This window comes from Cedecea sp. B1(4) (genome assembly GCF_059414925.1).
This window is the reverse complement of sequence record NZ_JCAHMZ010000009.1, coordinates 1-114368: the sequence shown is the minus strand read 5'-3', so window position 1 is coordinate 114368 and position 114368 is coordinate 1. Positions and strand designations below refer to the sequence as shown.

Annotated in this window: 106 protein-coding genes and 1 riboswitch (1 of these 107 running past the window's edge); of the genes, 57 read left to right on the top strand and 49 right to left on the bottom strand. The window is 52.8% G+C overall.

The annotated features are described in order from the left end of the window. Positions 1–383, top strand: the 3' portion of a protein-coding gene (dsbA, locus tag ACR6JA_RS19555; protein ID WP_166995823.1) for a thiol:disulfide interchange protein DsbA. It extends 241 nt beyond the left edge of the window; only the last 383 of its 624 coding nucleotides appear in the window; its start codon lies beyond the left edge, outside the window; the stop codon is at positions 381–383. Positions 384–398: 15 nt separating this feature from the next. Here dsbA and yihG read toward each other — a convergent pair whose 3' ends face one another. Beyond that, positions 399–1307, bottom strand: coding sequence for a 1-acylglycerol-3-phosphate O-acyltransferase, YihG family (gene yihG / locus ACR6JA_RS19550; protein ID WP_213716164.1), 909 nt, complete (start codon positions 1305–1307; stop codon positions 399–401). A 446-nt stretch (positions 1308–1753) separates the two neighbouring features. On the opposite strand from yihG, the gene polA reads away from it, so the two are divergent. Continuing rightward, on the top strand, positions 1754–4540 hold the full coding sequence (gene polA / locus ACR6JA_RS19545; RefSeq protein ID WP_494494314.1) for a DNA polymerase I: 2787 nt from the start codon (positions 1754–1756) through the stop codon (positions 4538–4540). A gap of 165 nt (positions 4541–4705) precedes the next feature. Beyond that, positions 4706–4753 (top strand): small protein SpfP, encoded by a 48-nt coding sequence (gene spfP / locus ACR6JA_RS19540; RefSeq protein WP_071892919.1) that lies wholly within the window; start codon positions 4706–4708, stop codon positions 4751–4753. Between the two features lie 120 nt (positions 4754–4873). Here the strand turns inward: spfP and yihA are convergent, their stop codons facing one another. Next, positions 4874–5509, bottom strand: a complete 636-nt coding sequence (yihA, locus tag ACR6JA_RS19535; RefSeq protein WP_008457383.1) for a ribosome biogenesis GTP-binding protein YihA/YsxC — start codon at positions 5507–5509, stop codon at positions 4874–4876. A 449-nt stretch (positions 5510–5958) separates the two neighbouring features. Here yihA and yihI point away from each other — a divergent pair, with 449 nt between their 5' ends. Then, the gene (yihI, locus tag ACR6JA_RS19530; RefSeq protein WP_494494313.1) at positions 5959–6474 is read left to right on the top strand and encodes a Der GTPase-activating protein YihI; all 516 of its coding nucleotides are present in this window, start codon (positions 5959–5961) and stop codon (positions 6472–6474) included. Between the two features lie 190 nt (positions 6475–6664). Further along, positions 6665–8038 (top strand): oxygen-independent coproporphyrinogen III oxidase, encoded by a 1374-nt coding sequence (gene hemN, locus ACR6JA_RS19525; RefSeq protein ID WP_494494312.1) that lies wholly within the window; start codon positions 6665–6667, stop codon positions 8036–8038. 28 nt (positions 8039–8066) lie between these two features. Here hemN and ACR6JA_RS19520 read toward each other — a convergent pair whose 3' ends face one another. From ACR6JA_RS19520 to glnA, 4 genes are all read right to left on the bottom strand, one after another. Beyond that, the gene (locus tag ACR6JA_RS19520; protein WP_008457389.1) at positions 8067–8189 is read right to left on the bottom strand and encodes a YshB family small membrane protein; all 123 of its coding nucleotides are present in this window, start codon (positions 8187–8189) and stop codon (positions 8067–8069) included. A 112-nt stretch (positions 8190–8301) separates the two neighbouring features. Continuing rightward, the gene (glnG, locus tag ACR6JA_RS19515; protein WP_008457391.1) at positions 8302–9717 is read right to left on the bottom strand and encodes a nitrogen regulation protein NR(I); all 1416 of its coding nucleotides are present in this window, start codon (positions 9715–9717) and stop codon (positions 8302–8304) included. 8 nt (positions 9718–9725) lie between these two features. Next, a complete protein-coding gene (glnL, locus tag ACR6JA_RS19510; RefSeq protein ID WP_008457392.1) occupies positions 9726–10775 on the bottom strand; it encodes a nitrogen regulation protein NR(II) in 1050 nt (349 codons plus the stop codon). 137 nt (positions 10776–10912) lie between these two features. Then, the gene (glnA, locus tag ACR6JA_RS19505; RefSeq protein WP_039289129.1) at positions 10913–12322 is read right to left on the bottom strand and encodes a glutamate--ammonia ligase; all 1410 of its coding nucleotides are present in this window, start codon (positions 12320–12322) and stop codon (positions 10913–10915) included. A 376-nt stretch (positions 12323–12698) separates the two neighbouring features. Here glnA and typA point away from each other — a divergent pair, with 376 nt between their 5' ends. The 5 genes from typA to fabY all read left to right on the top strand — a co-directional run bounded on the left by typA (position 12699) and on the right by fabY (position 17552). Beyond that, positions 12699–14525, top strand: a complete 1827-nt coding sequence (gene typA / locus ACR6JA_RS19500; protein WP_008457395.1) for a ribosome-dependent GTPase TypA — start codon at positions 12699–12701, stop codon at positions 14523–14525. A gap of 148 nt (positions 14526–14673) precedes the next feature. Beyond that, on the top strand, positions 14674–15270 hold the full coding sequence (gene yihX / locus ACR6JA_RS19495; RefSeq protein ID WP_166995819.1) for a glucose-1-phosphatase: 597 nt from the start codon (positions 14674–14676) through the stop codon (positions 15268–15270). Further along, positions 15267–16139, top strand: a complete 873-nt coding sequence (locus ACR6JA_RS19490) for a virulence factor BrkB family protein (protein WP_213716160.1) — start codon at positions 15267–15269, stop codon at positions 16137–16139. The genes yihX and ACR6JA_RS19490 overlap by 4 nt, the downstream gene beginning before the upstream one ends. Then, positions 16136–16573 (top strand): D-aminoacyl-tRNA deacylase, encoded by a 438-nt coding sequence (gene dtd / locus ACR6JA_RS19485; protein WP_008457399.1) that lies wholly within the window; start codon positions 16136–16138, stop codon positions 16571–16573. Before ACR6JA_RS19490 ends, dtd begins: the two co-directional genes overlap by 4 nt. Positions 16574–16610: 37 nt before the next feature. Next, complete coding sequence (fabY, locus tag ACR6JA_RS19480) at positions 16611–17552, top strand: fatty acid biosynthesis protein FabY (protein ID WP_008457400.1); 942 nt, start codon at positions 16611–16613, stop codon at positions 17550–17552. A gap of 13 nt (positions 17553–17565) precedes the next feature. Here fabY and ACR6JA_RS19475 read toward each other — a convergent pair whose 3' ends face one another. Together ACR6JA_RS19475 and ACR6JA_RS19470 are read right to left on the bottom strand one after the other, a co-directional pair. After that, positions 17566–19248 carry an AsmA family protein gene (locus tag ACR6JA_RS19475; RefSeq protein WP_494494311.1) on the bottom strand — a complete coding sequence of 561 codons (1683 nt, stop codon included), beginning with the start codon at positions 19246–19248 and terminating at the stop codon, positions 17566–17568. 122 nt (positions 19249–19370) lie between these two features. Then, positions 19371–20762, bottom strand: coding sequence for a nucleobase:cation symporter-2 family protein (locus ACR6JA_RS19470; protein ID WP_494494310.1), 1392 nt, complete (start codon positions 20760–20762; stop codon positions 19371–19373). A 228-nt stretch (positions 20763–20990) separates the two neighbouring features. Between ACR6JA_RS19470 and gltS the strand changes: the two genes are divergently transcribed. Further along, positions 20991–22193, top strand: a complete 1203-nt coding sequence (gene gltS / locus ACR6JA_RS19465; RefSeq protein WP_494494309.1) for a sodium/glutamate symporter — start codon at positions 20991–20993, stop codon at positions 22191–22193. Here gltS and recG read toward each other — a convergent pair. Genes recG through gmk form a run of 5 tightly spaced genes read right to left on the bottom strand, consistent with a single transcriptional unit; the run spans position 22190 to position 28061 of the window. Next, positions 22190–24271, bottom strand: coding sequence for an ATP-dependent DNA helicase RecG (gene recG / locus ACR6JA_RS19460; protein ID WP_494494308.1), 2082 nt, complete (start codon positions 24269–24271; stop codon positions 22190–22192). The genes gltS and recG overlap by 4 nt on opposite strands. A gap of 3 nt (positions 24272–24274) precedes the next feature. Then, the gene (trmH, locus tag ACR6JA_RS19455; RefSeq protein WP_494494307.1) at positions 24275–24964 is read right to left on the bottom strand and encodes a tRNA (guanosine(18)-2'-O)-methyltransferase TrmH; all 690 of its coding nucleotides are present in this window, start codon (positions 24962–24964) and stop codon (positions 24275–24277) included. 4 nt (positions 24965–24968) lie between these two features. Then, positions 24969–27089, bottom strand: coding sequence for a bifunctional GTP diphosphokinase/guanosine-3',5'-bis pyrophosphate 3'-pyrophosphohydrolase (gene spoT / locus ACR6JA_RS19450; protein ID WP_213716155.1), 2121 nt, complete (start codon positions 27087–27089; stop codon positions 24969–24971). An 18-nt stretch (positions 27090–27107) separates the two neighbouring features. Continuing rightward, positions 27108–27383 carry a DNA-directed RNA polymerase subunit omega gene (gene rpoZ, locus ACR6JA_RS19445; protein ID WP_008457417.1) on the bottom strand — a complete coding sequence of 92 codons (276 nt, stop codon included), beginning with the start codon at positions 27381–27383 and terminating at the stop codon, positions 27108–27110. 54 nt (positions 27384–27437) lie between these two features. Beyond that, positions 27438–28061, bottom strand: coding sequence for a guanylate kinase (gene gmk, locus ACR6JA_RS19440; RefSeq protein ID WP_213716154.1), 624 nt, complete (start codon positions 28059–28061; stop codon positions 27438–27440). Positions 28062–28317: 256 nt separating this feature from the next. Here gmk and ligB point away from each other — a divergent pair, with 256 nt between their 5' ends. Continuing rightward, a complete protein-coding gene (gene ligB / locus ACR6JA_RS19435) occupies positions 28318–30009 on the top strand; it encodes an NAD-dependent DNA ligase LigB (protein WP_494494306.1) in 1692 nt (563 codons plus the stop codon). On the opposite strand, the gene ACR6JA_RS19430 is transcribed toward ligB, so the two are convergent. Continuing rightward, entirely contained in the window at positions 30003–30620 is a 618-nt protein-coding gene (locus tag ACR6JA_RS19430) for a trimeric intracellular cation channel family protein (RefSeq protein ID WP_213716152.1), read from the bottom strand. The genes ligB and ACR6JA_RS19430 overlap by 7 nt on opposite strands. A 186-nt stretch (positions 30621–30806) precedes the next feature. On the opposite strand from ACR6JA_RS19430, the gene ACR6JA_RS19425 reads away from it, so the two are divergent. Then, positions 30807–31196: a hypothetical protein gene (locus tag ACR6JA_RS19425; protein WP_494494305.1), complete on the top strand. Its 390-nt coding sequence runs from the start codon at positions 30807–30809 to the stop codon at positions 31194–31196. Between the two features lie 45 nt (positions 31197–31241). Here ACR6JA_RS19425 and ACR6JA_RS19420 read toward each other — a convergent pair whose 3' ends face one another. Then, positions 31242–32105, bottom strand: coding sequence for a YicC/YloC family endoribonuclease (locus ACR6JA_RS19420; protein ID WP_008457425.1), 864 nt, complete (start codon positions 32103–32105; stop codon positions 31242–31244). A 125-nt stretch (positions 32106–32230) separates the two neighbouring features. Between ACR6JA_RS19420 and rph the strand changes: the two genes are divergently transcribed. Together rph and pyrE are read left to right on the top strand one after the other, a co-directional pair. Further along, positions 32231–32947, top strand: a complete 717-nt coding sequence (rph, locus tag ACR6JA_RS19415; protein WP_213716150.1) for a ribonuclease PH — start codon at positions 32231–32233, stop codon at positions 32945–32947. Between the two features lie 65 nt (positions 32948–33012). Beyond that, positions 33013–33654: an orotate phosphoribosyltransferase gene (gene pyrE, locus ACR6JA_RS19410; RefSeq protein WP_008457428.1), complete on the top strand. Its 642-nt coding sequence runs from the start codon at positions 33013–33015 to the stop codon at positions 33652–33654. A gap of 37 nt (positions 33655–33691) precedes the next feature. Here the strand turns inward: pyrE and slmA are convergent, their stop codons facing one another. The 3 genes from slmA to coaBC all read right to left on the bottom strand — a co-directional run bounded on the left by slmA (position 33692) and on the right by coaBC (position 36056). Further along, positions 33692–34288 (bottom strand): nucleoid occlusion factor SlmA, encoded by a 597-nt coding sequence (gene slmA / locus ACR6JA_RS19405; protein WP_008457430.1) that lies wholly within the window; start codon positions 34286–34288, stop codon positions 33692–33694. A gap of 120 nt (positions 34289–34408) precedes the next feature. Next, a complete protein-coding gene (dut, locus tag ACR6JA_RS19400) occupies positions 34409–34867 on the bottom strand; it encodes a dUTP diphosphatase (RefSeq protein ID WP_494494304.1) in 459 nt (152 codons plus the stop codon). Further along, positions 34845–36056 (bottom strand): bifunctional phosphopantothenoylcysteine decarboxylase/phosphopantothenate--cysteine ligase CoaBC, encoded by a 1212-nt coding sequence (coaBC, locus tag ACR6JA_RS19395; protein ID WP_213716171.1) that lies wholly within the window; start codon positions 36054–36056, stop codon positions 34845–34847. Before coaBC ends, dut begins: the two co-directional genes overlap by 23 nt. A 171-nt stretch (positions 36057–36227) precedes the next feature. On the opposite strand from coaBC, the gene radC reads away from it, so the two are divergent. The 4 genes from radC (at position 36228) to mutM (ending at position 38416) form a co-directional block, all read left to right on the top strand. After that, the gene (radC, locus tag ACR6JA_RS19390; protein WP_494494318.1) at positions 36228–36899 is read left to right on the top strand and encodes a RadC family protein; all 672 of its coding nucleotides are present in this window, start codon (positions 36228–36230) and stop codon (positions 36897–36899) included. A gap of 214 nt (positions 36900–37113) precedes the next feature. Next, on the top strand, positions 37114–37350 hold the full coding sequence (gene rpmB, locus ACR6JA_RS19385) for a 50S ribosomal protein L28 (protein WP_008457442.1): 237 nt from the start codon (positions 37114–37116) through the stop codon (positions 37348–37350). A gap of 20 nt (positions 37351–37370) precedes the next feature. After that, a complete protein-coding gene (gene rpmG, locus ACR6JA_RS19380; RefSeq protein WP_002436700.1) occupies positions 37371–37538 on the top strand; it encodes a 50S ribosomal protein L33 in 168 nt (55 codons plus the stop codon). 68 nt (positions 37539–37606) lie between these two features. After that, on the top strand, positions 37607–38416 hold the full coding sequence (mutM, locus tag ACR6JA_RS19375) for a bifunctional DNA-formamidopyrimidine glycosylase/DNA-(apurinic or apyrimidinic site) lyase (RefSeq protein WP_166995796.1): 810 nt from the start codon (positions 37607–37609) through the stop codon (positions 38414–38416). Here mutM and coaD read toward each other — a convergent pair whose 3' ends face one another. Then, a complete protein-coding gene (gene coaD / locus ACR6JA_RS19370; protein WP_494494303.1) occupies positions 38417–38896 on the bottom strand; it encodes a pantetheine-phosphate adenylyltransferase in 480 nt (159 codons plus the stop codon). It lies immediately after the preceding gene. 8 nt (positions 38897–38904) lie between these two features. Continuing rightward, positions 38905–40182 (bottom strand): lipid IV(A) 3-deoxy-D-manno-octulosonic acid transferase, encoded by a 1278-nt coding sequence (gene waaA, locus ACR6JA_RS19365; RefSeq protein WP_494494302.1) that lies wholly within the window; start codon positions 40180–40182, stop codon positions 38905–38907. A gap of 372 nt (positions 40183–40554) precedes the next feature. Between waaA and rfaQ the strand changes: the two genes are divergently transcribed. The 6 genes from rfaQ (at position 40555) to ACR6JA_RS19335 (ending at position 46866) form a co-directional block, all read left to right on the top strand. Beyond that, positions 40555–41622, top strand: coding sequence for a lipopolysaccharide core heptosyltransferase RfaQ (gene rfaQ / locus ACR6JA_RS19360; protein ID WP_494494301.1), 1068 nt, complete (start codon positions 40555–40557; stop codon positions 41620–41622). Next, positions 41622–42746: a glycosyltransferase family 4 protein gene (locus tag ACR6JA_RS19355; RefSeq protein WP_494494317.1), complete on the top strand. Its 1125-nt coding sequence runs from the start codon at positions 41622–41624 to the stop codon at positions 42744–42746. The genes rfaQ and ACR6JA_RS19355 overlap by 1 nt, the downstream gene beginning before the upstream one ends. Then, a complete protein-coding gene (rfaP, locus tag ACR6JA_RS19350) occupies positions 42739–43536 on the top strand; it encodes a lipopolysaccharide core heptose(I) kinase RfaP (RefSeq protein WP_213716146.1) in 798 nt (265 codons plus the stop codon). Before ACR6JA_RS19355 ends, rfaP begins: the two co-directional genes overlap by 8 nt. 65 nt (positions 43537–43601) lie before the next feature. Further along, positions 43602–44612: a lipopolysaccharide 3-alpha-galactosyltransferase gene (gene waaO / locus ACR6JA_RS19345; protein ID WP_213716145.1), complete on the top strand. Its 1011-nt coding sequence runs from the start codon at positions 43602–43604 to the stop codon at positions 44610–44612. Positions 44613–44696: 84 nt separating this feature from the next. After that, positions 44697–45716, top strand: coding sequence for a glycosyltransferase family 8 protein (locus ACR6JA_RS19340; protein ID WP_494494300.1), 1020 nt, complete (start codon positions 44697–44699; stop codon positions 45714–45716). Positions 45717–45723: 7 nt separating this feature from the next. Then, the gene (locus ACR6JA_RS19335; protein WP_213716143.1) at positions 45724–46866 is read left to right on the top strand and encodes a lipopolysaccharide N-acetylglucosaminyltransferase; all 1143 of its coding nucleotides are present in this window, start codon (positions 45724–45726) and stop codon (positions 46864–46866) included. 69 nt (positions 46867–46935) lie between these two features. On the opposite strand, the gene rfaL is transcribed toward ACR6JA_RS19335, so the two are convergent. From rfaL to rfaD, 4 genes are read right to left on the bottom strand one after another with little or no spacing between them, the layout of a single operon-like run. Further along, positions 46936–48144 (bottom strand): O-antigen ligase RfaL, encoded by a 1209-nt coding sequence (gene rfaL, locus ACR6JA_RS19330; protein ID WP_494494299.1) that lies wholly within the window; start codon positions 48142–48144, stop codon positions 46936–46938. Positions 48145–48172: 28 nt separating this feature from the next. Beyond that, complete coding sequence (gene rfaC, locus ACR6JA_RS19325; RefSeq protein WP_213716142.1) at positions 48173–49135, bottom strand: lipopolysaccharide heptosyltransferase RfaC; 963 nt, start codon at positions 49133–49135, stop codon at positions 48173–48175. After that, on the bottom strand, positions 49135–50184 hold the full coding sequence (rfaF, locus tag ACR6JA_RS19320) for an ADP-heptose--LPS heptosyltransferase RfaF (RefSeq protein ID WP_166995779.1): 1050 nt from the start codon (positions 50182–50184) through the stop codon (positions 49135–49137). Before rfaF ends, rfaC begins: the two co-directional genes overlap by 1 nt. A gap of 16 nt (positions 50185–50200) precedes the next feature. After that, entirely contained in the window at positions 50201–51133 is a 933-nt protein-coding gene (rfaD, locus tag ACR6JA_RS19315) for an ADP-glyceromanno-heptose 6-epimerase (RefSeq protein ID WP_494494298.1), read from the bottom strand. A gap of 301 nt (positions 51134–51434) precedes the next feature. Here rfaD and yibB point away from each other — a divergent pair, with 301 nt between their 5' ends. From yibB to tdh, 3 genes are all read left to right on the top strand, one after another. Continuing rightward, positions 51435–52292: a protein YibB gene (gene yibB, locus ACR6JA_RS19310; protein WP_494494297.1), complete on the top strand. Its 858-nt coding sequence runs from the start codon at positions 51435–51437 to the stop codon at positions 52290–52292. Positions 52293–52572: 280 nt separating this feature from the next. Beyond that, positions 52573–53769, top strand: a complete 1197-nt coding sequence (kbl, locus tag ACR6JA_RS19305) for a glycine C-acetyltransferase (RefSeq protein WP_166879329.1) — start codon at positions 52573–52575, stop codon at positions 53767–53769. Positions 53770–53779: 10 nt separating this feature from the next. Further along, positions 53780–54805: an L-threonine 3-dehydrogenase gene (gene tdh / locus ACR6JA_RS19300; protein ID WP_494494296.1), complete on the top strand. Its 1026-nt coding sequence runs from the start codon at positions 53780–53782 to the stop codon at positions 54803–54805. A gap of 40 nt (positions 54806–54845) precedes the next feature. Here tdh and ACR6JA_RS19295 read toward each other — a convergent pair whose 3' ends face one another. From ACR6JA_RS19295 to gpmM, 3 genes are read right to left on the bottom strand one after another with little or no spacing between them, the layout of a single operon-like run. Continuing rightward, positions 54846–55736, bottom strand: coding sequence for a divergent polysaccharide deacetylase family protein (locus ACR6JA_RS19295; RefSeq protein WP_494494316.1), 891 nt, complete (start codon positions 55734–55736; stop codon positions 54846–54848). 48 nt (positions 55737–55784) lie between these two features. Next, positions 55785–57047: a murein hydrolase activator EnvC gene (gene envC, locus ACR6JA_RS19290; protein ID WP_213716138.1), complete on the bottom strand. Its 1263-nt coding sequence runs from the start codon at positions 57045–57047 to the stop codon at positions 55785–55787. A 9-nt stretch (positions 57048–57056) separates the two neighbouring features. Further along, complete coding sequence (gene gpmM, locus ACR6JA_RS19285) at positions 57057–58604, bottom strand: 2,3-bisphosphoglycerate-independent phosphoglycerate mutase (RefSeq protein ID WP_213716137.1); 1548 nt, start codon at positions 58602–58604, stop codon at positions 57057–57059. A gap of 247 nt (positions 58605–58851) precedes the next feature. On the opposite strand from gpmM, the gene ACR6JA_RS19280 reads away from it, so the two are divergent. The 5 genes from ACR6JA_RS19280 to cysE all read left to right on the top strand — a co-directional run bounded on the left by ACR6JA_RS19280 (position 58852) and on the right by cysE (position 61993). Further along, positions 58852–59283, top strand: coding sequence for a rhodanese-like domain-containing protein (locus tag ACR6JA_RS19280; RefSeq protein WP_494494295.1), 432 nt, complete (start codon positions 58852–58854; stop codon positions 59281–59283). 21 nt (positions 59284–59304) lie between these two features. Next, the gene (gene grxC / locus ACR6JA_RS19275) at positions 59305–59556 is read left to right on the top strand and encodes a glutaredoxin 3 (RefSeq protein WP_008457480.1); all 252 of its coding nucleotides are present in this window, start codon (positions 59305–59307) and stop codon (positions 59554–59556) included. Between the two features lie 56 nt (positions 59557–59612). Then, positions 59613–60080 (top strand): protein-export chaperone SecB, encoded by a 468-nt coding sequence (gene secB / locus ACR6JA_RS19270; RefSeq protein WP_008457481.1) that lies wholly within the window; start codon positions 59613–59615, stop codon positions 60078–60080. Next, positions 60080–61099 (top strand): NAD(P)H-dependent glycerol-3-phosphate dehydrogenase, encoded by a 1020-nt coding sequence (gene gpsA / locus ACR6JA_RS19265; protein WP_312745750.1) that lies wholly within the window; start codon positions 60080–60082, stop codon positions 61097–61099. Before secB ends, gpsA begins: the two co-directional genes overlap by 1 nt. Positions 61100–61177: 78 nt before the next feature. After that, positions 61178–61993 (top strand): serine O-acetyltransferase, encoded by an 816-nt coding sequence (gene cysE, locus ACR6JA_RS19260; protein WP_008457483.1) that lies wholly within the window; start codon positions 61178–61180, stop codon positions 61991–61993. Here the strand turns inward: cysE and trmL are convergent. From trmL to cpxR, 3 genes are all read right to left on the bottom strand, one after another. Then, the gene (trmL, locus tag ACR6JA_RS19255) at positions 61990–62463 is read right to left on the bottom strand and encodes a tRNA (uridine(34)/cytosine(34)/5-carboxymethylaminomethyluridine(34)-2'-O)-methyltransferase TrmL (protein ID WP_008457484.1); all 474 of its coding nucleotides are present in this window, start codon (positions 62461–62463) and stop codon (positions 61990–61992) included. The genes cysE and trmL overlap by 4 nt on opposite strands. A gap of 102 nt (positions 62464–62565) precedes the next feature. Next, the gene (cpxA, locus tag ACR6JA_RS19250) at positions 62566–63936 is read right to left on the bottom strand and encodes an envelope stress sensor histidine kinase CpxA (protein WP_213716135.1); all 1371 of its coding nucleotides are present in this window, start codon (positions 63934–63936) and stop codon (positions 62566–62568) included. Continuing rightward, positions 63933–64631 (bottom strand): envelope stress response regulator transcription factor CpxR, encoded by a 699-nt coding sequence (gene cpxR, locus ACR6JA_RS19245; RefSeq protein ID WP_008457487.1) that lies wholly within the window; start codon positions 64629–64631, stop codon positions 63933–63935. Before cpxR ends, cpxA begins: the two co-directional genes overlap by 4 nt. A 151-nt stretch (positions 64632–64782) precedes the next feature. On the opposite strand from cpxR, the gene cpxP reads away from it, so the two are divergent. The 9 genes from cpxP (at position 64783) to ACR6JA_RS19200 (ending at position 74418) form a co-directional block, all read left to right on the top strand. Next, positions 64783–65292: a cell-envelope stress modulator CpxP gene (cpxP, locus tag ACR6JA_RS19240; protein WP_494494294.1), complete on the top strand. Its 510-nt coding sequence runs from the start codon at positions 64783–64785 to the stop codon at positions 65290–65292. A 123-nt stretch (positions 65293–65415) separates the two neighbouring features. Further along, entirely contained in the window at positions 65416–66318 is a 903-nt protein-coding gene (gene fieF, locus ACR6JA_RS19235) for a CDF family cation-efflux transporter FieF (protein ID WP_213716134.1), read from the top strand. A gap of 182 nt (positions 66319–66500) precedes the next feature. Further along, on the top strand, positions 66501–67463 hold the full coding sequence (gene pfkA / locus ACR6JA_RS19230; protein ID WP_085542166.1) for a 6-phosphofructokinase: 963 nt from the start codon (positions 66501–66503) through the stop codon (positions 67461–67463). Positions 67464–67614: 151 nt separating this feature from the next. Next, on the top strand, positions 67615–68604 hold the full coding sequence (locus ACR6JA_RS19225; protein ID WP_039299158.1) for a sulfate ABC transporter substrate-binding protein: 990 nt from the start codon (positions 67615–67617) through the stop codon (positions 68602–68604). Between the two features lie 366 nt (positions 68605–68970). Then, entirely contained in the window at positions 68971–70305 is a 1335-nt protein-coding gene (locus ACR6JA_RS19220) for an MFS transporter (RefSeq protein ID WP_494494293.1), read from the top strand. A 10-nt stretch (positions 70306–70315) separates the two neighbouring features. Then, positions 70316–71278: a PfkB family carbohydrate kinase gene (locus ACR6JA_RS19215; RefSeq protein WP_494494292.1), complete on the top strand. Its 963-nt coding sequence runs from the start codon at positions 70316–70318 to the stop codon at positions 71276–71278. 3 nt (positions 71279–71281) lie between these two features. Then, the gene (locus ACR6JA_RS19210) at positions 71282–72322 is read left to right on the top strand and encodes an ADP-ribosylglycohydrolase family protein (protein ID WP_494494291.1); all 1041 of its coding nucleotides are present in this window, start codon (positions 71282–71284) and stop codon (positions 72320–72322) included. A 59-nt stretch (positions 72323–72381) separates the two neighbouring features. Next, entirely contained in the window at positions 72382–73104 is a 723-nt protein-coding gene (locus ACR6JA_RS19205; RefSeq protein ID WP_494494290.1) for a GntR family transcriptional regulator, read from the top strand. A gap of 9 nt (positions 73105–73113) precedes the next feature. Beyond that, positions 73114–74418: an SLC13 family permease gene (locus ACR6JA_RS19200; protein ID WP_494494289.1), complete on the top strand. Its 1305-nt coding sequence runs from the start codon at positions 73114–73116 to the stop codon at positions 74416–74418. Between the two features lie 48 nt (positions 74419–74466). On the opposite strand, the gene tpiA is transcribed toward ACR6JA_RS19200, so the two are convergent. After that, positions 74467–75234 carry a triose-phosphate isomerase gene (tpiA, locus tag ACR6JA_RS19195; protein ID WP_008457509.1) on the bottom strand — a complete coding sequence of 256 codons (768 nt, stop codon included), beginning with the start codon at positions 75232–75234 and terminating at the stop codon, positions 74467–74469. A 108-nt stretch (positions 75235–75342) separates the two neighbouring features. Beyond that, positions 75343–75942, bottom strand: a complete 600-nt coding sequence (locus tag ACR6JA_RS19190; protein WP_213716169.1) for a DUF1454 family protein — start codon at positions 75940–75942, stop codon at positions 75343–75345. 117 nt (positions 75943–76059) lie between these two features. Here ACR6JA_RS19190 and ACR6JA_RS19185 point away from each other — a divergent pair, with 117 nt between their 5' ends. After that, entirely contained in the window at positions 76060–76479 is a 420-nt protein-coding gene (locus ACR6JA_RS19185) for a DUF805 domain-containing protein (protein ID WP_008457512.1), read from the top strand. A 1-nt stretch (position 76480) separates the two neighbouring features. Here the strand turns inward: ACR6JA_RS19185 and fpr are convergent, their stop codons facing one another. The 4 genes from fpr to ACR6JA_RS19165 form a co-directional block, all read right to left on the bottom strand. Continuing rightward, positions 76481–77227, bottom strand: coding sequence for a ferredoxin--NADP(+) reductase (fpr, locus tag ACR6JA_RS19180; RefSeq protein ID WP_494494288.1), 747 nt, complete (start codon positions 77225–77227; stop codon positions 76481–76483). 99 nt (positions 77228–77326) lie between these two features. Continuing rightward, complete coding sequence (glpX, locus tag ACR6JA_RS19175) at positions 77327–78337, bottom strand: class II fructose-bisphosphatase (protein ID WP_213716132.1); 1011 nt, start codon at positions 78335–78337, stop codon at positions 77327–77329. A gap of 106 nt (positions 78338–78443) precedes the next feature. Further along, the gene (gene glpK, locus ACR6JA_RS19170; protein WP_008457520.1) at positions 78444–79958 is read right to left on the bottom strand and encodes a glycerol kinase GlpK; all 1515 of its coding nucleotides are present in this window, start codon (positions 79956–79958) and stop codon (positions 78444–78446) included. 21 nt (positions 79959–79979) lie between these two features. Beyond that, positions 79980–80834: an MIP/aquaporin family protein gene (locus tag ACR6JA_RS19165; protein ID WP_008457530.1), complete on the bottom strand. Its 855-nt coding sequence runs from the start codon at positions 80832–80834 to the stop codon at positions 79980–79982. A 435-nt stretch (positions 80835–81269) separates the two neighbouring features. On the opposite strand from ACR6JA_RS19165, the gene zapB reads away from it, so the two are divergent. Next, the gene (gene zapB, locus ACR6JA_RS19160) at positions 81270–81509 is read left to right on the top strand and encodes a septal ring assembly protein ZapB (protein WP_213716131.1); all 240 of its coding nucleotides are present in this window, start codon (positions 81270–81272) and stop codon (positions 81507–81509) included. 63 nt (positions 81510–81572) lie between these two features. On the opposite strand, the gene rraA is transcribed toward zapB, so the two are convergent. From rraA to priA, 7 genes are all read right to left on the bottom strand, one after another. Beyond that, the gene (gene rraA, locus ACR6JA_RS19155) at positions 81573–82058 is read right to left on the bottom strand and encodes a ribonuclease E activity regulator RraA (protein WP_008457535.1); all 486 of its coding nucleotides are present in this window, start codon (positions 82056–82058) and stop codon (positions 81573–81575) included. A gap of 92 nt (positions 82059–82150) precedes the next feature. Then, on the bottom strand, positions 82151–83080 hold the full coding sequence (gene menA, locus ACR6JA_RS19150; RefSeq protein WP_494494287.1) for a 1,4-dihydroxy-2-naphthoate polyprenyltransferase: 930 nt from the start codon (positions 83078–83080) through the stop codon (positions 82151–82153). Between the two features lie 77 nt (positions 83081–83157). Beyond that, complete coding sequence (gene hslU / locus ACR6JA_RS19145) at positions 83158–84492, bottom strand: ATP-dependent protease ATPase subunit HslU (RefSeq protein WP_008457542.1); 1335 nt, start codon at positions 84490–84492, stop codon at positions 83158–83160. A 9-nt stretch (positions 84493–84501) separates the two neighbouring features. Further along, a complete protein-coding gene (hslV, locus tag ACR6JA_RS19140; RefSeq protein ID WP_008457544.1) occupies positions 84502–85032 on the bottom strand; it encodes an ATP-dependent protease subunit HslV in 531 nt (176 codons plus the stop codon). Positions 85033–85121: 89 nt separating this feature from the next. Continuing rightward, on the bottom strand, positions 85122–86126 hold the full coding sequence (ftsN, locus tag ACR6JA_RS19135; protein ID WP_494494286.1) for a cell division protein FtsN: 1005 nt from the start codon (positions 86124–86126) through the stop codon (positions 85122–85124). 89 nt (positions 86127–86215) lie between these two features. Further along, positions 86216–87250, bottom strand: a complete 1035-nt coding sequence (gene cytR, locus ACR6JA_RS19130; RefSeq protein WP_008457548.1) for a DNA-binding transcriptional regulator CytR — start codon at positions 87248–87250, stop codon at positions 86216–86218. Between the two features lie 161 nt (positions 87251–87411). Then, the gene (priA, locus tag ACR6JA_RS19125) at positions 87412–89610 is read right to left on the bottom strand and encodes a primosomal protein N' (protein ID WP_494494285.1); all 2199 of its coding nucleotides are present in this window, start codon (positions 89608–89610) and stop codon (positions 87412–87414) included. A 207-nt stretch (positions 89611–89817) separates the two neighbouring features. Here priA and rpmE point away from each other — a divergent pair, with 207 nt between their 5' ends. After that, positions 89818–90033 (top strand): 50S ribosomal protein L31, encoded by a 216-nt coding sequence (gene rpmE, locus ACR6JA_RS19120; RefSeq protein ID WP_008457552.1) that lies wholly within the window; start codon positions 89818–89820, stop codon positions 90031–90033. Between the two features lie 105 nt (positions 90034–90138). On the opposite strand, the gene metJ is transcribed toward rpmE, so the two are convergent. Next, complete coding sequence (gene metJ, locus ACR6JA_RS19115; RefSeq protein ID WP_008457553.1) at positions 90139–90456, bottom strand: met regulon transcriptional regulator MetJ; 318 nt, start codon at positions 90454–90456, stop codon at positions 90139–90141. A 276-nt stretch (positions 90457–90732) separates the two neighbouring features. On the opposite strand from metJ, the gene metB reads away from it, so the two are divergent. From metB to metF, 3 genes are all read left to right on the top strand, one after another. Further along, entirely contained in the window at positions 90733–91893 is a 1161-nt protein-coding gene (gene metB, locus ACR6JA_RS19110; protein WP_039289182.1) for a cystathionine gamma-synthase, read from the top strand. Positions 91894–91895: 2 nt separating this feature from the next. Further along, a complete protein-coding gene (locus ACR6JA_RS19105) occupies positions 91896–94328 on the top strand; it encodes a bifunctional aspartate kinase/homoserine dehydrogenase II (protein WP_213716126.1) in 2433 nt (810 codons plus the stop codon). A 230-nt stretch (positions 94329–94558) separates the two neighbouring features. Beyond that, positions 94559–95449 carry a methylenetetrahydrofolate reductase gene (gene metF, locus ACR6JA_RS19100; RefSeq protein WP_213716125.1) on the top strand — a complete coding sequence of 297 codons (891 nt, stop codon included), beginning with the start codon at positions 94559–94561 and terminating at the stop codon, positions 95447–95449. Between the two features lie 69 nt (positions 95450–95518). Here the strand turns inward: metF and ACR6JA_RS19095 are convergent, their stop codons facing one another. The 3 genes from ACR6JA_RS19095 to argE all read right to left on the bottom strand — a co-directional run bounded on the left by ACR6JA_RS19095 (position 95519) and on the right by argE (position 101631). Continuing rightward, the gene (locus tag ACR6JA_RS19095; RefSeq protein WP_494494284.1) at positions 95519–97252 is read right to left on the bottom strand and encodes a phosphoethanolamine transferase CptA; all 1734 of its coding nucleotides are present in this window, start codon (positions 97250–97252) and stop codon (positions 95519–95521) included. A gap of 340 nt (positions 97253–97592) precedes the next feature. Next, positions 97593–100244 (bottom strand): phosphoenolpyruvate carboxylase, encoded by a 2652-nt coding sequence (gene ppc, locus ACR6JA_RS19090; protein WP_213716123.1) that lies wholly within the window; start codon positions 100242–100244, stop codon positions 97593–97595. A 235-nt stretch (positions 100245–100479) separates the two neighbouring features. After that, the gene (gene argE / locus ACR6JA_RS19085; protein ID WP_034808745.1) at positions 100480–101631 is read right to left on the bottom strand and encodes an acetylornithine deacetylase; all 1152 of its coding nucleotides are present in this window, start codon (positions 101629–101631) and stop codon (positions 100480–100482) included. 186 nt (positions 101632–101817) lie between these two features. Here argE and argC point away from each other — a divergent pair, with 186 nt between their 5' ends. From argC to oxyR, 5 genes are all read left to right on the top strand, one after another. Then, positions 101818–102822 (top strand): N-acetyl-gamma-glutamyl-phosphate reductase, encoded by a 1005-nt coding sequence (gene argC / locus ACR6JA_RS19080; protein ID WP_494494283.1) that lies wholly within the window; start codon positions 101818–101820, stop codon positions 102820–102822. A gap of 16 nt (positions 102823–102838) precedes the next feature. Then, a complete protein-coding gene (gene argB / locus ACR6JA_RS19075) occupies positions 102839–103615 on the top strand; it encodes an acetylglutamate kinase (RefSeq protein ID WP_156107012.1) in 777 nt (258 codons plus the stop codon). 30 nt (positions 103616–103645) lie between these two features. Then, the gene (locus ACR6JA_RS19070) at positions 103646–104863 is read left to right on the top strand and encodes an argininosuccinate synthase (protein ID WP_494494282.1); all 1218 of its coding nucleotides are present in this window, start codon (positions 103646–103648) and stop codon (positions 104861–104863) included. A gap of 78 nt (positions 104864–104941) precedes the next feature. Further along, positions 104942–106315 carry an argininosuccinate lyase gene (argH, locus tag ACR6JA_RS19065; RefSeq protein WP_494494281.1) on the top strand — a complete coding sequence of 458 codons (1374 nt, stop codon included), beginning with the start codon at positions 104942–104944 and terminating at the stop codon, positions 106313–106315. A 242-nt stretch (positions 106316–106557) separates the two neighbouring features. Next, positions 106558–107475: a DNA-binding transcriptional regulator OxyR gene (gene oxyR / locus ACR6JA_RS19060; RefSeq protein ID WP_008457571.1), complete on the top strand. Its 918-nt coding sequence runs from the start codon at positions 106558–106560 to the stop codon at positions 107473–107475. On the opposite strand, the gene sthA is transcribed toward oxyR, so the two are convergent. Further along, positions 107458–108858: a Si-specific NAD(P)(+) transhydrogenase gene (gene sthA, locus ACR6JA_RS19055; RefSeq protein ID WP_008457573.1), complete on the bottom strand. Its 1401-nt coding sequence runs from the start codon at positions 108856–108858 to the stop codon at positions 107458–107460. The two genes, oxyR and sthA, sit on opposite strands and share 18 nt — an antisense overlap. 196 nt (positions 108859–109054) lie before the next feature. Here sthA and fabR point away from each other — a divergent pair, with 196 nt between their 5' ends. After that, positions 109055–109696, top strand: coding sequence for an HTH-type transcriptional repressor FabR (gene fabR, locus ACR6JA_RS19050; RefSeq protein WP_039289193.1), 642 nt, complete (start codon positions 109055–109057; stop codon positions 109694–109696). An 11-nt stretch (positions 109697–109707) separates the two neighbouring features. Next, entirely contained in the window at positions 109708–110064 is a 357-nt protein-coding gene (locus tag ACR6JA_RS19045; RefSeq protein WP_213716117.1) for a YijD family membrane protein, read from the top strand. A gap of 40 nt (positions 110065–110104) precedes the next feature. Here the strand turns inward: ACR6JA_RS19045 and trmA are convergent, their stop codons facing one another. After that, on the bottom strand, positions 110105–111205 hold the full coding sequence (gene trmA, locus ACR6JA_RS19040) for a tRNA (uridine(54)-C5)-methyltransferase TrmA (RefSeq protein ID WP_494494280.1): 1101 nt from the start codon (positions 111203–111205) through the stop codon (positions 110105–110107). Between the two features lie 124 nt (positions 111206–111329). Further along, a riboswitch (cobalamin riboswitch) is annotated at positions 111330–111517 on the top strand. A 69-nt stretch (positions 111518–111586) separates the two neighbouring features. Between trmA and btuB the strand changes: the two genes are divergently transcribed. Both btuB and murI read left to right on the top strand, forming a co-directional pair. Next, positions 111587–113434, top strand: a complete 1848-nt coding sequence (btuB, locus tag ACR6JA_RS19035) for a TonB-dependent vitamin B12 receptor BtuB (RefSeq protein WP_494494315.1) — start codon at positions 111587–111589, stop codon at positions 113432–113434. Continuing rightward, positions 113379–114230 carry a glutamate racemase gene (murI, locus tag ACR6JA_RS19030; RefSeq protein ID WP_213716115.1) on the top strand — a complete coding sequence of 284 codons (852 nt, stop codon included), beginning with the start codon at positions 113379–113381 and terminating at the stop codon, positions 114228–114230. The genes btuB and murI overlap by 56 nt, the downstream gene beginning before the upstream one ends. Positions 114231–114368 lie beyond the last annotated feature (138 nt).

Here is a 114368-nt window from a genome sequence, read left to right as displayed (position 1 = left end):
AGTTCCTTGGCCCATTAGGTAAAGATCTGACTCAGGCCTGGGCTGTTGCTATGGCGCTGGGCGTAGAAGATAAAATCACCTCCCCAATGTTTGAAGCCGTTCAGAAAACTCAAACCGTGCAGAATGATGCCGACATCCGCAAAGTGTTCATCGATGCGGGCGTGAAACCGGAAGAGTACGATGCGGCCTGGAACAGCTTTGTGGTGAAATCTCTGGTTGCTCAGCAAGAAAAAGCGGCAGCCGATCTCCAGCTGCAGGGCGTCCCGGCTATGTACGTTAACGGCAAATATCAGCTGAATATGCAGGGCATGGACACCAGCAGCATGGATATCTTCGTGCAGCAGTATGCTGACACCGTGAAATACCTGGTTGAGAAGAAATAAGATTAAAAAAGCCGGTCATTGACCGGCTTTTTTATCCCCAGAGAGTAGCGTTTCCAGCTGCTTATCTTTCTCGCTCCACAGCATATTCAGCCAGAGCTGAAAACGGCGCTTAAAGCTTTTATCGTTAACATAATCTCCGTGAAGCTCTTCGGTAATCGGCACCAAAGAAACCCGCACAACGATTTTTGTCATTTTGCCTGAAAGCATATCGTAGAACGGCAGAAGACTATTGTCCGGGTAACACAGCGTAACGTTCAGCATCTTATCAAACTGTTTGCCCAGCACATTCATCGCCATCGCTATACCTGCCGCTTTCGGCGGTAACAGGTAGTTAAACGGTGAACGGGTCTGCTTCTTTTTCTCAGCAGTGAAGCGCGAGCCCTCAACGAAATTCACAATAGTGGTAGGGTGAGCACGAAACTTCATACATGAACGACGGGTCGTTTCGACATCTTTACCCCTGCGTTCAGGATGACGCAGCAAATAAGCTCTTGAATAACGTTTCATAAACGGCATATCCAGCGCCCAGCAGGCCAGTCCCATAAAAGGAACCCAGGCAAGCTGCTGCTTAAGAAAATACTTGTTCATGGGGATATGTTTGCGGAATAACACGCAAAGGATCACGATATCTGCCCAGCTCTGATGGTTGCTGATTAACAGATACCAGTTCTTTTTATTCAGGCCTTCTAATCCCTCGACATCCCATTTCAAATAAGGATTGAGGCGCAGCAGCAATGCGAGTCCTTCGCACCAGCAGTACATCATGAAATCAGCAAATACCGAGATCGAGCGCCAGATAGGCGGAACGGGCAGCATCAGCTTAACGATCCCGGCCAAAATGATAGGAACAGAGCAGGCAACCGTGACCAGAATAGTCAGTGCAATGCTTAACACCAATGTGATCGCGGCGAGTAATCTCGACATAGGTAATGTTTTTGCTGGTTAGGGTGTATGGAATGCTGATATTAGCGGCAATAAGGGGCGGATCTTATCAGAAAACCTATAATGGAGACTCGCCAAATGAACAGGATTTTCACCGATCGCATTTATGGGGAGAACAGTGGCCCGTTTTTCTTACTCGTCTGAGTATATATCCACATCAAACGATCGTTGGTTAATTCAGTGAGGCTAAACTAACATTCATTTAACCTACTGAAATTAAAATGTATTTAATAAAGGAACGATAAAAATAATGCCATGAAATTAGTTAGTTAAAAAAATATACACAAAGTTATCCACAAAAAAGATCTCACGCAGGATCCCCCAATCCAGGAATTCTTTTCAGCATATTGCGCCCAATAGTTCATGTTTTTGGCCAGGCTATGGCATCCTTTAGCAATACATTAATCACAGGCATGGAACGGAACATTATGGTCCAGATCTCAGACAACCCGCTTATCCTCGTTGATGGCTCTTCCTATCTTTATCGGGCATATCATGCCTTCCCACCGTTGACGAACAGCCGTGGCGAGCCAACAGGGGCGATGTACGGTGTGCTGAACATGCTGCGTAGCCTGATTTTGCAATACCAGCCGACGCACGCTGCCGTAGTGTTTGATGCCAAAGGCAAAACGTTCCGTGATGAGCTGTTTGAGGACTATAAATCGCACCGTCCCCCAATGCCGGACGATCTCAGAGCGCAGATTGAGCCGCTGCATGCGATGGTTAAAGCGATGGGCCTGCCTTTACTGGCCGTCTCAGGTGTTGAAGCTGATGATGTTATCGGTACGCTGGCGCTGGAGGCTGAAAAAGCCGGCCGCCCGGTATTGATCAGTACCGGTGATAAAGACATGGCGCAGCTGGTGACGCCGGGCGTGACGCTGATTAACACCATGACCAATACCATCCTTGGGCCGGAAGAGGTACTGACCAAATACGGCGTACCTCCGGAGCTGATTATCGACTTCCTGGCGCTGATGGGTGACTCTTCGGACAACATCCCTGGTGTACCGGGCGTGGGTGAAAAAACGGCTCAGGCGCTGCTTCAGGGGCTGGGTGGGCTGGATACGCTTTACGCCAACCCTGAAAAAATTGCCGAACTCACCTTCCGTGGCGCGAAAACTATGGCCGCTAAGCTGGAGCAAAGCAAAGAGCTGGCCTACCTCTCCTATAAGCTCGCCACCATTAAGACCGACGTTGAGCTGGAACTGGGCTGCGAGCAGCTTGAAGTCCAGCAGCCGGCGGCAGACGAACTGCTGACACTCTTCAAGCAGTATGAATTCAAACGCTGGATAACCGATGTAGAGACCGGGAAATGGATGCAGGCCAAAGGGGCTAAGCCGGCCGCACAACCCCAGAAAGCCGCTGAGGTTGAAGCCGAACCTGAAGTGCCAGCCAGCCAACTCTCTTATGACAACTACATCACTATCCTGGATGAGAGCGTACTGCTTGAATGGATTGAGCGGCTGAAAAAAACGCCGCTGTTTGCGTTTGATACCGAGACCGACAGCCTGGACAACGTCAGTGCCAATCTGGTCGGGCTTTCCTTTGCGACAGAACCGGGTGTGGCCTGCTATATCCCCGTTGCGCATGACTATCTCGATGCGCCGGAGCAAATTTCTCGCGAGCGAGCGCTGGAACTACTTAAGCCGCTGCTGGAAGATGAGAAGGCGCTAAAAGTCGGGCAAAACCTAAAATACGACCGTGGCATCATGCAGAACTATGGCATTGAACTGCGGGGTATCGCTTTTGACACCATGCTGGAATCCTACACGCTGGACAGCGTCGCAGGCCGCCATGATATGGACAGCCTGGCCGATCGCTGGCTGAAGCACCAAACCATCTCGTTTGAAGAGATTGCCGGCAAAGGCAAAAAACAGCTGACCTTTAACCAGATCGATTTGGAAACTGCCGGGCGCTATGCGGCAGAAGATGCGGATGTCACCCTGCAGCTGCACCTGAAGATGTGGCCGAAACTCGAGAAGGTTGCAGGCCCATTAAGCATCTTTAAAAACGTTGAAATGCCGCTGGTGCCGGTAATTTCGCGCATTGAACGCAACGGCGTGAAAATCGATCCGGCTATTTTGCACGCGCATTCTGGTGAGCTGACTAAGCGCTTGGCCGAGCTTGAACGCAAAGCTCATGAAATCGCCGGAGAAGAATTTAATCTCTCTTCTACAAAGCAGCTGCAAACCATTCTCTTTGAAAAGCAGGGGATTAAGCCGCTGAAGAAAACGCCGGGCGGAGCGCCTTCGACGTCCGAAGAGGTGCTTGAAGAGCTGGCGCTGGACTATCCGCTGCCGAAAGTGATCCTGGAATACCGTGGCCTTGCGAAGCTGAAATCCACCTATACCGACAAGCTACCGCTGATGATTAGCCCGATAACCGGGCGCGTGCATACGTCTTATCACCAGGCAGTTACGGCCACCGGGCGTTTATCTTCTACCGATCCTAACCTGCAGAACATTCCTGTTCGCAACGAAGAAGGGCGCCGTATTCGTCAGGCCTTTATTGCGCCTAAGGACTATGTGATTCTTTCTGCGGACTACTCGCAAATTGAACTGCGTATCATGGCCCACCTCTCCCGCGATAAAGGCCTGTTAAGCGCCTTTGCCGAAGGCAAAGATATCCACCGCGCCACCGCTGCGGAAGTGTTTGGTCTGCCGCTAGAAAGCGTCACCGGCGAACAGCGTCGCAGTGCGAAGGCAATTAACTTTGGTCTGATCTACGGCATGAGCGCCTTTGGCCTTTCCCGCCAGCTCAATATTCCTCGGAAAGAGTCCCAGAAATATATGGATCTCTACTTCGAGCGCTATCCGGGTGTGCTGGAGTATATGGAGCGTACGCGTGCTCAGGCGAAAGATCAGGGTTATGTTGAGACGCTGGATGGCCGCCGTCTCTATCTGCCGGACATCAACTCCAGCAACGGTGCTCGCCGCGCTGGCGCGGAACGTGCTGCGATTAACGCCCCTATGCAGGGCACTGCCGCCGATATTATCAAGCGCGCGATGATCGCAGTCGACGGCTGGCTGGAGACAGAAAAGCCACGTGTGAAAATGATCATGCAGGTGCACGATGAACTGGTGTTCGAAGTGCACAAAGACGACGTGGAAGCGGTGTCTAAAAAGGTGCATGAGCTGATGGAAAGCAGCATGAAGCTCGACGTGCCGTTGCTGGTGGAAGTTGGCAGTGGCAAAAACTGGGATGAGGCGCATTAATCGACAATTGCTCAGGTCATGTTTTTGTAACTAAGCAACATAAGTCATAGCTTTTTGTGATGATGCTTCAAGAATGTGATGCAAAAAGTGAAAAAAAACTACAAAAAATGCTTTTTTGAGCGATTAAAAAGGAGTAAAGTTATTCGCGTAGGGTACAGAGGTAAGATGTTCTATCTTTCAGACCTTTTACTTCACGTAATCGGATTTGGCTGAATATTTAGCCGCCCCAGTCAGAAATGACTGGGGCGTTTTTTATTGCGCGAAAGAAAAGAAAAACGCGGCCTGGGCCGCGTTGTGAACTGAGAGTGAGCAGACGATCCTTGAAGAGACGAATTACTCTTCAGCCGCTTCCTCTTCCACCGCCGGCGGAAGATCGTTGTACCAGCTATCCAGCTTCAGGCGCAGTTTATCAACGCCGGTTTTCTTCAGGGAAGAGAATGCCTCGACCTCGATATTTCCGCCAAACGCCAGAATCGCTTCACGCACCATATTCAGCTGTGCTTTACGTGCGCCCGATGCGAGCTTATCGGCTTTGGTCAGCAGCAGCATGACTTCGATATTGCTGGCTACTGCCCACTCAATCATCTGCTGATCGAGATCTTTCAGTGGATGACGGATATCCATCAGCACGACCAGGCCTTTCAGACTGTTACGCTTTTGCAGGTATTCCCCCAGCGCGCGCTGCCATTTGTGTTTCACCTCTTCCGGGACTTCGGCATAGCCGTAGCCAGGTAAATCTACCAGGCGTTTGCCTTCGGCAACTTCAAACAGGTTGATGAGCTGCGTACGGCCAGGGGTTTTACTGGTACGCGCCAGGCTTTTCTGATTGGTCAGCGTGTTCAGCGAGCTGGATTTCCCCGCGTTAGAGCGGCCTGCGAAAGCAACCTCAATACCGGTATCAGAAGGCAGATGGCGAATGTCCGGTGCGCTGAGCACGAACTTAGTCAGTTGATAGTTCCAGTTTTTCAAAACGGTTGTCTCCGTCAGGTAAGCATTTGCCGGGGATTATACCTGAACGAGCGGAAAACGCCGTGTTTCTCGCCAGAAGCAGAAGGCTTACAGCGAAGTGGATTGATTTTGTAAGTCATTTGCTATGGTAAATGGCAGATATCCCGGTGAATATTGGCAACGATTTATTCAAAAGTGTTTTATTTTCAAATCATTAACTGATTGGTTTATTGCAGGGGAAGCCGTGAACGTGGGCGGCCACCTTGTTAATAACAAACGTAGCGGTAAAGTGAGTGTGTCGGCGAAGGAAGGACAGGGTTGTCTCAAGCTAACATGGAATATTTGCTCCTTTACGGGGGCCAGAATAAGAAAAAGGCGGCGGGTTAACCTGTCGCCTTTTTTCTTTGCTTGCTTTCTGCTAGATTCCGCCGCAATTCTATACTGAATAAAATGGCTTAAGACGACTTATCATGAAGCAACCAAACTCGGCACCACAAGGTAAAAAACCGGCGAAAGCACGCCGTAAATCACGCGAAGAGATTGACCAGGAAGCGCGTGAACGTAAGCGCCAGAAAAAACACAGCGGCCACGCAGCGGGGAGCCGCGCAAATGGTGGAAATCAGGCGAAAGGCGGCAAATCATCGGGTCAGGCGAAAGACCCTCGCATTGGCAGTAAAAAACCTATTCAACTGGGCGTAACCGATGCAGCACCGGTCGCTAAACAGCACAAACCGAAGAGCGAGAAACCTATGCTAACACCACAGGCTGAGCTGGATATGCTGGAAAACGATGAGCGTCTGGATGGGCTGCTGGAGCGTCTGGAAGCAGGCGAAACCCTTAGTAAGGAAGAGCAGTCCTGGGTGGATGCGAAGCTCGATCGCATCGATGCACTAATGGAACAGCTCGGCATCGCCTGGGAAGACGATGAAGAGGAAGAAGAAGAAAAAGCGGATGATTTGATGCGTCTGCTGAAGGGCGGTAACTGACGTTTACTCCTATGGGATTACCTGTTCTTATTATGGTTATTCCGCTGGTGTGTTATCTGCTGTGGTTATTCGTTAAACTACGGCGGCTGTCGCGGCTGCAGAATTCGCTGCGGCGAAGGGTTATGGCTCGTGGAACGAGCGGGCCAGCTTCGCCTCGTCGGCGCCGGCGACAACACCGCAAGGAGTGAGTATGTCTGAGCAGTTAATCGACTGGGATCTGGCTCTGATCCAGAAATATAATTATTCAGGGCCGCGTTACACCTCTTATCCAACCGCACTGGAATTTTCTGAAGCCTTTGGCGAACCGGCATTTTTGCAGGCAGTTGCCCGTTACCCGGAGCGGCCGCTGTCGCTTTATGTGCATATCCCGTTCTGCCACAAGCTTTGCTATTTCTGTGGCTGCAATAAAATTGTGACCCGCCAGCAACACAAGGCCGATCAGTATCTCGATGCTCTGGAGCAGGAAATCATCCACCGTGCGCCGCTGTTTGCGGGCCGGCAGGTTAGCCAGCTGCACTGGGGCGGCGGGACGCCAACTTATCTGAGCAAAGCGCAAATAAGCCGCCTGATGGCGCTGTTGCGTGGCAATTTCCATTTTAATGATGACGCGGAACTGTCTATTGAAGTTGACCCGCGTGAAATTGAACTGGATGTGCTCGACCATCTTCGGCAGGAAGGCTTTACCCGCCTTAGTATGGGCGTTCAGGACTTCAATAAAGAAGTGCAGCGCCTCGTCAACCGCGAGCAGGATGAAGCGTTTATCTTCGCGTTGATCGAGCGTGCGCGGGCGTTGGGGTTTACTTCCACCAACATTGACCTGATTTACGGCCTGCCAAAGCAAACGCCGGAAAGCTTTGCCTTTACGCTCAAGCGCGTAGCCGAGCTAAGCCCGCATCGCCTTAGCGTTTTCAACTATGCGCACCTGCCGACGCTATTCGCCGCCCAGCGCAAGATTAAAGACGCTGATTTACCGAGCGCGCAGCAGAAGCTGGATATCCTGCAAGAAACCATCGGCTCGCTGACGGGGTCTGGTTACCAGTTTATCGGGATGGATCACTTTGCCCGCCCGGACGATGAACTGGCGATTGCCCAGCGGGAAGGCAAACTACACCGTAATTTCCAGGGGTATACCACTCAAGGGGATACAGATCTGCTGGGGCTTGGCGTGTCGGCTATTAGCATGATTGGCGACTGTTACGCGCAGAACCAGAAAGAGCTAAAGCGCTATTACCAGCAGGTGGATGAGCAGGGCAATGCGCTGTGGCGTGGTCTGGCACTCACGCGGGACGATTGCATTCGCCGCGATGTTATCAAGGCGCTGATCTGCAACTTCCAGCTTAACTTCGCCGATATTGAGCAGGCATGGTCGCTGACATTTGCGGATTACTTTGCCGAGGACTTAGGCCTGCTGGCGCCGCTGGCGAAAGATGGGCTGGTGGAGGTCAGTGAGCAGGGGATTCAGGTGACCGGCAAGGGGCGCCTGCTTATTCGCAACATTTGCATGTGTTTTGATGCCTATCTGAGGCAAAAGGCGCGCCTGCAGCAGTTTTCCAGAGTGATATAAAAAAGGCGGGGTTTCCCCGCCTTCTCTTTTAGCTAAAGAAGCTCACCAGTAACGCGCACATCACCGCGGCTACTGCCGTCTGCGGCGAATGGCCAGCGGCTGCACCAGCTTCAGCGCCGCGCGTGACCATATGAATTACGGATTCCAACATAACTGACTCTCCTGCCTGAACGCGTCCGATCATACTTAACCCGGTGCGGCAGTAAAGTACAAAATAGCAGCAGTTTGCGGGCTGATTTGCTTCTTTACAAAATGGCCGAACGTTACTCCATACCCAGCTCTTTTAGCTTACGAGTCAGAGTGTTTCGGCCCCATCCCAGCAGGCGAGCTGCCTCTTGTTTATGCCCCTGAGTATGTCTCAGCGCAGTGGTTAGCAGCGTGCGTTCCATTTCCGGCTGAGCCTCAGAAAGCAGATCCTGATGGCCGGAGCGCAACGCGCGTTCTGCCCACTGTGCCAACAGCATAGCCCAGCTGTCAGGATTGGTCTGCGTGACCCCGCCGCTTTCGGTCACTGTCGTTTCAAACAGCTCGCTCGGGAGATCCTGAATAAGCACTTCCTGACCCGCCGCCATGACCGTCAACCAACGACAGGTGTTCTCCAATTGGCGCACGTTGCCGGGCCAGGCGAGACGCGTTAAGGCGTTTTCCGTTTCCGGATGCAGCAGCTTGGCTTCCACGCCCAGTTCGCGCGCGGCCACTTGCAGGAAATGGCGTGCCAGGCGCGGAATATCTTCCCGACGCTCGCGAAGCGGAGGCAGGTGCACGCGGATGACGTTCAGACGGTGGAACAAGTCCTCACGAAACTTGCCTTCCTGTACCCGCTGCTCAAGGTTCTGGTGGGTTGCCGCAATGATGCGGACATCCACTTTTACCGCCGCGTAGCCGCCCACGCGGTAAAACTGTCCGTCGGCCAGCACGCGCAGCAAGCGAGTCTGAACGTCCAGCGGCATATCACCTATTTCGTCGAGAAACAGCGTACCGCCGTCAGCCTGTTCGAAGCGCCCCTGGCGAATCTGGTTGGCGCCGGTGAAAGCCCCTTTTTCATGCCCGAACAGCTCTGACTCGATTAAATCTTTGGGAATAGCCGCCATATTGAGCGCGATAAACGGCGATTTAACCCGCGGGCTGTGGCGGTGCAGCGCGTGCGCCACAAGCTCTTTACCGGTCCCGGATTCGCCGTTAATCAGTACGCTGATGGAGGAGCGCGACAGACGGCCAATAATACGAAACACGTCCTGCATCGCCGGGGCTTCGCCGATGATGTCGGTCGTTGGCCCGTTATCCGGCGCATTTCGCGGCTGCTGTTGCTCCTGATAGTGGCTGATCGCGCGTTCAACCAGCGCTACCGCCTCGTCGATATCAAACGGTTTTGGCAGATAATCGAAAGCCCCTTGCTGATAGGCGCTAACGGCCGCGTCTAAATCCGAATGCGCGGTCATGATGATGACCGGCAGCATCGGGTGGCGCTGCTTAATCTGCTTTAACAGGGCAAGACCGTCCATGCCGGGCATACGAATGTCCGACAGCAGCACGTCCGGGGTTTTGGTCGCCAGCGCGTCCAGCACCTCATTGCCACTCTCAAAGGTGGTGCAGCTTAATCCGGCTCCGGTTAACGCGCGCTCAAGGACCCAGCGGATGGAGCTATCGTCGTCAACGACCCAAACTATCCCTCGTTGCATAATGACCTCTACTTCCGAATAGGCAGGTAAACCGAAAATTCGGTATGACCAGGCCAACTGTTGAATTCGATTTTCCCCGAATGCTGGTCGATCAGGCTACGCGCGATGGAAAGACCCAACCCGGTGCCGCCTTCTCGCCCACTGACCATCGGGTAGAACAACGTGTCCTGCAAATGTGCCGGGATACCCGGGCCGTTATCTTCAATATCTATGCGTGCCGCGAGGCGGTAGCGAGAACCGTGCAGCGTCAGTTGGAAAGCGGTACGGGTACGCAAGATAATCTCGCCCCCTTCGCTACCCAGCGCCTGCAGCGCATTGCGTACGATATTCAGTAGAACTTGCTCAATTTGGTCAGGGTCGTGCGCAAATTCCGGCAAACTCGGATCGTAATCCCGCACAAGAGTGACGTTATCCGGCAGCTCCATCGACACGAGTTTCACCACGCGTTCGGCAACTTTATGAATGCTTTCGGTGACGTGCATGCCCGGCTGCTGAGGCCCTAGCAGACGATCCACCAGATTACGTAGGCGGTCCGCCTGCTCAATAATGACTTTGGTGTACTCCGTCAGCGACGGGTCGGGGAGCGCTTTACTCAGCAGTTGCGCCGCGCCACGTAAGCCGCCTAACGGGTTTTTAATCTCATGCGCAAGGCCACGAACTAAATCTCGGGCAGCAATCTGCTGCGCGTGTTGCAGCTGTTCCTGACTCAATCGGCGCTGATTATCCATCGGCGCCATTTCCATCAGGATGTACCCTTCCGGCAGCTTTTGCGCCGTCAGAGAAAGAATGTGCGATCGGCCATCAATGACCAGCGTTACCTCGTTGTCGGTAAACCCCTGGCCTGCCATCAGGCTTTCCTGCATGACGCCAATATTCAACGAGAAATAACTCAATAGATCCGGCAAAGGTGTGCCGTACAGCTTGCGTGAACTCTGCGCCAGCAGTTGCTGAGCCGCAGGGTTGGCGTAGTGAACCGCCAGCTCGTCATCCACGAGCAGGATGCTGTTGATGAGAGAATTCAGAATCTGCCCAGCATCGGGCAGCGCGCCAGTTGCCATACAGCAGTCTCCGTGCACCGTTTTAGTGCATTATAGTCTTTGAGTGACAAAAAACAGCGTCACAGGGGGATCCGATGGAGAAAAAAGCCCATCCGAAGATGGGCCAAAGTTTCCACGGCAACAAAAAACAACTTCAATTAGACGCTGTAGTACAGCTCGAACTCTACCGGGTGCGGAGTCATGCGAACACGGTCGTTTTCTTCGATACGCAGCGCGATGTAAGCATCGATCGCGTCATCGGTGAATACGCCGCCCGCAGTCAGGAACTCACGGTCTTCGTTCAGTGCATTCAGGGCTTCTTCCAGAGAGCCAGCAACCTGTGGGATCTCTTTCGCTTCTTCTGGCGGCAGGTCATACAGGTTTTTGTCCATGGCTTCGCCAGGGTGGATCTTGTTCTTAATACCGTCCAGACCGGCCATCAGCAGCGCTGCGAAGCACAGGTATGGGTTAGCCGCTGGGTCCGGGAAGCGTACTTCGATACGACGTGCTTTCGGGGACGCAACAACCGGGATACGGATAGAAGCAGAACGGTTACGGGCAGAGTAAGCCAGCATAACTGGAGCTTCGTAGCCTGGGACCAGACGCTTGTAGGAGTTGGTAGTTGGGTTCGCCAGGGCGTTGATCGCTTTAGCGTGTTTGATAACACCCCCGATGTAGTACAGCGCTTGCTCAGACAGGCCAGCATATTTGTCACCGGAGAACAGGTTTACGCCGTTCTTGGACAGGGACATGTGGCAGTGCATGCCGGAACCGTTATCGCCAAACATTGGTTTTGGCATAAAGGTCGCGGTTTTGCCGTAAGCGTGAGCCACGTTGTGTACAACGTATTTGTAGATCTGAATTTCGTCGGCTTTTTTGGTCATGGTGTTGAAGCGGGTTGCCACTTCGTTCTGACCAGCGGTCGCCACTTCGTGGTGATGAGCTTCAACAACCAGGCCCATCTGCTCCATGGTCAGACACATAGCAGAACGCAGGTCCTGAGAAGAGTCGACCGGTGGCACTGGGAAATAACCGCCTTTCACCGCTGGACGGTGGCCTTTGTTACCGCCTTCGTATTTGGTGCCGGTGTTCCATGCGCCTTCGATATCATCGATAGCTACGTGGGAGCCGGAGATAGAGCTGCCGAAGCGAATGTCGTCGAACAGGAAGAATTCTGGCTCTGGCCCGAACAGAACGGTGTCTGCGATGCCGGTAGAGCGCAGGTAGTCTTCAGCGCGTTTTGCAATAGAACGCGGGTCACGGTCGTAGCCCTGCATAGTGCCTGGCTCGAGAATGTCACAGCGGATAATCAGGGTAGAGTCCGCGAAGAACGGGTCGATTACCGCCGTCGTTGGGTCTGGCATCAGCACCATGTCGGATTCGTTGATACCTTTCCAGCCACCAATCGAGGAGCCGTCAAACATTTTGCCTTCTTCGAAGAAGTCAGCATTTACCTGATGAGCAGGAATAGTGACGTGCTGTTCTTTACCTTTAGTGTCGGTAAAGCGCAGATCAACAAACTTAACTTCATGCTCATTCAGCATCGTCAAAACGTGTTCAGCGGACATACTTAAACTCTCCCGGATTGGTGTAGTCGTCGTGGTAACGAGGTAATCAAACACTTCTTAATGTGGCTTTTCGCCATAAAATGTTTAAAGCGAAATCTGTGCCAACTTTTAAATCACCCTAAAAAGGCGCTATCATGCGCACCATAGTGCAAAAGGGCTGCACCAGGATGAATAATTTGCACCAATATAGTGCTTCAGTATGAAACCTGAGCACCATATTGGTGCAATTTACGTTATGGCTCCCTTTTTAGCTCCGTGAAAGCGATCACAAACCCTTACTTTCTGCATTGTTTGTAAAGGTTCTTTGTGATCCTGTTCTGTCCTTCGATTAATACGTGTACAATAACGCGCTATTTCTAATGCCTGAGGCAAAGTTGTGATCGAAAATCTGCGTAATATCGCCATCATCGCGCACGTTGACCATGGTAAAACTACCCTGGTTGATAAGCTGCTGCAGCAATCTGGTACTTTCAGTAACGAACGTGCTGAAGCCACTGAACGCGTGATGGACTCCAATGACCTGGAGAAAGAGCGTGGGATTACCATCCTCGCTAAAAACACCGCTATCAAATGGAATGACTACCGTATCAACATCGTTGATACCCCAGGACACGCCGACTTCGGTGGTGAAGTTGAGCGCGTAATGTCAATGGTTGACTCCGTTCTGCTGGTGGTTGACGCAATGGATGGCCCAATGCCGCAGACGCGCTTCGTAACCAAGAAGGCGTTTGCCCATGGTTTGAAGCCGATCGTGGTTATCAACAAAGTTGACCGCCCTGGCGCGCGTCCTGACTGGGTTGTGGATCAGGTCTTCGACCTGTTCGTTAACCTTGATGCGACCGACGAACAGCTCGACTTCCCAATCATCTATGCATCCGCACTGAACGGCATCGCGGGTATGGATCACAATGATATGGCGGCGGATATGACTCCACTGTACCAGGCCATTGTCGATCGCGTGCCGGCACCGAACGTTGACCTCGATGGTCCACTGCAGATGCAAATTTCCCAGCTGGACTACAACAACTACGTTGGTGTTATCGGCATCGGCCGTATCAAACGCGGTAAAGTGAAGCCAAACCAGCAGATCACTATCATTGATAGCGAAGGGAAAACCCGTAACGGTAAAGTCGGTAAAGTGCTGACCCACCTGGGTCTGGAGCGTATCGAGTCTACCGAAGCTGAAGCTGGCGACATCATCGCTATCACCGGCCTGGGCGAGCTGAACATCTCCGACACCATTTGCGACCCGCAAAATGTTGAAGCGCTGCCGGCGCTGTCCGTTGATGAACCAACCGTTTCCATGTTCTTCAACGTCAACACCTCTCCGTTCTGCGGTAAAGAAGGTAAGTTCGTGACCTCTCGTCAGATTCTGGATCGTCTGAACAAAGAGCTGGTTCACAACGTTGCGCTGCGTGTTGAAGAAACCGAAGATGCGGACGCATTCCGCGTTTCCGGTCGTGGTGAACTGCACCTCTCCGTTCTGATCGAAAACATGCGTCGTGAAGGTTTCGAGCTGGCGGTATCCCGTCCGAAAGTTATCTTCCGCGAAATCGACGGCCGTAAACAAGAGCCGTTCGAAAACGTGACGCTGGATATCGAAGAGCAGCATCAGGGCTCCGTGATGCAGGCGCTCGGTGAGCGTAAAGGCGACCTGAAAAACATGAATCCAGACGGCAAAGGCCGCGTGCGTCTTGACTACGTTATCCCAAGCCGTGGTCTGATCGGCTTCCGTAACGAATTCATGACCATGACCTCCGGTACCGGTCTGCTGTACTCCACCTTCAGCCACTATGACGACATTCGTCAGGGCGAAGTGGGTCAGCGCCAGAACGGCGTACTGATTTCCAACGGTCAGGGTAAAGCGGTTGCGTTTGCGCTGTTCGGTCTGCAGGATCGCGGCAAGCTGTTCCTGGGTCACGGGGCTGAAGTTTACGAAGGCCAGATCATCGGTATTCACAGTCGTTCTAACGACCTGACCGTAAACTGCCTGACCGGTAAGAAGCTGACCAACATGCGTGCTTCCGGTACTGACGAAGCGACCACCCTGGTTCCTGCGCAGAAAATGACCCTGGAGCAAGCTCTGGAGTTCATCGATGACGACGAACTGGTAGAAGTGACCCCGCTGTCCGTGCGTATCCGTAAGCGCCACCTGACTGAAAACGACCGTAAACGTGCGGGTCGTGGTAGCAAAGAAGCTTAAGTTTCTTTTCTGCAGTCTGCTGAAGCCCTGCCTGTAAAGGCGGGGCTTTTTTATTTCTGCCTTAGAATGCGCAACCTCGCCTTCCTCTGATAGTCAAAGTCAGCCTTTCCCGCTACAGTTATTTCTCCATGTCGGAAAGGAGGTGCGCATGCTGTATATCTTTGATTTAGGTAACGTCATCGTTGATATCGACTTTAATCGCGTGCTCGGCGTCTGGAGCGATTACAGCCGGGTGCCGTTAGCCAACCTGCAGAAAAGTTTCGCTATGGGAGAAACCTTCCATCAGCATGAACGTGGGCAGATAACGGACGAAGTCTTTGCCGAACGTTTATGCCACGAAATGGACGTAGCGCTCAGCTACGAGCAGTTTGCCGCGGGCTGGCAGGCGATTTTCATTGGCTTGCGCAAAGAGACCATTGGCGTCATGCAGAAGCTGCGCGAGCAGGGACATCGCGTGGTGGTCCTTTCCAACACCAACCGCCTGCATACCGGTTTCTGGCCTGATGAATACCCGGAAGTGGCGCAGTCGGCTGACAAAATCTACCTCTCCCAGGAAATGGGGATGCGCAAGCCGGACGCGGAAATCTACCTTAAGGTGCTAGAGGAAGAAGGCTTCTCTGCCGATCAGGCCGTATTCTTCGATGATAATGCCGACAATATTCACGGTGCACGAGCGTTGGGCATCACGAGCATTCAGGTGATCGACAAGCAGACTATCCCCGACTGGTTTGCTAAACAGGGATGATTAAAAGCGTGCCCCGTAAAACTGTGCATCGCCTCAGGCCTCTCTGGACCTGGGGCAAACTGCTGTGGCAGCGTATCGACCAGGACAACATGACGACCCTGGCGGGTAACCTTGCCTATGTGTCATTGCTGTCTTTGGTGCCGCTGGTGGCGGTTGTCTTTGCGCTGTTTGCCGCCTTCCCGATGTTTGCCGATATCAGCGTTCAGCTGCGCCACTTCATTTTTGCCAATTTTATGCCCGCCACCGGCGACGTGATTCAGCGCTACATCGAACAGTTTGTCGCGAACTCCAACAGAATGACGGCGGTGGGGGCCATTGGGCTGATCGTCACCTCGCTGCTGCTGATGTATGCGGTAGATAGCGCGTTGAACACTATCTGGCGCAGTAAGCGCGCGAGGCCAAAGGTGTACTCCTTTGCCATTTACTGGATGATCCTGACGCTCGGGCCGCTGCTGGCCGGGGCCAGCCTGGCGATAAGCTCTTACCTCCTTTCTCTACGCTGGGCCTCAGAACTCAACAGCATGCTTGATGAAGTCCTGCGTATTTTTCCTCTGCTGCTTTCCTGGCTTGCGTTCTGGCTGCTCTACAGCCTGGTGCCGACGACCAGCGTGCGGGCAAAGGACGCCATGATAGGCTCGCTGGTTGCCGCGCTGCTGTTTGAACTGGGTAAGAAGGGGTTTGCCCTCTATATCACCATGTTCCCCTCTTACCAGCTGATTTACGGCGTGCTGGCGGTGATCCCCATATTATTTGTCTGGGTCTACTGGACCTGGTGTATCGTATTGCTGGGGGCGGAAATCACCGCTTCGTTGGGCGACTACCGTCAATTGCGACAGGCTGCAGAGCAGGAAGAATTGGAAGAACAATGATTGCATTAATTCAGCGCGTTACCCGTGCCAGCGTCACCGTGGAGGGTGAAGTGACGGGTGAAATTGGTCCCGGACTTTTGGTGTTGCTGGGTGTCGAAAAAGAAGATAACGAACAGAAAGCCAATCGCCTGTGCGAGCGTGTATTAGGGTATCGAATTTTCAGCGACGAGCAGGGCAAGATGAACCTGAACGTCCAGCAGGCGGGCGGCAGCCTGTTGGTGGTGTCTCAATTTACACTGGCGGCGGACACGGAACGCGGGATGCGTCCGAGCTTCTCCGGTGGCGCAGCGCCACAGCAGGCTGAAGCCCTTTATGAATATTTTGTCGAGCGCTGCAAACAACAAGGTATCGACGCCCCAACCGGGCGTTTCGCCGCCGATATGCAGGTTTCGCTAATTAATGACGGGCCGGTGACGTTCTGGCTGCAGGTGTAACCCTCGCCATCCCGCTCGCGCAACGAGAGAACAATGTATGTATCACCTTCGTGTGCCACAAACAGAAGAAGAATTAGATCGTTATTACCAGTTCCGCTGGGAAATGTTGCGCAAACCGCTGCATCAGCCAAAAGGTTCCGAGCGCGATGCCTGGGATGCAATGGCGCATCATCAGATGGTGGTCGATGAAGAGGGCAATACCGTTGCCGTGGGCCGCCTCTATATCAATGCCGATAACGAAGCCGCGATTCGCTTTATGGCGGTGCACCCGTCGGTTCAGGATAAAGGCTTAGGGACGCTGGTGGCGATGGCGCTGGAGTCCGTGGCGCGCCAGGAAGGCGTTAAGCGCGTGACCTGTAGCGCACGTGAAGATGCCGTTCCATTTTTTGCCAAGCTTGGTTTTGTGAATCAGGGGGAAATCACCACCCCGCAAACTACGCCGGTACGCCACTTCCTGATGATTAAACCGGTCGCTACGCTTGATGATATCTTGCATCGGGGCGACTGGTGCGGGCAGCTTCAACAGGCATGGTACGAACATATTCCGCTGAGCGAGAAAATGGGCGTGCGTATTCAGCAGTACACTGGGCAAAAATTTATTACCACGATGCCGGAAACGGGCAACCAAAACCCGCACCACACGCTCTTCGCAGGGAGTTTGTTCTCGCTGGCCACGTTAACCGGCTGGGGGCTTATCTGGCTGATGTTGCGTGAGCGTCATTTGGGCGGGACGATTATTCTGGCCGATGCCCATATCCGTTATAGCAAACCGATCACCGGAAAACCGGGGGCAACGGCTGACCTCGGGTCGCTGAGTGGTGATTTGGACAGACTGGCCCGGGGGCGCAAAGCTCGCGTTGCGCTTGAAGTTGAGCTTTACGGTAATGACACGCCAGGCGCAGTGTTTGAAGGCGTCTATCTGGTGCTGCCAGCTAAGCCGTTCGGCCCTCTGGAAGAGGGCGGAAACGAAGAGGAATAGGTCAGGATGCAGGCTACGCGCCGGGCACATCTCCGTTACGCATAGTCTGCTGAATCTGTTGCCCACTGGCGCTGGTGGCCTGCAAGGTGCCATTTACGGTGGGCTTCAGCGCAGTGCCTGCGGCCACCTGCCCGGTCGCCGAAAGCTGAAGAGTTCCGTTCCCCTCGAGCGGCAAAGCAGGCCAGCCCCAGGCATGCAACACATTCACCGGCACGCTCTGGCCCTTCAGGCTAACGCTCACCGTACGCAGAGGCGTCTGGCTTACGTTTGCCTTGGCTTCCAGTAAGCCTTCACCCGCGAACGCACTTAGCTCCGTTATCGCGACCTGGCTCTGGTTCGCCGTCAGCGACAGCGACGGGCGCCGCACGTCAACCCGGTTAAAGGTGGCCGCCGCGGCATTAAACGAGGCATTGCCGGACCAAATACCCCACTGATGATCTCGTGCCAGCTGGATATTCGTGGCGGTGCCATCCAGCCCGGTGAGCTGGAATGGCCAGTTTGGGTCGATATCGATAACCAGATTACGGTTTGCCGAAAACTTTTTCACCGTAACGCTGTTCAGCCAGTCAGGCAGTTTCTCCATCCACAGGGCCTTCCAGTTGGACGGGAGCGTGTATTCCAGCCCACCTACGACCACTTCATCCATCACCGCTTGATTACCGTCGCGCAACCATTGCCCGGAAGCTCGAACCAGGCCGCCCTCCCAGCGTGAACTAAATTGTCGGAGCGCGGCACCTGCCGGGGCAAAATCGACGTTCACGATCGGATCCTGCAAATGCAGCGAACCGCTAATGAATTCGCTGGCGTTCATCGACAGCTGGCCGTCATCGCTTTGCCATCCCCCGTTCGCCAGCGTCAGATTCCGCAGGCTAAGGGCAAGGTCGCTCACCGCCCACTCTTTCCCTTCCAGCCGCGCATCGGTTATTTCAAGGCGATCGATAGTTAACGAGGGAACAGATGTTACTGGCGCAAGAAAATCGGTGAGTGATTTTGCCGTTTGAAGGCGAATGTCATTGAGGCGCAGGCTGCCCACCTGCCATGAGCCGTCGGCGTTGCGGTGGGCATTACCCGTCAGCGAGCCGCGAGCAACGTCCGCCCCGATAGTGGTCAGCGTGACTTGTTCATTATCCAGCGTCCCTTGCAGCAGGACGTTGCTGGCGTTGACGCCATTGAGCGTCAGTGAGCCCGCGCTGAAGGCAATAGTGGCTTTATTCCCCAGCACTTTCCTCGCTTGAGGCTGCCAGGGCGAAACACCGCCTTCAACGCGCTGGGCGCTGAGATTCCATTCGCTATCCGGGCTGTTAATCGCCATATCCTGCAGCTGCAGCTTATCTGCCTCAAGCGGGAGTGGAACCGCATTTACGCTGAGATTTAACGTCCCTTGCTGGAGCAGAATGGTGTCAACGTAGAGAGGCTGGGTGAACTGGCGAGTACTCAGGCCAATATCCACGTTCTTCGCGACCAGCGTTGCGGGCTGGCCGGTGCGGCCAAAAGTAACGTTATGGAACATCAGGTGGGTGGGCGAAGACCAGTCATGTTCCATCTCATTGAAAGAGAGATGGTAGTTGGTTTTTTCATTCACCCAGCTGCTGATTTGGCCCGCGCCCCAGCGGGTTTGCAGCAGGATGTAAAAGGCAACCAGCGCCAGTATCACAAGGCCCAACAGGATAAGAACCAGCTTTCCGAGGAATTTCATTGCCTTCCACCCCTTTCAGTTTCGCTAAGGGTGTTATGCCCGATTTACCGCTGTAGCTCAAGGAGGGGATTGTCAAAGGAGATTTCGCGCCGGCAAAAAATCATTGCCGGCGCGTGAGAGGATTATTCTTTTTCTGGCGGGAAAATCAGGTTCAGCACGATGGCCGTGATCCCACCGGCAGCAATGCCTGAAGAGAGCAGGGTTTTCAGCCAGTCAGGCGCGAACTGAAGGATCAGCGGCTGCTGGGACACGCCAAGGCCAACGGCGAGCGACAGGGCGATGATCATAATCGCGCGGCGGTTCAGCGGCTCGCGGGAGACGATACGTACCCCGGAAGCGGCAATGGTGCCGAACATCACAATCGTTGCGCCGCCGAGAACAGGTTCAGGGATATGCTGCACAAAGCCGCTTACTGCCGGGAATAGACCCAGCACGATCAGCATCAGGGCGACAACAAAGCCCACATAGCGGCTGGCTACGCCGGTCAATTGAATAACTCCGTTGTTCTGGCCAAAGCAGGAGTTAGGGAAAGTATTGAACACGGCAGAAACGCAGGAATTCAGACCATTGGCCAGTACACCGCCCTTCAGGCGCTTCATGTACAGCGGGCCGGAAACGGGCTGTTCGGAGACGTCGGAGGTGGCGGTGATGTCGCCGATGGTTTCCAGCGAAGTCACCATAAACACCAGCATTAGCGGGATCAGCAGGCTCCAGTCGATGCCAAGCCCGTAATACAGCGGCGTAGGAACCATGATGAGGTCGGTGTTCGCGGCCTGGGTCGTGGCTGGCAGCATGTCCAGAGCCCAGGCGAGCAGATAACCCACGGCCATCGCGATGACCAGGGACGCTACGCGCAGGTACGGATTGCGCTGGCGGTTCAGCAGGATAATAACCAGTAGAACTGCGCCTGCCAGCAGCAGATTTTTCGGTGTGCCGAAAGTGTGATCGGCCATGGCGCCATAGCCACCGCCGATAGAGGTCAGCCCAACCTGAATCAGGGACAGACCGATAATCATGACCACCACGCCGGAAACCAGAGGAGTGATGATACGACGAGCAAGATGCAGCACGCGTGAAATCAGCATTTCCGTGCAGCTGGCAAGCATCAGTGTGCCAAAGAGTGCCGCCATCATCGTCGGCACGTCTGCACCGCCATTTTTCAGCGCCATGCCGCCCATAATCAGCGGAGAGACAAAGTTAAAGCTGGTGCCCTGAATCGACAGCAAACCTGAACCTACTGGCCCCCAGGCTTTGATTTGAATAATCGAAGCCACGCCAGAGGCAAACAAAGACATGCTGATAATGTGCTGTGTATCCGATGCCGGTAACCCCAACGCCTGGCAAATTAACAATGCCGGTGTAATCACCGCCACAAACATCGCCAGCAGGTGTTGGCAGGCGGCAAAAAGGGTTTGTGGCAGCGGCGGGCGGTCTTCAAGGCGATAAATTAGTTCGCTCGAGCGAGTCTGCGCAACCGGTTGCGCATTATCTGACTCTACGGCATTCACGGACATCAGTGACGATCTCATGGCTGGAAAAGCGCTGATTTTAACGGACTGGACGGTAAAAGCAAACGATTGCTAGCCTGGTGGGATAAGAGCGAAATGTCATAAATTGAGCATTATTTATAACGAAGGCGCATTTTTTGGTTAAAATGCGCCGGCTGATTTCATCCATGAAGGAAATAACAGCGAAGGATAATTAAGCGCGAATGACGGATGCGCAATAAAAGGAGCCCTGCAATGTTTCATCTTGATACCCTTTCTACCCTGGTGGCCGCCACGTTAGTGCTGCTTCTGGGGCGTAAAATGGTCCACTCGGTCCCTTTCCTCAAAAAATACACTATTCCTGAACCCGTGGCCGGTGGGCTGCTGGTGGCGATAGCCCTGCTTGTCCTGAAAAAGAGCATGGGCTGGGAAATTGAGTTTGATATGAGCCTCAAAGATCCTTTGATGCTCGCTTTCTTCGCCACAATCGGCCTGAATGCGAATATCGCCAGTTTGCGCAAAGGCGGGAAAGTAGTGGGGATTTTCCTGTTTATCGTCGTTGGGCTACTGGTCATGCAGAACGCCATTGGCATCGGTATGGCCAGCATGTTGGGGCTCGATCCGCTGATGGGGCTGCTGGCAGGTTCGATAACGTTGTCAGGCGGGCACGGTACCGGTGCAGCCTGGGGCAAACTCTTTACCGAACGCTATGGTTTCCAGAATGCGACGGAAGTCGCTATGGCCTGTGCGACTTTTGGCCTGGTGCTGGGTGGTTTAATTGGTGGCCCGGTTGCTCGCTACCTGGTTAAACATTCGTCTACGCCGAATGGTGCTCCTGAAGACAACGAGATCCCTGGCGCGTTTGAAAAGCCAGATGTCGGGCGGGTCATTACCTCTTTGGTGATGATTGAAACCATCGCCCTGATTGCTATCTGCCTGACGGTAGGGCGTGTCGTTGCTGGGTTATTGCAGGGCACACCTTTTGAGCTGCCGACGTTTGTCTGCGTGCTGTTTATTGGCGTGATTCTCAGTAATTTGCTCGCGGCTGTGGGTTTCTATCGTGTCTTCGAACGGGCGGTTTCCGTACTGGGCAACGTCAGCCTTTCGTTGTTCCTTGCGATGGCGTTAATGAGCCTTAAACTTTGGGAACTGGCCTCTCTGGCGTTACCGATGCTGGCTATTCTGGCCGTACAAACGTTGTTTATGGCGCTGTACGCTATTTTTATTACCTGGCGTTTGATGGGCAAAAACTACGATGCGGCGGTGCTGGCCGCCGGTCACTGTGGTTTTGGCATGGGTGCCACACCGACGGCGATTGCTAATATGCAGGCGATTACCGAACGATTTGGCCCGTCGCATATGGCATTTTTGGTGGTGCCGATGGTGGGGGCGTTCTTTATCGATATCGTGAATGCGGTGGTGATCAAGCTGTTCCTGATGCTGCCGCTGTTTGCTTAAGCGTTGGAGTAACGCTCGGTTTCCGGCATCCAGCGTTCGATCAGCGCCTTAGCCTGTTCAGGATAGCGTTCGTGGATATGGCGCGCCAGGCGCTGAACCTGCGGGATCATTCCCTGGTCCCGCAGCAGATCGGCCACTTTGAACTCTGCGTTACCCGTCTGGCGAGTTCCTAGCAGCTCGCCAGGTCCGCGGATCTCCAGGTCTTTTTGCGCAATCACAAAACCATCATTACTGTCTCTCAGCACCTGCAGGCGAAGCTGTGCCGTTTTGGATAGCGGGAATTTATACAGCAGCACGCAGTGGGAGGCCACGGCGCCACGGCCAACACGGCCGCGGAGCTGGTGGAGTTGCGCAAGCCCTAAACGCTCAGGGTTTTCGATGATCATCAGGCTGGCGTTGGGGACATCCACGCCGACTTCAATCACCGTGGTGGCGACCAGAAGATGCAGTTCGCCCTGCTTGAAGGCCTGCATTACCGCCTGTTTTTCCTGCGGCTTCATGCGCCCGTGTACCAGACCAACGTTAAGCTCCGGGAGGGCGGTTTTTAGCTCTTCCCAGGTCACTTCAGCAGCCTGGGCTTCCAGCAGTTCAGACTCTTCAATCAGCGTACAAACCCAGTATGCCTGACGTTTTTCGTCGCGGCAGGCGTTGCGTACTCGCTCAATTATCTCGCTGCGGCGAGTGTCCGCTATTGCCACTGTAGTGACTGGCGTTCGTCCCGGCGGCAATTCATCGATGACTGAGGTATCGAGGTCGGCATAGGCAGTCATCGCCAGCGTGCGTGGAATCGGCGTTGCGGTCATGATCAGTTGATGAGGATGGAAGCCCTGAATCTGACCTTTTTCCCACAGCGCCAGGCGTTGATGCACGCCAAAACGGTGCTGCTCATCAATGATAACCAGCGCCAGCCCGGCAAACTGAACCTGCTCCTGGAAAATAGCGTGAGTGCCAACCACCATCGAAACCTGGCCGCTGGCAATGGCTTCCTGTTGCGCAATCCGGGCTTTGCCTTTTTGCTTCCCTGCCAGCCAGCCTACCTCGATACCTAATGGTTCAAACCACTGACGGAAGTTATTGGCGTGTTGCTCAGCCAGCAATTCTGTGGGGGCCATCAGGCCAACCTGCTTACCGTGTGCGATAGCACGAAGGGCTGCCAGGGCGGCAACCAGCGTTTTACCGGAACCTACGTCGCCCTGCACCAGACGCATCATAGGTACGTCCAGCGCCATATCTCGCTCTATTTCTGCGACGACTCGTTCCTGAGCCCCGGTAGGCTTAAAGGGCAGGGCAGCAAGTAACTGGTTTTTTAGTGCGTCGTGATTAACCAGCGGTAGCGCATGGTAGCGCTGTGCCCCGGCTCGTAGCGCCAGCATACTCAGATTATGGGCAAGTAGCTCTTCGAGGATTAATCTCTGCTGAGCCGGATGTTTACCGGTTTCCAGATCGGCCAGTTTCATGTCCGGGGGCGGCCTGTGCAAGGTGCGTAATGCCTCCGGCAGGCTCATCATGCCCTGACTCAGTTCGGCGGGCAGAAGTTCGGTAATTGCGCAGGTCTCCAGTAACTCGAGTGCCTGATCGGTCAACTTACGTAGCGTAGCCTGGCGGATTCCCTCGGTCGTCGGGTAAACCGGCGTGAGCGTTTCCTGCAGATCCGGCGTACTGAGGTCGCCCTGAATGCGGTATTCAGGGTGGAACATCTCGGCACCGTATTTGCCACGTTTGGCTTCACCGTAGGCGAGCACGCGCTTGCCGGCAGAAAGACTGTTTTTCATCGCGGCGTTGAAATTGAAGAAACGCATCGTGAGAATGCCGGTGCCGTCGCTAATCTGGCAGGTCATCATCCGGCGTCCGCCGAAGGTGATATTGCTGTTCAGCACTTCGCCTTCCACCGTGGCGTACAGGCCCGGCTGAAGGTCGTTAATGGGGTAAAGATGGGTACGGTCTTCGTAGCGAAGCGGCAGGTGCAGCAGCAGATCTTGCAGGGTATGCAGGCCTATTTTGGCCAGCTTTCCGCTCTGGCTGGCGCCCACTCCGGCAAGCGTGCTTAGCGGTATGGCATCCAGCAGGCGGCCTTTCATGGCTTATTTCGCCGACTGCATCGTGGCCCACCATGCGGCATCAGCTTCTATCTCACCCTGCTGATTCACATGTGGGTACGGTAAGCCTTTCCGGCGGGAAACGTTCGCCAGCACAGGATAGCCACCTTCAAACAGCAGTCTCTGTTGCTCAGCTTCCGGTAACGTACTGTTTTCACGCTGATACATGCCTACGTTTTGGCGCTGGCGCTGGGCCTCGTACAAAATCAGCGCCGAGGCGACGGACACGTTCAGGGATTGCACCATACCGATCATAGGAATAATGATGTCCTGGTCGGCAAGCGCGAGCGCCTCTTCGGTAATGCCGGTTTTTTCCTGACCCATCAGAATGCAGGTGGGGCGAGTGTAATCTATCTCACGGAAGTCGACGGCTTTATCGGAAAGATGAGTCGCCAGAATTTGCATGCCGCCGCTTTTGAGCTGCCGGACGGCTTCGCCGATAGTCTTGTGTGTTTTGACTTGAACCCAGGAATTACTTCCTGCGGCGGAAGATGCCATGGTGCGCATACGGCTTCCTGGCCAAACGGCGTGCACTTCATGCACGCCCACGGCGTCGGCGGTACGGATGATGGCGGAGACGTTATGGGGCTTGTGCACCTGCTCCATACAAACGGTCAGGTCCGGCTGGCGTCTGGCGAGCATCTCGCAAATACGCGCATAACGTTGAGGATTCATAACTCTAGTTTCTGTTGCGGGTCACTTTAATCACATCCGGCATCACGCGAATCTTGCGCATGATGTTCGCCAGATGGACGCGATCCCGGGCTGTCAGGCGAATGAAGGCGCTGTATACGCGGCCGTCTTTCTCTTCGGTGTTCAGGCTCTGGATGTTAGAGCCCGCCGTGTTGATTGCCGCGGTCAGGTTTGCCAGCGCACCTTGGTGGTTAAACATGTCCACCTTGATCTCGGTGATAAACTCTTGCTCGGTCTCTTTATCCCATTCCACGGCCATAAACTTCTCGGGCTCTTTCTGGTAGCCACGAATGTTTCGACAAGACTCATGATGGATAACCAGCCCTTTACCTGGGCTGACGTGAGCGACGATAGGATCTCCCGGAATTGGGCGGCAGCACTTGGCAAAGGTAATCAGAACGCCGTCTGCACCTTTGATTGGCAAGTTGCTGTGGTTTGCTGAAGGCGCTGTGCCTGACTGAGCAGCGACCGGTGATTCCCCTTGCAGGTTTTTCGCCACGACGACGCTCATTGCGTTCCCGAGGCCAATTTCGGCCAGCAGGTCGTCAAGTGACGCAAGCTTCATGCGGTCCAGTTCACGCTGGAGATTTTCGGCAGGAATTTCAGCCAGTTTACGGCTGCCACCGAGCGCATGGTTGAGCAGGCGACGCCCTAAACTGACGGAATCATCACGCTTCAGATTTTTCAGCATTTGGCGAATTTTGGCGCGAGCTTTGGAGCTGACAACAAAATTAAGCCATGCGGCGTTTGGACGTGCCCCGGGTGCGGTGATGATTTCGATAGTCTGCCCGCTGGTCAACGACTGTGAAAGCGGGTAAGGCTGGCGATCGACGCGAGCGCCTACGCAGGCGTGACCAATATCGGTATGTACCGCGTAGGCGAAGTCCACCGGCGTTGCGCCTGCGGGCAGCTCTACAATGCGGCCTTCCGGGGTGAAAACGTAAATCTCATCCGGGAACAGATCGGATTTTACGCTCTCGATGAATTCAAATGAGCTACCGGCGCTTTGCTGCAGCTCCAGCAGGCTTTGCATCCAGCGCTGAGCGCGGATTTGTGCCGTCGTACTGCTTTCGCCTTGCTCTTTATAAGCCCAGTGCGCAGCAACCCCCATTTCCGCCATCTGATCCATATCTTCAGTACGGATTTGCACTTCAACCGGGACGCCGTGCGGCCCAATCATTGAGGTGTGCAGGGACTGATAGCCGTTCGCTTTCGGGATGGCGATATAGTCTTTCACCCGTCCTGGACGAGGTTTATAGAGGCTGTGCATCTGCCCGAGGACGCGATAGCAGGTATCCATGTCGTGGACAATGACGCGAAACGCGTAGATATCCATGATCGAATGGAAACGCTGTTCTTTGAGCGTCATCTTGCAGTAAATGGAGTAAAGGTGCTTTTCGCGACCGCTAACGCGGCAGGCAATACCTGCCTCCTGAAGACGCCCGTCGATTTCAGAGAGGATTTTTTGAATCATCTCTTTGCGGTTACCTCGCGCCGCTTTTACCACTTCTTTAATGACGCGGTAGCGGTTCGGATAAAGCGCTTCAAAGCCAAGCTCTTCCAGTTCGGTTTTCAGGTGATGAATACCGAGGCGGTGAGCGAGTGGGCTGTAAATTTCGAGGGTTTCACGGGCAATACGGCGGCGTTTATCTGGGCGCAATGACCCAAGCGTGCGCATATTGTGCGTGCGGTCGGCAAGCTTGATCAGAATGACGCGAATATCCTGCACCATCGCCATGATCATTTTGCGGAAGTTTTCGGCCTGAGCCTCTTTCTTATCGCGGAACTTCAGTTTATCTAGCTTAGAAACCCCTTCCACCAGTTCAGCAACGCTTTTGCCAAACAGCTGTTCCATATCCTGGTAGGTGGCCGGGGTGTCTTCAATCACGTCATGCAGAAGCGCTGCCATTAGCGTTTCATGGTCGAGTTTCATCTCGGCCAGGATACAGGCAACGGCGACGGGATGGGTGATATAGGGTTCACCGCTTGAACGTGTTTGTCCCTCGTGAGCATCACGTGCGACAAGGTATGCCTGCCGGAGGCGCTTAATTTGCTCCTCTGGCAGATAGTTTTGAATCAGCTGATTCAGGCTTTCAAACAGATACAAGGGCTACCCGCAGGCTAATTAACGACGACCTTCAGCAATAGCAGTCACGGCCTGCAGTTCTGCGGCTTCCTGCTCTTGCTGTTCCTGGCGCTCACGAACATCGAGAATCTGGTTGGTGATCAACCCTTCTTCGATTTCACGCAGTGCGATAACGGTCGTTTTATCGTTTTCTTCCGGTACCAGCGGATCTTTACCGCCAACCTGCATCTGACGAGCGCGACGCGCGGCCACAAGTACCAGGTCAAAACGGTTACCAATTTTCTCTACAGCGTCCTGAACGGTTACGCGTGCCATAATTAAAATGCTCCACAGGTGAAGAAATGACTGGGCATGATACTGAAACTGGTGTCAGTCTGCCAATAGTTTGCTGATTAAAGCGTCATGTCGCATCTTTTGGCGACCCATTCGTAGACGCTCGGCACGAATGATTATCTTTAAATCAGACAGGGCAGTGTCGAAGTCATCATTAACGATAAGGTAATCATACTCCGCATAGTGACTCATTTCTGCAACGGCTTGCGCCATGCGTTTTGCAATCACCTCTTCGCTATCCTGACCGCGACCACGCAGGCGGCGGTCCAGCTCGTCTTTTGACGGCGGCAGAATAAAGATACTGCGGGATTGCGGCATTTTCATACGAATTTGCTCTGCACCCTGCCAGTCGATATCCAAAAACACATCTACGCCGGTCGCCAGCACATTTTCGATCGCCTGGCGGGATGTACCGTAGTAGTTACCAAATACTTCCGCGTGCTCAAGAAAAGCGTCTTCAGCGATCATCTGCTGGAATTCGTCTTTGCTGACAAAGAAGTAATGTTCCCCATGATTTTCACCTGGGCGTACACCGCGAGTGGTGTGCGAGATGGAAACCTGGGTGTCATACAGCGGTTGTGTCTTTAACAAAGCCTGGATGAGGCTGGATTTACCCGCGCCACTTGGAGCGGAAACAATATAAAGCGTGCCTTGAGCCATGAGTTCTAACTTAATCGGTATGCATAAAGGGAAGAGCGTCTACCGGCATATTATACACACCGCTGCCTCAGTACGTAGGTTTTGTCATTGCCAGGTGCGTTTTTTCTCGTGTTTTACGCGATGTTTTCCACCTTTTGTCATTCTCGATGCAACGAGATTAGTTTTTCGGGACGTATCTCGTACGCAGGATCTTTCATGCTCGCGATTGATGCGGGACACAGTTATACCTCCCCGGAGAAAGGAAATGGAGGGTGGTATGAAAGGGATCGCGTTAGCAGTTTTTGTCATTTTACTGGGGGGTTCATCAACGGTAATGGCGTCGTGTCCAGCATGGTCTGAGGTCAGAACACAGAAGGAGATTGAACGCCTTACGCACCAGCTATCCCTCTGGGATGACGCCTATTACCAGCAGGGAAAGAGTTTGGTGAGCGATGCCGTTTACGATGACTTAAAGGAGACACTGTCTGCCTGGAGGCGCTGCATTAAACAGGGGCAAGAGGCAGAATCTGCAAGGATGGGAGCAGCAGGAAACTCGTCTCATCCTGTTGCGCATACAGGGTTGAAAAAGCTACCGGATAAACGTGCTGTCGAGCTATGGGCTGCAGGCCGACAGAACTTATGGGTACAGCCCAAAGTAGATGGGGTGGCTATCACACTGGTCTATCAACAAGGGCGGCTGGTGAAAATGCTAAGCCGTGGCAATGGCATTAAAGGAGAGGACTGGACGCATAAAGCTGCCGGTATTGATGCCATACCCCTTCATCTTGCCGGACCTCTTGCGAACAGCGTGCTGCAAGGCGAGCTTTTCCTGAAACGGGAAGGCCATATTCAAAGCCTGGCTGGAGGTGTGAATGCGAGATCTAAAGTTGCCGGGGAAATGCTTCGTACCGGAGCGGTTAGCGATCCAGACGCGCTGGGCATTTTTATCTGGGCATGGCCAGATGGCCCCAAAAGCCATGCTGAAAAAGGCAGTATATTGCGTGATGCAGGGTTTTCTCTGACTGCTCTATGGTCCCGGCCTGTAACAAACATTGATGAAATTGCCCGCTTACGTGAGGGGTGGTTTCGCCAGTCACTTCCCTTTGTCACGGATGGCATTGTGATTCGTCAGGAACGTGAACCCGAGGCTAAATTCTGGCAGCCGGGGCAGGGGGAGTGGGCCATCGCGTGGAAATATCCTCCTGCTGAGCAAATCGCCGTGGTCCGTAACGTTGATTTTGCCGTAGGGCGAACGGGCAAGGTGTCCGTCGTGCTTGAATTGGAAGAGGTTCAGCTCGACGATAAACGTGTTCGACGAGTGAATATCGGTTCACTAAAGCGCTGGCAGGAATGGGATGTTGTGGCCGGTGATAAAGTAAAAATAAGTCTGGCGGGACAGGGAATACCTCGGATGGACGAAGTCGTCTGGCGAGTCAGCCAGCGAGACACATCCATACCGGAAATGGATGCTTTTACACCGGTGACTTGCCTTTATGCTTCATCTGAATGTGCAGAACAATTTATTGCCCGTCTGACGGGGATGAGCCAAAAGCGAGTTCTGGATTTGGCTGGCGTTAGTCAAAGCACCTGGCGCCATCTACACATGACGTCACGCTTTCAGCACGTTTTTTCATGGCTGGATTTGAACAAGACAATTCTGTCTGGTTTACCGGGAATTTCAATGAAAAAAGCCGAGCTGTTATGGCATCAGTTTTCTCTGTCCCGAAAAAAACCGTTTATCCGCTGGGTATTGGCCTTAGGGATGCCGCTGCCGCGAAGTGCGCATGCCGTTCTTAAAGACAAACACTGGCAGCAGCTTGGCGACTGGGATCAATCCCGATGGCAAACTTTACCCGGTGTGGGGGCTAAGCGGGCAAGTCAGTTAGTCGATTTTATGAAGCATCCACAGGTGATTGCACTAGCCGCCTTCCTTGGCCAGCATAACATCCCGGGTTTTGGTCATCAGTGATCGGCGTGTTTGTAATGAAATACAGGTAGCCCAAGCCGCAGACGCAGTGCCAGTAGCCGAGTGCTAAAGCCGAATAATAAGGTTGCTATAACCACGACGTCATGGCTGCTGACGTAGTGCTGCAGCGCGATATACAGCACGGCTGAAGCAAAGGCGATACCAGCGTACAGTTCTTTCTGGAACACGAGGGGTATTCGTTTGCAGAACATATCTCTTAGCACACCGCCAAAGACGCCGGTGACAACGGCGGCAATGGTCGCAATGATTGGGCCTTCGCCCATATCCAAAGCAACCTGCGCACCGATAATAGAAAAGACAACGAGACCCAGCGCATCGAGTACCAAAAAGAGTTTGCGTAGGTGCGGCATTACGGGAGCCACGATGGTTGTGAGTACTGCCGCAACGGCAACAATCACTACGTACTCAGGGTGTTTCACCCAGCCGAGGGGATAGTGGCCCAGCAGAATATCGCGAACAGAACCGCCGCCCAGCGCCGTGGCAGTGGCGATAATAATGACGCCAAACGTATCCATGCGACGACGCCCGGCGGCCAGGGCCCCGGTCATGGCTTCCGCCGTAATACCAATCAAATAAAGAATGTGTAGCAGCATGTTTGTCCCCTCAGAATACCGGCAGAGGGTAACGTTTTGTGCACTATGTCACGATTGAGATTTTCTAAGCTGAATGAATATGGATTAGTTTTATTTATCCAAAATATAAAATTTGTCCTTTGTATTTGGATGTTGTCAGGTTCTTTTTAAATTAAATGGATTAGTAGAAGTATTTAAGGAGGCGCAATGAAGATATCGGCGATGTTAAAAGCGCTAGCAAATGGCGTCAATCCAGAAACTGGAGAGGTGCTTGGCGCTGAATCAACCGCCAATAAGCCGGAAGCGATAAGAGTGCTGTTTGCCCTGGCTGAGGAGCTGTCGGTGAGCCCGGAAAAACAGAAAAAGCCCAGGCTAACACGTGAGGAGAGGCAGCAGCGTAACCTTGCCGAAGGGCGTCCGGCTAAGTCTCATTTTCCCTGGGCCGAAGAAGAGAAACTGATGCTCGCAGAGCGATTTGAGCAAACTGGTGCTATCGAAACCCTGGGGGATGAGTTTGAACGTTCTCCGAGAGCGGTAGCTATTCAGCTTGAAAAGATGGGGCTTATCACTGCGGAGCAGCTATTGGCGTATACCTAGTACGCATCAAAAGAAAAAGCCTGCTGAACGCAGGCTTATGTCACGCTATTCGATATTCTGAATCTGTTCGCGCATCTGCTCGATCAGGACTTTCAGCTCGATAGCTGAATTGGTCACGTCGGCATTGATAGACTTGGAGGCCAGAGTATTCGACTCGCGGTTAAACTCCTGCATCATAAAGTCGAGGCGACGACCAACGGCTTCTTTCTTTTTCAGGATGTTGTAGGTTTCTTTGACGTGGGCTTCCAGACGGTCCAGCTCTTCCGCGACGTCAATGCGCTGTGCCATCAGCACCAGTTCTTGTTCAAGGCGGTTGTTCTCAAGTTGAACTTCGGCCTCTTCCAGCTTGTTAACCAGGCGCTCGCGCTGCCATTTCACTACTTCTGGCATTTGAGCACGGACTTTAACAACTTCGGCGCTGACGCCTTCCAGGCGTTGTTCAATCAGCCCTTTCAGGGCCTGACCTTCGGTTTCACGGGCAACAATAAAGTCGTCCAGGGCGCCATCAAGAGCGGAAAGGATTTCAGCGGTAATCGCATCAAGATCCTGCTCCTGAGCGGCCATCACGCCTGGCCAGCGTAGAATATCAACCGGGTTGATTTCGCCTTCATCGCTTTGCATTTTGACCCAGTTAGCGGCCTCAACCAGCTGCTTAGCCAGCTTTTCATTAAGAATCAGCGATCCTTGTGAACGGGCATCGGGCTCAAAGCGCAGGTTGCACTCAATTTTGCCGCGGGTGAGGCGGTTGCGAATGCGCTCACGAGCAACAGGCTCAAGACTGCGGAACTGTTCCGGCATGCGGATATACGTTTCGAGATAGCGCTGGTTTACCGAGCGTAATTCCCAGGAGGCGGAGCCCCATTCACCTTTTACTTCACGCCGGGCGTAGGCGGTCATACTGCGGATCATAGTACGTACCCGTTTTCAGCTAATGTATGGGGGGATTATAGCCATCAGGGGTCTTGCAGGATAGGAATAAGCGCCTGAAGTCCGTATAATGCGCAGCCACATTCGTTTTAGCCGGAGAAAAGCCCATGCGTCCATCAGGTCGTAGCGCCGAACAAGTGCGCCCAGTTACCCTGACCCGTCATTACACTAAACACGCTGAAGGTTCCGTGCTTGTCGAGTTCGGTGATACCAAAGTGTTGTGCACCGCGACCCTTGAAGAAGGCGTGCCTCGCTTCCTGAAAGGCCAGGGTCAGGGCTGGATCACCGCTGAATACGGCATGCTGCCGCGTGCAACACATAGCCGCAATGCCCGTGAAGCGGCAAAAGGCAAACAAGGTGGCCGTACTCTCGAGATTCAACGTCTCATCGCCCGCTCATTACGCGCAGCGGTGGACCTAAAAGCATTAGGTGAATTTACCATCACCCTGGACTGCGACGTTCTGCAGGCCGACGGCGGTACTCGCACCGCGTCCATCACCGGTGCCTGTGTAGCGCTGGCCGATGCGTTAAACTGCCTGGTCGCTTCTGGCAAACTGAAAACTAACCCTATGAAAGGGATGGTGGCGGCGGTTTCCGTTGGTATCGTCAACGGTGAAGCTCTCTGCGACCTGGAATATGTCGAAGACTCGGCAGCCGAAACCGACATGAATGTTGTCATGATGGAAGACGGGCGCATGATTGAGGTGCAGGGCACTGCGGAAGGTGAGCCGTTCTCCCACGAAGAGTTACTGGCGCTACTGGCGTTGGCTCGAGGGGGCATTGATTCCATCATCGCATCGCAGAAGGCGGCGTTAGAAAATTAATTTTTTAAAAGCGACTGAGAAGTCGCTTTTTTTATGTCCGTGTCACAATGCTAAGGAGCAAATCCATGAAACCGTATCAGCGCCAGTTTATTGAGTTTGCGCTTAACAAACAGGTACTCAAGTTTGGCGAATTCACGCTGAAATCCGGGCGCACTAGCCCCTATTTCTTCAACGCCGGGCTGTTTAATACCGGGCGCGATCTGGCGTTATTAGGGCGTTTCTATGCCGCTGCTCTGATGGACTCCGGCATCGATTTTGATCTGCTCTTTGGCCCAGCCTATAAAGGCATTCCTATCGCGACAACGACCGCGGTGGCACTGGCTGAGCACCACGAGCGCGATGTGCCTTACTGCTTTAACCGCAAAGAAGCGAAAGATCATGGCGAAGGCGGTAATTTGGTGGGCAGTGCGCTTCAGGGCCGCGTTATGCTGGTGGACGACGTGATAACGGCTGGGACCGCTATTCGTGAGTCAATGGAGATCATTGCCGCGAACGGTGCGAGCCTTGCCGGGGTGCTTATTTCTCTCGACCGACAGGAGCGTGGCCGTGCGGATATCTCCGCCATTCAGGAAGTTGAGCGCGACTATCAGTGCAAAGTCATTTCGATCATCACGCTCAAAGATCTGATTTCTTATCTGGAAGAGAAGCCAGAAATGGCTGATAAGCTGGCGGCAGTACGTAAATACCGCGAAGAGTTCGGCGTCTAAGTCGGAAAATAAAAAAGGGCCGAAAGGCCCTTTTTTACTAGTAAAGCTGAGCGGCAATCAGAGGCCAGCGGGTATCAAAATCATCCGTGGGCAGATAGCGGAAATCACTTCTCACAAATCGTGACAGCATTCCTTCACAGAAAGCCAGTAGCTGGCTCGCCAGCAAGGATTCATCGGTGCTAAACCCTTCGCCTTCGCGCATTTTCTTTTCACGCATAACCTGGCGCAGCTGAACCTCAATGCGTTCAAAAAGCTGGTTGATGCGATCCTGCAGGCGATCCTGCTCAAACATCAGCGCGTGCCCGGTGAGGATGCGCGTCAGGCCTGGGTTCCGTTCACCAAAACCCAACACCAAAAGTACGATCAACCGCAGGCGGGCAAGCGTGTCTTTTTCATCTTTTAGAATCAGGTTAATGCGCGTAATCAGGCTATCTTCGATAAACTCAATCAGGCTATCGAACATTTTCATTTTGCTGGGGAAATGCCGATAAAGTGCGGCTTCGGACACGCCAACGGTTGCCGCTAGTTTAGCGGTCGTAATGCGTTGGCTGCCGTCGCTGGATTCGAGCATTTGGGCCAGAGACTGAAGTATTTCCTCGCGACGATTCCTTTTCGCGGTCTGTTTTTCTGCCATGTTCTAAAATACCCCTGAAAAATACCTTGTCAGGTAAGCACCGAACCGCGCCCGCAAACGCTTGGTTTGCGGTCTGTTTTAACGTTATCTAGGCGGTAGGGTTACGTTGATAAAACGCTATTACTGGCGGCCTGAATGACCAAATCCGCCTTCGCCACGGTCGCTGGCGTCAAAATCTTCAACCAGGTTAAATTCGGCCTGCACAACAGGTACAAAGACCATCTGAGCAATGCGTTCGCCGGGCTGAATAGTGAAGCTGTCCTGGCCGCGGTTCCAGACAGAAACCATCAGCTGGCCTTGATAATCGGAGTCAATCAGCCCCACCAGGTTACCCAGCACAACACCGTGTTTGTGGCCCAGGCCGGAACGAGGCAGGATGACCGCTGCCAGAGAGGCGTCAGCAATGTGAATAGCCAGGCCGGTTGGCAGCAGCGTTGTTGCACTAGGTGCAAGTTCTACGGCGTCATCCAGGCAAGCGCGCAGGTCAAGACCGGCAGAGCCGGAGGTGGCGTAAGTTGGTAACGGGAATTGCTGACCAACTCGCGGGTCCAGAATTTTAACGTCGATTTTTTTCATCATAGCGGGTAACGATCTCGTCCAGTAAAAGGTGGCCAAGGAGTGCTTTACGCTCAAGCGGTAAGACTTTGTCTCCCTCCTGCCAGAAAAGGTGCAATGCGTTATTATCGCTATTAAACCCTTGATTATTCTGAGATACGTCATTAGCGCAGATCAGATCCAGGTTTTTAGCGGCACGCTTTTTCCGGGCGTATTCTTCCACATTATTTGTTTCGGCGGCAAACCCTACGACATAGGGACGTCCTTCAGAAAGCGCCGCAACGCCCGCAACAACATCCGGATTTTTGACCATTTTTAGCGTAATTTCATCGCCTTGCTTTTTAATTTTCTCGTCAGCAACCACGGCTGCTCGATAGTCGGCCACGGCGGCACAGCCAATGAATATATGCTGCCCGGCGACGCGTTTTTGGACCACTTCATTCATTTCCAGCGCCGTAGTGACGTCAATGCGGTTGACCCATGCCGGAGTAGGCAGATTTACCGGGCCTGAAATCAGGGTTACGTTTGCCCCGCGCGCTGCCGCTGCGGCGGCTATAGAAAACCCCATCTTTCCCGAGCTGTCGTTAGTAATGTATCTGACGGGATCCAGGCGTTCGCGCGTTGGGCCGGCGGTAATCATGACGTTCAGATGTTGCAGATCTTTGACTACGGAGAAATGTTCAACGGCCATATCAACCAGCGTTAGCGGATCTAACATTCGGCCTGGCCCAATATCGCCGCAGGCCTGGCTTCCGCTATCCGGGCCCCAAATCAGGAGACCACGAGCGCTTAGCACGTCCAAATTATGTTGAGTGGCTGCCGCGCGGAACATTTGTTGGTTCATTGCCGGAACGACGGCAACCGGTGCGGCTGTTGCCAGGCAGATAGTGCTGACCAGGTCGTTTGCCATGCCTGCAGTCACGCGCGCAATCAGGTCTGCTGTCGCAGGTGCGAGTATCACTAAATCTGCCCATTTGCCGAGTTCGATGTGGCCCATGGCGGCTTCTGCTGCGGGGTCTAGCAAACTGTCGGACACCGGATAACCGGACACTGCTTGCAAACTTAGTGGCGTGATGAAGGCCTTCGCCGCCTCGGTCATTACCACTCGTACATCCGCTCCGCGATCGCGCAGACGACGAACCAGCTCAGGTGTTTTATAGGCTGCAATACCGCCGCTCACACCAAGAACAATTTTCTTGCCGGAAAGTCCCATCATGATTTTTATCCGTTGGAAGTCACAGTCGAATGGCCATTTTATCACAATCCCTGACAGGCGACTTTTTGCAGTTTGCGAGGCACTACGCAAGGCCAAAACCCGCTCATCGCCTGATAATAAAAAAGGCCGCATCATGAGAGGGTTAAGAGAGGGAGAGGTGCTATGGACATGGATAATGAGATTGAAAACGCGTATTTACCCAGGGAAAAGCTGCTGCAATTCGGTGTGGGTTCTCTCACCGACACTGAGCTGCTGGCGCTTTTTTTACGTACGGGCCACCAGGGAATGCACGTTTTGGTTTTTGCCAATATGCTGCTGCGTGAGTTTGGTTCCCTGCACCGCTTGTTGTCGGCCGATTATTCCCATTTCAAGGATGTGAAGGGGATTGGTGAAGCGAAATACACTCAACTAAACGCGATTGCCGAGCTGGCGAGGCGTTATTACTCGTCTCAGGGTGTCAAAGAACTCTCACTGCTTACGCCTGGAAAGGTGAGGGAGTATGTGCAGAGTCAGTTGACGACCGAGCAGCGTGAAATCTTTATGGTGCTGTTTTTGAATAATCAGCATCAGGTTATTAAATGTGAGCGGTTGTTTGCCGGAACGTTAAGTCACGTTGAAGTTCACCCGAGAGAAATTGTCCGTGAAGCGATGAAATGCAACGCCGGTGCCATTATACTGGCGCACAACCACCCATCAGGTAAGGCCGAACCCAGTAAAGCAGACCGGGCTATTACGGAACGCATCGTGAAAGTTTGCCTGTTTATGGAAATTCGAGTGCTTGATCATCTGGTTATTGGTCACGGAGAATACGTTTCTTTCGCTGAACGAGGGTGGATTTAAGCCATCAGGCGCGATCCATTGGGATCTTTGTCTGTTCGGGACTTGAGCACATGCCTCACACAGCGTATACTACGCCACCTTTGAGAATCTCGGGTTTGGCATTATGCGCCTGGCACTGTGGTTCACATTGAACCGCCAGGGACCAGGCTTGCAGCCTGACGAGGCGCCTAACCCTATACGAAGCTCGAGCTAATTTGATTTTTGGAGAATAGACATGTCCCGAGTCTGCCAAGTTACTGGCAAGCGTCCGGCGACCGGTAATAACCGTTCCCACGCACTGAACGCGACTAAACGCCGTTTCCTGCCGAACCTGCACTCTCACCGTTTCTGGGTTGAGAGCGAGAAGCGTTTTGTCACCCTGCGTGTATCTGCTAAAGGTATGCGTGTAATCGATAAGAAAGGCATCGATACAGTTCTGTCCGAACTGCGTGCCCGTGGCGAAAAGTACTAAGTACTTAGAGGAAATAAATCATGGCTAAAGGTATTCGTGAGAAAATCAAGCTGGTTTCTTCTGCTGGTACTGGTCACTTCTATACCACCACGAAGAACAAACGTACTAAGCCGGAAAAACTGGAACTGAAAAAGTTCGATCCAGTTGTCCGTCAGCACGTTGTATACAAAGAAGCCAAAATTAAATAATTCTGGTAACTTTGTTGAAGAAACCCGGCTCAGGCCGGGTTTTTTTATGCCTGCTTCCCGGAGGAGAGATGCCTGAATTACCAGAGGTAGAAACCAGTCGTCGCGGTATTGAGCCGCATCTGGTGGGTGAAACCATCCTGTATGCCGTTGTGCGCAATGCTCGACTGCGCTGGCCGGTTTCTGATGAAATACATGCTCTGAGCGATAAGCCAGTGCTGAGCGTACAGCGGCGGGCGAAGTATTTGCTTCTGGAGCTACCGGATGGCTGGATCATCATTCACCTGGGAATGTCCGGCAGCCTGAGGATCCTTGCGGAAGAACTTCCTGCGGAAAAGCACGATCATGTCGATCTGATCATGAGTAACGGCAAAGTTCTGCGCTATACCGATCCCCGCCGCTTTGGCGCCTGGCTGTGGGTCAAAGAGCTGGAAGGGAGCAATGTATTGTCTCACCTTGGTCCGGAGCCTTTGAGCGACACATTCAGTGCAGAATACCTGCGCGAAAAATCGGCCAAAAAGAAAACGGCTATCAAGCCCTGGCTAATGGATAACAAACTGGTTGTTGGGGTGGGGAATATCTATGCCAGCGAATCCTTGTTCGCAGCGGGGATCCATCCCGACCGTAGCGCGCAGTCGCTATCAAAAAAAGAGTCTGAAACTCTGGTCGCAGCTATCAAAGCTGTATTGCAACGCTCAATAGAACAAGGTGGAACCACTTTAAAAGACTTCCTTCAGTCCGATGGCAAACCAGGCTATTTTGCTCAGGAGCTGCAGGTATATGGCCGGGAAGGAGAGCCTTGCAGGGTATGCGGTACGCCGATTTCCGCCGCTAAGCACGCCCAGCGTAGTACTTACTATTGTCGCCGCTGTCAGCGATAGCTATTTAAGCCTTTCGATAAGCGCTTTACAGACATGCTCTGGCAGGAAGTGGGCGACATCTCCGTGATGACGCGCCACTTCTTTGACAAGGGAAGAAGAGACAAACGACCACTCTTTAGATGGCATCAGGAACACGCTTTCCAGTTCAGGCATGAGATGGCGGTTCATGTGGGCCAGCTGCATTTCATATTCAAAATCAGCCGCGGTACGCAACCCACGCACTAGCACATTTGCCCGCTGGTTACGTGCAAAGCTTGCCATTAAATCGCTGAAACCGAGAACCTGAACGTTGGGTAAATGCGCAAGTGCCTGCTGCGCCAGCGCAACGCGTTCATCCAGGGTGAACAAGGCATTCTTGCTGGGGCTTGCTGCAATCGCAAGGATCACCTGGTCAAACATACTGGCTGCACGGGTAACGATATCAATATGGCCGTTGGTGATGGGATCGAAAGTCCCCGGATAGATTGCCCGCTTTTGCATATCTGACCTTAGTGTGTTTTAGGGGGGAGATAAGGTTCCAGTAGCTGTAACAGGCGCTGTAATGCACCCTGATTCTGGTAAAGCACTTCCACAGCATGGCGCCCGTAGAAGTTACGATAATCCTCATCTGTGAGCAAAGACGCAATCTCTTTTACTAATGACTGCTCGTCCGTCACGGTGATTAGGCCATCTGCCTGCGACAGGCGTGCGCAGATATCTTTGAAGTTAAAGGTATGTGGACCCATTAACACTGGAATAGCGTGTGCGGCTGGTTCGAGGGGATTGTGGCCACCGCGCTCAACTAACGAGCCGCCAACAAAAGCCAGATCGGCAATCCCGTACAGTAACATTAACTCACCCATAGTATCGCCAATAACGACCTGCGTACTGGAAGACGGTACCTCTCCAGAAGAGCGAGTGATGTAGCTTAATCCAGCATTTCTGACCAGATTGATGGCATCCGGGAAGCGTTCCGGGTGGCGTGGTACAAGGATCAGCAATAAGTTAGGAAACTGCTTTAAAAGCGACTGATGAGCTTGCACGATGATGCTTTCTTCGCCTTCGTGCGTGCTGGTAGCTATCCAGACCGGGCGGTGCGGCGCCCACTGCCGGCGCAGCGTCACGGCTCGAGCGGCCAACTGTGGTGTCACCGAGATATCAAACTTAAGGCTACCGGTAACCGTCAATTGGCTCCGTTTTGCACCTAGTGAGATGAAGCGTTCACCATCTTCTTCGTTCTGTGCGGCGATAAGCGTAATGCGCTGCAGCAGCGTTCTGACAAAGTCACCAAGTTTTGCGTAGCCCTTTGCCGAGCGTGCGGAAAGCCTGGCATTGGCAATCACTAATGGGATAAAGCGTTTGTGCAACGCGGCTATCAGGTTTGGCCAAAGTTCGGTTTCCATAATAAGCACCAGCTTTGGATCGACCTTATTCAGGAAGCGGTTTAGCGCACACGGCAAATCGTAAGGCAGATAGACGTGCTGGACATCTTCTCCGAAAGCGGACATGACCCTTTCTGAGCCGGTTGGTGTCATTGTCGTGACGGTAATCGGCAATTCTGGATAGCGGTGGCGAAGCGCGCGAACCAGAGGTATGGCGGCCAGCGTTTCCCCAACGGAAACCGAATGCAACATAATACCACCTGGCTTGAGCGGCTTTTTATAGAAGCCGTAGCGCTCGCCAATGCGTTTGCGGTATGCAGGAGCTTTACGACCGCGCACCCATAATCGCAGCCAGATGAGTGGCTGTATGAGGTAAAGCAGTACGGTGTAAAGCAATTGGAGCATAGGACACGGCTGGCATTATGAATGTGCTGGGGATTCTATGTATTTAACCTGAGCTTTGCCATTACTTTTGCGGAAATTGGGTGAAAACCAGGTTGATGGCTTACGTCAAAGGTATGTATTGCCAGTCAATTGTTGGATTGAGCAGTTGTGCAAAAGTCAAAAGTGAATGGTCTTTGAATTTAAGGAAAATAAATTATTTTAATTCATATGGTTATCAATGAATTGTCTTGGCTTGCGTATCCTTCGGAATGAGAGCGATAAGTGGTACACTACACGTAAAAATGAACACGTTGTCAGTGAACAGGTAGCTGTGGAGCCTGGGGCGGTAGCGTGTTTTTTATTTTTCGGTATTGCTGATATTAAGAGCTGACGGTGAATACGACATTTAAAAGAATTTTAGTGATTAAAATGCGCTTTCACGGCGACATGTTGCTGACAACGCCTGTGATCAGTACCCTTAAGCGTAACTATCCTGAAGCAAAAATAGATGTCCTGCAGTATCAGGATACCCTTCCCATTCTTTCTGGAAATCCAGAAATAAATGCGCGCTACGGTATAAGCAACAAAGGCGTTAAAACAGGAAAGAAAATCAGTAATTTTCTCTCTTTGATTCGCCGCTTGCGGAGCAATCATTATGACCTGATTGTTAACCTGACCGATCAGCGGAGCGTGGCATGGATGGTTCGCTGCCTTGGGCCGGCAGTAAAAATTTCCCAGGATTACGCTCACCGGCAGTCTTCATTCTGGAAAAAAAGCTTCACTCACCTTGCCCCTGTCGTTGGTAAGCATGTCGTTGAAGCTAGCCTCTCAGTGCTCTCTCCTTTAGGAATTACGGATTTTTTTACAGAAACAACGCTGTACTACACTCAGGCCGATTGGCAAAAGATCCGTGAAGTGCTTGATGTTGAAAGCGTTGCTGATAAGTATGTTGTCATTCAGCCCACGGCCCGACAGCTATTCAAGTGTTGGGACAACGATAAGTTTTCTCAGATCATTGATTACTTGCAGGATGAAGGATTCCCGGTTGTATTGACCTCTGGACCGGGTCGTGACGATCTCGCCTGCGTTAATGAGATAGCTCAAGGATGCCAAATAACGCCCGTTGTGGCGCTTGCCGGCAAAACAACCTTCCCGGAGTTGGGCGCTTTAATCGATCATGCAGCATTGTTTATTGGGGTGGACTCAGCGCCTGGGCATATCGCTGCGGCGGTAAAAACGCCTGTCATTAGCCTGTTTGGTGCAACGGACCATGTTTACTGGCGTCCATGGACAGAGCAAATTACGCAATTCTGGGCAGGTAACTATCAATCTATGCCGTCCCGTGCTCAACTCGACCGCAATAAAAAATATATGTCGGTGATCCCTGCTGAGGATGTTATTGCCGCCATTTCTAAAATGCTTCCTGCCGCTGCGGCGCTATCACCAAGAGACGAAGCATGATGACAGTTGCTTTTTGTCTGTATAAATATTTTCCCTTTGGCGGCCTGCAGCGCGATTTTATGCGTATTGCCGGGGCTGTTGCATCGCGTGGGCATAACGTCCGGGTTTATGTGCAGTCCTGGCAGGGCGAGAAACCTGATGCCTTTGATATCGTCATCGTTCCTGTGCGGTCAAAAACGAACCACGGCCGTAATGCTGAATATTATCAATGGGTGAAGGCTCATCTGAGTCAGCATCCGGTAGACCGCGTAGTAGGTTTTAATAAAATGCCGGGTCTCGATGTTTATTATGCAGCAGACGTTTGTTACGCCGAAAAAGTAGCACAAGAGAAAGGTTTCTTTTATCGCCTGACCGCCCGATATCGGCATTATTCACAGTTTGAAAAAGCCACATTCGAGCAAGGAAAATCAACCAAGTTGCTGATGCTGACTGATAAGCAAATTGCTGATTTTGAAAAACACTATGGTACGGAATCTTCGCGTTTTCTGATCCTGCCTCCGGGTATTTACCCCGATCGTCGATTTGACAACCATCCGCAGGGTAGCCGGGAGCGTTACAGAGAAAAAAACGGCATTAGTGTGAATGACTACCTCGTTTTGCAGGTAGGCTCCGATTTCTCGCGTAAAGGCGTTGATCGCTCTATTGAAGCGTTGGCTGCTTTGCCTGAGGCCATCCGTAGTCGAACCACTTTGTTTGTTGTAGGGCAGGATAAACCCGGGCGGTTTAAGACATTAGCGCAGAAACGTGGCGTAGAGAGCCGGGTTAGTTTCTTCTCCGGAAGAGATGACGTCTCTGAACTGATGATGGCTGCTGATGTTTTGATTCATCCTGCCTATCAGGAAGCTGCCGGTATTGTCTTGCTTGAGGCGATAGCTGCTGGATTGCCAATCCTTGTGACGGAAGTTTGCGGCTATGCACATTATATTGCAGACGCCGAATGTGGGGTTGTTATCAAAGAACCGTTTAGCCAGGCATCGCTTAATGTGGCTTTATCTGACGTTCTGGGTAATGCAGAGCAGCGCCTGAGCTGGGCGAGTCACGCTCGTCATTATGCCTCAACCCAGGATATTTATAGCCTGGCTGAAAAGGCAGCAGATATCATTGTGGGGGAGCCGCGTGGTTGAGTTAAAAGAACCTTTTACCTCTCTTTGGAAAGGAAAGGACGTTTTTGCTGAAGTCAGAAAACTTCAGGGGGAAATTTTCCGCGAACTGGAAACACGCCGCACGTTACGTTTCGAGGCCGCAGGAAAAAGCTATTTCTTAAAATGGCACCAGGGAACGTCTATCAAAGAAGTGATAAAAAATCTTATTTCGCTGCGAATGCCGGTTTTAGGGGCCGATCGCGAGTGGAAGGCAATTCACCGGCTGAAAACTCTGGATGTCGATACGATGCAGGGCGTTGGTTTTGGTGAAAAAGGGTTAAATCCAATCAACAAAACGTCGTTCATCATTACTGAAGATTTAACGCCTACGATCAGTCTCGAAGATTACTGTGCTGATTGGGCGACGAATCCACCTGACGTAAAAATCAAGCGGATGCTGATTGAGCGTGTAGCCACGATGGTGCGTAAAATGCACGGTGGTGGGGTAAATCATCGGGATTGTTATATTTGTCATTTCTTATTGCATCTCCCCTTTTCTGGTCGGGAAAGCGAACTGAAGATTTCGGTGATTGACCTGCATCGTGCGCAGATTCGAACAAAAGTTCCTCGACGCTGGCGGGATAAAGATCTCATTGGACTCTATTTTTCATCGATGAATATTGGGCTGACACAGCGTGATATTTGGCGCTTTATGGTGACGTATTCTAATCAGCCACTTAGAGGTGTGCTAGAAACGGAACATGCATTACTGGCTAAAACAGAAGATAAAGCGGAAAAAATCAAAGAACGAACGATCAGAAAATCGTTGTAGTAGCCTGTAAGGGGCGTCATCGCCGGTTACAGTCGTCTATTCATCTTAGTCGGATAAGAATCAACATGTCTCAATTCAGTGATGAAGATATCATCCTCTCTGTTTTCGATTTTAACTACCAGGAAAAGAATGCTGCCAATGTTCTCAATATAGCATTTGGTATTGATAAGAATTTCCTTTTCGGCTGTGGTGTTGCTATCTCCTCAGTCTTGTTGAGTAACGCATCTGCATTTTTTGAGTTTCATGTGTTCACTGATTCATTCAGTGAAGCCGATAAGGCTCGATTTGAAGCATTAGCTAAACAATATAAAACACATATTAATATCTATGTCATTAACTGTGAGAAGCTAAAATCATTACCGAGTACAAAAAACTGGAGTTACGCGACATACTTCCGTTTTATTATTGCAGATTATCTCTATCACAAAGTTGATAAACTTCTTTATCTGGATGCGGATATCGCCTGCAAAGGAAGCATTCAGCCGTTAGTTGATTATATTTTTGCAGAGAACGAAATTGCTGCTGTAGTTGTGGAAAGGGACATTGAGTGGTGGTCGAACCGGGCTTCAACACTTTCAACACCGGAGTTAGTGTCTGGTTACTTCAATGCGGGTTTTTTGCTTATAAACATCAATGAATGGAATATCAACAATATTTCTTATAAAGCAATCGAGATGCTGCGGGATCCTCAGTGGGTAGAAAAAATTACTCACCTTGACCAGGATGTGCTGAATGTCTTGCTGGTAGGGAAAGTTAAATTCATTGAAGGGAAATATAATACTCGTTTCAGTATTAATTATGAGCTTAAAGACAACGTAGTGAACCCTGTCAATGATGAAACTGTTTTTATTCATTATGTCGGTCCGACAAAACCGTGGCATGACTGGGGCACTTATCCCGTCTCTCAGAGCTTCTTAACGGCGAAAGAGGCTTCACCCTGGCGTAATGTCGAACTTCTAAAACCAATTAATAGTCACCAATATCGATACTCTGCAAAACATAAGTTCAATCAAAAGCTTTATCTGCAGGGGCTGTCGAACTACGTTAACTATTATGTGGCTAAATTTAAAGAATAGTTGTGCTCGCGACAGTATTGCTGGCATGGAATATTATGAAAGTAACCATGCTACACGACTAATGGTGATGAAAGGTAATTGACATTGAACTTTAAACAAATCACGCAATTTAACGATATCATTGTTCTGGATCGGCGCCTTGTAAAGTGTGATGATCGGGAAACATTCAATATTTCATGGGGTATCGATAAAAATTATCAGATAGGTGCCGCGATATCGATTGCTTCCATTCTTGAAAATAACAAAAAGAGTGATATTGATTTTACCTTTCATATTATCGCTGATTACTTAGATGATGAGTATGTTGAGCTTTTAACACAGTTAGCCGAGCAATATAAGACGGTTGTAAAAATCTATCACATTGATTCTGCGCCGCTAAGGTCTTTGCCGAAAACAAATATTTGGCCAGTATCAATATACTATCGCTTGCTTTCTTTTGATTATTTCTCTGAGCGTCTTGATAGTCTTTTATATCTGGATGCCGACGTTATATGTAAAGGCTCATTGCAATCTTTAGCTTCTTTAGAATTTAATGAAGAGTACGGCGCGGTGATTATTGATGTTGACACCATGCAAAAGAAAAGTGCTGTGCGTCTACAAAATCCAGAATTTGAAGGGAATTACTTCAATTCCGGTGTGATGTACATAAATTTAAATCAATGGCTAAAATCAAGCTTAACGGAAAGATTTTTCAACTTACTTTCAGATGAGAGTGTGGTTGGGAAATTAAAGTATCCGGACCAGGATATTCTTAATATTATATTCCTTCATCACGCAAGAATACTGCCCCGGGAATACAACACCATTTACTCTTTAAAATCTGAGTTTGAGAATAAAAACAGTAAATATTACAGTGAGTTCATTAAGGAAAGCACGGTGTTTATACATTATACGGGCGTGACAAAACCCTGGCATGACTGGGCTAATTATCCGTCGGCACAGTTTTTCCGTAACGTTTATGATGTTTCCCCTTGGCAGAATATACCTTATCAAAGTGCAGTGAAAAAGCATGAATATAGAGAGAAATATAAACATTTGCTTTATCAAGGTAAAGTTTTTGGTGGCCTCTGTGCTGCGGTTAAATATAATTTGATGCAGGGTTGAAAGTTATATGGCTGATAAAATTATATTTACTGTCACACCTATATTCTCTATTCCTCCGCGCGGTGCCGCTGCAGTTGAAACGTGGATGTACCAGGTCGCACAGAGAACGTCTATTCCCAATCGCTTGGTGTGCATTAAAAATGAAGGGTATACAGATTTTACCCCTGTAAACGATAACTGTAGTATCCATCGCATTGGATTCAGCCGCATTTATAAGCGCATCTTCCAGAAATGGACTCGCCTTGATCCACTGCCATATTCGCAGCGAATACTGAATATTGCGAAAGATTTTCATACTACGGATGACAGCATTGTCGTTGTGCATAACAGCATGAAGCTTTATCGGCAAATCAGACAACGTGCTCCTCAGCAGAAAATCGTCATCCATATGCATAATGCGTTCGAACCCAAAGGGTTGGACCAGGATGTAAAAATGATTGTGCCGAGCAATTTCTTAAGAGATTTTTATCAGAATCTTTTGCCGAAAGCCGATATTAAAGTGGTTGCTAATGGCATTGATTTGGATGTTTATCAATCTGCTTATACACCTGTTTCTAAAGCAGATCTGGGCATTTCTGAGAATGATAAAGTCCTCTTCTATGCGGGGCGTATTGTTCCGGATAAGGGGATTTTATTGCTCATGCAGGCGTTTGAAAAGCTGGCCAGAGAACATGAAAATATGAAACTCGTAGTGGTTGGCGATCACCTTGAGGTGAACAAAGCGGATAATGGAGCTTATCAGCGTGAGGTCAGAGATATTGCCGAGCGTTTGCAGGGGCGATGTATTATGTTAGGAAGCATAGCGCCGGAAAACATGCATCGTTACTACCCTCTGGCTGACCTGGTTGTCATTCCTTCTCAGTTTCAGGAACCATTTTGCATGGTGGCTATTGAGGCAATGGGGGCAGGCAAGCCGGTATTGGTCAGCACTCGTGGCGGCATGGTTGAATTCGTCAGGGAAAAAGAGACAGGTTTTCATCTGCGAGAGCCCATGACTGCAGACTCTATTGCTCAGGATATTATGAGCACACTGCAAAGCCCGGATATAAATGGCAGGGCAAAATGTGGGCAACGCTTTGTTTATAATCATTTTAGTTGGGCCGGAGTCACTCAGAGATTTGAAGACGTGATTAATAATTGGTTTCACTAGCTATAATCTCTCCCGTTCTTTGTGATTTTAATAAAAAAGGCTACTTGATGTAGCCTTTTTTATTGTCATTCACTTTTTATGCATTGCAATCAGTAACCCTACCAATATGCCTAGCAGGTCTAGCTGTATTTGTTCAACATTCCCTCGAACGATGAAGTAGCCGATAAATGATAACAATATTATCATGTGGGCATTTATTGGAGATGACTGACTTCTGTTAAAAGCGTTAGCGATACACTCTTTAACTATCGCTGCATAAGTCGTCAACAGGGCAACTAATCCGAGCAAACCGGTGCCAAACCAGACAAATAGTGCCAGATTGTGAGGCCCGATAGATTCACGGAAAGTCCAGTCTGGATAATCAACCACACGCTTATTGTAGACGTCTTTATAGGCTATATTTCCAAAGCCATAGCCAATAACAGGATTTTCCATAATAAGATCCCAAGCGCTACCTTGAGTACCGTTGGTGTAGCGATAGGAGCTGTCGGTCTGTTGAAGTTTAAATATAAGGGTGGTGGAGGCTTGTTTGTGCGTAAATATCAATGCAAGCGCAACGGTTGCGATAATAGCACCCGTAATCAATAGCTTCCATTGCTTATTAAGCAAAATCCACAGAAGGCTAACGATCAGTACCGAAAGCCATGCACCGCGGGAAAGTGTGCCTAAAATAAGGAATAAATAGGCAATGCTGAGGATAATAAATGCAACTCTGTATTTGGTTGATTTTATTAACCACATGCTCAAAAGTGCAGGAAGAAGAAATACCATGGCATCTGATATACCACGGTGCCGGTAATCGATAAATGGCATCACGCCTTGCTTATAATCCTGATAATAAATCACGAGTTCTGTTAAGCAACGCAGGCTCAGTGCCGTAATAAATGAAAAGAAGATAAGTTTAGAAATAAATTCTTTGCTTTCATTCCTCAGCAGGACAGGAATAACTATTGTGCATAAGAGCGTGTTTTCCAGAACCGATCGACTGATTTCTTTCAGGCTTGCTTTGAAATCAGGTGTCTGAAACAGCGAAAGCAATACGGCGACAGTCAAAAAAGCTATGCTGTAGAAGAGTGATGTTTTGAAAACAGACAGGATGTGCTTCGGTTGCTTACATAGGTATATGATCGTTGTTATGGCCATCAGGATAACGATCAGATGTTTATAACGAGTGATATTACCTAAAAAATAAGTGGCAATAAATAAGAATACAAGCGTTCTATTCCAGTATAAGGTCCAGTTTTTTTTCTCATTAGAAAAAAATAATGTAAGGGCCATCTCTTCTCCGATATCGAAATTCGAGTACTTACAGGATCGCCGTAAGCTGATTAAATACTGTAGGGGCCGTTAAATCATCAAGTTTGTTACCCGGTGCGCAACACGCAACCTGATTTTTCCCATACCCACCAATAAGGCCCGGATCTGTAGGTCCGTAAAGCGTTACATTCGGTCGATCTAATGCTGCAGTAAGATGGCTTAATCCTGTATCAACAGAAACCACAAATTCGGCATTAGCCAGAACTTTGGCGACCTCTTCAAGCGTTAATTTTGGCAGAACATCCACAAAGCTAAATCCTTCCGCCAGTCGTTTGGCTCTTTCTTCTTCGTGCGGCGCCCCCCAAGGGAGTTTTATCCGCAGTCCGGTTGCCTTCAATAACTCAATCAGCTCCCGCCAATTTTCTTCTGGCCAGTGTTTATCATCTCGAGTTGTTGCGTGTAAAAATACCGCATACTTTTCCGCACTTTCTTTCGGATTAGTAAGAAAATGCTCTGAAATCGCATAATCACCCTGAGATTGCGGTTTTGCGTAGCCCAAACTTTTGGCAAAAAGTTCACGAGTACGTTCAACGGCGTGCTGCTGCCTGGCCACATTATGGCGTTTGTTATAAAACAGGCTTGCCAGAGGTTCACGGGCACTGTTCCAGTCCATGCCATGCTTGATGCCATGTGCTTTTCGAGTCACCAACGCTGCGCTTTTTACCAGACCCTGAGCATCAATGACGCAGTCGTACTTTCTTGCTTCAAGCTGATAATAAAAAGCTTTTCGTTCCGCGCGGGTTTCAGCGGAGAACCAGCTTTTACGCCAACGACGGATCGCGACGGGAATCACTTTATCCACGGCGGGGTGCCAGCCTGGTATCTGTGCGAAACCTTCTTCTACCACCCAATCGAACGAAATTCCCGGCATTGCCAGCATCGCGTCCGTAAGCGCAGGAAGAGAGTGAAGAACATCGCCCATCGAAGACGTTTTAACGAGAAGGACGCGCATTAGTCTTCCTTGCTGCTGGTTAGCAGTTCAGTCAATGTAACCAGCACGCTTTCTGGTGTGATATCGATCAGGCTTTGATGATAGCCCTCAGCGGCATCGCCTTTACGCACTTTATGGTAGCCGCTGATCAAGCGAATAACTCTCGCTTTGTGGGAAAGTGGTGGGGTGAAATCCGGGCTGCTGGGGCCATAAAGTGCGACCAGAGGACGGTTGAGCGCAGCTGCGACATGCATCAGGCCGGAATCATTGGTGACCACACCCTCGCAAGCGGCAAGCAATATCACGGCCTGTTCAAGCTGGGTATCCCCGGCAAGGTTACGGCACCATGCCTGCTGTTCAGTGGTGAGAGCAGCAAGAATCTCTTTACCTGCGTCCTTATCCTTGGCAGAACCGAAGAGCACAACCTGATAGCCAGCATCGATGAGTTTTGCTGCGAGCGCGGCGTAATGATAGTGCGGCCAACGCTTTGCAGGGCCGAACTCTGCTCCAGGGCAGAAACCAATCATCGGACGCTGTGGATCAAGATTAAAAGCAGCGCAAGTCTGTGTTTTTTCACCTTCACTAACATGTAGTTGAGGCCACAGGAGCGGCTGCGGGAGGTCTTTAGCCGACTGCATTATGCCTTTTTCATAACCCAGGGCGACGTAGCGCTCTACCATCAATGGCCAGGCTTGTTTGTCCAGCTTACGGCTGTCATTCAGCAGGCCGTAACGCATCTCGCCCAACCAACCCGTACGGTGAGGTATGTTGGCAAAAAAAGGCACCAGCGCGGACTTGAACGAGTTTGGCAGAACGTACGCATGGTCATAGCGTTTGTCCCGCAGGCTGCGTCCAAGGCGACGACGCTCTGCGATTTGCAACGCACCGTGACCCAAAGGCATGGCGATGGCTTCGTTCACTTCCTGCATACGCGATAATAGCGGACGGCACCACGCGGGTGCCATCACGTCAATGATCGCCTGGGGATAACGCGCCTTGAGCGTGCGATAAAGACTTTGCGACATCATCATGTCGCCCACCCATGACGGGCCAATCACCAGAATTTTCATGCTTTTCCTGTGCAGCTTATGCGTCGCGATTTAACCATTTCATGTATTCCGCAACCCCTTGGGCAACGGTTTTGAACGGCTTGTCGTAACCCGCAGCGCGCAGATTGGTTAAGTCAGCTTCAGTATAAGCCTGATAGCGACCTTTTAGCTTTTCCGGGAAAGGAATGTACTCGATGCTGCCTTTGTTGTGATACGCCAGCGCTGCGTCTGCCACGGCCTGGAAGGATTCCGCACGACCGGTACCGCAGTTGAAAATACCGGAAACGCCATTTTGCCAGAACCAGAGGTTAACGGCGGCAACATCACCCACATAGATGAAGTCACGCTTGAAGCCGTCGCTGCCTTCAAACAGTTTTGGGTTCTCACCGTTATTCAACTGAGTATTGAGATGGAATGCCACGCTCGCCATGCTGCCTTTGTGGCCTTCGCGCGGCCCGTAGACGTTAAAGTAGCGGAAGCCGGTCACCTGAGAGTTTGCTTCTGGCAGGATCTGGCGAACATATTCATCAAACAGGAATTTTGAGTAACCGTACACGTTTAGCGGCTGTTCATATTTGCGGGATTCGATGAAATCTGCATTGCGCCCGCCGTAGGTGGCGGCAGAAGAGGCATACAGGAACGGAATTTCGCGCTCCAGGCAGTAGTGCAGGATTTCTTTAGAGTACTGATAGTTGTTGTCCATCATGTACTTGCCGTCCCACTCGGTCGTGGACGAGCAAGCCCCTTCATGGAAGATGGCGTCGATATCACCGAACTCTTCCCCGGCCATAATTTGGATCAGGAAGTCTTCCTTATCCATGTAGTCGGTGATGTCCAGATCAACCAGGTTAACGAATTTAGTCCCATCCTTCAGGTTATCTACCACCAGGATATCGCGATAGCCTTGTTCGTTCAGTGACTTAACAATGTTGCTGCCGATCATGCCGGCGCCGCCAGTAACGATGATCATAACTGTAGCCTTAAAATTATGGAGTCAGAGACAATCTCAGACATGAATGTGCATAATCATACCATTACATTTGCATCGCTTCAGCCATTTACACAATGCGCCAGGTTTGTCGTCTAGGTGGTTTAAGCCCGATTGACTTTTCCTGGGTTTACCTGTTATTTAATTTCATATTATTTTTATTTTAATGTTTTCCGGGGAATTATTGTATTCGTTAAGGCCGATCTGAACGCAAAGTGTACTGTGTACAGAGGGTAAATGATTGTGATATAATATTTATTTATATTAATGGTTTTTATTAGCGATGAAATCATCTACCACAATTGTAACGGCTTATTTTGACCTCGGTAGAGGGGAGTGGACTGCTAATAAAGGGTTCCGTGATAATCTTGCCCGCTCTGTAGATGTTTATTTTAATTACTTCGAGCGATTGGCTGCTTTAGAAAATGATATGGTGGTCTTCACTTCACCCGATCTCAAGGAAAGAGTTGAAGCCATTCGACAGGGAAAGCCTACTACGGTTATTGCCATTGATATAAAAAACAAATTTAAACATATTCGGCGTCTTATTGAGAGAGTTCAGCAGGACGAGAGTTTTACCAATCAATTAGAGACTCATCAGTTAAAAAACCCTGAATATTGGTCGCCAGACTACGTGCTAGTCTGTAATTTAAAATCCTACTTTGTTAACAAAGCCATTAATGATGGGTTAATAAAAACACCACTGGTTGCATGGGTTGATTTTGGCTATTGCCGGGAGTCTAAAGTAATTCGTGGTTTAAAAGTTTGGGATTTTCCATTTAATAAAAATACCATGCATCTTTTTACCATCAAGAAAGGGCTAAATGTTACGTCGTTGAAACAGGCATTTGACTTTATGATTGGTAACCATGTTTATATTATCGGTGGTGCTATTGTCGGTTCTCAGAGTAAATGGCAAGAGTTTTATTCTCTGGTAACGGAAAGCCAGAGAATTACGCTCAAAAATAATATCGTGGATGATGACCAGGGTATATTTGTTCTCTGTTATTACAAACGCCCTGAATTATTCACCCTGAATTATCTTGGGAAAGGAAAATGGTTCGACCTGTTCCGTTGCTTCAGGCACTCCGCTTTAGGCGCCAGACTGCAGGCGCTTAGAATTTTTCTCTCGAGGAAGTAGCCCCTGCTGAGGGAATAAATCATCTGAAGATGATTTCAACAGGTCAGATATACGGGAATCTATCTGACCTGTCAGGATTTTAATGGTTACAATATTTTCATTATCATTCAATGTGTTAATGATAGTCCCTACACAGCTTTCATACCGCTTAAAGCCCCTGTCGGCCTCGCATTCTTGCGTGATTTATCCTGCAAAATTAAGAATCCCTGAAGCGTCATCTCGCCTGGTGATATAGGTTTGGGTAAGATGTGCCAAAATTTGCCATGCCTGGAGAATCGCGATGCGCGAAGATTTTTACCAACAGCTGACTTCCCAACTCGAAACCGCTCGAGCAGAAGGGCTTTTTAAAGAAGAACGTATTATCACCTCCGCCCAGCAGGCGGACATCACCGTCGCGGACGGTAGCCACGTTATTAACTTCTGCGCCAACAACTATCTGGGTCTTGCTAACCATCCGCAGTTGATTGAAGCGGCTAAACAGGGGATGGATAAACACGGTTTTGGTATGGCTTCGGTCCGCTTTATTTGCGGTACTCAGGACAGCCATAAACAGTTGGAAAGCAAGCTGGCCGATTTCCTGGGAACGGACGATGCGATTCTTTACTCCTCCTGCTTCGACGCCAATGGCGGCCTGTTTGAGACGCTGCTCGGGCCGGAAGATGCCATTATTTCTGACGCACTGAACCATGCCTCAATTATCGACGGTGTGCGCCTGTGTAAAGCACAGCGTTATCGCTATGCCAACAACGATATGCAGGAACTGGAAGCTCGCCTGAAAGAGGCTCGTGCAGCCGGTGCTCGCCATGTGATGATTGCTACCGATGGCGTGTTTTCAATGGACGGCGTGATTGCCAACCTGCAGGGCGTTTGTGATCTGGCGGATAAGTACAATGCGCTGGTTATGGTCGATGACTCCCACGCCGTGGGCTTTGTTGGTGCCAATGGGCGCGGTACGCACGAGTACTGCGATGTCATGGACCGGGTTGATATTATTACCGGCACGCTGGGTAAAGCGCTGGGCGGTGCTTCTGGTGGCTATACCGCAGGTCGCAAAGAAGTTATCGAATGGCTTCGCCAGCGTTCCCGTCCTTACCTTTTCTCAAATTCACTCGCGCCAGCCATTGTTTCCGCCTCTATCAAGGTACTGGAAATGCTGGAGTCAGGCGAAGAGCTGCGTGAGCGCCTGTGGTCAAACGCTCGTCTGTTCCGTGAAAAAATGAGCGCTGCCGGATTTACGCTTGCAGGTGCAGATCACGCGATTATTCCAGTGATGCTTGGTGAAGCGGTTGTGGCGCAAAACTTTGCGCGCGAGCTGCAAAAAGAAGGTATTTATGTCACCGGTTTCTTCTACCCGGTGGTGCCAAAAGGTCAGGCACGTATTCGCACCCAAATGTCGGCGGCGCATACTCCTGAGCAAATTGAACGTGCGGTAGATGCGTTTACTCGCATCGGTAAGCAATTAGGCGTTATCGCTTAAGGGAGCGGTCATGAAAGCATTAGCAAAACTGAAGGCGGAAGAAGGCATCTGGATGACGGATGCTCCCAAGCCGGAAATGGGTCATAACGATCTGCTGATCAAAATTCGTAAAACGGCGATTTGCGGGACCGACGTCCATATTTACAACTGGGACGAATGGTCGCAAAAAACCATTCCTGTTCCTATGGTTGTGGGCCACGAATACGTGGGTGAAGTGGTCGGCATAGGCCAGGAAGTGAAAGGCTTCAAGATTGGCGATCGCGTTTCCGGCGAAGGGCACATCACCTGTGGACACTGTCGTAACTGCCGCGGCGGGCGTACCCACCTGTGCCGTAACACTACCGGCGTGGGTGTGAACCGCCCTGGCTGTTTTGCTGAGTATTTGGTTATCCCGGCGTTTAATGCGTTCAAGATCCCGGACAATATCTCAGACGACCTGGCTTCCATCTTCGACCCGTTCGGCAACGCAGTGCACACGGCACTTTCGTTCGACCTGGTGGGCGAAGATGTGCTGGTCTCCGGCGCGGGCCCTATCGGGATCATGGCGGCGGCAGTAGCAAAGCATGTCGGTGCGCGTAACGTAGTGATTACCGACGTTAACGAATATCGCCTCGAGCTGGCGCGTGAAATGGGAATCACCCGTGCGGTCAACGTCAGCAAAGAAAGCCTGCAGGACGTGATGAGCGAGCTGGGGATGACCGAAGGGTTTGACGTTGGTCTGGAGATGTCCGGCGCACCACTGGCATTCCGCACCATGCTTGACACCATGAATCACGGTGGCCGTATTGCGATGCTGGGGATCCCGCCGTCAGGTATGTCTATCGACTGGACCAAAGTTATCTTTAAGGGGCTGTTTATTAAAGGTATCTATGGCCGCGAGATGTTTGAAACCTGGTACAAGATGGCCGCCCTGATTCAGTCTGGCCTGGATCTGTCCCCGATTATCACCCACCGCTTCTCTATTGATGAGTTCCAGAAAGGCTTTGACGCGATGCGCTCCGGGCAGTCCGGCAAAGTTATCCTGAGCTGGGATTAATCATTGAACCAGAGGGCATCGCGCCCTCTGGTTTTTTCAATCAGGCCTGTTTGGCCCAACCCTGCCACTGATGTTGGAGATATTTCATCAGCGCGCTCTCGGCAATACTTTCACTGATGACTTTAAAGTAGGTGGTGGCGTACACCGGCTCAAGAGGCTGTTTCGGTTTACACACCTTCACGCCACGGAACGGGTTACGCGGCGGTGGCTGTTTGCCCGGCTGAGTATTATTCGGCGTTGAGGTATCTACCTGTGGCTCATTAAGCAGGCTGCTCGGCCGCACCAGCGTGATATCCGGTGGCAGGTTGTACACCATCTGCTGGAGGACACGAACCGTTGCAGGGTGGGGGTGACCGATGGCGATTGCTGACCCGGTTTTGCGAGCAAGCTGGATAGCGCGATTGAACTGAAAGCGGATATCCGCTTCGTTCTGAGTATCGTCGAGAAACACTTTCCGCTTAATCACTTTGACACGAGTGCCAGCCGCGGCGCGCGTGGCCTGGCTGTTACCGATGGTCATGCTGTCCAGGAAATAGAGATTGTACTGCTCCAGCGACAGCATCACTTTTTGCATACCGAACAGGCTGGAGGTCATCGCGCTGCCCATATGGTTATTCATCCCAACTGCATAAGGGACTTTGTTCACCGCGTCGCGGATAATTCTCTCGATTTCGCTGCTGCTCATGTCCGGGCGGAGCGTATCTTTCTCTAGCGGTTGTTTGCTAAGTGGTGCCATCGGCAGATGGATCAGAACTTCGTGCCCGGCATTATGGGCTTTAGTGGCCATTTCGCGAGCGTGTGGTGCGTTAGGTAGCACGGCGACAGAGACGTTAGTCGGCAGGGCCAGCACCTGGTTTTCCTGTTGAGGACGATAGCCGAAGTCGTCGATGACGATTGAGAGCTTACCGGCCCACGCGGAGGTTGCCAGCATTAGCCCGCTGGCGGCGGCGAAAAAAACGGTGCGGAACTGAGGCAAAACTTATCTTCCCAACCACGGTTGTGGATTCACGGCCTGGCCCTGGCGACGAATTTCGAAATAGAGTGACGGACGGCCCTGGCCGCCACTGCTACCGACCAGTGCAATAGGTTGCCCGGCACGTACCTGGGTGCCGACGCTGACCAACGCGCTCTGGTTGTAGCCGTAGAGACTCATATCGCCTTTACCGTGTTCAATGACGACAACAAGACCATAGCCCTGAAGCCAGTCGGCAAGGATCACGCGTCCGTCGGCAATGGCTTTAACTTCTGTGCCTTCTGACGCCGCAATAACGATACCTTTCCAACGTAGTTCACCTTGCAGCTGTTCGCCATAGCGATGCAGTAACGAACCGCGAACCGGCCAGTATGCCTGCCCACGTGGCGCACCCAAGCCACCTGTTCTCGACACTAATGAACGTTCGCTTTCGGTTGGCTTGTAGGTTGTGCCTTTGTTGGAGGCTTCCTGCTGTTTATTGCGAACCTGCTCTGCTTCGCGTGCCTCACGCTCGGCTCGAGCTTTTGCCGCTGCTTCTGCACGGGCTATCTGATTTTGTAAGCGCGTCTGGTTCTGGCGCATCTCACTCAGCTTCTGCTGATCCTGCTGAATGGAGGATTCCAGGCCTGCCAGCGTCTTTTTGCGTTCGTTGCGGGCGCTCTCCAGTTTGGCCTGTTGCGCCTGCTGGTCATACAGCAAGGTTTGCTGCTCGCTTTGCTTACTTTCCAGCTCGGTTTTCTGCTGTGCGGCTTCTGCTTTGGTCTGTTTTAACTCTTCTATAGTCTGCTGACGCGCAGCATTAAGATAACCGAAATAGGCCTGCAGGCGCTGGCCACGCTGGCTTTCTTCGCCGCTAAGAATCAACTGAATACCAGTATGCTGGCCCTGACGAAACGCCGCATCTAGCTGGGCAGCCAGGTTACGTTCCTGGGTTGCCTGCTGTTTTTGCAGTTTGGCGAGGGAGTTGTTCAGCGTCGCGATTTGATTGTTTAAATCGGCGAGGGTGTTCTGGGTTTCGCGCAGCTTACGGCTGGCCGCGGAAATCGCTTCTTCCTGAGCTTTGAGCTGAGCGAGTAAAACGGAGCGTTGCTGCTGCTGCTGACGCACCGCACGCTCTTTGGCAGCGATATCCTGTTGAATGGATTGCAGCTGCTGCTTGTCGTCAGCGTGGCTGGAAAAAGGCCATAACAAGACGCCAGCGCTAAACACGCTGGCGTAGATAACGGGCTTCACAGCCCATGTCTTTGAAAAAATCGCCTTTCCCCTCATGGGGAGGGATTATTCCACGATGAACAGCGGCTTGCCAGTCATCTCGTGCGGGATTTCCATTCCCATCAGGCTCAACATGGTTGGCGCGATGTCCGAAAGCTTGCCGCCAGCGACAGCTTTCAGGTTTTTTTCACCTACGTAGATCAGCGGGACTGGCAGGCTGGTGTGCGCGGTATGGGCCTGGCCGGTAGCCGGGTCACGCATTTGCTCTGCGTTACCGTGGTCTGCAGTGATCAACAGCTGACCGCCAACGGCCTCAACGGCTTTAACCACCTGAGCGACACAGTTGTCGAGGGCTTCAACGGCGGAAATCGCAGCATCATAGACGCCGGTGTGGCCAACCATGTCACCGTTCGGGTAGTTGCAGATGATGGTGTCGTACTTGCCGCTGTTGATGGCACTCAGCAGCTTATCGGTCAGTTCAGCAGAGCTCATTTCAGGCTGCAAATCGTAGGTTGCCACTTTCGGAGAATTCACCAGGACGCGATCTTCACCCGCGAACGGCTCTTCAACGCCGCCGTTGTAGAAGAAGGTCACGTGAGCGTATTTCTCGGTTTCGGAGATGCGTAACTGAGTTTTATTGTGTTTCGCCATCCACTCACCGAAAGTATTGGTCAGTGACGCTGGTGGGTAAGCGCAGGCCGTTTTAATGTCTGCGGCATATTCAGTCAGCATCACGAAGTCGCCAAACTGCACTACTTTTTTGCGGCTGAAGCCGTCGAAATCGCCGTTAACAAAGGCGCGAGTGATCTGGCGGGCACGGTCAGCACGGAAGTTCATGAAGATTAATGCATCGCCGTCGTTCATAGCAGATTCGGCTTCACCTGCGGCGCGAATCACGGTTGGCTTAACGAATTCATCGTTTTCGTCACGAGCGTAAGCGGCTTCCAGTCCAGCAACAGCATTGTCTGCCTGGAATTCACCTTTGGCCTGAGTCATCAGGTCGTAAGCCAGCTCAACGCGATCCCAGCGGTTGTCGCGGTCCATAGCGTAGTAACGGCCAATCAGGGTGGCAACGCGGCCTTTGCCCAGCTCAGCGAACTTGTCGGCAAATTTCTTCAGGGAAGACTCTGCGCTGCGTGGCGGCGTGTCACGGCCATCAAGGAAAGCATGCAGATAAATAGCCTCAGCGCCTCGCTCGGCCGCCAGCTCGATCATCGCCAGAATATGGTCTTCATGGCTGTGAACGCCACCGGGAGAAACCAGACCCATGATATGTACCGCTTTACCGGCGGCAACGGCTTTGTCTACAGCACCGGTCAGGACCGGATTAGCAAAGAAAGCACGTTCTTTAATTTCAACGTCCAGGCGAGTCAGATCCTGGTAGACGATGCGGCCGGCACCGAGGTTGACGTGGCCCACTTCGGAGTTACCCATTTGCCCGTCTGGCAGGCCGACTTCCAGGCCTGATGCGTTGATCAGGGTATGCGGGCGCTGGGCCCACAGGCTATCCATCACCGGCGTTTTAGCATTAAGAATCGCGTTATCCTGCTGCTCTTCCCGGTGGCCATAGCCATCGAGAATGACCAGGACCATAGGTTTTTTAGTAACCGACATTGCAACAACCTCTGAGTCTAAGACAAAATTTGCGTAATTTTACTACAGCCGATCCAGGCGAATAGCCGCAGAAGATCAAAGAAAGAGGTTGGATGGCGATCGGATTTCATCAGTCTGGTTCTTTTTTTCCGTAACAGCCCGCAGAATCCACATAACATTATTCAGACTGGCTGTAATTGCCACAACGCGAAGGTATACTCCCCACCTGGTTTTCTCATCATTACTTAGTCGGGAGTTATTACCCCCCATGCAAGAAATTATGCAATTCGTTGGTCGCCACCCCATACTTAGTCTGGCGTGGGTTGGCCTGCTGGCCGCGGTACTTTTCATGACCTTTAAAGGCCTGGCTTCTAAAGTTAAAGTGATCACTCGTGGTGAAGCCACTCGCTTAATTAACAAAGAAGATGCGGTGGTGGTTGATGTGCGCCAGCGTGACGACTTCCGTAAAGGCCACATTGCAAATTCACTGAACGTGCTGCCAACTGAAATCAAAAATGGCAACTTGGGTGAACTTGAAAAACATAAAGCGAAGCCCATTATTGTGGTATGCGCTAACGGTGTTTCTTCACAAGAATCAGCGGCTTTGTTGCACAAGGCTGGTTTTGAGCAGGTTGCGCTGCTAAAAGAAGGTATTGCCGGCTGGAGCGCGGAAAACCTGCCGCTGGTTCGCGGTAAATAATCTGGAAAACTGAGGTAAACCATGGCGAATATTGAGATCTATACCAAAGCGACTTGTCCTTTTTGCCACCGTGCAAAAGCCCTGCTGAACGAAAAAGGCGTGGCGTTTCAGGAATTACCTATTGATGGTGATGCCGCTAAGCGGGAAGAGATGATCAAACGCAGTGGTCGCACCACGGTACCGCAGATTTTTATTGACGCACAGCACATTGGCGGTTGCGATGACTTGTACGCACTGGATGCGCGTGGTGGACTCGATCCCCTGCTGAGCTAGTGCGGTTTGTCTGCCGTGTATCGCAGAGTAAGGACGTTTAAATTTAAGGGTTAAAAATGTCAGAACAAAACAATACAGAAATGGGTTTCCAGATTCAGCGTGTTTACACCAAGGATGTCTCTTTCGAAGCACCTAACGCACCGCACGTTTTCCAGAAAGACTGGCAGCCGGAAGTAAAACTGGATCTGGATACTGCATCCAGCCAACTGGCTGAAAATGTTTATGAAGTTGTGCTGCGCGTAACCGTGACCGCTACGCTGGGTGAAGACACCGCTTTCCTGTGTGAAGTTCAGCAGGCGGGTATCTTCTCCGTTGACGGTATCGAAGGCACGCAGCTGGCGCATTGCCTGGGCGCATACTGCCCGAACATTCTGTTCCCATATGCGCGTGAATGTATCACTAGCCTGGTTTCTCGCGGCACTTTCCCGCAGCTGAACCTTGCACCGGTTAACTTCGATGCGTTGTTCATGAACTATCTGCAGCAGCAAGCTGGCGAAGGTGCTGAAAACCATCAGGATGCCTGATGAACAGCCTTAATGCTTCAATGACTGTTATCGGTGCCGGCTCTTACGGCACCGCTCTCGCAATCACCCTTGCGAGAAATGGCCACCACGTTGTGTTATGGGGCCATGATGCCAAACATATTGCCACGCTGCAGGCCGATCGCTGCAATGCGGCTTTCCTGCCCGATGTCCCTTTTCCCGACACTTTACATCTTGAGAGTGATTTAGCCGTAGCGTTGGCCGCCAGCCGTAATATTCTGGTGGTTGTACCGAGCCATGTGTTTGGGCAAGTGTTGCGCCAAATCAAGCCACTGATGCGCCCGGATGCACGTATTGTGTGGGCGACAAAAGGGCTGGAAGCTGAAACGGGTCGCCTACTGCAGGATGTTGCCCGTGAGGCGCTGGGGGATGATGTTCCCCTGGCCGTCATTTCTGGCCCAACATTCGCGAAAGAGCTGGCAGCAGGTTTACCGACGGCGATTGCGCTTGCGGCAACCGATGACCAGTTTGCGGATGACCTCCAACATCTTCTGCACTGCGGTAAAAGCTTCCGTGTCTACAGCAATCCTGATTTCATCGGCGTTCAGCTTGGAGGTGCGGTTAAAAACGTTATCGCTATTGGCGCAGGGATGTCGGACGGCATCGGGTTTGGCGCCAATGCGCGTACCGCGCTTATCACCCGTGGTCTCGCGGAGATGACTCGCCTTGGCAGCGCGCTCGGTGCTTCGCCGGAAACCTTTATGGGCATGGCCGGTTTGGGCGATCTGGTGCTGACCTGTACTGACAACCAGTCCCGCAACCGTCGCTTTGGCATGATGCTCGGTCAGGGAATGGATGTAGATGGAGCACAACAAAAGATTGGCCAGGTGGTTGAAGGCTATCGCAATACCAAAGAAGTTCGCGAGCTGGCGGCTCGGGTAGGCGTCGAAATGCCAATAACCGAGGAAATTTATCAGGTATTGTATTGCGGAAAAAATGCGCGCGAGGCAGCATTAACGTTGCTTGGTCGTACTCGTAAGGATGAACGAAGCGGCAAATGAAGGATCGCCTAATACACCGCAATAACTGAAACGTCCCGACCCTGGTGTCGGGCGTTGTTTTTCTGTCTGGAGAGAGCAATGTCGTCTGAAGAACTGGATTTGGTGTGGAGCAATATTAAAGCCGAAGCGCGAGCGCTTGCGGATTGTGAACCCATGTTGGCCAGTTTTTATCATGCGACGCTCCTCAAGCACGATAATCTTGGAAACGCGCTCAGCTACATGTTAGCCAATAAACTGGCTTCGCCGATTATGCCGGCCATTGCCATTCGCGAAGTGGTTGAAGAGGCCTACGCTGCCGATCCGCAGATGATTGCCTCTGCCGCTTGCGACATCCAGGCGGTGCGTACGCGTGACCCTGCGGTAGACAAGTATTCAACGCCGCTGCTTTATCTTAAAGGCTTCCATGCGCTGCAGGCGTATCGCATTGGCCATTGGCTTTGGCTGCAGGGGCGACAGGCGCTGGCTATCTTCTTGCAGAACCAGGTCTCCGTCTCTTTCCAGGTTGATATTCACCCAGCGGCAAAAATTGGGTGCGGGATTATGCTTGACCATGCCACCGGGATTGTCATTGGTGAGACTGCGGTCGTCGAAAACGATGTGTCTATTCTGCAATCAGTCACCCTGGGCGGTACCGGTAAAACCAGTGGCGATCGCCATCCGAAAATCCGTGAAGGCGTAATGATTGGTGCGGGTGCCAAGATCCTCGGCAATATTGAGGTCGGAACCGGCGCAAAAATTGGCGCAGGCTCCGTCGTGCTACAGCCTGTTCCACCGCATACAACGGCAGCTGGCGTGCCGGCGCGAATCGTGGGTACGCCGGGAAGTGACAAGCCAGCGATAGATATGGATCAGCACTTCAACGGCGCAGGCTTTGAATACGGCGACGGCATTTAGCTTCTGAGAACAGCGCCTTGATACCCTAGCTGGCGCCAGGCCTCATAGACCACCACGGACACCGAGTTAGAGAGGTTCATGCTGCGGCTGTCCGGCATCATGGGAATGCGAATCTTTTGTTCTGGCGGCATGGCGTTCAATATCTCAGCGGGTAGCCCGCGAGTTTCCGGGCCAAACATCAAATAATCCCCAGCCTGATAGCTCACAGCACTGTGGGCGGGTGTTCCTTTGGTTGTTAATGCAAACAGGCGCTGAGGGTTTTCGGCTTCCAGAAAGGCGTTATAGTCGCGATGGCGCAGCACTGTCGTAAATTCGTGATAATCCAGCCCCGCGCGACGTAGGCGTTTATCATCCCAGGGAAAGCCCATTGGCTCGATGATGTGCAGGCGGAAACCAGTGTTGGCGCACAGGCGGATAATGTTCCCGGTATTGGGCGGGATTTCTGGCTCAAACAAAACGATATTTAACATACAACCCCCATCAACTAGGGGCGCAGAATAGCAAAATAGCGCCTGAGCAGAAATGAAAACAGGCTCCGTAGAGCCTGTTATTGCGAATGTTTATCCTGTTTGTCAGCGGTGATAAAGCGGCAGCCAGAGCGTCAGGCGCAGGCCGCCTAGCGGGCTGTCGTCAGCTTTTACCCAGCCACGATGCTGCTGCACGGCGGTTTCCACGATAGCCAGACCGAGACCTGTCCCCCCTGATTCGCGATCGCGCGCTTCATCCGTACGATAAAACGGACGGAAAATCTGCTCTCTGTCTTCCGGACTGACGCCTGGGCCGTCATCGTCAACGGTGACGGTAATGCCCTGATTATCGACGGAGAAATTCACAGCTATCTTGGTGTGCGAGTAACGCAGAGCATTGCGAACAATATTCTCCAGCGCACTTTCCAGGGCATTTGGGTTACCGTACATCAACCACGGACCCGGCGGGTAGGTGACTTCCAACGACTTACCCATTTGCTCGGCTTCAAACGCAGCGTTATCCAGCATTTCTGACCAGATTTGGTTCGCTTTCATTGTTTCGCTGACCAGCGCATTTTTTTGCTGATTGCGCGACATCACCAGCAGGTCATTAATCATGCCGTCCAGACGCTGGGCTTCTGTTTCTATGCGCCCCAACTCTTTGCTCTCACCGCTGCGGCGACGCAGTAGCGCGGTTCCAAGCTGCAGGCGGGTCAGCGGCGTGCGGAGTTCATGGGAGATATCCGAGAGCAACCTCTGCTGCGCCGTCATCATTCGCTCCAACGCAGTCACCATTTGGTTGAAGCTCGCGCCCGCGGCCTGAAATTCCTGTGGCCCAGCCTCGAGTTCTGGATGCTGACGTAGGTTGCCCTGGGCGACTTCATCTGCTGCATTCTTGAGCTTGCGGGCAGGTTTCGCAAGGCTCCAGGCCAGCCAAAGTAATAGCGGAGAACTTACCAGCATGGTGACAATTAGCAGCAGTAAAGGCCGGTCGAACAGCAGGTTGATAAAGTCAGATTGAGAGCTGCTGGCCGGGCGAATCAGGTAAAGTTGGTAGTTATCTTCACCATCTCGCACCGAAAATGGGCCAACCAGCTCAACTCGCCCATATTTCTTTTTCTGGGGATGATCGGCGTTATCGGACTGGCCGATAAAGTTACGGATGATCTGCATTTCGTTGCGTTGGGCGCCAATGACGCGCCCTTCGCTGGTGACCAGCAGCAAACGCTGGCCTGGAGGTGCCCATTTGTCGATGGCACGGAACAGACGCCGCCACCACATCAAATCATTCGGTGGATCGGTTGCCAGTTCAGCTTCGACGTGTTGCTCAATCATGTAGCCCTGACGTTGCTCATTTTCCATCAGCTCGGTCATCTGGCGTGAATCCAGCTTCGGCAGCATCAAAACTAACATCAGTACCAGAGCCAGTGTCAGCCAGAAGATGGCAAAAATGCGCGCGGTAAGACTACTTATCATGAAGCGGAAACCATCAGATAGCCGCGACCACGTAAGGTTTTAAACCACGGATGACCGTCTTTGCGATCCGGCAATTTACGACGCAAGTTGGAAATATGCATGTCTATGGCGCGGTCGAACGGTGTTAAGCGTTTACCCAATACTTCCTGGCTCAGATGTTCACGAGAAACCACCTGGCCCAGATGCTGAGCGAGGAGATACAGCAGCGTAAACTCTGTGCCGGTTAAGTCCAGCGCTTGTCCGTCGAAACTCGCTTCCTGGCGGCCTGGATTGAGGCTCAGCCCATCGACTTCTACCGTCGGTGAACTGCTGTCGCTGTTTTGTTGCTGCTCGCTCCAGTGTGAACGACGCAGGATGGCGCGAATACGGGCGACCAGCTCACGATCGTTAAAGGGTTTTGGTAAGTAGTCATCGGCACCCAGCTCAAGGCCGAGTACACGGTCAAGTTCGCTACCGCGAGCGGTAAGCATAATGACGGGTGTCTGGTGTGTCTGGCGAAGTTCTTTCAACGTATCAATACCGTTTTTCTTGGGCATCATTACGTCAAGCAATAACAGGTCGATGCTGTCGTCCAGAAGCGTCAACGCTTGCTCACCATCGTGAGCAACAATCACGTCAAAACCTTCCATGTCGAGCAATTCCTTTAGCAGGGAAGTCAGCTCTCGGTCATCATCAACTAACAGGATTTTATTCATTGTGAAATTACCTCCGAGGCAGAAATTACGTCATCAAGGCGCGCTAATCCATGACTTTACGTTGTTTTACACCCCCTGACGCTAGTTTGCAGCGGGAATCGTAGACTGGCTCTCGTTGAATCGCAGCACACACAGATTTCGGGAGCAAGTGATGCGCAATGTTACCGCTGTCGTCATGGCCTCAACACTGGCGCTTATCTCTTTAGCCAGCTCGGCCGATGATTTGCCGACCGGCGTTAACTGGCCACAAAGCGATAATCTGGCAAAACGAAACAACGCTCAGAACCACATGTTTGACGGCATAAGTTTGACTGAGCAACAGCGCCAACAGATGCGAGATCTTATGCACCGGGCAAGGCATGATAGCCCACCCGTTAATGTTAGCGAAATGGAGATCATGCATCGTCTGATCACCGCCGATAAATTTGATGAAGTGGCAGTGAAAGCTCAGGCTGAAAAAATGGCACAAGAACAGGTTGCCCGCCAGGTCGAAATGGCAAAAGTACGCAACCAAATGTACCACTTACTCAGTCCGGAACAGCAAGCCGCTTTAAATGAGAAACACCAGCAGCGCATGGACAATCTCCGTGAACTGTCGGAACTGCAGCAGGGTGTTTCGCTGCAGGCCATGAGTAGTAGCAGTACCCGTAGTAACCAGTAACAAACCCTGTTTTCCTTGCCATAGACACCATCCCTGTCTTCCCCGCCTCACCAGGCGGGTTTTTTTTGCCTGACGCTCAGGCCTGATCCGCTATACTACCCGCATTCACCTGCGGGAGCCCCGATGAATCAACAATATGGGCAGCTGGTTAGCCGGGCTGCAATCGCGGCGACCGTCATGGCGTCGTTGCTACTGTTAATAAAAATTTTCGCCTGGTGGTATACCGGCTCGGTCAGTATTCTGGCGGCGCTGGTGGACTCCCTTGTCGATATCGCAGCTTCATTGACGAACTTGCTTGTGGTGCGTTATTCACTCCAGCCCGCAGACGAAGAACATACATTCGGTCACGGCAAAGCGGAATCGCTGGCCGCTCTCGCACAAAGCATGTTCATCTCAGGCTCGGCCCTGTTCCTGTTTTTAACCGGTATTCAGCATCTGGCTGACCCTTCACCGATGAAAGATCCTGGCATTGGCGTGGCAGTGACGATTGTGGCGCTGATAAGCACCTTAGTTTTGGTGACGTTCCAGCGCTGGGTGGTACGAAAAACACAAAGCCAGGCCGTCCGGGCCGATATGCTTCATTATCAGTCTGATGTTATGATGAATGGCGCAATTCTTATTGCGCTGGCCCTTTCCTGGTATGGTTGGCATCGTGCTGATTCGTTGTTTGCTTTGGGTATTGGCGTGTACATTTTGTATAGCGCGCTGCAAATGGGTTATGAAGCCGTGCAATCGCTGCTTGATCGTGCGTTACCAGACGAGGAACGTCAGGCTATTATTGATATCGTGAACGCGTGGCCCGGTGTCAGAGGGGCCCACGATCTCCGAACGCGGCAGTCAGGGCCGACCCGCTTTATACAGCTTCATATTGAGATGGAAGATAATTTACCGCTGGTTCAGGCGCATGTTGTGGCTGAACAGGTGGAGCAGGCGATTCTGCAGCGTTTCCCAGGATCGGATGTGATTATCCACCAGGATCCTTGCTCTGTTGTTCCGACGGGACGGCAGGGGCATTTCGAGCTTTAGTTTTACGTTGGAAAGTTGGCGCTGGCTGGCAGTTTTTGCATAATGTACCGCCATTTGGCCTGACCTGAATCAATTCAGCTGGGAGCCGTTGTTATACTATTTGGGCAGCGTCGAAGCTTCGGATTGCCCGCAGCGTTTTCCGGCAACAGGATTAATTTTGCTTTCAAAGTTCAGAGGTAGTCATGATCAAAAAAATTGGTGTGTTGACGAGTGGCGGTGATGCGCCGGGCATGAACGCGGCTATCCGCGGTGTGGTGCGTGCAGCGCTGTCAGAAGGTTTGGAAGTCATGGGTGTCTATGATGGCTACCTGGGTCTGTACGAAGATCGCATGGTGCAACTGGACCGCTACAGCGTGTCCGACATGATCAACCGTGGCGGTACATTCCTCGGCTCCGCTCGCTTCCCTGAGTTCCGCGATGAAAACATTCGCGCCGTGGCTATCGAAAACCTGAAAAAACGCGGCATTGATGCGCTGGTGGTTATTGGCGGTGACGGTTCTTACATGGGGGCGATGCGCCTGACCGAAATGGGTTTCCCTTGCATCGGCCTGCCAGGCACTATCGATAATGATATCAAAGGTACCGATTACACCATCGGTTACTTCACTGCGCTGGAAACCGTGGTTGAAGCGATTGACCGCCTGCGCGATACCTCCTCTTCACATCAGCGTATCTCCATCGTTGAAGTGATGGGGCGTTACTGCGGCGACCTGACTCTGGCTGCGGCTATCGCCGGCGGCTGTGAGTTTGTGGTGCTGCCGGAAGTTGAATTCAGCCGTGAAGATCTGGTGGCAGAAATCAAAGCTGGGATTGCGAAAGGTAAGAAACACGCCATTGTGGCTATTACCGAGCACATTTGCGATGTTGATGAACTGGCTAAATACATCGAAACCGAAACCAAACGCGAAACCCGTGCTACCGTTCTGGGTCACATCCAGCGCGGGGGGTCTCCGGTAGCGTATGACCGTATCCTGGCATCCCGCATGGGTTCCTACTCTATCGAACTGCTGCTGCAGGGCTTCGGCGGTCGCTGCGTCGGCATTCAGAACGAAAAATTAGTTCACCATGACATCATCGACGCGATTGAAAACATGAAGCGTCCGTTCAAAGGTGACTGGCTGGATTGCGCTAAAAAGCTGTACTAAGCCAGGTTGCTGTCAGTGAAAACCGGGCATAGCCCGGTTTTTTATTGCCTGTTATATCGCCAAAAGTTATAGCCAATCTTTTTTTATTCTTTAATCCTTGAAATAGTTTCTGGCAGGCTGGTCGCATCAAACTTCATAAAGAGAGCGGGCGATGAACAAGTGGGGCGTGGGTTTAACATTACTTTTGGCTTCTGGTGGCGTACTGGCGAAGGATATTCAGTTACTCAACGTGTCTTACGATCCGACTCGTGAACTGTATGAAGAATACAACAAAGCGTTCAGCGCTCACTGGAAGCAGCAAACCGGTGATACTGTCACCGTGCGCCAGTCACATGGCGGATCCGGAAAACAGGCAACGTCGGTCATCAATGGTATTGAAGCCGACGTCGTAACCCTGGCGCTGGCCTATGACGTTGATGCCATCGCCGAGCGCGGCCGCATTGATAAAAACTGGATCAAGCGCCTGCCGGACAACTCTGCGCCTTATACATCCACCATCGTATTCCTGGTGCGCAAAGGCAACCCTAAACAAATTCATGACTGGAACGACCTGATCAAACCGGGTGTTTCTGTCATCACGCCAAACCCAAAAAGTTCCGGCGGCGCGCGTTGGAACTATTTAGCTGCATGGGGCTATGCGCTGCACCACAACAATAACGATCAGGCGAAAGCGCAGGACTTCGTTAAAGCCTTATTCAAAAACGTAGAGGTGCTGGACTCTGGTGCCCGTGGTTCGACTAACACTTTTGTGGAACGCGGGATTGGCGATGTGCTGATCGCGTGGGAAAACGAGGCTCTGCTGGCCACCAACGAGCTGGGTAAAGACAAATTCGAGATTGTGACGCCGAGTGAATCTATCCTTGCGGAGCCAACCGTGTCGGTGGTGGACAAGGTTGTTGAGAAGAAAGGGACTCAGGCCGTGGCCGAAGCCTACCTGAAGTATCTTTACTCGCCTGAAGGTCAGGAGATTGCGGCGAAGAATTACTACCGTCCGCGCGATCCGGAAGTCGCGAAGAAATACGAAAAAGTGTTCCCGAAACTTAAGCTCTACACGATAGATGAAGAGTTTGGCGGCTGGACCAAAGCGCAGCAGGATCACTTCTCTAACGGTGGAAGCTTCGACCAAATCAGCAAGCGTTAATCTCCCCATGCTTGCCGGCTAGAGACCCGCGGGCGCGTAAATTAAGAGAACCCGGTAGATTAAGGCTGCCGGGTTTTTTTATTGTATTTTTTTCATATTACGCGCCATCTTAAATTCCAGGTGGCTTTTTTTTGATCAAAATCACACTCTCATGCCTTGTCCGCGTATCTCATATTGAAATAATGTGAAATCCATCAAAAGACATAAAAGCATACCTTTATATCTTTTATCATTGGCGTACTCTCCTCCCTGACGCTATCCCCGTGCTGTTCGGCTACAGATACCGTTAAAAATTATTTATTTCACGCAGTTATCTCTTCTCCTGTTCGACATTCTTGCGCCTGAAGGTGCCAAAGGAATACCGATATGAAACTGTCAATCGTGGAAAAAGTGGGGTTTGGCGCCGGGGATATGGCGATTAACGTAGTGATTGTGGCCATGCAGCTCCTGTTGGCCTATTTCTATACCGATATCTATGGCCTTAAGGCTGCAGATGTTGGCATTTTATTGATTGTTGTCCGCATGATCGATGCTTTTATCGATCCGGCAATGGGCATGCTAACCGATAAGATATCCACCCGCTGGGGGCGCTATCGCCCGTGGCTGATTTGGTTTGCGGTTCCATTCGGCTTTGCCGTGTACCTCATGTTTATTACGCCGGACGTGGCTTATACAGCAAAACTGGCATGGGCCTATTTCACCTATATCCTGATGACCGTGGTCTATACCGCGATCACCATTCCCTATATTTCGCTGATTGGCGTGATCAGTCACGATCCTGTCGAACGACTGAGTGCCAATGGCTACCGTTTCGTCATGACAAAAATTGCTGCGTTTTTAGTCACTATCGTTGTGCCTATGCTGGCGGTTTGGCTGGGGCAGGGCAGCAAAGCGCATGGCTACCAGCTTTCTATGGGACTGATGGGGGCGATGGGCACCCTTCTCTTTGTTTTTTGCTTTTTTACCACCCGAGAGCGTAGCGAACCGGAATTACCGTCGCTGAGCATAAAACAGCAGTTTGCTAATTTACTGCGTAACGACCAGTGGTTGATTCTGGGGGGCGTGATCATGCTGCTGATGTGTGGCTACGTGATTCGCGGTTCTGTCGCGGCTTATTATGCAAAGTATTATCTTGGCGGTGGTGATGCCCTGATATCTCCCTTCCTGACGACCGGCGTGGTCGCTTCTATTCTGGCTATGGTCGCCACCACCTGGGTGACCAAGTATTGGGACAAAATAAAAATGTTCCGCTACACCCAGCTGATCACTTTTGCCCTGAGCTTTGCGATGTATTTCTGCGTTGGCCAGCAAAGCCTGGTCCTGGCATTCATCTTCTACTTCCTGATTAACTTCTTCTGTGACATGCAAATGCCGGTGTTTTGGTCCTCGATTGCTGAAGCGGTGGATTATGGCGAGAAGAAGACGGGGCTGCGGGTATCAGGCCTGGCCTTCGGCGGCATCCTGTTCTTCCAGAAATTTGGGATGGGCATTGCGGGCGGAGTACTTGGGTTCTTGCTTAGCCACTTTGGTTATCAGGCCGACGTTCAGCAGAGTGCGCGGTCGCTGGCCGGTATCGCCCTGATGATGACGATGATCCCGGCGCTGTTCCACCTGGCCGTCGGGTTATTAATGAAAAAGTACCTGATCAATAACCATTACTACCGTGATATTCAGGCCGATCTGGCTCACCGCGAGGCCTGAGGAGGGCTTTATGCATCAACGCAACAAGGTTTGGGTCATTGGTGATGCTTCGGTGGATCTGGTGCCTGAGCAGGTTAATACCTACCTGAAATGCCCGGGTGGCGCCTCGGCAAATGTCGCGGTTTGCGTTGCGCGACTGGGAGGGAACTGCGGATTTATTGGCTGCCTTGGTGATGATGATGCCGGGCATTTTCTGCAGCATACGCTCCGCGATGATGGCGTTGATGTCACTGCATTGCGCCTCGATCCACGGCAGACCAGTGCGGTACTGATTGTGAACCTCACGCCTGAGGGAGAACGTAGCTTTACTTATCTGGTTCACCCTGGGGCTGATGCCTTTGTTTCTCCTCAGGATCTTCCCACGTTTTCGGCCGAACAGTGGTTTTACTTCAGCTCAATAGGGCTGACTGAGAGTCCGGCCCGGGAAGCCTGCCTGACAGGTGCCAGACGGATAAAAGCAGCCGGGGGGCATGTGATGTTTGACGTCAACCTGCGCCTCAATATGTGGCGAGATGCAGGCGAAATCAGGCCACTGTTGGCCGAAGCCATTGGTCTGGCGTCTATCTGCAAAGTCTCAGCGGAAGAGCTTTGCTGGCTGGGTGAGGTAGAGCATTGGCAGGATGCCCGCCACCTTATTCATGACATGGGCTGCGCGACGACCATTATCTCCCTCGGCGAGCAGGGAGCCCTGCTGATCTCGCCGGAGGGAGAGTTTAGCTTTCCTGCGCCGAAAATCACGGTGGTAGATACCACTGGGGCAGGAGATGCCTTTGTGGGCGCGCTGCTTTACACGCTTTCCCGGTCGGGAAGCTGGGATCACCGCCAGCTTGTGGAAGCCATTGAAAACGCCAACGTCTGTGGCGCCATGGCGGTCACGGCAAAAGGGGCAATGACGGCATTGCCTTACCCGGAACAGTTTGCGGCTTTTAAAGCCAGCCATCCGATAAAAATAACCTCAACCCTTCAGGAGTGATGTATGAACGTTGAACACAATAAAATTCTTGGGTGCCTGATTGGCGCTGCTGCCGCTGATGCCATGGGCGCGGCAACCGAGGTGCGAACTCAACAGCAGATTCGCGATTATTTTGGTGGCTGGGTAACCGGTTTTGAAAAGCCGCCGGCCGATACCTTTGGCCGTTGCAACGAAGCAGGGATGTGTACCGACGACTTTATACAGGCAAAATACATCATTGATGCCCTGCTAAATCATCAGCGTAAAGTGAGCGATGGGGCAATGCGCGAAGCATTCCAACGCTGGCTGGATTACCCGTTTTACGCCAACTTTACCGGCCCAACAACCCGTGCTGCGATGAAAGCCATTTTCAACGATAACCGCGCATCACTTCAGGGGGAGCTGGAGGGCGAAAAGCAATCCGTGCAGATAGTGAACAAGGGCAATGCGGAAGCGACCAACGGCGCGGCGATGAAAATTTGGCCAGCTGCGGTGCTGCACCCGGGCAATATAGAAGCTGCTATCCAGTCCGCGCTGGACATCACGCGCTTTACCCATAATAACGTTCTGGCGATGTCCGGTGCGGCGGCGATGGCGGCCGCGACCAGCGAAGCACTGCAAAACACCACTAGCGCAGAAAGTATTATTGCTGCCGGTATTTATGGTGCAGACCGTGGCTATGCGCTGGCACAGGAGCAAGGCGCTATGATGGTGGCAGGGCCTTCTGTGGCGAGGCGTATAGAGCTTGCCGTGTCCATCGGTAAGCGTCACCTGAGCTGGGAAACGGCGATTGTTGAACTGGCGGATATTATTGGTTCCGGGCTGCATGTGAGCGAGGCGGTGCCTGCCGCATTTGGCCTGTTCGCTTGTTGTCCGAATTCTGCCGTTGATGCTATTATTTCCGGCGTTAACATCGGCAATGATACCGATACCGTCGCCACCATGGTTGGGGCACTTTCCGGCGCTTTCCATGGTGCTGATGCTTTCCCTGTCGATTATTTGACTACCGTTGATCGCATGAATCATTTCGATTTGGCAGAACTCGCCAGGCAGATTACAGGCTAACGTTGTGCGCTGTGGGGCGGTCATGCCGTCCCCGTCTGGCAGACTTTGAGGTAAGCAGCTTGCAGGTAGATAAGACGAGTTTTACTCCGCTATACAAACAGTTGTTTTACATCATCTGCCAGCAAATCCAAAGCGGTGCTCTGCCGCTGGGGAGCCAGCTTCCCACGCAAAAAGCATTGGCTCAGACCTATAATGTTTCACTGATTGTGGTTAAGCAGGCCTGGAGTGAATTGATTGGCGCCGGGATTATCACTTCTCAACGCGGTAGCGGATCGGTGGTCAGCGCCGTGCCGGAAGGAGTGAGTTACGGGCACACCTTCCGTGGAATTACGACCGATCTGCGCGATGCCAGCGTAGCGGTTGAAAACCGTATTCTTGATATCTCCCCGCGCCGCGCACGTGATGCCCAGGAGGATGGGCTCAGTTTGCCCGCCCACCACCACTATCTCTATATTTCACGCATTCGCAGCCTGAATAACCGCCCGTTCAACCATGAGAAAATCTACCTCGATCTCTCTTTCTTTCCTGGCTTAACGTTGACGGCAGAGGCGCTGGAAAATGCTTCGCTTTACAGCCTGTTGAAGGTGAAAAGCGACTCTGCGATCGAAAAAGTAGATGCGATTTTGCCGGGGGCCGATCTCTGCGAAAAACTGCAAATCGAACAGAATAAACCGCTACTTTCGGTAGCCCGCCAGACTTTTATGGCCGGGGAAGCCCGGCCCTTTGAATATTGCCGCTATTACGTTCTCTCTGACTATTTCGGTGAGATTCATTACCACTAGGAGACAGGTATGTCGCTCTGGTTGTCAGATCCGCTTGTCCTGCCCGGCATTATTATCCTTATTACCATTGTCCTTTGGGCCACTTCGGCACTCCCCGAATACCTGACCGCTTTGTTATTTTTCGCCGCAGCGATGGTGGCGAAGATAGCCCCGGCCGAGGTGATTTTTAGTGGTTTTGCCTCGTCGGCTTTCTGGCTGGTGTTCAGCGGTTTTGTGCTGGGGATTGCGATTCGCAAAACGGGTCTGGCCGATCGAGTTGCGCGGGCGCTGTCCGCACGGCTGAGTGACTCCTGGCTACATATGGTCGGCAGCGTCGTGCTACTCAGCTATGCGCTGGCATTTGTTATGCCTTCAAATATGGGACGCATTGCCCTACTGATGCCAATTGTTGCGGCGATGGCGAAAAGAGCGTCCATCGGCGACGGTACCCGCGCCTGGTACGGTCTGGCGCTGGCCGTGGGGTTTGGTACTTTCCAGCTATCGGCTACGATCTTACCCGCAAATGTGCCGAATCTGGTGATGAGCGGGGCGGCGGAAGGGTCTTATGGCCTTCATCTTAACTATCTGCCTTATTTACTGCTGCACACTCCGGTGCTTGGCATTCTGAAAGGAGTAGTGCTGATAGGTCTGATTGCCTGGCTATTTCCTGGTAAACCGTTGCCGCCAAAGCAAATTGAGAGTCCAGGACCGATGAGCCCTGAAGAAAAACGGCTGGCGTGGCTGCTGGTCGTTGTGCTCGGGCTGTGGGTGACGGAAAGTTGGCACGGTGTTGGTCCTGCATGGATAGGACTGATTGCCGCCTGTATGACGCTGTTGCCGCGCGTGGGGTTTATCTCTGGCGAGGAGTTTGCCAGCGGTGTGAATGTGCGCACCTGCTTCTACGTGGCGGGCATTTTGGCGCTGGCCACGACCGTGACGCATATCGGCCTTGGGGCGCTTGTGGGCGAAAAGCTAATGGCGATTATGCCACTGGATGCCAGCAGGCCGTTCACCAGTTTTGCCGCGCTAACCGGTATCACCAGCCTGCTCAACTTCATCGTCACTGCGAACGGCGTTCCCGCACTCTATACCACTTTTGCCGAAAGCTTCTCGCAGGCGACCGGTTTCCCACTGTTGTCGGTGATTATGATTCAGGTACTGGGGTACTCAACGCCACTCCTGCCGTATATGGCGTCGCCGATTGTGGTGGCGATGGGGCTGGGAAAAGTCCCGGCAAGGGAAGGGATGAAGCTATGCCTGGCGCTGGCCGTGGTGACATTTTTGATTTTGCTGCCGCTAGATTATGGCTGGTTCCTGTTGCTGCATAAACTCTAAAAAAAACGGCTCCGCTTGCGGAGCCGTTCATCAATATTATTCGCGTAATTACGCTTTTTTCGCTTCAGCTGCTGCTTTAACGATCACCGCGAAAGCGTCAGCTTTCAGGGATGCACCGCCAACCAGCGCGCCGTCGATGTCCGGCTGAGCAAACAGCTCTGCTGCGTTTTTATCGTTAACGGAACCGCCGTACTGGATGATCACTTGCTCAGCCACTTTCGCGTCAGCTTTAGCAATGTGGTCACGGATAAATTTGTGTACCGCCTGTGCCTGAGCTGGGGTTGCAGATTTACCGGTACCGATAGCCCAGATTGGTTCGTAAGCGATTACCGCACCTTCGAATGCTGCTGCGCCCTGAGTTTTCAGCACGGCGTCGATCTGGCGTGCACAAACTTCTTCGGTTTTACCCGCTTCGTTTTCAGCTTCGCTTTCACCGATGCACAGAACTGGCACCAGGCCTGCTGCTTTCAGCACGGCGAATTTCTTAGCGATGAACTCATCAGACTCAGCGTGATAGGTACGACGCTCAGAGTGACCGATGATGATGTATTTAGCCCCGATATCTTTCAGCATCTCTGCAGAAACTTCACCGGTAAACGCGCCGGACAGGTTAACGTCTACGTTCTGCGCGCCAAGAATGATGTGGCTACCGGAAGCAGCGTGTTTCGCCAGGTCCAGGTACATGGTTGGTGGGGCGATAGCCACGCCGCAGCCTTCCACGCCAGACAGCTCTTTACGCAGGTTAGCAACAAGCTCGTTAACCATGTGTTTGCTGCCGTTCAGTTTCCAGTTACCCATCACTAAAGGATGTCGCATTTTAATTCTCCACGCGGTAAGCAATAAAAAGAATCACTGCCCGTCGGGCAGCTTGGTCTGTGAAACAGTATAGAGAGTCGGCGGGCGAAAGGCTTTGCTTTTTGTCATTTATTCGCCGCTGTTTAGCGTCTCAGATAGCGTTAGCTTAATCGGTTCAACGGCGAAAGTTAGCCCCTTTTCACCGTTATCTGCCACGACATAGCGAATAGCACCGTCGTTCTGCGCGAAATAGCGTTTATTTTTGCCGTCGCTGAGCAGTTTGGTCAGCTTCTGCTGGCTTTGCGCTTTGGAAAGCGTTGGCGTGAAGCTGCGGATGATCGCGGCCATGTATTCCAGCGCTTTGCCACGGGCGGCTTTTTGCTCCGGCCCCTGAATGGGTAGCCAGGTTATCTGCATCGACTTAATTTTTAGGGTGCCGAGTTCCAGTGCCACAGAAGCATAAAGGTTTTCGTTGATCTTGGTAGCGGCGCGAGTCAGATTGGCTTTGTCGCGGCTCTTCTCCACGGAGCGAAATTCGTTCAGCGGCAGCGACGGATTATCAATATCAAATTTGCCACGAAACTGGGTAATGGTCAGATCGAAAGTGGGTGCGCCAGGCAGCAGATAAGGCGCCGCCGGAAGCTGAGAAACTGCGTCTGACGCAGGATCTGCCCGGCTCACCGCCAAAGGCAGCGCCAGCAGCACGAGGGCAGGCAGCAGGTATTTCATCGACACACTTCTCCTGATGGGTTCATCATCCCGATTAAATCGGCAATCCGTTGGCTTGTCAAAACGGGCGGTGACCAGGGTACACTACGCCGCGATAAAATAATAAGGACCTTACCCATGACCATACAGCAATGGTTGTTCTCTTTTAAAGGGCGTATTGGACGCCGCGATTTTTGGATTTGGATCGGCGCGTGGATAGTCGGGCTGATTATTCTGTTTACCCTGGCCGGGGCCGAAATCATGCCGTATTCCACGGCGGGCTTCTTCCTCACCGGCTCGCTGATTCCAACTGCGGCGGTGATTGTGAAGCGCCTGCATGACAGGGATAAAAAAGGCTGGTGGGCGTTGCTCTTTATTCCTGCCTGGCTGCTGGTGGCGGGAAACTGGGAAACCTTTGGCACCTTGTGGCAGTGGGGATTGGGGCGTTTTATCCCGACGCTGATTTTCGTCATGGTGCTGATGGACCTGGGCGCTTTTGTTGGCACCCAGGGTGAAAACCGTTTCGGGAAAGAGACCAGCGAAGTTAAATTCCGCTGATTTACCAGTAATGCTCGGCGGTCATGTGGCCAGGCCTGCGGCGCAGATGTTTGGCCATCTGCCGGGTATCTTTCAAGAGCTGTTGCGTGTCACGCACCATTTGTGGGTTACCGCATAGCATCACATGGCTGGTTTCAATATCCATCGGTAAACCAACGGCGGCCTCCAGCTCACCGCTTTCTATCAGCGCCGGAACACGCCCGGTGAGCGAACCTGTGACCGTTTCGCGGCTGACCACGGTTTGAATACGCAGTTTGCCCTGGTAGCGTTCTTGTAGTTCAAGCATCAGCGGCAGATAGCTTAAATCATTGGCATAGCGGACCGCATGGAGCAGCACGATATTCTCAAAACGTTCAAGGTCTTTGCCTTCCTGCAGGATTGAAAGATAAGGCCCCAGCGCGGTGCCGGTCGCCAGCATCCAGAGTGTTTTGCACTCAGGAATTTCTTCCAGCACAAAGAACCCGGCGGCTTCGCTTACCAGCTGCACTTCATCGCCAGGCTTGAGCGCATGCAGACGTGGGCTGAGTTTCCCTTCGGGAACGGTGACCAGATAGAACTCGAGATCGGGATTACTGGGGGCATTCACGTAGGAGTAGGCGCGCTGTACGCGTTCGCCGTCAATTTCCAGCCCAAGCTTGGTAAATTGCCCGGCGGTAAACGCATGCACTGGCGCATGAACCGTCAGGCTGAAGAGAGAATCCGTCCAGTTTTGAATTCTGGTAACTTTACCTGTAACCCACTCCGCCATGTTGAACTCCCGTCGTTGCTTTTTACCTATCTTCACCAGAATGTGGCAGCATTTCCAGCCCAAACGAGCCGGAAAGCTCGAACCAACAAACGAGAAACGTTACAGAATATGCTTCTGTACCTCGGTATCTTTACGATCGAGATAATGAATAGACTGAATGCGGCGGATCGTACGGGATTTACCGCGAATCAGCAGCGTCTCCGTGGTGGCCATATTGCCTTTACGGGTGATCCCTTCCAGCAGATCGCCTTTGGTGATGCCGGTAGCGGAGAAAATAACGTTGTCGTTACGCGCCATTTCATCGAGCTTCAGCACGCGTTCAGCCTCAATGCCCATTGCTTTGCAGCGCGCCAGTTCCTGTTCGCCGATGCGGCGATTCTCTTCGCTGTCGCCTTTTACGTGGTGGCGAGCCAGCAGGCGGCCCTGCATGTCGCCGTCCAGCGCGCGGATTACTGCCGCTGAAACCACACCTTCCGGCGCACCGCCGATGCCGTAGAGGACATCCACTTCGCTGTCCGGCATGCAGGTCAAAATAGAAGCCGCTACGTCGCCATCGGGAATAGCGAACACGCGCACGCCAAGCTTTTGCATCTCTTTGATCGTTTCGTCGTGACGTGGCTTGGCCAGAATGGTTACGGTCAATTCGCTAAGCGGTTTTTCCAGCGCAGCGGCGATGCGGTGAAGATTGTCCTCGAGGCTGAGATTAAGGTCGATGACGCCTTTGGCTCCAGGCCCAACAATCAGTTTTTCCATATACATATCGGGCGCATTGAGGAACGTGCCTTTATCTCCCACCGCGAGCACAGCCAGAGCGTTGGCCTGGCCCATCGCCGTCATGCGCGTACCTTCGATGGGGTCAACGGCAATATCTACCGCGTCGCCTTTCCCTGTCCCGACTTTTTCACCAATGTAGAGCATCGGCGCTTCGTCAATTTCGCCTTCGCCAATGACGATCTCACCGTCGATATTGATCTGGTTAAGGACGATACGCATGGCGTTTACCGCTGCGCCGTCGGCGACATTTTTATCGCCGCGGCCAAGCCATTTGTAGCCAGCAAGGGCGGCGGCTTCGGTCACGCGGGAAAATTCGATGGCAAGTTCTCGTTTCATAGCAGACTCATTTAGCAAACAGAATTGCCGGGGAGTTTAGCACAGGCGAGGAAAGGGGCGGGAAAGGCAGAGACTGAAAGGCCCCTTTTCAGGGGCCTTGTAGGGATTACTTCTCTTCGTGATCTTCCCAGGCAAGGGCGCGTTTAACCGCCTTCTGCCAGCCGGCGTAGCGGTAATTACGCTCGGTGGTTTCGATACCAGGGCGGAACTCTTTCTCGATGACGGATTTCTCCTGCAGCTCATCGAGGTTCTGCCAGAAGCCCACGGCCAGACCGGCCAGGTAAGCCGCACCCAACGCAGTGACTTCGCGAACTTCAGGACGCTCAACACGGGTACCCAGAATGTCGGACTGGAACTGCATCAGGAAGTTATTGGCTACCGCACCGCCGTCCACGCGCAGCGCGTGCAGACGAATACCGGAGTCTGCCTGCATTGCTTCCAGCACGTCACGGGTCTGGTAGGCGATTGATTCCAGGGTGGCGCGAATGATGTGGTTAGAGTTCACGCCGCGGGTCAGGCCGAAAATAGCCCCACGTGCATACGGGTCCCAGTAAGGTGCGCCGAGGCCGGTGAACGCAGGCACAACGTAGACGCCGTTGGTATCCTTCACCTTGTTGGCGAAGTACTCGGAGTCGAACGCATCGCCAATCAGCTTCATTTCGTCACGCAGCCACTGAATGGATGCCCCCGCCATGAATACGGCGCCTTCCAGCGCGTAGTTCACTTCACCTTTCGGGCCGCAGGCGATAGTCGTCAGCAGACCATTGGTGGAGGCCACGGCTTTCTCACCGGTGTTCATCAGCATAAAGCAGCCGGTTCCGTAGGTGTTCTTCGCCATCCCTTCTTTCACGCACAGCTGGCCAAACAGCGCGGCCTGCTGGTCACCCGCGATCCCGGCAATAGGAATACGCGTGCCGCCCTTACCGCCGATGTTGGTCTGGCCATAGACTTCGGAAGACTTGCGCACTTCCGGCAGCATAGCGCGAGGAATATCCAGCGCTTCCAGCATGCGGTCATCCCAGTCCAGCTCGTGGATGTTAAACAGCATGGTACGAGAAGCGTTGGTGTAGTCGGTGACGTGTACACGCCCCTGAGTCATCTTCCAGATGAGCCAGGTATCCACGGTACCGAACAGCAGTTCACCACGGCGAGCACGCTCGCGGGAGCCTTCGACGTGGTCGAGGATCCATTTAACTTTAGTGCCGGAGAAGTACGGATCCACCACGAGGCCGGTGTTGTGACGCACGTATTCTTCCATGCCGTTGCGCTTCAACTCTTCACAGATATCAGCGGTACGGCGGCACTGCCAGACGATAGCGTTGTAAATTGGCTTACCGGTTTCACGCTCCCAAACTACTGTGGTTTCACGCTGGTTGGTGATGCCGATGGCCGCGATTTCGTCGGAGTTGATGTCGGCTTTCGCCAGCACTTCTACCAGCGTGGAGCTTTGGGTGGCCCAGATTTCCATCGGGTCATGCTCTACCCAGCCTGGCTTAGGATAGATTTGCTCAAACTCACGCTGTGCAACGCTAATGATGTTGGCGTCATGATCCAGGACGACGGCACGCGAGCTGGTTGTTCCCTGGTCGAGAGCGACGATGTACTTTTTTTCTGTAGTCATAATCAAGTCCTGAAGTCAGTATTACAGTGCTTTTTGCTGAGAGGTCACCTTGCTGTCCGGCTTGTCTTCTTCGACAACGCAGACGTCGCATGGCAGGTGGCGACCAATCAATTTACGGTAGCCGAATGCGCCGAGGGAAGCGCCGAGAATAGGCGCAAACAGCGGCACCAGGAAGTAAGGAATATCTTTCCCGCCGGTGAAGGCGACGTCGCCCCAGCCAGCCAGCCACGCAAAGGTCTTCGGCCCAAGGTCACGCGCTGGGTTCATCGCAAACCCGGTCAGTGGTCCCATGGACGCGCCGATCACCGCAATCAGCAGGCCAATCAGCAGCGGAGCCAGTGGGCCACGCGGCACGCCGTTGCCATCGTCGGTCAGCGCCAGAATGACGCCCATCAGAATGGCAGTGATCACCATTTCTACGGCGAATGCCTGGACGAAGTTAATGTGTGGGTTCGGATAGGTGGAGAAGATGCCCGCCAAATCCAGGCTTTCTACGCTGCCGCGCACCATATGGTGCGTTTGTTCGTAGTCGAGGAACAGATTGTAATATAAGCCATAAACCAACGCGGCGGCGCAGAATGCGCCAAGGAACTGTGAAATAATAAACGGCACGACTTTGCGTCCGTCAAAACAAGCGAACAGCCAGAGTGCGATCGTTACTGCCGGGTTAAGATGTGCGCCGGAAACCCCTGCGGTCATATAGATGGCCATTGCCACCCCTAAGCCCCAGATGATGCTGATTTCCCACTGCCCGAACGTGGCACCGGCCACTTTCAATGCAGCAACACATCCCACACCGAAGAAGATCAACAACGCGGTACCCATGAATTCGGCGATGCACTGGCCTTTTAAGGTTGTTGTAGCGGTCTGACTCATAGTGGGGTCCTGAAGGCAAATTGATGATTATTGTTGTCGAGCATCCTTGTCACCTTTATGCCATGTAGGCATGGTGTTAATTTATCGTTAACGAGCACAAACGAGAAATATCGAACTTAAAATGTGCGTGGTGCGTCAAGAAAATGAGCGTTTTCGCGCTAAAAAATGAGCGGTGCCTCATGGGAAAGAAGGGGGAATTACGCGTTTCGTTAACGTGTTTTTTAACAATTCGAATCGGCCGTGAACCCTGGCTTTCAGCATAGGCTGAAAAACGTCATGTTACGCAAAGAGCGCGGTAAGCCGCTGGACACGGGCATCCGGGCTACTTACAATCGAGTTACGCTACGTGTTGTGCATACGTTCATAAAGGCGTCGCCGTAGAATCGGGACGAGGATAGCCATCCATCAACGCCTTGCCATTCAGGAGAGTTCGAAATGTCATTTGAAGTGTTTGAGAAACTGGAAGCAAAAGTTCAGCAGGCGGTTGACACGATTACGTTGTTACAGATGGAAATCGAAGAGCTGAAAGAGAAAAATAACGGTCTGGCTCAGGAAGTTCAGCAGGCGCAAAGCCACCATGAAGAGCTGGTGCGTGAAAACAGCAGCCTGAAAGAACAACAGCACGTCTGGCAGGAGCGTTTACACGCGCTGCTGGGCAAAATGGAAGAAGTGTAATTCCTGCTTCCGACAAAAAAGAACGGGCGCCTCAGGCGCCCGTTTTGCTATTCATCGACCGGATTACTCAATGTCCAGCGGATCTTCGGAGAGAATGATGCCGGTGTTATCGGCATACAGATGGTCGCCTGAGAAGAAGGTCACGCCACCAAAATTGACGCGCACATCGCTTTCGCCGATGCCTTCTCCCGCGGAGCCAGCCGGGATGGCGGCAATCGCCTGGATGCCAATGTCCAGCTCTTCCAGGTCATCCACCTGACGCACCGCGCCGTAAACCACAATGCCTTCCCACTCGTTTTGCAGCGCAAGACGAGCCAGTTCAGCATCAATCAGCGCGCGCCGTACTGAACCACCGCCGTCTACCAGCAGGACTCGCCCACGGCCATTCTCTTCGAGCAGATCGTACAGCAACCCGTTGTCCTCGAAACATTTCACCGTGATGATTTGCCCACCAAATGACGAGCGGCCACCAAAGTTGGAGAACAACGGCTCAACGACGTTGACCTCTTCCTGGTAGATGTCACAAAGCTCAGAAGTATCGTATTTCATAGGATTAAGGTTCATTTGCTGCAGGAGTTGTCAGTATATCGCGTTCTGTTAACTGTTGGCAAAATCATCAATTGTTAATTGATATTTGTCAGTCACCACACAATGGTACTGAGGACGACGCCCAGAGCAAACAGCAGATTCGTCAGCAACGCGACTTTGACGGTGCGTTCCAGCATCGGGCGCATCGCCACGGGATCTTGCTCCCGCAGGACGTAGGCAACCTGCTTGAGCAGCAGCGGCGTGGCCAGAACAAATAACCATCCCCACAGGCTCTTGAGCCAGATAAGGTTAAACAGGGCGAGACAGACCAAAGCCCCGATGAGCAGAGCGGCATGATAGCGGCGCGCAACAATTGGCCCAAGACGTACAGCAAGGGTATTTTTACCGTTCTCACGATCGCTATCGATATCACGCAGGTTATTGATATTCAGCACTGCGGTGGCGAGTAATCCACATGCCGTGGCCGGCAGAATCACCAGCGCCGCCAGCGAATTAGCCTGCAGATACCAGGTGCCCGCCACGCTAATCCAGCCGAAGAACACCAGCACTGAGATATCTCCCAGCCCCATGTAGCCATAAGGACGGGTACCGACGGTGTAGGTAATGGCGGCGACGATAGACAGCAGCCCAAGTAGCAAGAAGCCCATGAAATCGGAGAAGGTATGGCAGGCAAGGGCGACCAGCGACAGACCCGACAAACAAATGAGGATGACGGTGATGACCAGCGCACGTTTCATCTGCGCCTGAGTAATCATTCCTTTTTGCATCCCGCGTAGTGGCCCGAGACGGTCTTCTTTGTCGCTGCCTTTGACCGCGTCGCCATAGTCATTGGCGAGGTTCGACAGGATCTGCAAAAGTCCGGCGGTCAGAAGCGCCAGCAGCGCCACAGCCGGGTCAAAGACACCTTGCCAGTAAGTCAGGGCCGAACCGCAGACGATTGAAGCAAACGCCAGAGGCAGCGTGCGTGGGCGAAGGCTTTCCAGCCAGGCCTGGGTGACACTTGTAGGTTGCGAATCGCTCATTATTTGGTTGCCAGTTTAGATAAAAAAATGGAGGGCATAAGCCCTCCATTTCAAATGAAGAAAATGCGTTAGCCGGATTATAGGATAAAACGGCTCAGGTCTTCATCTGCAACCAGCTCATCCAGATGTTTACCGACGTATTCGGCATCGATCAGGATGGACTGACCATCTAACTCGCTGGCGTCATAGGAGATATCTTCCATCAGACGTTCAAGCACGGTGTGAAGGCGACGCGCCCCGATGTTTTCGGTAGATTCGTTTACCTGCCAGGCAGCCTGAGCAATACGACGAATACCGTCCTCGGTAAAGTCGATGTTCACGCCTTCGGTTGCCATCAGCGCTTTGTACTGTACGGTCACGGAGGCGTTAGGTTCGGTCAGGATACGCTCGAAATCGTCCACGGTCAGCGCCTGCAGCTCAACGCGGATAGGCAAACGCCCCTGCAGCTCAGGAATCAGGTCTGACGGGCTGGCAACCTGGAATGCGCCGGACGCGATAAACAGAATGTGGTCAGTTTTTACCATGCCGTGCTTGGTGGATACGGTGCAGCCTTCTACCAGCGGCAGCAGGTCACGCTGTACGCCTTCGCGGGACACATCCGGGCCGGAACTGTTGCCGCCGCGCTTACAAATTTTGTCGATTTCGTCGATAAACACGATCCCGTGCTGTTCAACTGCGTCGATGGCGTCCTGCTTCAGCTCTTCCGGGTTCACCAGCTTCGCCGCTTCTTCTTCCACCAGCAGCTTCATCGCATCTTTGATTTTCAGCTTGCGTGGTTTTTGCTTCTGGCCGCCCAGGTTCTGGAACATGGACTGTAGCTGGCTGGTCATCTCTTCCATGCCAGGAGGAGCCATAATTTCTACGCCCATCGGCGCAGCGGCGAGATCGATTTCAATCTCTTTATCATCCAGTTGGCCTTCGCGCAGTTTCTTGCGGAACGACTGGCGAGCCGCAGAAGGTTCCTGCTGGGCTTCCGCCTGACCCCAGTTGTTCTTCGCCGGTGGGATCAGCACGTCGAGAATACGCTCTTCGGCCATTTCTTCAGCGCGGTAGCGGTTCTTCTCGATAGACTGCATGCGTACCATTTTGACTGCAGCATCGGTCAGATCGCGGATAATGGAGTCCACTTCTTTACCCACATAGCCGACTTCAGTGAATTTGGTCGCTTCAACTTTGATGAACGGCGCGTTGGCCAGTTTTGCCAGGCGGCGGGCAATTTCGGTTTTACCCACGCCGGTTGGGCCGATCATCAAAATGTTTTTAGGGGTAACTTCATGGCGCAGCTCTTCATCAAGCTGCATACGGCGCCAGCGGTTACGTAAGGCGATAGCGACGGAGCGCTTAGCGTTGTCCTGGCCGATAATGTGTTTATTCAGCTCGCTAACAATTTCGCGTGGGGTCATTTCAGACATGGGAGATCCTTACGCTTTAGACGGTAATTCTTCGATGGTATGGAAGTGGTTGGTATAAACGCAGATATCACCTGCAATATCCAACGCTTTCACAGCGATATCGCGCGCGCCCATTTCGGTATTTTCCAGAAGGGCACGGGCTGCGGCCTGGGCGTACGGGCCGCCGGAGCCAATGGCAATCAGATCGTTTTCAGGCTGGATGACATCGCCGTTACCGGTGATGATCAGCGACGCGCTTTCGTCGGCCACGGCCAGCAGCGCTTCAAGCTTGCGCAGCATGCGGTCGGTACGCCAGTCTTTCGCCAGCTCAACGGCGGCTTTCACCAGGTGACCCTGATGCATTTCCAGTTTGCGCTCAAACAGTTCGAACAGCGTGAAGGCATCCGCAGTACCGCCGGCAAAACCCGCGATCACTTTATCGTTGTACAGGCGACGTACTTTTTTGACGTTACCTTTCATGACGGTGTTACCCAGCGTGGCCTGACCATCTCCGGCAATAACCACATGGCCGTTACGACGTACACTTACTATTGTTGTCACGATCGGACCCCTTTTGCATCAGCTAAACAGGAGCCCTGCGCGGTGCGCAGGGCCTAATGCCATTATAAATGGGGGGCAATTCTGGGGTTTCAACCCCCGGCGGCAAGACGAATACAGCTGGTATGTCCAGCCATCTTCAGCCGATTGATAGTGCCATCGGCATTCTCTTTACCTTTGATTGGCCCAATGACGACGCGGTTCCAGCCGTTATTGGTGGTAATGCGGGAGTCAAAGCCTTCAAACGCCAGCTGAGCACGAACGGTTTCCGCCTGTTCGCTACCTTTAAATGAACCACACTGCACCATCCAGCGTTTTTCATCTTTTTTCTCCTGAGCAGCAGGAGTCTGCTTAGCCACTTCTGGCTCACGCGTAATTGGTGCAGGCTGAGCTTCACGCTGAACCGGTTTGGTTTGCTGTGGCGCTTTTTGCTGGCTGTGTGGTGGCGTTTGCAGCAGATCCTGATACGGCTGCTGATTATTTGCCGTAGAGGTTTTCGGCTGTTGCTGCGGCACAGTTTTTGGCTGCTGGTATGGCTGTTCCGCTACACGCTGCTGAACGCGAGGCTGCTGCGTCTGCGTGTTCCACTGCTGCTGTTGCACAGGCTGAGTTTGCTGCACAATCTGTTTCTGGCGCTGCAGCGTTTGCTGGCGCTGGGCAGGGGTTTGCTCATTCCACGGGACTTCATTCAGCTGCGTAGGCTGCTGGCGCATATCCGCCTGCATTTGCTCCAGCAACTGGCGCTGTTCGTTGGTTAGCTGGCTTTGGTTCATGACTTCGCCGCCGGCGGTAGGTTCGGTAGGCGCACGTACGCCAGGCTGGCGGTTTTCCAGCTCTTTAATGTAACGCCAGCGCTCTTCCGGTTTTGGCGGCAAGCCATTGCCGGTCACTTTGTGGCCAGGGAGCGCGTCAATCTCTTCTTTCTTATGGTGAGTAATAAAGTAAAGAGCGCCGACAAAGGCCACCACGACTGCGGCCGCAATGGCAACCATCGTTGGAGAGACGGAGGGCAGACTACGTTGCTTTTTGCGGGGTGTACTTTTTTTGCGCCGCGTCCCTGCCGATTGCCCGCGGCTTACATAATCTCGTTGTGCCACTATCGTTTCGCTGTCTTTATTCGTTTATCAGTCCGCCATGTTACTTAAGGGGCGGGGCTTTGACCAGTTTATGCAGTCTTAAAAACGGCTCAATTTCTGCTGCCGGGCGCGGCAGTGCTGCCTCGCTCAATAAGATCGCAGTCCAGCAGGCGTGAGCCGCTGTTAACGTTTTGGCCGTTCATGTTGTCCAGCAATAGCAGCATAGCTTCCTTACCAATATCGAAACGGGGTTGTGCGACGGTGGTGAGGGGCGGGTCACAGAACTGCGACAGGGCAATATCGTCGAAGCCCATAATCGATAAATCTTCCGGGACTTTAAGCCCGCTGCGCTTTGCCTGAGACAGCGCCCCTAGCGCCATCACGTCGCTATGGCAGAAAATGGCGGTTGGGGGTTCGGGCAGGGCAATAAGCTGTGCCAGCGCTGCGGCGCCTGCTTCATAGGTAAAATCACCGCGCGCAATATAGTGAGGATCGACGACGATGCCATTGCGGCGAAGTGCCTGAACGTATCCCTGTAAGCGATAATGGCAAAGCGGCATTTCTTCAGGCCCGGCAATACAGGCAATGCGCTGATGCCCGAGCTCTTGCAGATAGTAAACGGCGTTAAAGGCGGCGGTCAGATTGTCGATATGCACCGTGGGCAGTTCCAGCTCAGGGGCAAACTCATTGGCCATGACCATCGGCGGCAGATTGCGTTGCTCTTCTTTGCTGGCGTCAAACGGCAGGCGTGAGCCCAGCAGCAGCATGCCATCAATTTGTTTGGTGATGATCAGGTCGATGAAGGTTTTTTCCTGCTGATTTTGGTGGGCGCAATCGCCAATCAGCACGAGATAGCCGTGTGAAGCTGCGGTAACTTCAATACCGCGGATGATTTCGCTGAAAAACGGATCGCAGATATCCGGCACGATGACCAGAATAGTGCGTGATTCGCTGCGTTTGATGTTACGCCCCAGAGAATGAGGCAAATACCCCACTTCAATCGCCGCCTGTTCCACGCGATTACGGGTACTTTGTGAAACTTTGTCCGGGTTCATTAAGGCGCGGGATACCGTTGCAGTAGACACTTTTGCCTGCACGGCGACATCTTTCATGGTGGCATTCACCACCGGTTTCTTCGGCTTCACTTCTTCTCCTCACATGCACGCCGCTATCGTCAACACTCCTGTGTGTCTGACAGTCATCACATTCTTAGCAGAAGTTGGCTGTAAGCGGTTACAAATTTTTCACAAGAAATGTGATGAGTATTAGATTTTTCGATCGGCTTCGCATAACCAGCCCGATTGTGCTACCCGTCGATAGGGTCGACATCCAGCATCCATTTTACTTTCCGGGCTTCGGGGAGCGTGTTGATCAGCGTGAGTGAATGGCTGACCAGTTTTTGCAGGCGCCCGCGCGATGGATGCTGCAACAATATTTGCCAGCGAAAACGCCCGCCGCGTTTGGGCTGCAGCGAGGGGACTGGCCCCATGATCCAGAGCTGCTCATCGCGCAGCGGGCTGGCCTCCAGCAGATTACGCAACTGCTGCAAAAATAGCGGGGCCTGGTGGTTGTTCTGATCTTCGGCCCGAATCAATACATGGCTGGTGTACGGCGGCAAAAATACCGTTTGGCGCTCGCTCAATGCCTGGCTTGAAAACGCATCGTAGCCTTTGGTCAGCAGAGTTTGCAGCAAAGGGTGTTCAGGATGGTGCGTTTGCAGCAGGACTTCACCTTGCTTACCGGCTCGCCCCGCTCGACCAGAAACCTGGACGTAGAGCTGGGCAAAGCGTTCGGCGGCACGGAAATCTGCGGAGAAAAGCGCGCCGTCTACGTCGAGTAAGGCGACCAGCGTGACATCAGGGAAGTGGTGCCCTTTAGCCAGCATTTGTGTGCCGATAAGAATTCTCGCGCCGCCCCGGTGCACTTCGGCCAACTGCTGTTCCAGTGCGCCTTTGCGGCTGGTGGTATCGCGGTCGATGCGGGAAATCGGTACGTTCGGGAACAGCGGCTCAAGGCTGTGTTCAAGTTGTTCGGTCCCCATTCCCACCGGAACCAGATGCGTGGAGCCGCACTGCGGGCACTGCTGCGGGATCGCGCGCTGGCTGTCGCAATGGTGGCAACGCAGATGGCGCTGGCCCTGGTGCAGCGTGTAGTAATGATCGCACCGTGCGCATTCCGCAATCCAGCCGCATTCGTGGCAGAGCAGGGCAGGTGCGAAGCCGCGGCGGTTAAGGAAAAGGATCACCTGGTTATCTGCGGCAAGATGCTCGCCTATCTTTTTGAGCAGTGCAGGGGCTAAGCCGGCTTTGAGCTGCTGCCCTTTCAGGTCAACAACCTGCTGGTGAGCCGGGCGTGCGTTTCCAGCACGTTTAGTCAGGCGTAGCTGGCGATATTTTCCCACCTGAACATTGTGCAGAGTTTCTAATGCTGGCGTTGCCGAGCCGAGAATGATCGGAATGTTTTCAGCATGCGCCCGGTAAACGGCTAAATCGCGAGCGTGATAGCGCCAGCCTTCCTGCTGTTTATAGGAGCTGTCATGTTCCTCATCGATGACAATGACGCCGAGACGGCAGAACGGCGTGAACAGAGAAGAACGGGTCCCAATGACGATGGCCGCCTCACCGCTCCGTGCTTTTAGCCACACGCTGAGCCTTTCACTGTCATTCAGCCCGGAGTGCAGGACTTCAACCGGCGCGTTAAAACGCTCCCGGAAGCGGGCGATAGTTTGCGGAGTCAGACCAATTTCGGGCACCAGCACTAAAGCCTGCTTGCCCTGCGCCAGCACATTTTCAAGCACACTGAGGTAAACCTCAGTTTTGCCGGAGCCGGTGATGCCGGCGAGCAGCCAGGCGGAGAAATGGTCAGATTCGCTATGGATAGCCCCCACGGCGGTGGCCTGTTCCGTATTCAGTCTCAGCCGCTCACCGGCAACGGCATAGCTTGCCCGCCAGTCTTCTTCCTCAGGCGCCGCGCTTTTTAAATCACACAAGCCTTTTGTTCTCAGCGCCTGTAACCCCGGCTCACTGATTTCCAGCTCGCCGATTTGATGCCGGCAGACGATATTTTGCCGCAGCGCCGCCAGTGCCTGCTGTTGTTTAGGCGCGCGTTTGAGACTGTTCAGATCAACGGCTTTTCCTTCTTCCGTAGCAAACCAGTACCAGAGCGGAGCATGGTGCGCAGGTTTCCCCTGGCGAAGAAGAATTGGCAGAGCGTGAAAGAGCACTTCGCCAATCGGGTGATGATAATACTCCGCAGCCCACAGCAGCACGCGCCAGAGTGACGGCGTGAACAGCGAGCGCCCATCGAGAACTTCGCCAACGGGCTTGAGTTTTTCCAGCGGCAGATCGCTCGACTGGCTGACCGACATGACGATACCGACAGCTTCGCGTTGCTTGCCAAACGGCACCTGTACGCGGCAGCCTGCGCTAACCTGCACGCCTTCTGGCAGCAGATAGTCGAAGGTACGGGCCAGCGGAACCGGCAGAGCAACGTGGGCTACGGGCATGAAAGCATCCAGGCTGAAAAAAATGACGTATTAGTGTACACTGTGCGCTTGCAAAATTGCGGATCAGTTTGCACCGGGTGAGCAATTTCTGTATGATTCGCCGCCTTTGATGCGCAGTTTTGGTATCAAAAAAACCTAATTTATTAACATCGCGTGGTGTCTGGCGTTAGGGCTGGAAGAGCGACGCGGCCTTTACCGAGGTTTACCATGAAAAAAGATATCCATCCTAAATACGAAGAAATTACTGCAAACTGCTCTTGCGGTAATGTTATCAAGATCCGCTCCACCGTAGGTCACGATCTGAACCTGGACGTATGTGGTCAGTGCCACCCGTTCTACACTGGTAAACAGCGTGATGTTGCTACCGGCGGCCGTGTTGATCGCTTCAACAAGCGCTTCAGCGTACCAGGCGCGAAAAAATAAGTTTCGCACTCTGGAAAGAGAAAGGCGCCTGAAGGCGCCTTTTTTGTGTCTGTTATCCGGTAACGCAATAAGAAAAGGCGCCCGCAGACGCCTTAACACCAGATCTTAATATTCCCACGTATCCGGATCGATCCCCAGTTCACGCATAATGACCTTCGCATCTTCCGGGATTTCATCACTGCGCTCTTTACGCAGGTCAGCATCGTTCGGCAGCGGCTGGCCGGTGAAGGCGTGCAAAAAAGCTTCACACAGCAATTCACTGTTGGTCGCATGACGCAGGTTATTCACCTGGCGACGCGTGCGCTCGTCGGTGAGGATCTTCAACACTTTCAGAGGAATGGAAACCGTAATTTTCTTTACTTGTTCACTCTTCTTACCGTGCTCAGCGTAGGGGCTGATATATTCGCCGCTCCATTCAGCCATGAGATACCTTAATCCTCTTAATCTATGAAAACGTGCCAAAGCCGGGTAAATCCGCGGCGTTGACGATTATCTCTTTTAGTGTACAGCACAGGATAACCCTTTCCTGAGCACGAAACTCAGACATATACACTCTAAAACGCATAATTTTAACGGCTATTTGCCTTTTGCTCAATCTATACGCAAAGAGGTTTAGATGTCCAGATGTATTGACGTCTATACTGCGGTTGTTTACTCTGAGGCCTGACTTTTATTCGACCAGCAAGGATCGGGCACACCATGACGCGTAAACAGGCAACCATCGCAGTTCGTAGCGGTTTGAATGATGACGAGCAATACGGCTGCGTCGTTCCACCTATCCACCTGTCCAGCACCTATAACTTTACCGGCTTTAATGAACCGCGTGCCCATGATTATTCACGCCGGGGTAACCCAACGCGCGACGTAGTACAGCGGGCGTTAGCGGAGCTGGAAGGCGGGGCTGGGGCAGTAATGACCAATACCGGCATGTCGGCCATTCATCTGGTCACCACCGTATTCCTTAAACCTGGCGACCTGCTGGTGGCGCCTCACGACTGCTATGGGGGCAGCTACCGCCTGTTCGATAGTCTGGCAAAACGTGGGGCTTACCGCGTTTTATTCGTCGATCAGAATGATGAAGAGGCTTTAAACTCTGCGCTGGCGGAAAAACCAAAGCTGGTACTGGTAGAAAGTCCAAGTAATCCATTGTTGCGCGTCGTGGATATTGCGAAAATCTGTGCCGCAGCGCGTGAAGCGGGTGCGATTAGCGTGGTGGATAACACCTTCCTAAGCCCGGCACTGCAAAACCCGCTGGCGCTGGGGGCCGATCTGGTTCTGCACTCTTGCACCAAGTACCTCAACGGCCATTCGGATGTGGTTGCGGGCGTTGTTATTGCAAAAGATCCGGCCACGGTCACCGAACTGGCATGGTGGGCGAATAACATTGGCGTCACTGGCAGCGCATTTGACAGCTACTTGCTGTTGCGTGGCCTGCGCACTCTGTCGCCGCGTATGGAAGTGGCTCAACGTAATGCTCAGGCCATTGTTGAGTTTCTCAAGCAGCAACCGTTGGTGAAAAAGCTGTATCATCCTTCACTGCCGGAAAACCAGGGCCACGAGATTGCCGCCCGTCAGCAAAAAGGGTTTGGCGCGATGCTGAGCTTTGAGCTGGATGGTGACGAGCAAACGCTGCGTCGTTTCCTGGGGGCGCTGTCGCTGTTTACCCTGGCGGAATCGCTGGGGGGCGTGGAAAGCTTGATTTCTCACGCCGCAACCATGACCCATGCGGGCATGGCACCGGAGGCACGAGCTGCCGCCGGCATTTCTGAGACGCTGCTACGCGTTTCAACAGGTATAGAAGATAGTGAAGATTTAATTGCCGATCTGGAAAATGCCTTCCGGGTCGCTGCCGAGGGGTAAGCATGAGTGTTTCAGCACCAGCAGGGACGCCGGTTCGTCAACTGCACAAGTTTGGGGGCAGCAGTCTTGCCGATGTGAAATGTTACCTGCGCGTGGCGGGTATCATGACCGAATATTCCAGACCGGGTGACATGATGGTGGTTTCGGCCGCCGGCAGTACCACTAACCAGTTGATTAACTGGCTCAAGCTGAGCCAGAGCGACAGGCTTTCCGCGCATCAGGTGCAGCAAACTCTGCGCCGCTACCAGAGCGACCTTATTAGCGGTTTACTGCCGCCGGAAGTGGCGGATGGCCTGATTGCCGGGTTTATCCACGACCTTGAGCGCCTTGCTGTTCTGCTGGACGGTAAAATGACCGATGCCGTTTATGCAGAGGTTGTTGGTCACGGGGAAGTCTGGTCGGCGCGTTTGATGGCTGCGGTGCTGAATCAGCAGGGCGTTGAAGCCGCCTGGCTGGACGCCCGCGATTTTATGCGTGCTGAACGTGCGGCCCAGCCACAGGTTGACGAAGGCCGTTCCTGGCCGCTGCTGCAAAACTTGCTTGCCCAACACCCGAATAAACGTCTGGTTGTGACCGGTTTTATCTGCAGCAATGAAGCGGGTGAAACCGTTCTGCTCGGGCGTAACGGTTCTGACTATTCAGCGACGCAGATTGGTGCGCTGGCTGGCGTTTCTCGCGTCACTATCTGGAGCGACGTGGCCGGGGTTTACAGCGCGGATCCGCGTAAAGTGAAAGATGCCTGCCTGTTGCCTCTGCTGCGTCTGGATGAAGCCAGCGAGCTGGCTCGTCTTGCCGCGCCGGTGCTGCATGCTCGTACACTACAGCCCGTATCCGGCAGCGATATCGACCTGCAACTGCGCTGCAGCTATTCGCCAGAGCAAGGTTCGACCCGTATTGAGCGCGTTCTGGCGTCCGGCACGGGGGCCCGGATTGTCACCAGTCACGACGATGTTTGCCTGATCGAATATCAGGTGCCGTCGCATCAGGATTTCAAGCTGGCGCAAAAAGAGCTGGATATGACCCTCAAGCGCGGTCAGGTGCGTCCGCTGTCGATTGGCGTGCATCCCGATCGTAATTTGCTGCAGCTTTGCTACACCTCGGAAGTCGCCAACAGCGTGCTGCAACTTCTCCAGAATGCCAGCCTGCAGGGCGAGCTTCGTCTGCGTGAAGGCCTGGCGTTGGTGGCAATGGTCGGGGCCGGCGTTTGCCGTAACCCGCTGCATAGCCACCGTTTCTGGCAGCAGTTGAAAGATCATCCCGTGGAGTTTATCTGGCAGTCGGAAGACGGCATTAGCCTGGTGGCCGTGCTGCGCGTAGGCCCAACGGAAAGCCTGATTCAGGGGCTACACAAGTCGCTGTTTCGTGCGGAGAAGCGTATCGGTCTGATGCTGTTCGGCAAAGGCAACATCGGTTCCCGCTGGCTTGAACTGTTTGCCCGCGAACAGGAAATTCTCTCCGCCCGTACCGGATTCGAATTTGTGCTGGCTGGCGTGGTGGACAGCAGCCGTAGCTTGCTGAATTACGACGGTCTGGATGCCAGTCGCGCGTTGGCCTTCTTCAATGATGAGGCTGTTCAGCAGGATGAAGAGTCGCTGTTCCTGTGGATGCGGGCTCATCCGTATGATGATTTAGTGGTACTGGACGTGACCGCCAGCGAGCAGCTCGCCGATCAATACCTGGACTTCGCCAGCCATGGCTTCCATGTGATCAGCGCCAATAAGCTTGCCGGCGCAGGGAACGGCCAAAAGTATCGCCAGATTCGTGATGCGTTTGAGAAAACGGGCCGGCACTGGCTGTATAACGCCACGGTGGGCGCAGGGCTGCCGGTTAACCATACGGTTCGCGACCTGCGCGACAGCGGCGATGCTATTCTGGCTATCAGCGGTATTTTCTCGGGGACGCTTTCATGGCTGTTCCTGCAGTTTGACGGCACAGTGCCGTTTACTGAACTGGTTGATCAGGCCTGGCAACAGGGGCTAACCGAGCCAGATCCGCGCGTGGACCTGTCCGGTAAAGACGTCATGCGTAAGCTGGTGATCCTGGCCCGTGAGGCGGGTTATGACATCGAGCCGGATCAGGTTCGCGTGGAATCTCTGGTGCCTGCAGGGTGTGAAGGCGGCTCCATTGACAATTTCTTTGAAAACGGTGATGAGCTGAACGAGCAAATGCTGCAGCGGCTCGAGGCTGCCCAGGAGATGGGGCTGGTGCTGCGTTATGTGGCCCGGTTTGATGCGAACGGCAAGGCGCGCGTGGGGGTTGAAGCCGTGCGGGCAGAGCATCCGCTTGCCGCTCTGCTGCCGTGTGACAACGTCTTCGCGATTGAAAGCCGCTGGTACCGTGACAACCCGCTGGTGATCCGCGGGCCTGGCGCCGGGCGCGATGTTACTGCCGGGGCCATTCAGTCCGATCTGAACCGCCTGGCACAACTGCTGTAGTTTCTTTCCCGCACTCTCTTTCTTTGGAAGAGAGTGCGTTTTCCTGCATGTCCCTTTCTCCGTTCCTCCTGAAAAAAATTCATCTTGTGTGAGAATTCCTCCACATTTTGTGGTGACATTTTCATTGACGACTCTCGCCTTTTCGGTCATCTTGCTATCTGGACGTCTAAACGTCTGGATAGCAATAAAACGCCACCACACGATAACGATGCGATTGACGAGGTAAGGGTATGAGCTTTTTTCACGCGAATCAGCGGGAAGCGCTGAACCAGAGTCTGGCCGAAGTGGCCGGGCATATTCATGTTTCCTTTGAGTTTTTCCCGCCGCGCAGCAGTGAAATGGAACAAACCCTGTGGAAGTCTATCGACAGGCTAAGCATCCTGAAGCCAACGTTTGTTTCCGTGACCTACGGGGCGAACTCCGGCGAGCGTGACCGTACCCACAGCATCATCAAAGGCATCAAAGAGCGTACCGGCCTTGAAGCAGCCCCGCATCTGACCTGTGTCGATGCAACGCGAGATGAACTGCGGGCGATTGCGCAGGACTACTGGAACAACGGCATCCGACATATCGTTGCATTGCGTGGTGATCTACCGCCTGGCAGTGGTAAGCCGGATATGTATGCTTCTGACCTGGTGGGGCTGCTCAAGGAAGTAGGCGACTTTGATATTTCCGTTGCGGCCTATCCGGAAGTCCATCCCGAAGCCAAAAGCGCCCAAGCGGATTTACTCAGCCTGCGCCGTAAAATTGAAGCCGGCGCTAACCGCGCGATTACTCAATTCTTCTTTGATGTTGAAAGCTATCTTCGCTTCCGCGATCGCTGTGCGGCCACAGGCATTGATGTCGAGATAATCCCGGGTATTCTGCCTGTCTCAAACTTCCGGCAGGCGAAGAAATTTGCCGATATGACTAACGTGCGTATTCCGTCGTGGATGGCGCAAATGTTTGAAGGCCTGGATAACGATGCCGAAACCCGTCAGTTGGTGGGCGCGAACATTGCCATGGATATGGTGAAAATCCTGAGCCGGGAAGGCGTGAAGGATTTCCACTTCTACACGCTGAACCGGGCGGAAATGAGCTATGCGATCTGCCACACTTTAGGCGTTCGACCCAAGCTGTAGGCATTGATTTCACATAAAAAAGCCCCGTTCAACTGTGAGCGGGGCTTTTTACTTTATGGGCTAAAAGCGTTACTGATTACTGCCGCTATCGCCGTAAGGCAGTGAATCGTAATCCCGCAGCGCATTTTTATCATACGGGTTACCAATCCAGCGGGTCGCTTCGACAAACTGCGGGCTGGTGATGGCCTGTGTTGCGTCGTAGCCGTCATAGCTTAAACCGGCTAAATCAGACCAGGTATGAATCAGTTCTGAGCTGCTGTATTTGCGGTTTATATCTCCCGAGAAGTCACGCGGGTGGGCCTGCTGCCAGGTCGGTGACGTCCAGACGATGAACGGGATGGTGTACATATGACGCGTAGGTTTGTTTTCGTTACGCCCCTGGGTCTGATGCGGCGGTGTGTCGTAAACCTCTTCCCCGTGGTCAGAGAAATAGAGCAGGAAGCCGTTAGGATCGCTGGCCTTGTAGTCTTTGATCAGCGTGGAAACCACGTGGTCGTTAAACAGGTTGGCGTTATCGTAACTGTTGTAGGATTCTTGCTGATCTTTGGTTAATCCAGCCGGTAAATCGTCCGTCTTACCATCAAACTTGTTCCAGTTTTCCGGGTAGCGGAAGTCATAACGAATATGCGTGCCGAGCAGGTGCACAATAATGAATTTTTTCGGTGCAGGGTCGGCCAGAACCTCTTTAAACGGCGCGAGGACGTTCGTGTCGTATTCGCGCGCGCTCTGGGTACGCTGCTGGTTCATATAATATTGTTTGTCAGTCTGCTTCGAGAATACGGCCAGCATGGTGTTGCGTTCGGTCATGGTCTGCTGGTTAGTGATCCAGAAGGTTTTGTACCCGGCCTGCTTCATCAGGTTCATCAGCGAAGGCTTAGTCAGGTAGAGGTCCGGATCTTTCTCGTCTGCAAACGTCAGCGCCTGCTGCAGAATTTCAATGGTGTAAGGACGTGAAGTGACGACGTCATTAAACACCGTCATTTGCGGGTCAGTTTTATGCAGCTCATCCAGCTCTGGCGTTGTCTGGCGGTGATAGCCGTACAGGCTCATGCGGCCACGCTGCGTTGACTCTCCAATAACCAGTACCAAAGTGCGTGGCGCATTACCGGAGGCGTCTTTCAGGTTAGCCAACGGCGGCAGCGCATTGTTGGACGTTAGCAGGTTATTCAGGCTGTCCAACTGCTGGCGATATTCGGTATAGGCGACGATAAACTGCCAGGGGGCCGCAGGCTCAAGGCGATAAGAAATACTGGAGAAGGATTCGCCAATGCTGCGTTTGTTGATAAGCCACTCTTTACCCACCGGATTGAGCACCAGGCCGAACAGGATGGCGAAGGAAACCAACCAGCGCCACGGGTTTGGAATATAAACCGGGCGCAGACGTGTCCAAAGAAAGATGGCACCCAGCGTATAGGCAACCGCAATGAGCAGCAGCTTCAGGCTGAAATACTGACTCAGGTATTCGCTGGCCTCGTTGGCGTTTGTTTCAAACATCACAAACAGAACGCTTTGCGAGAACTCCTGCCCGTAGACGACGTAGTAACCCAGGGCGGCGATTGAGGCTGCCCAAAGGATAACGCCAATAAAGGCGGCAATAATGCGCGTACGCTGTGGAAACAGAAATACAGGAATAAACCACAGAGAGCTAAACAGTAAGGAGTCACGCAGCCCCGTTGTACCGCTGTAGCCTGTTGTTAAGATGGCAATCTGCAAAACCGAGGAAAAATACCAAAAGTAGAGTAAAACCCATCCAAGGGCTTTAATGCTGAACTTACGTTCAGACTGTTTCAATGTGAAGTGCATACTCTTGCCTGTGCTATTAAATTATCATTAACCGTAATGAGAAAACCTTAAGTAAGCCTTAGTTATGAACGCTACGGTGGCTTGTACTCACGAAAAAAGTCACCCATTGCTGGGTGACTTTTGCGCACAATATAGAAAATGTGTCGGAATAATGACAGCGTAATTTCAGGCTTGTTCCGGGGATATTTATACGGCCAATACTTTTGGTTTTTTGTTGTTTATTTGTTGAAGATGGCGGGGGCAGTAAACGTGTTAAGCACGTTGAGTGGCGATGAGCGTTTTCACTAGTTAGAAATAAAAACCCCCGCGTTTGCGGGGGAAATGACGAAGCTAAAAAATCTTAGCCGGTATTACGCATCCCGGCGGCAACCCCGGCGATGGTGACCATCAGGGCTTGCTCTACGCGGGCATCAGGCGCTTCGCCTTTCTCTTCCGACTGGCGCGAGCGGTGCAGCAGTTCGGCCTGCAGGACGTTCAGCGGATCGGTATAGATATTACGCAGGGTAATTGACTCGGCAATCCACGGTAAATCTTCCATCAGGTGTGAGTCGTTGGCGATATCCAGCACGACTTTGATGTCGGCTTCCAGCTGGTCACGTAGCTGTTTGCCCAGTTTCCACAGCTCTGGCTTCACCAGGCGCTGATCGTAGTATTCCGCCAGCCAAAGGTCGGCTTTGGCAAACACCATCTCCAGCATGCCAAGGCGAGTGGAGAAGAACGGCCAGTCGCGGCACATTGTTTCCAGCTCGCTTTGCTTGCCTTCTTCCACGACCTTTTGCAGCGCCGCGCCTGCGCCCAGCCAGGCCGGCAGCATCAGGCGGTTTTGGGTCCAGGCGAAGATCCACGGGATCGCACGTAAAGATTCGACCCCGCCGTTTGGACGACGTTTAGCTGGGCGAGAGCCTAACGGCAGTTTGCCCAATTCCAGCTCCGGCGTGGCGGAACGGAAATACGGCACGAAGTCTTTGTTCTCGCGAATATAGCCGCGATACATCTCGCAGGACGTCGCAGAAAGTGAGTTCATGATCTGAATCCACTCTTTCTTCGGCTCTGGCGGCGGCAGCAGGTTAGCTTCAAGGATCGCGCTGGTGTAGAGCGACAGGCTGCTGATGGTGATTTCTGGCAGGCCGTATTTAAAGCGAATCATCTCACCTTGCTCGGTGACGCGCAGGCCACCTTTCAGGCTGCCTGGTGGCTGAGAAAGCAGAGCTGCGTGCGCTGGCGCACCGCCACGGCCAATGGAGCCGCCGCGCCCATGGAATAACGTCAGGGCGATACCGGCTTTCTCACAGGTTTTGATCAGCGCATCTTGTGCTTCATATTGCGCCCAGGATGCGGCCATCACGCCAGCATCTTTCGCCGAGTCGGAATAGCCAATCATCACCATCTGTTTGCCCTGGATAAAGCCACGGTACCAGTCGATATTCAGCAACTGGGTCATGACGTCGTCGGCGTTATTCAGGTCGTCGAGGGTTTCAAACAGCGGCGCAACCGGCAGGGCGAAGGTACAGCCCGCTTCTTTCAGCAGCAGGTGAACTGCCAGCACGTCTGACGGCGTCTTGGCCATCGAAATAACGTAGGCAGCAATGGAACCGCGTGGCGCTTCGGCTACCACTTTGCAGGTTTCCAGCACTTCCTGAGTGTCAGCGCTTGGCTCCCACTGGCGAGGCAGCAGAGGGCGTTTGGAGTTCAGTTCGCGGATCAGGAAGGCTTGTTTATCAGCCTCTGACCAGCTTTCGTAGTCCCCGATGCCAAGATAGCGGGTCATTTCGCCCAGCGCTTCGCTGTGGCGGGTGCTTTCCTGGCGAATATCAATGCGTACCAGCGGCACGCCGAAGCATTTCACGCGGCGCAGGGTGTCCAGCAACTGCCCGTTAGCGATGATGCCCATACCGCAGGCCTGCAGGGATTGATAACAGGCGTAGAGCGGATCCCAAAGCTGCTCGTTTTGAATGAGCAGACCTTCCGGCTTCGGCAGACGCTGGCCTTTCAGGCGGGCTTCAAGCCAGGCCTGGGTGGAGAGCAGCTGCTGGCGCAGGCCTTTCATGATGTGGCGGTAAGGTTCCTGGCCCGCATCCGGCCCTGCCAGTTCGCTAAGTTCCGCGGTGCATTCCACCATCGACAGCTCGGAAACCAGGACCGCGATATCGCGCAGGAACAGGTCGGTGGCTTTCCAGCGGCTGAGAAGCAGGACGTGACGGGTGATTTCAGACGTTACGTTCGGGTTGCCGTCGCGGTCGCCGCCCATCCAGGAGGTAAAGCGTACCGGGACGAAGTCCACCGGCAGTTTGTAATTCAGATTCTCTTCGAGCTGTTCGTTAAGCTCACGCAGGTAGTTTGGCACCCCTTCCCACAGACTGTTTTCTACCACCGCGAAGCCCCATTTGGCTTCGTCGACCGGGGAAGGGCGATGCTTACGAATTTCGTCGGTATGCCATGCCTGAGCAACCAGCTGACGCAGGCGGCGCATGATTTGGTTGCGCTCGTAGTCGGCGAGATCGCTGTGGTCGAGCTGCTTCAGACAGCTGTTCACTTCGACCAGTTTATGAATCAGGGTACGGCGAGTGATCTCGGTAGGGTGAGCGGTGAGCACCAGCTCCAGAGAGAGAGACTCAACGGCTGCCCGAATGTCAGCTTCGCTGATTCCCGGCTGACTTTTCAGTTTTTGCAGCGTTTTAGCGATGACTTCCGGGTTGCTGGCCGCTTCGCCCGTCGCGGAGATGCTGTGGTACTGCTCTGCGGTGTTGGCAAGATTAAGAAACTGGCTAAAGGCGCGGGCGACGGGGAGCAGTTCATCATTTGAGAGGTTCTGCAGCGTGCTCAGCAGCTCCTGACGATTGGCTTCATTACCGGCGCGGGAGGACTTGGATAACTTACGGATCGTTTCTACGCGGTCGAGGATATTTTCTCCCAGCGCATCTTTGATGGTATCTCCGAGCAGTTTTCCGAGCATGCTGACATTACTTCGCAAAGCAGAATAGCGTTCGTTCATATGACTCCAGCCCAATCTATTATGTAACTTAATTTCACCCGTGAAGGTTCAACACCGCCTTTTATAAAGCCACGTCATAAACCATTCGTCAATTGCTACGAAATCGTTTCAGCAAACGAGGAAATGACGCGAATTTATGAAATTTAATTACCAACTTCGCTCATAAGCATTTCTTATAAGAATAGCGATTATTCCAGATTAAAAAGGGGGTAAAACCCCCTTTCACCGCGATTAATCAATGCCAACAAAAATGATGCACTACCTGGGTAATTAACTCCCGGGTTGGTTTGATGAAGCGGGTATCGATGTATTCATCCGGCTGGTGAGCCTGGTTGATGGAGCCAGGACCAAGCACAAGCGTTGGGCATACGGTCTGGATAAACGGTGCTTCGGTGCAGTAGTTCACCACTTCCGTTTGCGCGCCGAGCAGTTTCTCAACTACCTGCACGAGCTGGTGGTCCGGCGGGCATTCGTAGCCTGGAATCGGCGGATGAAGTTCAGAGACCGTCAGGCGGCCAGGCCAGCGCTGGCTTACCGGTTCTAATGCTTCAGTCAGTAAACCGTTCAGATCGTTTAATGTCATACCCGGCAGCGGGCGAATGTCCATGTGAAGTTCGCAACATGCACAAATGCGGTTTGCCGCGTCGCCGCCGTTAATGTGCCCTAAGTTGAGGGTTGGATACGGCACGGTGAAGGCGTCATGGTGATAGCGATCTTTTAGGGTATTGCGCAGCGTGAGAATGTGGCCGATGGCATCATGCATCAGTTCAATGGCGTTGACGCCGCGTGCGGGATCGCTCGAGTGGCCGGACTGCCCCAGAATACGAATGGCGTTAGACAAGTGTCCTTTGTGCGCACGTACCGGCTGTAGCGATGTCGGTTCACCGATGATCGCACAGTCCGGGCGAAGCGAGGTTGTTTCAGCGAAATAGCGTGCACCTGCCATGGTGGTCTCTTCATCGGCGGTGGCCAATATGTAGAGCGGCTTTTTCAGGGTTGTCACATCCACGTCGCGCAGTGCATCCAGAATGAACGCGAAGAACCCTTTCATGTCGGCGGTACCCAGGCCGTAAAGCTTGTTGTCGTGCTCGGTCAGGGTAAATGGGTCCCGCGTCCAGCGGCCATCGTCGAACGGCACAGTATCGGTGTGCCCTGCCAGTAACAGGCCGCCAGCGCCCTGGCCGCTGCTCGCCAGCATATTGAATTTATTGCGAGTGCCTGGCACAGGCTGAATTTCGACGTTAAAACCGAGGTCGCGGAACCAGCCCGCCAGTAAATTGATTAAAGACTCATTGCTTTGATCCAGCGCGCTGTCGGTGGCGCTGATGGAAGGTGTCGCGATCAGGGCGCGGTAGATCTCGATAAAAGGCGGTAATTTCATCTTCACTGTTGACAGGCCTTAGGTTAGGATAGTATCAATATTCATGCATTAATTGTGAATAAAAATACAATAACGTTGAGCGTAAAGGAACAGTTAAGCGTTCCGGTGAATAAAAAACCACGCTAACGGACGTGGGTGAAAGCGTCAGGCTGGCACTCTGAGCAGACCGAAAAGACAAGGTGAACGACCCAGATGTTGAATACGCTGATTGTGGGTGCAAGCGGTTATGCAGGCGCAGAGCTTGTAAGCTATTTGAATCGCCATCCTGATATGAACATAACCGCTTTGACGGTTTCAGCGCAAAGTTCAGATGCAGGAAAATTGATATCTGATTTGCATCCACAGTTAAAGGGCATTGTTGATCTGCCGCTGCAGGCGATGTCCGACATCAGCGAGTTCAGCGAGGGTGTGGATGTGGTGTTCCTCGCCACCGCCCACGAAGTCAGCCACGATCTGGCTCCGCAGTTCCTGGCGGCAGGCTGCGTGGTGATCGATCTTTCAGGCGCGTTCCGCGTTAACGACCCGGCGTTCTATGAACGTTATTACGGTTTTACCCATAAGCATCCTGAGTTGTTGGAAAAAGCGGTTTATGGCCTGGCCGAATGGCAGGGCGCGGCGCTCAGAGAGAGCAATTTAATTGCCGTGCCGGGCTGCTATCCGACGGCGTCTCAGCTGGCGCTGAAGCCGCTGATCGATGCCGATCTGCTGGATTTGAACCAGTGGCCGGTGATCAACGCCACCAGCGGCGTTAGCGGTGCCGGGCGCAAGGCCGCGATTTCCAACAGCTTCTGCGAAGTTAGCCTGCAGCCTTACGGTGTGTTTAATCATCGCCATCAACCAGAAATCGCTACCCATCTTGGCGCGTCGGTAATTTTCACTCCGCACCTCGGCAATTTCCCGCGTGGCATTTTGGCGACGATTACCTGTCGCCTGAAAGCTGGCGTTACGCAGCAACAGATCGCGGAGACGTTTACCCAGGCTTACGGCGACAAGCCGCTGGTTCGCCTGTACGAAAAAGGCGTTCCGGCGCTGAAAAATGTGGTTGGCCTGCCGTTCTGCGACATCGGCTTTGCCGTGCAGGATGAGCACCTGATTGTTGTTGCCACCGAGGATAACCTGCTGAAAGGTGCCGCGGCGCAGGCAGTACAGTGTCTTAATATTCGTTTTGGCTTCGCCGAAACGCAGTCCCTTATTTAACCGTCGGTCGGGTGAAATGATGAATCCTTTAATTATCAAATTGGGCGGCGTGCTGCTGGATAGCGAAGAGGCGTTAGAGCGTCTGTTTACTGCGCTGGTGAACTATCGCCAGTCCCATCAGCGTCCGCTGGTGATTGTTCACGGCGGCGGTTGCCTGGTGGATGAGCTGATGAAGAAGCTGGCACTGCCGGTACAAAAGAAAAATGGCCTGCGTGTGACGCCTGCCGACCAGATTGACATTATTACCGGTGCGCTGGCAGGCACAGCCAACAAGACGCTGCTGGCCTGGGCGAAGAAGCATGGCATTAACGGCGTTGGCTTGAGCCTCGGTGACGGGGATAGCGTTACGGTGACTCAGCTTGACGAAGCGCTTGGTCACGTCGGTCTGGCTAAACCGGGTTCGCCAAAACTGATTAATACGCTGCTGGAAAACGGCTTCCTGCCGATTGTTAGCTCCATCGGTGTGACCACTGAAGGCGAACTGATGAACGTCAATGCGGATCAGGCGGCAACGGCGCTGGCCGCAACGCTCGGCGCGGATTTGATTCTGTTGTCCGACGTGAGCGGTATCCTGGACGGTAAAGGTCAGCGCATCGCTGAGATGACGGCGGCCAAAGCCGAACAGCTGATTGAGCAAGGCATTATTACCGACGGCATGATTGTGAAAGTGAACGCGGCGCTGGATGCGGCCCGTACCCTGGGGCGCCCGGTGGATATTGCCTCATGGCGCCACGCGGATCAGCTACCCTCTTTATTCAACGGTGTGGCTATCGGCACCCGGATTCTGGCATAGACAAAGAATAGTTTTAACAAGGACAAGACAATGCAAAATCACGGCATCAAAAAAATCGTTCTCGCATACTCTGGCGGCCTCGACACTTCAGCCATCATTCCATGGCTGAAAGAGAACTACGGCGGCTGCGAAGTGGTCGCCTGCGTGGTGGATATCGGTCAGGATCGTGAAGATCTGAAAGGCGTTGAGCAGAAAGCGCTGCGCTCCGGGGCGTCTGAGTGCTACGTGGTCGATGCGCGTGAAGAGTTTATCAGCGACTATGTTTACCCTGTGCTGCAGACCGGGGCGCTGTATGAAGGCAGCTATCTGCTCGGCACTTCTATGGCGCGTCCGCTGATCGCTAAAGCGCTGGTGGATGTGGCGAATAAAGTGGGTGCAGATGCGCTGTGCCACGGTGCGACCGGTAAAGGTAACGACCAGGTGCGTTTTGAATCTACCTGGGCCGCGCTGGCTCCGCATCTGAAGGTTGTTGCCCCGTGGCGTGAGTGGAACCTGCGTTCCCGTGAAGCGCTGCTCGATTACCTGAAAGAGCGTGATATCCCGACGACTGCCTCACTGGAAAAAATCTACAGCCGTGACGAAAACGCCTGGCACATTTCTACCGAAGGCGGCGTGCTGGAAAGCCCTTGGAATGCCCCGAACAAAGACTGCTGGGTGTGGACCGTTGACCCGCAGGAAGCGCCGGATCGGGCTGAACAGGTCACTGTGACCGTTAAGCAGGGCAAGGTTGTGGCCGTGAACGGCGAAGCGATGAGCCCATTCAAGTGTCTGGAAACCCTGAACGCTATCGGGGCCAAGCACGGTATTGGCCGTATCGACATCGTTGAAAACCGTCTGGTGGGTATTAAGTCTCGTGGTTGCTATGAAACCCCAGGGGGCACCATTATGATGGCTGCTCTGCGTGGCGTTGAGCAGCTGGTGCTGGATCGTGACTCTTTCAAATGGCGTGAGCAGTTGGGTCTCGAAATGTCCTACGTCGTGTACGATGGCCGCTGGTTTGCACCTCTGCGTAAATCTCTGCAGGCATCTGCCGAGTCGCTGGCAGAAGAAGTAAACGGCGAAGTTGTGCTGCAGCTGTATAAAGGCCAGGTGACGGCGATTCAGAAAAAATCCCCGAACAGCCTCTACAGCGAAGAGTTTGCGACCTTTGGCGAAGATGAAGTTTACGATCACAGCCACGCGGGCGGCTTTATCCGTCTGTTCTCGCTCTCTTCCCGTATCCGTGCGCTGAACGAACTTAAGAAGTAATTTTTTACCCTCACGTGTTCCCAGGCCGGGAATGCGTGAGGGGCAAACGAATATCAATATGATGAATGGAGCATGACTATGGCACTTTGGGGTGGGCGTTTTACTCAGGCAGCCGATCAACGGTTTAAGCAATTCAATGACTCTTTACGCTTTGACTATCGCCTGGCTGAGCAAGACATCGTAGGTTCTGTCGCCTGGTCCAAAGCGTTGGTCACCGTGGGCGTGCTGACTGAAGCTGAGCAACAGCAGCTTGAGCAGGCCCTGAAAGTCTTGCTGGAAGAAGTGCAGGTTAACCCGCAGGCTATTCTGGAAAGCGACGCGGAAGATATTCACAGCTGGGTGGAAGGCAAGCTGATCGATAAAGTCGGTGCGCTGGGTAAAAAACTCCACACTGGCCGTAGCCGCAACGATCAGGTCGCCACCGACCTGAAGCTGTGGTGCAAAATGCAAATCAGCGAGCTGCTGGTTGCCACCCGCCAGGTACAGCAAGCATTAATTGAAACAGCCGAAGCCAATCAGGATGCGGTGATGCCGGGTTATACACACCTGCAGCGCGCGCAGCCGGTCACTTTTGCTCACTGGTGCCTGGCGTACGTTGAGATGCTGGCGCGCGATGAAAGCCGTTTGCAAAGCACTCTGCAGCGCCTGGACGTCAGCCCACTGGGCAGCGGCGCGCTCGCAGGCACCGCCTATGAAATTGACCGCGAACAGCTTGCCGGCTGGTTAGGTTTTGCTTCCGCGACCCGCAATAGCCTCGACAGCGTTTCTGACCGCGATCATGTGCTGGAACTGCTGTCCAACGCTTCTATCGGCATGGTTCACCTGTCCCGTTTTGCAGAAGATCTGATCTTCTTCAACACCGGGGAAGCCGGTTTTGTTGAGCTGTCCGATCGCGTGACTTCTGGTTCTTCCCTGATGCCGCAGAAGAAAAACCCGGATGCGCTGGAGCTGATCCGCGGCAAGTGCGGCCGAGTGCAGGGTGCCCTGACTGGTATGATGATGACCCTCAAAGGCCTGCCGCTGGCGTATAACAAAGATATGCAGGAAGACAAAGAAGGCCTGTTCGACGCCCTCGATACCTGGCTTGATTGTCTGCATATGTCAGTGCTGGTGCTGGACGGCATTCAGGTTAAACGTCCTCGCTGCCAGGAAGCCGCTGAGCAAGGCTATGCCAACGCCACCGAGCTGGCGGATTACCTTGTTGCTAAAGGCGTGCCGTTCCGTGAAGCTCACCACATTGTCGGCGAGGCTGTCGTCGAAGCGATTAAACAAGGTAAAGCGCTGGAAGCCTTAACCCTGGCCGACCTGCAGAAATTCAGCGCGGTTATTGGCGACGACGTTTATCCGATTCTGTCGTTGCAATCCTGCCTCGACAAGCGCGCCGCGAAAGGCGGTGTTTCACCTAAGCAGGTTGCTCAGGCTATCGCTGACGCGAAACAGCGCCTGGTCTAATCCCCTCGAAATTTGAACAAAAAAAAGCGGACATACTGTCCGCTAAAAGTTCACGTTGGCTTTAATAATTCGTCAGGTTCAGAGAACAGAGAGTCTCTGCAGCCGCGCGTCGTTCTGGGGTAAGTCAGAGCGATGCGCCTTGCTGTTGCTGGCTATTATTCACCAACATTGCTTGATAGGGATAATCGTTCGTTGCTATGCTATCTATCGCCATGAACTATCGTGGCGCAGGAGGATAGAGAATGAATATTCGAGATCTTGAATACCTGGTGGCGCTGGCCGAGCACCGCCATTTTCGTCGGGCAGCGGATGCCTGTCACGTTAGCCAGCCGACCCTGAGCGGCCAGATTCGCAAGCTGGAAGATGAGCTGGGCGTTATGCTGCTGGAGCGTACTAGCCGTAAAGTGCTGTTCACCCAGGCGGGGTTGCTGCTGGTGGATCAGGCGCGGACGGTGCTGCGTGAAGTCAAAGTACTGAAAGAGATGGCAAGCCAGCAGGGCGAAGCGATGTCCGGCCCGCTGCATATTGGCCTGATCCCAACCGTGGGGCCTTACCTGCTGCCGCAAATTATTCCTATGCTGCATCAGACTTTCCCTAAGCTGGAAATGTATCTGCATGAAGCCCAGACCCATCAGCTGCTGGCACAGCTCGACAGCGGCAAGCTGGACTGTGCCATTCTGGCGCTGGTAAAAGAGAGCGAAGCGTTTATCGAGGTGCCGCTGTTTGATGAGCCGATGGTGCTGGCGGTTTATCAGGATCACCCGTGGGCAAACCGCGACCGTGTGCCGATGTCCGATCTGGCCGGTGAAAAGCTGCTGATGCTGGAAGACGGGCACTGCCTGCGCGATCAGGCTATGGGCTTTTGCTTTGAAGCGGGTGCGGATGAAGATACCCATTTCCGGGCAACAAGCTTAGAGACGCTGCGTAACATGGTGGCTGCAGGAAGTGGCATCACGCTTTTGCCAGCCCTGGCTGTGCCGCATGAACGCCAGCGAGACGGCGTAGTTTATCTGCCGTGTTATAAACCAGAACCGCGTCGTACCGTCGGCCTGGTTTATCGTCCGGGATCACCGCTGCGCAGCCGCTATGAGCAGCTGGCAGAGGCCATCCGCACGCAGATGGATGGCCATTTCGACTCAGCGCTAAAACAGGCGATTTAAGCCGTTAAGCGCCGCTACCCGATAGGCTTCCGCCATTGTTGGGTAGTTAAAGGTGGTGTTAACGAAGTACTCAATGGTGTTACCGCCACCTTTCTGCTCCATAATCGCCTGGCCGATGTGAATGATTTCGGCCGCGCGCTCGCCAAAGCAGTGGATCCCCAGAATCTCTTTCGTCTCACGGTGGAACAGAATTTTCAGCGTCCCAACGTTCATACCCACGATTTGCGCCCGCGCGAGATGTTTAAACTGCGCCCGGCCCACTTCGTAAGGTACTTTCATCGAGGTTAGCTGTTGTTCCGTTTTGCCCACGGAGCTGATTTCTGGAATGGTGTAGATGCCGGTCGGTATATCTTCGATCAGATGCCCCGTGGCTTCCCCTTTCACCAGCGCCTGAGCGGCGATACGGCCTTGATCGTAGGCAGCTGAAGCCAGGCTTGGATAACCGATCACGTCACCCACCGCGTAAATATGCGGCAGCGCGGTCTGGTACATGCTGTTGACCTTGATGAGTCCACGGCTGTCGGCTTCGAGCCCGATATTTTCCAGCGCCAGTGAATCTGTATTCCCGGTACGTCCGTTGGCGTAAAGCAGGCAATCCGCCTTCACTTTTTTGCCGGACTTCAGAGAAACAATCACACCGTCGTCCACGCCTTCAATCTTCTCAAACTCTTCGTTGTGGCGAATAACCACGCCGCTGTTCCAGAAGTGATAGGAAAGTGAATCCGACATTTCCTGATCGAGGAAAGCCAGCAGGCGATCGCGAGTGTTGATCAGATCAACTTTGACGTTCATCCCGCGGAAGATCGATGCGTACTCACAGCCGATCACCCCGGCACCATAGATGATCACATGGCGCGGTTCGTGATGCAGGCTGAGAATTGAGTCGCTGTCGTAAATACGTGGGTGGGTAAAATCAACTTCTGGTGGGCGGTAAGGGCGAGAACCGCAGGCAATGACAAACTTCTCGGCGGTGTAAGTTTCGACCGACCCATCGTGGCACAGAAGCTCGACAGTGTGCTCATCCACAAAGTGCGCATCGCCCTGCAGCATCTCGCAGCGGTTACGCTCGTAAAAGCCCTGGCGCATACGGGTTTGCTGGTTAATCACGCTGTCAGCGTGGTTCAGGATGTCGGCAAAAGAGGAGCGGAGAAGGTGAGTGTGGTCGCTGTATAACGGGTTTTGATTGAATTCAATAATGCGGCTGACGGCGTGGCGGAGGGCTTTCGAAGGGATGGTGCCCCAATGGGTGCAACCGCCGCCGACATTGTGGTAGCGCTCAATCACCGCTACCCTGGCTCCTTGTTTCACCAGCCCCATGGCGGCACCTTCGCCTCCGGGACCGGAACCAATCACTATTGCGTCATAATCGTAGGTTTGTGGCATGGTAAGGCTTACCTGTTTTTATACATAAAGGCAACACGATGGTAACATCAACCAGGAATTTCCCCAATTCTCGTTGTGCTTTTTCCCGCCTGGGCAGGTCAATGTTCCGTAAACAATCATTCACAATACACTATAAAAGCGGTAGCTTGATTCTCTGATATAGTTCCAGCTCTGTTTGAAGGATTCAGGCAATATGATGGGTGTAAGAGCGCAACAAAAAGAGAGAACCAGGCGTTCTTTAGTCGAGGCAGCATTTAGCCAGCTAAGCGCCGAAAGAAGCTTTGCCAGCCTGAGCCTGCGTGAAGTTGCCCGCGAAGCCGGTATTGCGCCAACGTCATTTTATCGCCATTTCCGCGATGTTGATGAACTCGGTCTTACAATGGTAGACGAAAGTGGCCTGATGCTGCGGCAGTTAATGCGGCAGGCGAGGCAGCGCATCGCCAAAGGCGGCAGCGTGATCCGTACTTCAGTGTCAACGTTCATGGAGTTTATCGGCAATAACCCTAACGCTTTCCGCCTGTTGTTGCGTGAACGTTCAGGCACGTCTGCGGCGTTTCGTGCCGCGGTTGCCCGTGAAATTCAGCACTTCATTGCGGAACTTGCCGACTATTTAGAACTCGAAAATCGCATGCCTCGCAGCTTCACCGAAGCGCAGGCGGAAGCGATGGTCACGATTGTTTTTAGTGCAGGTGCCGAAGCGCTGGACGTTGATATTGAACAGCGTCGTCAGCTCGAAGAGCGACTGGTGTTGCAGCTACGTATGATCTCGAAAGGGGCTTACTACTGGTATCGCCGGGAACAAGAAAAAATGGCACTGGCTCATTTATCCGAAGAGTGAAGGAACGAGCAATGAAACAGTTACAAGATAGAGGTACGCTGGCGCTGGCGTTTATCGCTGGTCTGTCGATTAACGGTTCTTTTGCCGCGCTGTTCAGCTCGGTTGTTCCGTTCTCGATATTTCCTATTATTGCTCTGGTGCTGGCGGTTTGTTGCCTGCATCAGCGCTATCAGAACCGTACGATGCCGGTTGGGTTACCGAGCCTTGCTGCAGCCTGTTTTGTGTTAGGCGTGCTGCTTTATAGTTCAGTGGTTCGCGTTGAATACCCGGCGATTGGCTCTAACTTTATCCCTTCGATTCTGTCGGTGGTTGTGCTGTTCTGGATTTTGTTTAAAGTTCGCTCCCGCAAATCAGAAGCGGCTGAGTAAGCCCGATAAATAGCAAAAAGGACGCCGAGGCGTCCTTTTTCTATTTGCGCGTGAGCAGTACGCCGCATTCCATGTGATGCGTGTACGGGAACTGGTCAAACAGCGCCAGACGGGTGATGTTGTGAGTCTGGGATAATGTTTCCAGGTTCTCGCACAGCGTCTGTGGATTGCAGGAGATATAAAGGATGTGCGGGTAGGCCTGCACCATTTTTACCGTGTCAGCATCCAGGCCGCTGCGCGGTGGATCGACAAAAATGGTTTCGCACTGATAGCTTTTGAGATCGATTCCCTGCAGGCGGTTAAACTCCCTTACGCCGTTCATCGCTTGGGTAAACTCTTCCGCCGCCATGCGGATAATCTGCACGTTATCAATATTGTTGGCTGCGATGTTGTACTGCGCCGCAGCCACGGACGGTTTAGCGATTTCGGTCGCCAGCACGCGGTCAAAGTTGCGGGCCAGAGCCAGCGAGAAGTTGCCGTTCCCGCAGTAGAGCTCCAGCAGGTCGCCGTTTGAATTTTCTGTCGCGCTCAGCGCCCATTCCAGCATCTGAATATTCATGGCCGCGTTTGGCTGAGTGAAGCTGTTCTCAACCTGGCGGTAAATCATCTCTTTACCGGCAACCGGCAGGCGTTCGTCGATAAAATCCTGGTCCAGCTCAATCTTGGTTTTTGTTGCACGGCCAATCAAATGCACGTTAAAGCCGCGGGCGCGCAGGCTGTCGCGCAGCGCCTCGGCATGCTGCTGCCATTCATCATCCAGCTTGCGGTGGTAGAGCAAAGACACCACGGCCTGATTGCTCAGGGTAGTCAGGTAGTCAATCTGGAACAGCTTGTGGCGCAGGGCTGGAATATCGCGGACGCCATCCAGCATAGCTGGCATCAGGGCGTTAATAAGCTCGCTGGCTGCCGGGAAGCTGTTGACCCGGATACGGCTTTTAGTCTGCTGATCGAACATGATGTGATACAGGTCATCACCTTCATGCCAGATGCGGAACTCAGCTCGCATGCGGTAGTGACTTACCGGTGAGCGGAATACCTCCGGGGCCGGTGCGGCAAAAGGCGCCATCATGCCTTCGAGGCGAGTGACTTTTTCCGCCAGTTGCGCGTCGTACTGATCTGTCGGGAGGTGTTCAGGGGTCATGGCTAGCCATCCAGTCGGTCAATGAATACAAACTACGCGGCGATTGTAGGGATTCGACCCGGGATGTCCAGCCCGATCGCGTTAAGAAGTTCAGCCGGAAGTCTGGACATCCGTATAAGCCTAACGGTAGCATGGCTTTTCCGGCCTCCTGATAGTTAAAAGGGAACCCAGTGTGATTCTGGGGCTGACGCGCAGCGGTAAGGAACGGCAAGATGAACGCATTATGCAGACACTGCTTTCTTATATAAGCGGGAAGTCCTCATCTTAATTAAGCCCCCAAGCCCGAAGACCTGCCGGAACGACGTCGCAAGTGATATGGCTATCGCGTGCTATTTGCCATATCTGCGGCATCCTATTAGAAAGTGGATGCTTATATAAATGATGATAAAGAAGGTTTCGCTGTTGACGGCTCTGTCCGCAACGGCTTTTTCAGTTTGGGCGCAGGACAGCAATACCGACAACACTCTGGTGGTCACTGCGAACCGTTTTCAGCAACCGGTAAGTAGTGTTCTGGCGCCGACTTCGGTGGTCACGCGTGAAGATATCGATCGCTGGCAGTCAAAATCTCTGACTGACGTGATGCGCCGTCTGCCGGGGGTAGATATTGCGCAAAATGGTGGCCTTGGTCAGCTCTCCTCAGTGTTCATTCGCGGGACTAATTCCAGCCATGTGCTGGTGCTGATTGACGGCATCCGCCTTAATCAGGCCGGTGTGACTGGCTCTTCCGACCTCAGCCAGATCCCAGTATCTCTTGTTCAGCGCGTAGAGTACATCCGTGGGCCTCGTTCAGCTGTCTATGGCTCTGATGCTATCGGCGGTGTCATCAACATTATTACCACCCGAGATAAAGACGGCACAACGCTGACGGCGGGAGTGGGCTCAAACGGCTACCAGAACTATGACGCCAGCACGCAGCAAAAGCTGGGGGATAGCACTCGCGTGACTCTGGCTGGCAACTATGAGTACACCAAAGGTTTTGACGTCGTGGCTGAGGGTAATACCGGCGGCCTGCGTCAGCCCGATCGCGACGGCTTTATGAGTAAATCTCTTTACGGAGCGCTTGAGCACAGCTTTTCTGAGCAATGGAGCGGTTTTGTGCGTGGCTACGGCTACGATAACCGTACGTCCTATGACGGCTTCTATAGCAGCTTTACGCCAAACCAACTGGTGGACACCCGTCAGCTCTACAGTCAGACATGGGACGCGGGACTGCGCTTTAATAACGATATCTTCCACTCACAGCTGATTTCCAGCTACGGCCACAGCAAAGATTACAATTTCGATCCGCGCCTCGGTCGCTACGACTCAAGCGCTACCCTGGATGAAATCAAGCAGTACAACCTGCAGTGGACTAACTCTGTTGATCTCGGCGCAGGAAATGTAGGGGCGGGCGTTGACTGGCAGAAGCAAAGCACTGAACCGGGTACTAACTACGTAACTGACGGCTACGACCAGCGTAATACCGGCGTCTATCTGACAGCGCTGCAAAAGCTGGGTGATTTCACCTTTGAAGGCGCCGCGCGTAACGATAACAACTCAGAGTTCGGTAATCACGGCACCTGGCAGAGTAGTGCGGCATGGGAGTTTGTTGAGGGGTATCGCTTTATTGCCTCCTACGGTACGGCGTTTAAGGCGCCAAACCAGGGGCAGCTGTTTGGCTTCTACGGGAACAGAGACCTGAACCCAGAAGAAAGCCGTCAGTGGGAGGGAGCATTTGAAGGGTTAACTTCCGGCGTGACCTGGCGCGTTTCGGGTTACCGCAACCTTGTTGATAACCTGATCGACTTCAACAGCGGGACGAATAGCTATTACAACGTAGGCAAGGCCAATATCAAAGGCATTGAAGGGACGGCTTCCTTTGATACCGGACCCGTGCAGCACAGCGTTAGCTATGACTATGTTGACGCTCGCAATGGCCTGACCGATGCACCGTTGGTGCGTCGCGCTAAGCAACAGGTGAAGTACCAGCTTGACTGGGCGCTCTACGATCTGGACTGGAGCGTAACTTATCATTACCTGGGCTCACGCTACGACACCGATTTCAATACCTATCAAACCGTGAAAATGGGCGGTGTCAGCCTGTGGGATGTTGCCTTGTCGTATCCAGTCACGTCACAGCTGACCGTTCGTGGTAGAATAGCTAACCTGTTCGATAAAGATTACGAGACGGTTTATGGCTACCATACTGCAGGACGGGAATACTACTTGTCTGGCAGCTACACCTTCTGATGCACATCCCACCGTGCTGGTTTTTGACTCCGGCGTTGGTGGGCTGTCCGTCTACAATGAGATTCGGCAGCTTCTGCCGGATCTTCATTACATCTACGCCTTCGATAACGTGGCGTTTCCATACGGCGAAAAGAGCGAAGAGTTTATCGTCGACCGGGTGGTCTCAATAGTGACTGCTGTCCAGCAGCATTATCCTTTAGCCCTCGCTGTTATTGCCTGTAATACCGCAAGCACTGTTTCCCTCCCTGCTTTACGCGAAAAGTTCGACTTCCCTGTTGTTGGCGTTGTGCCTGCTATTAAACCGGCTGCGCGTTTGACGACAAATGGGGTTGTGGGTTTGTTGGCAACACGCGGCACGGTCAAGCGTCCTTATACACACGAGCTTATCTCCCGATTTGCTACCGAATGCAAAATTGAGATGCTGGGTTCTGCCGAACTGGTGGAGCTGGCGGAGGCGAAGCTTCATGGTGAGCCTGTACCGCTGGACGAGCTGCGTAAAATCCTGCGGCCGTGGTTACGGATGTCGGAGCCGCCGGATACCGTTGTATTAGGCTGCACGCATTTCCCTTTATTACAGGAAGAACTGTTGGAAGTGTTACCTGAGGGGACGAGGCTGATTGATTCCGGTGCCGCGATTGCAAGGCGTACCGTTTGGTTACTGGAACATGAAGCGCCTGAAGCGGCGTCTTCAGATCCGAATATTGCCTATTGTATGGCGTTCACACCTGAAACTGCGCAATTAATGCCCGTTTTACAACGTTACGGCTTTGAAAGGCTCGAAAAACTGGCACTTTAGTGCCGTTTTGAGTAAAAAAACGACGCTTGAAAGTTTTTTTCAAATTAGGGGTTGTCAGGCTCTGAGAACTCCCTATAATGCGCCTCCACTGACACGGCGAAGCGGCTTCGAAAGCGGCTTCACAACCCGGTAGTCAGT

Excerpts from the sequence above, each read along its gene's own strand:
- yihG (WP_213716164.1), bottom strand. The coding sequence starts at position 1,307 with ATGTCGAGATTACTCGCCGCGATCACATTGGTGTTAAGCATTGCACTG.
- polA (WP_494494314.1), top strand. The coding sequence starts at position 1,754 with ATGGTCCAGATCTCAGACAACCCGCTTATCCTCGTTGATGGCTCTTCC.
- yihI (WP_494494313.1), top strand. The coding sequence starts at position 5,959 with ATGAAGCAACCAAACTCGGCACCACAAGGTAAAAAACCGGCGAAAGCA.
- hemN (WP_494494312.1), top strand. The coding sequence starts at position 6,665 with ATGTCTGAGCAGTTAATCGACTGGGATCTGGCTCTGATCCAGAAATAT.
- ACR6JA_RS19520 (WP_008457389.1), bottom strand. The coding sequence starts at position 8,189 with ATGTTGGAATCCGTAATTCATATGGTCACGCGCGGCGCTGAAGCTGGT.
- glnG (WP_008457391.1), bottom strand. The coding sequence starts at position 9,717 with ATGCAACGAGGGATAGTTTGGGTCGTTGACGACGATAGCTCCATCCGC.
- glnL (WP_008457392.1), bottom strand. The coding sequence starts at position 10,775 with ATGGCAACTGGCGCGCTGCCCGATGCTGGGCAGATTCTGAATTCTCTC.
- glnA (WP_039289129.1), bottom strand. The coding sequence starts at position 12,322 with ATGTCCGCTGAACACGTTTTGACGATGCTGAATGAGCATGAAGTTAAG.
- yihX (WP_166995819.1), top strand. The coding sequence starts at position 14,674 with ATGCTGTATATCTTTGATTTAGGTAACGTCATCGTTGATATCGACTTT.
- ACR6JA_RS19490 (WP_213716160.1), top strand. The coding sequence starts at position 15,267 with ATGATTAAAAGCGTGCCCCGTAAAACTGTGCATCGCCTCAGGCCTCTC.
- dtd (WP_008457399.1), top strand. The coding sequence starts at position 16,136 with ATGATTGCATTAATTCAGCGCGTTACCCGTGCCAGCGTCACCGTGGAG.
- fabY (WP_008457400.1), top strand. The coding sequence starts at position 16,611 with ATGTATCACCTTCGTGTGCCACAAACAGAAGAAGAATTAGATCGTTAT.
- ACR6JA_RS19475 (WP_494494311.1), bottom strand. The coding sequence starts at position 19,248 with ATGAAATTCCTCGGAAAGCTGGTTCTTATCCTGTTGGGCCTTGTGATA.
- ACR6JA_RS19470 (WP_494494310.1), bottom strand. The coding sequence starts at position 20,762 with ATGTCCGTGAATGCCGTAGAGTCAGATAATGCGCAACCGGTTGCGCAG.
- gltS (WP_494494309.1), top strand. The coding sequence starts at position 20,991 with ATGTTTCATCTTGATACCCTTTCTACCCTGGTGGCCGCCACGTTAGTG.
- recG (WP_494494308.1), bottom strand. The coding sequence starts at position 24,271 with ATGAAAGGCCGCCTGCTGGATGCCATACCGCTAAGCACGCTTGCCGGA.
- trmH (WP_494494307.1), bottom strand. The coding sequence starts at position 24,964 with ATGAATCCTCAACGTTATGCGCGTATTTGCGAGATGCTCGCCAGACGC.
- rpoZ (WP_008457417.1), bottom strand. The coding sequence starts at position 27,383 with ATGGCACGCGTAACCGTTCAGGACGCTGTAGAGAAAATTGGTAACCGT.
- gmk (WP_213716154.1), bottom strand. The coding sequence starts at position 28,061 with ATGGCTCAAGGCACGCTTTATATTGTTTCCGCTCCAAGTGGCGCGGGT.
- ligB (WP_494494306.1), top strand. The coding sequence starts at position 28,318 with ATGAAAGGGATCGCGTTAGCAGTTTTTGTCATTTTACTGGGGGGTTCA.
- ACR6JA_RS19430 (WP_213716152.1), bottom strand. The coding sequence starts at position 30,620 with ATGCTGCTACACATTCTTTATTTGATTGGTATTACGGCGGAAGCCATG.
- ACR6JA_RS19425 (WP_494494305.1), top strand. The coding sequence starts at position 30,807 with ATGAAGATATCGGCGATGTTAAAAGCGCTAGCAAATGGCGTCAATCCA.
- ACR6JA_RS19420 (WP_008457425.1), bottom strand. The coding sequence starts at position 32,105 with ATGATCCGCAGTATGACCGCCTACGCCCGGCGTGAAGTAAAAGGTGAA.
- rph (WP_213716150.1), top strand. The coding sequence starts at position 32,231 with ATGCGTCCATCAGGTCGTAGCGCCGAACAAGTGCGCCCAGTTACCCTG.
- pyrE (WP_008457428.1), top strand. The coding sequence starts at position 33,013 with ATGAAACCGTATCAGCGCCAGTTTATTGAGTTTGCGCTTAACAAACAG.
- slmA (WP_008457430.1), bottom strand. The coding sequence starts at position 34,288 with ATGGCAGAAAAACAGACCGCGAAAAGGAATCGTCGCGAGGAAATACTT.
- dut (WP_494494304.1), bottom strand. The coding sequence starts at position 34,867 with ATGATGAAAAAAATCGACGTTAAAATTCTGGACCCGCGAGTTGGTCAG.
- coaBC (WP_213716171.1), bottom strand. The coding sequence starts at position 36,056 with ATGGGACTTTCCGGCAAGAAAATTGTTCTTGGTGTGAGCGGCGGTATT.
- radC (WP_494494318.1), top strand. The coding sequence starts at position 36,228 with ATGGATAATGAGATTGAAAACGCGTATTTACCCAGGGAAAAGCTGCTG.
- rpmB (WP_008457442.1), top strand. The coding sequence starts at position 37,114 with ATGTCCCGAGTCTGCCAAGTTACTGGCAAGCGTCCGGCGACCGGTAAT.
- rpmG (WP_002436700.1), top strand. The coding sequence starts at position 37,371 with ATGGCTAAAGGTATTCGTGAGAAAATCAAGCTGGTTTCTTCTGCTGGT.
- mutM (WP_166995796.1), top strand. The coding sequence starts at position 37,607 with ATGCCTGAATTACCAGAGGTAGAAACCAGTCGTCGCGGTATTGAGCCG.
- coaD (WP_494494303.1), bottom strand. The coding sequence starts at position 38,896 with ATGCAAAAGCGGGCAATCTATCCGGGGACTTTCGATCCCATCACCAAC.
- waaA (WP_494494302.1), bottom strand. The coding sequence starts at position 40,182 with ATGCTCCAATTGCTTTACACCGTACTGCTTTACCTCATACAGCCACTC.
- ACR6JA_RS19355 (WP_494494317.1), top strand. The coding sequence starts at position 41,622 with ATGACAGTTGCTTTTTGTCTGTATAAATATTTTCCCTTTGGCGGCCTG.
- waaO (WP_213716145.1), top strand. The coding sequence starts at position 43,602 with ATGTCTCAATTCAGTGATGAAGATATCATCCTCTCTGTTTTCGATTTT.
- ACR6JA_RS19335 (WP_213716143.1), top strand. The coding sequence starts at position 45,724 with ATGGCTGATAAAATTATATTTACTGTCACACCTATATTCTCTATTCCT.
- rfaL (WP_494494299.1), bottom strand. The coding sequence starts at position 48,144 with ATGGCCCTTACATTATTTTTTTCTAATGAGAAAAAAAACTGGACCTTA.
- rfaC (WP_213716142.1), bottom strand. The coding sequence starts at position 49,135 with ATGCGCGTCCTTCTCGTTAAAACGTCTTCGATGGGCGATGTTCTTCAC.
- rfaF (WP_166995779.1), bottom strand. The coding sequence starts at position 50,184 with ATGAAAATTCTGGTGATTGGCCCGTCATGGGTGGGCGACATGATGATG.
- rfaD (WP_494494298.1), bottom strand. The coding sequence starts at position 51,133 with ATGATCATCGTTACTGGCGGCGCCGGCATGATCGGCAGCAACATTGTT.
- yibB (WP_494494297.1), top strand. The coding sequence starts at position 51,435 with ATGAAATCATCTACCACAATTGTAACGGCTTATTTTGACCTCGGTAGA.
- kbl (WP_166879329.1), top strand. The coding sequence starts at position 52,573 with ATGCGCGAAGATTTTTACCAACAGCTGACTTCCCAACTCGAAACCGCT.
- tdh (WP_494494296.1), top strand. The coding sequence starts at position 53,780 with ATGAAAGCATTAGCAAAACTGAAGGCGGAAGAAGGCATCTGGATGACG.
- ACR6JA_RS19295 (WP_494494316.1), bottom strand. The coding sequence starts at position 55,736 with ATGCTGGCAACCTCCGCGTGGGCCGGTAAGCTCTCAATCGTCATCGAC.
- envC (WP_213716138.1), bottom strand. The coding sequence starts at position 57,047 with ATGAGGGGAAAGGCGATTTTTTCAAAGACATGGGCTGTGAAGCCCGTT.
- gpmM (WP_213716137.1), bottom strand. The coding sequence starts at position 58,604 with ATGTCGGTTACTAAAAAACCTATGGTCCTGGTCATTCTCGATGGCTAT.
- ACR6JA_RS19280 (WP_494494295.1), top strand. The coding sequence starts at position 58,852 with ATGCAAGAAATTATGCAATTCGTTGGTCGCCACCCCATACTTAGTCTG.
- grxC (WP_008457480.1), top strand. The coding sequence starts at position 59,305 with ATGGCGAATATTGAGATCTATACCAAAGCGACTTGTCCTTTTTGCCAC.
- secB (WP_008457481.1), top strand. The coding sequence starts at position 59,613 with ATGTCAGAACAAAACAATACAGAAATGGGTTTCCAGATTCAGCGTGTT.
- gpsA (WP_312745750.1), top strand. The coding sequence starts at position 60,080 with ATGAACAGCCTTAATGCTTCAATGACTGTTATCGGTGCCGGCTCTTAC.
- cysE (WP_008457483.1), top strand. The coding sequence starts at position 61,178 with ATGTCGTCTGAAGAACTGGATTTGGTGTGGAGCAATATTAAAGCCGAA.
- trmL (WP_008457484.1), bottom strand. The coding sequence starts at position 62,463 with ATGTTAAATATCGTTTTGTTTGAGCCAGAAATCCCGCCCAATACCGGG.
- cpxA (WP_213716135.1), bottom strand. The coding sequence starts at position 63,936 with ATGATAAGTAGTCTTACCGCGCGCATTTTTGCCATCTTCTGGCTGACA.
- cpxR (WP_008457487.1), bottom strand. The coding sequence starts at position 64,631 with ATGAATAAAATCCTGTTAGTTGATGATGACCGAGAGCTGACTTCCCTG.
- cpxP (WP_494494294.1), top strand. The coding sequence starts at position 64,783 with ATGCGCAATGTTACCGCTGTCGTCATGGCCTCAACACTGGCGCTTATC.
- fieF (WP_213716134.1), top strand. The coding sequence starts at position 65,416 with ATGAATCAACAATATGGGCAGCTGGTTAGCCGGGCTGCAATCGCGGCG.
- pfkA (WP_085542166.1), top strand. The coding sequence starts at position 66,501 with ATGATCAAAAAAATTGGTGTGTTGACGAGTGGCGGTGATGCGCCGGGC.
- ACR6JA_RS19225 (WP_039299158.1), top strand. The coding sequence starts at position 67,615 with ATGAACAAGTGGGGCGTGGGTTTAACATTACTTTTGGCTTCTGGTGGC.
- ACR6JA_RS19220 (WP_494494293.1), top strand. The coding sequence starts at position 68,971 with ATGAAACTGTCAATCGTGGAAAAAGTGGGGTTTGGCGCCGGGGATATG.
- ACR6JA_RS19215 (WP_494494292.1), top strand. The coding sequence starts at position 70,316 with ATGCATCAACGCAACAAGGTTTGGGTCATTGGTGATGCTTCGGTGGAT.
- ACR6JA_RS19210 (WP_494494291.1), top strand. The coding sequence starts at position 71,282 with ATGAACGTTGAACACAATAAAATTCTTGGGTGCCTGATTGGCGCTGCT.
- ACR6JA_RS19200 (WP_494494289.1), top strand. The coding sequence starts at position 73,114 with ATGTCGCTCTGGTTGTCAGATCCGCTTGTCCTGCCCGGCATTATTATC.
- tpiA (WP_008457509.1), bottom strand. The coding sequence starts at position 75,234 with ATGCGACATCCTTTAGTGATGGGTAACTGGAAACTGAACGGCAGCAAA.
- ACR6JA_RS19190 (WP_213716169.1), bottom strand. The coding sequence starts at position 75,942 with ATGAAATACCTGCTGCCTGCCCTCGTGCTGCTGGCGCTGCCTTTGGCG.
- ACR6JA_RS19185 (WP_008457512.1), top strand. The coding sequence starts at position 76,060 with ATGACCATACAGCAATGGTTGTTCTCTTTTAAAGGGCGTATTGGACGC.
- fpr (WP_494494288.1), bottom strand. The coding sequence starts at position 77,227 with ATGGCGGAGTGGGTTACAGGTAAAGTTACCAGAATTCAAAACTGGACG.
- glpX (WP_213716132.1), bottom strand. The coding sequence starts at position 78,337 with ATGAAACGAGAACTTGCCATCGAATTTTCCCGCGTGACCGAAGCCGCC.
- glpK (WP_008457520.1), bottom strand. The coding sequence starts at position 79,958 with ATGACTACAGAAAAAAAGTACATCGTCGCTCTCGACCAGGGAACAACC.
- ACR6JA_RS19165 (WP_008457530.1), bottom strand. The coding sequence starts at position 80,834 with ATGAGTCAGACCGCTACAACAACCTTAAAAGGCCAGTGCATCGCCGAA.
- zapB (WP_213716131.1), top strand. The coding sequence starts at position 81,270 with ATGTCATTTGAAGTGTTTGAGAAACTGGAAGCAAAAGTTCAGCAGGCG.
- rraA (WP_008457535.1), bottom strand. The coding sequence starts at position 82,058 with ATGAAATACGATACTTCTGAGCTTTGTGACATCTACCAGGAAGAGGTC.
- menA (WP_494494287.1), bottom strand. The coding sequence starts at position 83,080 with ATGAGCGATTCGCAACCTACAAGTGTCACCCAGGCCTGGCTGGAAAGC.
- hslU (WP_008457542.1), bottom strand. The coding sequence starts at position 84,492 with ATGTCTGAAATGACCCCACGCGAAATTGTTAGCGAGCTGAATAAACAC.
- priA (WP_494494285.1), bottom strand. The coding sequence starts at position 89,610 with ATGCCCGTAGCCCACGTTGCTCTGCCGGTTCCGCTGGCCCGTACCTTC.
- rpmE (WP_008457552.1), top strand. The coding sequence starts at position 89,818 with ATGAAAAAAGATATCCATCCTAAATACGAAGAAATTACTGCAAACTGC.
- metJ (WP_008457553.1), bottom strand. The coding sequence starts at position 90,456 with ATGGCTGAATGGAGCGGCGAATATATCAGCCCCTACGCTGAGCACGGT.
- metB (WP_039289182.1), top strand. The coding sequence starts at position 90,733 with ATGACGCGTAAACAGGCAACCATCGCAGTTCGTAGCGGTTTGAATGAT.
- ACR6JA_RS19105 (WP_213716126.1), top strand. The coding sequence starts at position 91,896 with ATGAGTGTTTCAGCACCAGCAGGGACGCCGGTTCGTCAACTGCACAAG.
- metF (WP_213716125.1), top strand. The coding sequence starts at position 94,559 with ATGAGCTTTTTTCACGCGAATCAGCGGGAAGCGCTGAACCAGAGTCTG.
- ACR6JA_RS19095 (WP_494494284.1), bottom strand. The coding sequence starts at position 97,252 with ATGCACTTCACATTGAAACAGTCTGAACGTAAGTTCAGCATTAAAGCC.
- ppc (WP_213716123.1), bottom strand. The coding sequence starts at position 100,244 with ATGAACGAACGCTATTCTGCTTTGCGAAGTAATGTCAGCATGCTCGGA.
- argC (WP_494494283.1), top strand. The coding sequence starts at position 101,818 with ATGTTGAATACGCTGATTGTGGGTGCAAGCGGTTATGCAGGCGCAGAG.
- argB (WP_156107012.1), top strand. The coding sequence starts at position 102,839 with ATGATGAATCCTTTAATTATCAAATTGGGCGGCGTGCTGCTGGATAGC.
- ACR6JA_RS19070 (WP_494494282.1), top strand. The coding sequence starts at position 103,646 with ATGCAAAATCACGGCATCAAAAAAATCGTTCTCGCATACTCTGGCGGC.
- argH (WP_494494281.1), top strand. The coding sequence starts at position 104,942 with ATGGCACTTTGGGGTGGGCGTTTTACTCAGGCAGCCGATCAACGGTTT.
- oxyR (WP_008457571.1), top strand. The coding sequence starts at position 106,558 with ATGAATATTCGAGATCTTGAATACCTGGTGGCGCTGGCCGAGCACCGC.
- sthA (WP_008457573.1), bottom strand. The coding sequence starts at position 108,858 with ATGCCACAAACCTACGATTATGACGCAATAGTGATTGGTTCCGGTCCC.
- fabR (WP_039289193.1), top strand. The coding sequence starts at position 109,055 with ATGGGTGTAAGAGCGCAACAAAAAGAGAGAACCAGGCGTTCTTTAGTC.
- ACR6JA_RS19045 (WP_213716117.1), top strand. The coding sequence starts at position 109,708 with ATGAAACAGTTACAAGATAGAGGTACGCTGGCGCTGGCGTTTATCGCT.
- trmA (WP_494494280.1), bottom strand. The coding sequence starts at position 111,205 with ATGACCCCTGAACACCTCCCGACAGATCAGTACGACGCGCAACTGGCG.
- btuB (WP_494494315.1), top strand. The coding sequence starts at position 111,587 with ATGATAAAGAAGGTTTCGCTGTTGACGGCTCTGTCCGCAACGGCTTTT.
- murI (WP_213716115.1), top strand. The coding sequence starts at position 113,379 with ATGGCTACCATACTGCAGGACGGGAATACTACTTGTCTGGCAGCTACA.